We start from the raw sequence: 115,343 nt of genomic DNA, 5'->3' as shown, positions 1-115,343 counted from the left end.
GGAAGACCTCGAGGGGGCGAAGACTACGGGCCATGGGTGCGTTCTCCTCGGCAGGGGATCGTGGACGGCGGAACGACCGGTCTCTCCGCCCGCGCGGTGACCTGCGTTTAGGCGAACCTTACTTCAGAGGGCATTCGTCTGCCGCGACCCGTCCTGGCCCGCGCGACGACCGTTCGCGTACATCTCGTCGACGAGACTGGCGTACCGGGCGAGCACGCGATCCCGGATCGGACGCCCGGCCGGGTCGAGATCGTCGGTCTCCGGCGGCTCGCTCACCGTGACGAAACGGCGGATGCGTTCCCACGGATCCGATCGGGCGTCGAGCTGTTCCAGCGCGGCCGCGACGACCGGTTCCGGCGCGGTGGTGAACACGAGACCGACGCAGTACGGGCGCAGCTCCCCGGCCACGACGAGTTCGCTGCCCGGACACATCCGGCGCCAGCGGTCGGCGAGCGCGGTGGGGCCGACGTACTTTCCGGTGCTGGTCTTGAAGGTGTCCTTGCGGTGCCCTGTCACGACGACGAATCCGTCGGCGTCGATCTCGGCGAGATCGCCCGTGTGGAACCAGCCGTCGGCGTCGAGCGCGGCGGCACTCTCCGCGGGATCGTCGTGGTAACCGGTCATCACTCCGGGACTCCGAATGAGGAGTTCGCCGGTGTCGGCGATCCGGACCTCCGTGCCGCGCAGTGGTCGGCCGACCGTGCCGGGGCGGTGCGCGCCGAGCAGGTTCGCGCACGACGGTCCGGAGGTCTCCGTGATCCCGTAACACTCGAGCACCGGTACACCGAGCTGCTCGAACCGCCGGGCGACGTCTTCGGACAATCGCGCCGATCCGGAGACGACGAAGCGGAGCCGACCCCCGAGCTCGTCCCGTTCCAGCCGGGCGATCTTCTCGAGCACGTGCGGGACCGATCCCAGGAAGGTCGGCCGGACCGTGCGCAGATTCGCGGTGACGCGGTCGGCGCGACCGTCGACGGCGGTGCTCACACCTGTGTGCATGGCCATGAGCAGCAACGACCGGCCGAAGACGTGCGCGAGCGGCAACCACAGCAACTGACGGTCGGACGACGAGATCATCCCGGTCTGCGCGACGGCACGGGCGCCGTAGGTCGTGCCCCGGTGGGTCAGGCACGCGCCCTTGGTGCGGCCGTCCTCGCACGCCGTGTATATCAGCGCGGCCTCGTCGTCCGGGGACAACGCCGCGATCCGTCGCTCCACGACGTCGGGGTCGGTGCGCAGCAGACGGCGCCCTTCGTCGGCGAGCTTGTCGAGTCCGTCGATGCCCAGGACGTCGGTGGCGGCGACCGGCCGGTCGGCGACGGTGAGGACGGTGTGCGCACGCCGGATCTGCGACCGCACCTCGTCGTCGCGGGTCGCCGGGTAGATCGGGACGGTGACGCCGCCCGCGCACGCGATCGCGAGGTCGGCGACGACGGTCCGATAACAGGTCGTCGCGCAGATCGCGACCCGCGATCCGGCTCCCACACCCCGACCGATCAGTCCCGCCGCGAGGTCGAAGACCTCGCGGCGTACGTCCGTCCACGTCGAAGGACGCCACCGTTCACCGTCCGGGCACAGGTAGGCGACGGAGTCGGGGGAGCGGGACACCCGGTCGAGCAGCAGACCCGGCACGGTCGCGGGGAACCCGTCGCGACCGTCGATCGCGGTCGCGGTGCCCGTCGTCGCGCGGGGGTCCGCCACTGTTCGCAGCACCTCCCACGGACGAGGAATCGAAGTCGCCCCAGTGGTCGGAATGTTACCGCCGGCCGGGGTCCGAGGGGCCGAAGTGGCGCAGTACGCGATGCACGCGTCGGCAGGGGCCGGGGCTCCTCCGGGAAGGCGCCGGTGGACGCCGATATCGTGGGCATGTGAGTCCCGCTGCCCGTCGCCCTGAGGTCCTGATCGCCGAGCTGCGCGACGTCCTCACCGGTCCGCTCGCGGAGATCGCGCAGCGATTCTCCACCTATGTCGACGACCTCGCTCCGCACAGTGCCCTGGTGATCTTCACGAGGGAATGCACCGGCCGGCCGCGGAAGGTGGCCGGCGACCCGTCGATCGTCGACCGGGTGACCATCGCCGAGCTGGACCGGGTGCGGAACGACCTCGTCGCGGGGGAGATCCGCCGCGGCAGCTTCCGTCTCGCTGGTCGCGATCGTGAGGTGTGCGCGATCCTCGACAGCACCGACACGCTCCTGGTGTTCGTGCCTCGCGGGGCCCGGGCCACCTCCGCGGCCCTCGTTCTCGTGCGGGCGGCGTTCGGCGTGGTCGCGACCGGCATCCGGTTGCAGGTGCACACCGCCAGCCCGGCATATCTCGCGGAATCGCGGGCCGCCTCCGCGGAGCGGGCCCGCACCGTCGCCGAGCTCACCGAATCCCATGCCGTGACCCTCGAGACGATCCTCGCGACCCTGCGGTCGAAGGATCTCGACGACACCCGTGCCCGGACCACGGCGCGGGAGACGGCGACCGAGGCCCTGATCGGCCTGCGATCGGCGGTGGACCTGCACCGCGAACTCGCGGAGGAGGCACTGACCACCGCGTTCGCGCGACTCCACGGTGAACTGCGCGATCTGGTGCGGCACCGCCCGCTCGACCTGCAGATGGTCGCTCCGCCGGTGGGTGGACGGGGACTGCCCGGAGAGGTCGCGCACGCGGCCCGCGCGATCGCCCGGGGCGCCGTGCTGGCGATGTCCGGTCAGACCGACGTGACGCGGGTGCGCGTCGCGTGGACCTGCGACGACTCGACCCTGCTGGTGGACGTGCGTGACGACGGCAGCGGCGAGATCGACGTCGTCGAACTCGGGCGCCAGCTCCGCGACCGCGTCGAAACCCTCGGCGGTGGAATCGAATCCGAGTCGACCCCCGGCTGGGGCACACGGATCGCGGTGAGCTTCCCGCTCGACCTGCCGATCGCTGCGACGGACGGACCCGCTCTCGATGCGCTCGCCGCGCTCGCGCCCCGGGAGATCGAGGTCCTCGAACATCTCGTGGCCGGACGGCGCAACCGCGTCATCGCCGAACGTCTCGGCGTGAGCGAGTCGACGGTGAAGTTCCACGTGGCCGGCGTACTACGAAAACTCGGCGTCAGCACTCGCGGTGAGGCCGCGGCTCTCGGTGCAGAGGCCGGGGTCCGCGCCGCGGGCTGACGCCGAGCTCTCGGTCGGCGGGTGGCCCGTCGAGGACGGTCAGGCAGCCGGTGCCGGCGACGTGGTCGTCGGGGCGACGGTCGTCGTGGGCGTTCCGGAGGAGGTGGTCGACCCGGCGCCCGTGGTGGTCTCGCCCGTGGCCGGAGTCGTGGTCTCCGACGGGGTGGAGACCGGAGCCGTGGTGGTCATCGGGGTGGGCGTGGCTGTCGTCACGCCCGCTTCGGGTGCAGCCGGGGCCACCGGTGCAGCGGGGTCGCCTGCGGGAGCCGGGACAGCGTCGACGGGGGTGGGCACGCTGCTGTCGGCGACCGTCGCATCGTCGGTCACAGTCGAGGACGGCGAGGTCTCCGGCGTGGTGGACGCCTCGGCGGTCTCGGCCTTCGCCGTCTCCTCGGCGATCATCAGCACCGCGGCCTTGTCGACCTTGTTCGCATCGACCGCGTTGCCCTCCTTGGCCTGGCGGGCCAGGTGCTCGAGCCAGGCGGCGGCGTACTCGACGGTGGACGTGCCCTTGCCGTCGATGTCGTCGTCCCAGTAGTCGAAGTGGTGCCCGTAGTGGTCGTCGTTCTCACGGTCGTAGCCGAAGGTCTGGTCGTACGGGTCGGCAAGCACGACCGCGAGGGTGTTCTGGTTGCTCCGGATGAACCCGACGACCTCCTTGACGATCTTCTCCGGCAGGTACGCGAGGTTCGACAGACGCTCCGCGGGGATCGGCGCCTCGGCCCCGTCCTCACGGGTGGCGCCGGAGTCGGCGTCGGCAGCCACAGGCGTGGTGGGGCGGGCGGCGGGATCGTAGCTCGGGTCGGAGACCTTGATCAGCACCTCGAGGAAGGTCTCGTCCGACCGCATCCAGTCCGGATTCGCCGAGATGTCGGCGAGGGCGAGCAGCGCGACCCGGCCGACGACCTGGGCCAGGTCGGCGCCGGTCGCGGGGGTCAGTCCCTCACGCTCGAGGGCGTCGCCGTTGACCTGACGACCCACGTTCGCGAGCAGTTCGATCAGCGCGATGTTCTCGGGTGCCGAGCACGTGAAGTCGCCCTCGGAGCAGAACGAGGCGACCTTGCCGGCGAGATGACCGAAACCACCGTTCGTGTCGGGGAGGACACCGCGTCCGGAAACGGCGTCGCTGCCCGGCTGGTAGGGGCGATCGAAGCCGTCGGGGTTCGTGCCGTTTTCCGCGCCGGGGAAGAAGCCTTCTCCGGCCTCGCGGCCCGCGTCGGAGAGGATGACCACGCCGCTGACGGCGTCGGGATCGATGATCTCCCAGGAACCGTCCTCGCTCTGCTCCTGCGCACCGATCTGCATCGCGGCGCGGCGCGCGACGTCCGCGCCCTCGCTGAACCCGACGATGGCGAACTGGGTGTCGGGGCAGGACCGCCGGATGGCCTTCATGACCTCGATGGTGTTCTCGGCGCCCTTGTTCACGGCGTTCTCGTAGCTGGCGAGGTCGGCCGGGTACTCGATGTAGATGGCCGCGTAGCCGTCGCCGGCCTCGTGGTTCTCGAGCGGTGCGCTGATGACCGGCTCGACCCAATGGCTGCGGTAGGCGCCCTGCTGGGCGGCGGGAAGGCGGTTGCCGTTCTCGTCGACGAGCATCTTCGACTCGTCGCGAGGGATGTCACCGCGACCGCCGATACCCAGGCTGACCATGTCGTGACATTCGGTGGTCTTCGCCAGGCCGGCGAGGTACGGGTCGGCAACGGTGGGGGTGTCCTGTTGCGGAAGCACGATCGCGGCCGCTGCCACGACTCCGAGCGCGGTGGGGGCGAAGACGCCGGCGAGAATCCGCCGACGCGACAGCGACTTTCGAAGTGCCATGGGCCTCTACCAATCCGTTTCTGACCGAGGAATTGCCGGCCCGCCGAAGTGCGGCGGGTCGTAACGGATTTCGTGAAGGTCGCTCGCAGCGTTACATCGACACGGGTTTACCGAGGTGGCGACGGAGAAATGCAGGCGCGAACACCGAGCCGCGAAATCCAAGGGAAATGCGCCAATCGGACAATTCGAGTTCGCCGCTCAGCGACTGGCCGTTCGGCTGGGTCGGGCCCGCCGAACGATCAGGAGCAGAGCGCCGCGGGAGTGGCTAGGGTCGGAATCACCGGAAGTCGGAAACACCGGATACTGCCGGTCGCATCACGAAACGGAGACAGCATGTCGCAAACAGTCCGCGGAGTCGTCGCTCGCTCGAAGGGAGCGCCTGTCGAGGTCGTGCCCATCGTGATCCCCGATCCCGGCCCCGGTGAGGTCGTCGTCGCGATCGCCGCGTGCGGCGTGTGCCACACCGATCTGCACTACCGCGAGGGCGGCATCAACGACGAGTTCCCGTTCCTGCTCGGCCACGAGGCCGCCGGTGTCGTCGAATCCGTCGGTGAGGGCGTCGACTCGGTCGCCGTGGGCGACTTCGTCGTCCTGAACTGGCGCGCGGTGTGCGGCCAGTGTCGCGCATGCAAGCGCGGTCAGCCGCAGTACTGCTTCGACACTTTCAACGCCACCCAGAAGATGACACTCGAGGACGGCACCGAACTCACTCCGGCGCTGGGCATCGGCGCGTTCGCCGACAAGACCCTCGTCCACGCCGGTCAGTGCACCAAGGTCGACCCGAGCGCCGATCCGGCCGTCGTCGGCCTGCTCGGCTGCGGTGTCATGGCCGGTCTCGGTGCCGCCGTCAACACGGGCGGAGTCACCCGCGGCCAGTCCGTCGCCGTCATCGGCTGCGGCGGTGTCGGCGACGCCGCGATCATGGGTGCGCGCCTGGCAGGTGCCGTCACGATCATCGCCGTCGACCGCGACGACAAGAAGCTCGAGTGGGCCACCGACCTCGGTGCCACCCACACCGTCAACTCCAGCGGGGTCGACGCGGTCGAGGCGATCAAGGAGCTGACGGGCGGTTTCGGTGCGGACGTCGTCATCGACGCGGTGGGCAGGCCGGAGACCTACAAGCAGGCCTTCTACGCCCGCGACCTCGCCGGCACCGTCGTCCTCGTCGGTGTACCCACCCCGGATATGACCCTCGAGATGCCGCTGATCGACTTCTTCTCGCACGGCGGCTCGCTCAAGAGCTCGTGGTACGGCGACTGCTTGCCCGAGCGCGACTTCCCGACCTACGTCGACCTGTACCAGCAGGGACGCCTGCCGCTCGAGAAGTTCGTCACCGAGCGCATCGGCATCGACGACGTCGAGAAGGCGTTCGAGACGATGCACCGCGGTGAGGTCCTCCGTTCGGTGGTGGTCCTGTGAGCACCTCGCCGATTCGCGTCGACCGGGTCGTCACGTCGGGCACCTTCGCGCTCGACGGCGGCGAATGGGAGGTCGACAACAACATCTGGCTCGTCGGCGACGACTCCGAGGTGGTCGTGATCGACGCCGCGCACACCGCGCAGCCGATCATCGACGCCGTCGGTGGACGGAAGGTCGTGGCGATCGTGTGCACGCACGCACACAACGACCACATCACCGTGGCGCCGGAGCTGTCCGAGAAGCTCGACGCGCCGATCCTGCTCAACCCGGCCGACGACGTGCTGTGGGAGATGACCCACCCGGGTGTCGCGCACGGCACGCTCGAGGACGGGGAGCGGATCCGGGTGGCCGGAACCGACATCCAGGCGATCGCCACGCCGGGTCACTCGCCGGGTTCGACCTGCCTGTACCTGCCGGAAGCGGGTGAGCTGTTCACCGGCGACACCCTGTTCTCCGGCGGACCGGGCGCGACGGGCCGCTCGTTCTCGGACTTCCCGACCATTATCGGGTCGATCCGCGACAAGCTGTTCGTCCTGCCCGCGGAGACGAAGGTGCACACCGGTCATGGCGACGGCACCACGATCGGCACCGAGTCGCCGCACCTCGAGGAGTGGATCAAGCGCGGCAGCTGATGCTGCCGATGCGCGGTTCCGGCGGCGGTTGCCGTCGGAACCGCGTACGAGCGCACGGCTAGTCTCACCACCATGGCGAAGAAGCAGATCCCGGTGATCGTGGTGGCCGGATTTCTCGGCGCGGGGAAGACGACGCTGCTCAACCACCTGCTGCGCAACACCCGCGGTGCGCGGATCGGTGTGATCGTCAACGATTTCGGTTCCGTCAACATCGATTCGATGATGGTGGCGGGGCAGGTCGACTCGATGGTCTCGCTGAGCAACGGATGTCTGTGCTGCGCAGTCGATGTCAGTGACATGGACGCGATGCTCGACAAGCTCGCCCACCGCTCGTCCGATCTCGACGTGATCGTCGTCGAGGCGAGTGGACTCGCCGAGCCCCGCAACATGATCCTGCTCGTCGCCGGTTCGGAGAACGAATACGTCTCCTACGGTGGCCTCGTGCTGGTCGTCGACGCGGTGGAGTTCGACGCGACCGCCGAGCAGCATCCCGAGCTCGAACAGCACGTGGCGCTCGCCGATCTGGTGCTGATCAACAAGACCGACCGGATCGACGGTGAGGCCCACGACGATCTGCTGACGCGCCTGTGCCGGCTCAACTCCCGCGCCGCGGTCGTCTCGACCGATCACGGCCGCATCGACCCGGCGTTGCTGTTCGACATCCCGGAGCGGCCGGGTCCGCAGCCGGGGGAGCAGCTCACCCTCGACCGGTTGCTCTACGAGCAGGACGACCACGAGCACACCCATCTGCACGACGGCTACGACGCGATCACCTTCGAGTCAGCAGATGCACTGCACCCCCGCGTGCTGGTCGATCTCCTCGAGAACCAGCCCGCAGGGGTGTTCCGTATCAAGGGATACGTGCGAGTCGCTGCCGGACTGGACACCGGCACCTATCTGTTGCACACCGTCGGCGACCACATCAGGTTCGAACCGGCGGGTCGCGGCGACGACGTGCCCGACGGGACGCAGCTCGTCGTCATCGGGGCCGATCTCGACTCCGACGACGTACGCGAGCGCCTACGCCGCTGCGTGCCGACCGAACCGGTGTCCGCGGACGCGATGTACGCGATACACCGATTCACGCCCCGCTGAGGCGGAAGGCCGATTCATCCCGCTGAGGCGGAAGGCAGGCCCTTCGGCTCAGCGAGCGGCGGAGGTACGGCGCTGGGGACGACGACGGCCACCGGTGGCAGCTGCGGCGCCCTGACCGGCCGAACGCTGACCGCCGGCCGCGCGCTGCCCACCCGAGGAGCGCTGCCCACCCGAGGAGCGCTGACCACCGGCGGAACGCTGTCCGCTCGACGAGGAACGCTGACCCGAACCGGAGCCCTGGCGGGGAGCCGACGAACGGCGGCTGCCGCCGTTGCGCTGCGGACGCGACGGCGCGGAAGCCTGCTTCGGTGCCGGCGCGACGTACGGCGCGATCTCGCCGACGAGCTTCAGCACGTGCTCGGAATCCGCCGTCACCTTGATGGGGGTGACGTCGATGGCGGCCTTGCGCATGATGGCCGCGAGATCCCTGCGCTGGTCGGGTAGGACGACGGTGACGACGTCGCCGGTGCTGCCGGCGCGGGCCGTGCGACCGGAGCGGTGCAGGTACGCCTTGTGCTCGGCCGGGGGATCGACGTGCACGACGAGTTCGACGTCGTCGACGTGGACACCACGTGCGGCGACGTCCGTCGCAACGAGCACCCGCGCCTCACCCGACGAGAACGCGGCGAGATTGCGGTCGCGGGCGTTCTGGGAGAGGTTGCCGTGCAGGTCCACCGCTGGGATGCCGGAGTCGGTGAGTTGCTTGGCGAGCTTGCGGGCCTGATGCTTGGTGCGCATGAACAGGATTCGGCGACCGGTTCCCGATGCGAGGGTGCGGACGAGGTCCTTCTTCGTATCCATGCCCGCGACGTCGAAGACGTGGTGGGTCATCGCGGCGACGGGGGAGGTGGCCTCGTCGACCGAGTGCATGACCGGGTTCTTCAGGAACCGCTTGACGAGCTTGTCGACGCCGTTGTCCAGGGTGGCCGAGAACAGCAGGCGCTGACCGTCTTTCGGTGTCGCCGTCAGGATGCGGGTGACGCCGGGCAGGAAGCCGAGGTCTGCCATGTGATCGGCCTCGTCGAGCACTGTGACCTCGATGTCGTCGAGCACCACGAACTTCTGGCGCATGAGGTCCTCGAGGCGGCCCGGGCAGGCGATGACGATGTCGACGCCGCGGCGGAGGGCCTCGACCTGGCGCTTCTGCGACACGCCGCCGAAGATCGTGGTGACCTTCAGACCCGACGAATGCGCGAGCGGTTCGATGGCCGCGGCGATCTGGGTCGCCAGTTCGCGGGTGGGAGCCAGGATCAGGCCACGCGGACGGCCTGCCGCCCTGGTGCTCCTGCCTGCGAGGCGAGCGGCGAGCGGGATCGAGAAGGCCAGGGTCTTACCGCTACCCGTGCGTCCGCGTCCGAGCACGTCACGACCGGCGAGGGTGTCGGGGAGGGTGTCCACCTGGATGGGGAAGGGGCTGGTGATCCCGGCGTCGTTCAGCGTGGCGACGAGCGGGCGGGGCACCCCGAGATCGGAGAAAGATGTGGTCATGGAACAGCGCTGCCTTTCGATGCGGCGTGTGTGCACTCGACGGACCGTGTGCCCGTGGTGCTGTGCGATCGCCGCAAGGAAGGCCGGTGCATCTGTGCGTACTGCATCTGTGCATGCGGGCCGGGCACGATCCCGGTCCGCCGGTATCCCACGACGGTGGGCGTCGTCGTGACGCCCGAACCATGTCACCCTACCGCACGGGGTGCGTCAGTCCCTGATGTGACTACAGACCCACCCACTCCGAGGCACCCTCGGTGAAGTGCTGACGCTTCCAGATCGGCACTTCGGCCTTGATGCGTTCGACCAGTTCGGCGCAGGTGGCGAAGGCTTCTGCGCGGTGTGGGGCGGCGACCGCCGCGACCAGCGCGAGATCGCCGAGGGTGAGATCGCCCACTCGGTGCACCGCCGCGACCGGGAGCCCGGACTTCGCCGCGACGTCCTCGCAGCACCGCCGCAGGAACGTTTCGGCATCCGGATGTGCCTGGTACTGCAGCGCGGTCACCGACTGTCCACCGTCGTGATTGCGGACGACACCGGTGAAGAGCACCACCGCACCGTGTTCGGCGCCTGCCACCGCGGCGTCCACCGTTGCGGGATCGAGCGGTTCCGAGGAGATCCGGGCCAGTAGTTCACTCATGAGCGCCGCCTCCTGCGACTTGTGCCAACAGATGGTCGAGGATCGGGTCGAGGGCGGCGAGACCGTCCTTCACCCCGCCGGGCGAGCCGGGCAGGTTCACGACGACCGTGTGGCCGACGAGACCGGCGACGCCGCGCGAGAGCACGGCGTGCGGGGTGGCCTCGAGTCCGCGCTGCCGGATCGACTCCGCGATGCCGGGCAGTTCACGATCGAGCAGGGCGAGAGTCGCTTCGGGGGTCGCGTCGGTCGGCGACGCCCCGGTTCCGCCGGTCGTCACGACCAGGGCAGGGCCCGGACGGACCGCGTCGGCGAGACCGGCTGCGATGTCGGCGTCCGCGTGGACGAGGGGACCGCGGACCGCGAATCCCTTGTCCTCGAGCCACGACCGGATGAGCGGTCCGGTGCGGTCCTCGCGGGTGCCCGCGGCGACACCGGTCGACGCGACGACCACGGCGGCGGAGCGTCCGGTCTTCTCCACGGGCTGTTCGCCGGCCCCGGGGGTCCCGTCCCGGCCGGGTGCGTCGTCACGGGTCCAGTGGCCGCGCTTGCCGCCCTCCTTGGAGATCAGCCGCACGCCGTCGAGAACGGCGGCCGGATCCACGGCCTTGACCATGTCGTGCAGGGTCAGGCCGGCGACGGCGACCGCGGTGAGCGCCTCCATCTCGACTCCGGTCGGGCCCTTGGTCTTCGCGGTGGCCTCGATCGTGATCGAGGTGTCGGTGAAGTCGAACATCACCTTCACCGACGACAGCGCCAGCTGGTGGCACAGGGGGATGAGCTCCCAGGTGCGTTTCGCCGCCGCGATGCCGGCGATGCGGGCCGTGGCCAGGACGTCGGCCTTGGGCATGTCGTCGGCGCGGACGAGCGCGACCACCTCGGGAGTGGTGACGAGTTCGCCTGCCGCCACGGCGATCCGTGTGGTGTCGGTCTTCGAGGAGACGTCCACCATGCGGGCGCGTCCCTGGTCGTCCAGGTGGCTGAGGTCGGTCACAGGATCCGTACTTTCACGAGGTCTCCGGCTTCGAGGGAGGTGGTGTCGGCGGGGATGTCGAGGAGCACGTCGGCGGCGGCGAGTCCGGCGACGAGATGCGACCCGTGCCCGCGGAAGGGGGTCACCCCCTTCTCGTCGAGTCGCCCGCGCAGGAACTGCCGGCGTCCCGGGATCGACGTGAGATCCTCGGTGAGCGGCAAGCTCTCGCACACGACGGGCGGATAGCCGGCGGCGGCCCGCAGTGCGGGTCGCGCGAACACCTCGAACGAGACGAGCGCGCTGACAGGATTGCCGGGGAAGGTCAGGATCGGCACGCCGTCGACCACGGCGGTGCCCTGAGGGCCGCCCGGCTGCATCGCCACCGAGACGAACTGCCCGCCCCGCGGCGCGAGCGTGTCCTTCACGACCTCGAAGTCGCCCTTCGACACTCCGCCGGAGGTGAACACGACGTCGGCGACGCCCACGGCATGTTCGAGCATCGTCACGAACTCCTCCGGATCGTCGTGGCAGTGGTCGATGGTCACGACGTCGGCACCGTTGGCCGACGCGCTCGCGGCCAGCGCCGGTCCGTTCGAGTTGAAGATCTGGCCCGGCCCGAGTTCGCTCCCCGCCGTGACGAGTTCGCTGCCGGTCGAGATGATCGCGACCCGCGGCCGTGCACGGACGGAGATCGAGGTGAGGCCGACGGCGGCGAGCGCGGCGATGTGTCGGGCGGCGAGGACCGTGCCCGCGGGAAGCAGCAGATCGCCCTTGCAGACGTCGGTTCCCGCCTCACGCACATAGGTTCCGGGCGTGACGCTGCGCTCGACGGTCACGCTGCCGGCGCCGTCCGAGTCGGGGGTGGTCGCACGGGTGTCCTCGACCGGGACGACGGCGTCGGCGCCGTCCGGGACGGGAGCGCCCGTCATGATCTTCAGAGCGTGCCCCGGTTCGAGTGCCGCGACGGTGTCACCCGCGGCCAGCACGCCCTGGACGGGCAGGTCGGCGGGGGTCGACGCGAGATCGCCGGCGCGGACGGCGTAGCCGTCCATCTGGGAGTTGCGGAAGGGTGGCAGGTCCAGCGGCGACTCGACGTCCTCCGTGAGGGTGCGGTGCAGCGCGTGCGCGAGCGGCACACGCAACGGGCTCTTCTTCCGCAACGGGTCGAGCAACGCCGCCACGTGCTGTTCGTGTTCCTCCACGGACCGCCTGCCGCTCGTCATGCCGCCATCCTAGGCACACGAGGGCCGTGCCCCGCCGTCCACGACGCGCCGCGTGTGCCCCGTCTGTCCGGATGCGATGTCACGATCGGCGGTTGTGGGCATACTGGGCTGTATGAAAGCGATGGTCGTATGACAGCGGTGGACATGGGCATCCCGGTCGTGCGCGATCGCGCAGACGACGCGTCCGATCGGCCCGACGTGCCCGAGCTTCTCGATCGCTTCGGTCGCATCGCCCGCGACCTGCGCGTGTCCCTCACCGAGAAGTGCTCGTTGCGCTGCACCTACTGCATGCCGGCCGAGGGACTTCCCGAGATTCCGCGCGACCAGCTGCTCGCGAGCGCCGAGATCGTGCGTCTGGTGGGCATCGCGACCGGTCGACTCGGTGTCCACGAGGTGCGCTTCACCGGTGGGGAACCGCTCATGCGCCGCGATCTCGAGGAGATCGTCGCCGGATGCGCGCAGCAGACGCCGGGGCTGCCGATCGCGCTGACCACCAATGCGGTCGGTCTCCGGCACCGTGCGCGGGCGCTGGCGGACGCCGGACTGACCCGCGTGAACATCTCCCTCGACACCATCGACCGCGAGCACTTCGCGCGGCTCACGCGCCGCGATCGGCTCGATTCGGTGCTCGACGGTATCCGCGCCGCGGTGGCCGCCGGACTGGGTCGGGTCAAAATCAACGCTGTCCTGATGCCGGAAACCCTCGAAGGTGCGGCCGATCTGCTCGCGTGGTGCCTGGACGAGGGCGTGGAACTGCGGTTCATCGAGCAGATGCCTCTCGACGCCGATCAGAACTGGGCGCGCTCGCAGATGGTGCCGGCCCAGCAATTGCTCGACGTGCTCGGGCAGCGGTTCACGCTCACGGAGACCGAACGCGAGGACCTGTCCGCGCCGGCCGAACGCTGGCTCGTCGACGGCGGACCGGCGACCGTCGGGATCATCGCGTCGGTTACGCGGTCGTTCTGCAGCGACTGCGACCGCACGCGGTTGACGGCCGAGGGAACGGTCCGGTCCTGCCTGTTCAGCGACCGGGAGACCGACCTGCGCGCCGCTCTGCGGGGCGGCGCCACCGACGACGAACTCGCCGCGCTGTGGCGCGGGGCGATGTGGAACAAGTGGGCCGGACACGGCATGGACGCGGCGGACTTCGCGCCGCCGCAGCGGAGCATGGGAGCTATCGGTGGCTGAGGTGACGACGGGGATCGAGGTGCGGTACTTCGCGGCCGCAGCAGATGCGGCCGGACGCGAGAAGGACACGATCGACCTGCCGGAAGGCGCCGATCTCGGCACGCTGCGTGCCGTCCTCGTCGATCGTTACGGCGCCGATATGGAGCGGGTCCTGTCGGTGGCGGCCTTCCTGCTCGAACCCGGCGACGGCGGCACGGGCGAACTCACCCGGGACCTCGGCCGGCCGGCCGGGTCCCGAGTGGACGTCCTGCCGCCCTTCGCGGGTGGTTAATCCTCACGCCACCAGGTGTCGAAGGGCCCCACGGGCATCACGCGCTTGTGCCGCGTGTCGAGGAACTTGGCCTCGAGGCGCTTGGCGAGGTCGTCGGTGACGTCCTTGCCCTCGAGATAGTCGTCGATCTCGCTGTAGGCCATGCCGAGCGCTTCCTCGTCAGGCAGCGCGGGACGGTCGTCCTCGAGATCGGCGGTGGGGATCTTGATCCAGGTGCTCTCGGGTGCTTCGAGTTCGCGCAGCAGCGCCGCACCCTGCCGCTTCGTCAGACCGGCCAGGGGAGTGATGTCGACGCCGCCGTCGCCGTACTTGGTGTAGAAACCGGTCACCGCTTCGGCGGCGTGGTCGGTGCCGACCACGAGGTAGCCGAGTTCTCCGGCGATCGCGTACTGGATCATCATGCGTTCGCGGGCCTTGATGTTGCCGCGCACGAAGTCGCGCAGACGCGTCTCGGTGCCGTACAGCGCGCGAGCCGCTTCCGAAGCCGTCGCGTCGGCGCCGGGCTTCACATCCACACCGAGAGTGCGATCGGCTCCGATGAACTCCAATGCGACGAGGGCGTCGTGCTCGTCGGCCTGCTTGCCGTAGGGCAGGCGGACCGCGACGAACTCCGCCGTGTGGCCCTCGGCGCGGAGCTTCTCCGCGGCGAGCTGGGCGAGCTTGCCGGCGAGGGTGCTGTCCTGCCCGCCGCTGATGCCGAGCACGAATCCCTTCGCGGGAGTGCTGCGCAGGTAGTCGGCGAGAAACTGCACCCGCGCGTCGATCTCGGCGCGCGGGTCGATGGAGGGTTTCACCCCGAGTTCTTCGATGATCCGATCGCGAAGGTTCGTCATCTTCACGACCCTAGCGTTCCTGTGTTACTGCTGCGATACAACGGAGAAGAGGGTGGGCGAAGAGGGCGGGACGAAGTGTGCGGTCGGGCAGACTCTTCGGGGTGAGCACCGGAGACGTCTTCCGCAAACACGACCCGCACACCCATCCTGATTTCTTCCGGGCCGAGGCGGCCGGTCTGGCCTGGCTCGCCGAGGCCGGTATGCCGGTGGTGGCGGTGCGGTCGGTGAGCGAGCACCACATCGAACTCGAGCGGATCGCCGAGGCATCCCCGTCCGCCGAGGCCGCACGGGAGTTCGGTGCGGCACTCGCCCGGATGCACGACGTGGGCGCCGCCGGTTTCGGTGCGGCACCCGACGATTACGACGGGCAGCTGTTCATCGGCCGCCGCCCCATGAGCCGCACCGTGCACGACACCTGGGGATCGTTCTACGTCGCAGAGCGGGTGCTGCCCTTCCTGCGCATCGCGGTCGAGGCGGGCAGCGTCACCGGCCGTCAGTGCCACGACATCGAGGCCGCCTGCGATCTCGTCGCCGCCGGAGCCTTCGACGACGAGGATCCGCCCTCGCGCCTGCACGGAGACCTGTGGAACGGCAACGTGCTGTGGTCGCAACGCGGCGTCGTCCTGATCGATCCGGCCGCGCACGGCGGCCACCGCGAGACGGATCTGGCGATGCTCGCGCTCTTCGGTTGCCCGCACCTGGGCCGGGTCGTCGACGGCTACGAGGCGGCGCATCCGCTACGCGTCGGGTGGGAGCAGCGGGTGCCCGTGCACCAGCTGCATCCACTGGCGGTGCACGCCGCGGGATACGGTGCCGGGTACGGGCGGGAGCTGCACCGGGCGGCACTCGCGACCCTCGAACTCGGAGGCAGTACGTGAACGGGATCCTCGTCGTATCCGCGACCCGCGCCGAGGCGGCGCACGTCCCGGAACGCTACGAGACGGTGATCACCGGGATCGGGAAGGTCGACGCAGCGGTGGCCGTCACCGCGGCGCTCGCGGGGTATCCGGCCGACGCGCGGCCGCTCGTCGTGAACATCGGCACCGCCGGCGCATTGCACACCCACCATTCGGGACTGTTCCTGCCGTCCGCCGCGATCAACCACGACATCAGCAGCGAGATCCTGAAGAGCCTCGGTCATCCCGTGCAGGACGTCGTGCAGATCGACGACGGTGACGGCAGCGTGCTCGCCACCGGTGATTCGTTCGTCTCGGACGCCCAGATCCGCGACGCGCTGTCCGCGCGCGCCGATCTCGTCGACATGGAGGGTTTCGCAGTTGCCTACGCCGCCCGCCGCATGGGCGCGCCGTGCCGACTCGTCAAGCACGTGAGCGACCGGGCCGACGATTCGGCGCTCGACTGGCCGAAGCAGGTCGACCGCAGCGCACAGGAACTCGCCCGCTGGCTCGTCGAGCGTTACTGAACGATTCCATGACGAACGATCTCAGCGCCCGTCCGTACGTTCGGTGAGGGTGACGGTCACCGCGCCGGTGGTCAGGGTGAGCACCTCCCCGTCGAGAGCCCACCGGGGTGTGCCCGCGAACAGCGTCCGTACCCAGTCGTCGGCGCCGTCGCGCGGGGGAGGACACGCCATTCTCGTGGACGCGAGCGTCCCGGCGCGGATCCTGCTCCCGGACAGGTCGGCGGTGCCGGTGAACCGGTTGCATCCGGCGGACGCCGCGACCCGCTCCCGAGCGGGGAACGACAACTGGAGCGGACCGCCGCCGGGGATCGGCCGCCCCTCGACCTCGGTCGAGATGTAACGGCGACCGATCGGGTCGGACGGCGACGACCCGAACATTCCGCACCCGGACAGCAGCGCACCCAGTGCGAGGACGACGACCACGCGGACTGCTCCCGGCATGGGTCTCACGGTACCGAGGAGGGATCAGCGGGCCGTGAACTCCAGTCCGTCGGTGCCGTTCGCTGCGGTGAGAATCATCGACGAGCCCCGGACGATGTAGGTGGTCTCACCTGCGAGCACGTTCAGGACGTGCGTCTCGATGTCGGCGAGCTCGGGATCGGCGCAGGCCGCGCGGGTCATGGTGAGCGGTTCGAACAGGATGACATCGTCGCCCACCTCGGCGCTGCCGCCGAACTCGTTGCACCCCGTGTTCCCGGTGAGGGTGCCGTCGTCGGCCAGGGTGAGCGTCGGCGCGGCGTTCTCCAGGGCGACCGACCTGACGACGGCGTCGGCGGTGCGCAGCGAGGTCACCACCCACTCGGTGCCGGTGATCGGCAGATCGGGGTCGACGACCTTCTCGTCCTCGAGCGAGACCGTGATGTCGTCGCCGGTGAGCATGAAGGTGTCCCCGTCGAGCGACCAGCGCGGCTCGGCGTCGAACAGCGTGGTGAGCCAAGCGTCTGCTCCCTCGCGTTCCGGCAGGCAGGCCATCATCGTGCTCGCCAGGTCCGATGCCTTCACTCGGCCGTCGGCCAGGTCCACGCCGCCGACGAAACGGTTGCAGCCGGCGGTCGCGGAGATGCGTCCGTCCTCCGGGAACTCGACGACCATCGGTCCGTCGCCCGGGATCTGCGTGCCGGTCACGCTCGTCGAGACGAAGGTGCGGCCGGTGAGGTCCTCCGCGGAGTTGCCGTCGGCCGAATCCGAATCGGTGCTGCACGCGGCGGCCACCGCTGTCAGGGAGACCAGTGCGAGCACCCGGAATGTGCGAATCATGCCGTTACGGTACGGCGCTCGACCCAGATTTGCGGCTACCTCGACCGGTCACGACACGGTGTGCGAGTTCGGCCCAGTTGTCGGCGAGTCGGCGGAGCGGATGTCCCAGCTCGCGCCACTGGTGGAGCACGAGGGTGGCCTCGAGCGACGCGACCAGCGAGGTCGCCAGCAATCGGGTGTCGCCGGTGACTCCGGCGGCACGCAGCAGTGCGTCGACGTGGGCGAGCGAGACCAGGTGGGCGGGAGCGGTGTAGTGGGAGTCGGTGGCGGATTCGGCCGCGCGGAGCAGTTCGCCCTGCACCTCGACGAGTTCGATGCGTGCACGACCGAAGGCGATGAGCCGGTCCAGGGCCTCGGCGTCGGGGCCGAGCGGTGGCGGGCCGAACAGGAAGCCCTGCTGGAACTCGCGCTCGCTGTGGTCGAGCAGTGCCCGGACGAGCCCGGCGCGGGAGCCGAACCTGCGGAAGACGGTGCCCTTGCCGACCCCGGCCCGCGCCGCGACGGCGTCCATCGTCACGGCATCGACGCCGCGCTCGGCGACGAGCAGGGCGGCGGCGTCGAGCAGACGGGAACGATTGCGCGCTGCGTCGCCCCGTTCGGAGAGTCGTTCGTCCGCCAGGGGGAGAGCCCGGCTGTTCGCCGCAGACAGCGCCCGACCGTCCGCGTGCGGGAGGGGGCGAGTGTTCACAAGGTCACACTCTAGCGGGGCAGGGAATAAAGCGGACCACGGTCCGTTTAAAATTGCGTAGTCAACCACTTCGACCCGAGGATGTTCCCATGACCCGAGTTCTCGCCCTCGTCGGCAGCCTGCGTGACGGCTCCGTCTCCCGCCAGCTCGCCGAGACCGCCGCGGCGGTTGCTGCCGAGAACGTCGAGGTGACCCTCTACGAGGGCCTCGCCGACGTTCCCTTCTACAACGAGGATCTCGACGGCGAGGCTGCCCCCGCTGCTGCCGTGGCTCTGCGCGACGCCGCTGCCGAGGTCGATGCCGTGCTGATCGTCACGCCCGAGTACAACGGCACCGTCTCCGCGGTGCTCAAGAACGCCGTCGACTGGCTGTCGCGCCCCTACGGTGCCGGCGCACTGAGCGGCAAGCCCGTCGCCATCGTCAGCCAGTCGCCCAGCCAGAACGCTGCGAAGTGGGCGCTCGAGGACGCGGTCAAGGTCGTCGGAATCGCCGGCGGCAAGGTCGTCGACGCCGGCTCGCTGTCGGTCGGCGAAACCTTCGGCAAGTTCGGCGGCGAGCACGCCAAGGAGCACGCCGAGACCGCGCAGCAGGTCGCAACGGTCGTCGCCGCACTGGCCGACGCCACCAAGGTGCTCGCCGACGCCTGATCGAGACGTCCGTCGTCCCTGCCGGTACCGCCGGCACCGAGAGCGGCCGGCGGACCGACCGACACCCCCGGTGCCGGAGACCCGTGAGGTCTCCGGCACCGCGTATCCGCAGGGTCCGGCCGAGCCGCGGACGCTCCCCTCGTCGCTCGTCGCATCTCGACGGTTCGATGACGCCTGCAGCGGGAATGCCCCGAACACAGCCCACTGTTCGGAGGTTTGCCCATGACAAGCGGGGACACGAGGACCGATACCGGCCACCGACCCGATCTCGACATAGTTCTCCACGTCGACGGGGTGGAGCGTCGCGTCCCGATCGACGTCCGCACCACCGTGCTCGACGCACTGCGCGACCGCCTCGGGATCACGTCCCCGAAGAAGGGATGCGATCTCGGTCAGTGCGGAGCGTGCACCGTGCTGATCGACGGCCGGCGCACCCTCTCGTGCCTGGCCCTCGCCGCCTCGCACGACGGCGCCGAGATCGTCACCGCCGCCGGACTCGGCGACGGGGAGATGCATCCGCTCCAGGCGCAGTTCATCGAGGACGACGCCTTCCAGTGCGGCTACTGCACCCCCGGCCAGATCTGTTCGGCCGTCGGCATGCTCGACGAGTTCGCCGACGGGGCGCCGAGTCACGTAACGGCCGATCTCGAACAGGCACCCGAACTCGACGACGACGAGATCCGGGAACGCATGAGCGGCAATCTGTGCCGCTGCGCCGCCTATCCCAACATCGTCTCGGCGATCCGCACCGTCGCCACCGGCGACAGCCGAATCGGTGCAGGCGACAGCCGAATCGGTGTCGGCGACAGCCGCCTCGATACGGAGGAGACGCGATGAGCCCCCTCCGCTACGAGCGACCGGCAGATCCCGCCGCCGCCGTCGCCGTCGTGCACGAGACACCGGGTGCGGTCTTCCTCGCGGGCGGCACGAATCTGGTCGACCACCTCAAACTCGGCGTCGCGACCCCCGATCTCCTCGTCGACGTCTCGCATCTTCCGCTCGACGCCGTGGAGGAGACGGCCGACGGGGGAATCCGGGTGGGCGCCAACGTCCGCAACAGCGACCTCGCGGCGCATCCCTTCGTGCGGCGCAACTACCCGGTGCTGTCGCGCGCACTGCTCGCCGGTGCCTCACCCCAGCTCCGGAACACCGCGACCACCGGCGGCAACCTGCTCCAGCGCACGCGGTGCTCGTACTTCCGGGACGTGAGCACCCCCTGCAACAAGCGCGAACCCGGCAGCGGCTGCTCCGCCATCGGCGGATACACCCGCTACCACGCGATCCTCGGCGCCTCGGAGCACTGCGTGGCCACCCATCCGTCCGACATGGCGGTCGCCCTGCTCGCGCTCGACGCCGAAGTCCTGGTCCTCGGCCCGGACGGCGAGCGCGCCATCGCGGTAGAGGACTTCTACCGACTCCCCGGCGACACACCCGAGCGCGACACCGTGCTCGAACGCGACGACCTCATCGTCGGCGTGCAGATCCCCGCGGCGCAGAGTTCGCTGTCCACCTATCGCAAGGTGCGCGACCGGGCGTCCTACGCCTTCGCGTTGGTCTCCGTAGCGGCCGAGATGACCGTTGCGGACGGGACGATCACCGGGTGCCGCATCGCATTCGGTGGGGTCGCACACCGGCCCTGGCGGGCACACCGCGCGGAGGAAGCACTCCTCGGGCAACAACCCTCCGATGAGGTCTTCGCTGCGGCGGCCGAGGCCGAACTCGCCGACGCGAGTCCCCTCGACGGCAACGCCTACAAGATCCCGCTGCTGCGGCGAACCGTGGTGGCGACCCTGCGCGAACTCGACGAACGACGGGAACGAGGTGGATCCGCATGAGCCCCGAGCCGATCCGAGCAGGTGGACGCTCCACCGCGCGCATCGACGGACCGGCGAAGGTCGCCGGGACGGCACCGTACGCCTACGAGCACCCGGTCGACGATCCCGCCTACCTCGTACCGCTCACCTCCACCATCGCCCGTGGACGCGTCGACCGCATCGACACCGCCGCCGCAGAAGCGGTGCCCGGGGTGCTGAAGGTCCTCACTCCCTGGAACGCCCCACGTCTCACCGAAGAGGCCGAGGGCGAGTACTCCGTCCTGCAGACACCCGACGTGCTGTACCGGGGTCAGATCATCGGCGCGGTCGTCGCGGAGAGCTTCGAGATCGCCCGGGAGGCATGCTCGCTCCTGAAAGTCGAGTACAGCGAGGAACCGCACGACGCGCTCTTCCGCGCCGACCATCCCGACGCGTACACACCCGAGACCGTCAACGGCGGCTACGAACCCGACACCGAGCGAGGCGACGTCGACGCGGCGTTCGCCCGCGCCGAGACGGTGATCGATCAGTGGTACTCCACCCCTGAGGAACACAACAATCCACTCGAACCGCACACCGTGGTCGCGATCTGGCGGAACGACGTCGTGCCGTCGAACAGTGAGACCGACGGATACACTCTGACGCTGTACACCTCGACGCAACATCCGCACGGTGTCGTCGAGACCCTCGCGCCGGTCTTCGGTCTCGACGCGGCCCGGATGCGGGTGGTCTGTCCGTACATCGGTGGGGGATTCGGTTCCAAGGGCGGTCCTCACGCGCACGACGTCCTCGGTGGACTCGCGGCGCGGGCCCTGGCCGGGAAAGCGATCAAGTTCGCGGTCTCCCGACCAGACATGTTCGGTTACGTCGGGTACCGCGCTCCGACCGCCTCGCACATCCGGCTCGCGGCCGACAGTGACGGCAAGCTCACCGGTCTCGTGCACGAGGCGTTCGCCCAGTCGTCCCGGGTCACCGAATTCGTCGAACAGGCGGGGGTGCCGCTGCGCAATCTCTACGACGTCGCCAACGCCCGCACGTCGCATCGCGCGATCACTCTCGACGTGCCGGCGCCGTTCTGGATGCGCGCGCCAGGTGAAGCGCCGGGCATGTTCGCCGGCGAGGTCGCGATGGACGAGCTCGCCGCCGAACTCGGGATCGACCCGATCGAACTGCGCATCCGCAACGAACCCGAGTCCGATCCGGAGACGGGGAAGCCGTGGTCGTCGCGCCGGCTCGTCGAATGCCTCCGCGGAGGAACACAGCGATTCGGGTGGGATCCGTCCGACCGCGAACCCGGCACCCGGCGGCAGGGCAACACCCTGATCGGTACCGGCATGGCGGTCGCGACCTATCCCCACATGGTCAATCCCGGCTCGGAAGCCCAGATCCGGTATCTCGGGGAGGGGCGCTACTCCGTCCGCATCGGAGCCACCGACCTCGGTACGGGTGCGTGGACGGCCCTGACCCTCATCGCCGCCGACGCACTCGGATGCCGACCGGAGGACGTCGACCTCGAGATCGGCGACAGCGCACTGCCCAACGGCACGGTGGCCGGCGGATCGTCGGGCACCTCGTCCTGGGGAACCGCGATCGTCACGGCCGCAGAACAATTCGGTAAACGCTTCGGCGACGATCCGCCGGTGGGTGCCGAACTGTCCGCGTCGGCAGCCGAGAACCGCGAACTCGAGCACTACACCGCGCAGTCCTTCGGTGTGCACTTCGCCGAGGTGCACGTCGACGCCGACACCGGCGAGATTCGGGTGCCCCGGATGTTCGGTCTGTTCTCCGTGGGACGGGTGATCAATCCGCGAACCGCGCGTTCGCAGGTCATCGGCGGGATGTCCTTCGGGATCTCGATGGCGCTCTTCGAGGAGAGCATCCGCGACGCGCGTTTCGGGCACGTCGTCAACCACGATCTGTCCGAATACCACGTGCCGACACACGCTGACATCCGCCGGGTCGAAGCGGATTGGCTCGATGACGAGGACCTGCATGCGACACCCATGGGGTCGCGGGGGATCGGTGAGATCGGGATCGTGGGCAGCGCCGCGGCGGTCGTCAACGCCCTGTGGCACGCGACCGGAGTGCGGATCCGGAACCTACCGGCCCGCCTCGACGACCTACTGCCCGGACTGCCCTGACGCGTCGGACCGGTGACAGACCAGCAGCCAGCGATTGGTGCCGGCCTGTCGCCGGTACCGCAGCTCGTCGAGCGCGGCGAGGGCGATGGCGAGTCCTCGACCGCGCTCGGCGAGGGCATCCGGGAGTTCGACCGAACGCAGATCCACACGTGCCGGGGCCCCGTCGTCGATGAATACTGCTTCGAGACGATCCGGGTGGAGCTCCAGCGTCAGCGTCACCGAGACAGCTTGTCCCCGGCCGGTGTGCTCGATGATGTTCGCGGCGATCTCCGCGACCGCGATCTCGAACTGCACGCGGTCGGACTCGTCGAGTTCCTCGGCGGCGAACATCTCCGCGACCAGATCCATGATCCGGTCGAGGGTGCCCTCGCTCGTCGGGGCGGACAACTCCCACCGGCAGGGCGCCCCGTCGGACGGCTGCGCGTCGGACGGGGCGTCAGTCGCCATCGAAGGCCGCGTCCGCGGAGTCGTGGGTCGCCAGGACCCGATCGAGGCGGGTCAGCGCGAGCACGCTCTGCACCTGCGCCGTGGGCGAGGCGATCCGCAGGTCGCCGCCGGCCTGCCGCGCCGCCTTCAATCCGGACACGAGTGCGCCGAGCCCGGACGAGTCGATGAACTCGGTCGTGCTGAGGTCGACGACGAGCCGATGGGATCCGTTCTCGACGAGATCGCGCAACTGCTCGCGAAGACGTGGCGCCGCAACCATGTTCAGACGACCGGTGGGTTGCACGACGGTACTCGTTCCGACCGTGCGGGTTTCGTAATGGCTCATCGAACTCCTTCGTTCTCGGGTCCACGGTAGCGAGCCGCGCCGATCACCACCGACAGAATCAACAGGTCGAAGACGACCCAGACGAGGTTCGCGGTCACGCCGAGAACCGAGATGTCGCCGAGGAACAACCGCACCGCGCCGACGACCGCCGCCACGACCAGCAGTGCCATGACGAGCAGTTGCTGACGGAACAGATACCAGGGGACGCCCTCGCCGCCCTGGCGTGTCTTCGGGGTGACCGCGAAATCGAGCGGTTTGTCGAAGTACACGTTGAGGAAGGCCGTCCAGCATGCCTTGATCCACACCGGGAACAGCGCGAGGCTGTACTGCTGGCCGCGCCAGGTCGGCGTGCCGCGGCCGACGACGAAGAACAGCAGCTGACTGAGGATCAGGAACGGGACGAGCCGCGCGAAGAAGTCGAGACTGTAGGCTTCCACCGGCAGGATCCCGAAGACGAGATAGATCATCGGCGCCGCGAAATAGGCGAGGGCCGCGAAACCGGAGAGATAGCTCCACATCGTCGCCCAGTACATGAGGCGCTGCGCGAGGGTCATGCCCTTCTGGACGAGCGGATTCTCCCGCAGCATCACCTGGATCGTGCCCTGCGCCCACCGGAGTCGCTGCGTGACCATCGTCTTCGGATCCTCCGGTGCCAGTCCGTAGGCGAGGATCTCGTGGTGGTAGACGGACTTCCAACCCGCGCCGTGCAGACGCATGGAGGTGGCCATGTCCTCGGTCACGGAGATCGTGGCCAACGCGAGCATCGGCTCGGCCTCCTCGGCGCGGTCGACGTCGACGGCCCGGATCATCGCCCGGATCGATTCGAGCGCGCCGAGCGGCGACCATTCGCGGTCGGCGAGGCGGTCGAGCACGGTCTCGTCGATGGTGAGCGCGTCGGTGCCGTGCGCGTCGAGGGCGGCGATCTCCTCGAGATCGGCTCGGATACCACCGAAGTCGGCATCGACGATGCTGCGCGCGGCGGCGTCGACCGCCTGCTGGAAGCGGAAGGTGACGTCGGCGAGCGCCGCGCCGGCCCGCCGTTCGCCGCGTGCTGTACGCACGGCCTGTCGCACCGAATCCAGTGCCGCGGCGACGTCGGGCTGGTCGGCGGGCACCTTCCGGCGTGCGCGGTCGACCACCTTTCCTGCGGTGCGCAGGGTGCGTTCGACTCCGTCTTCGACGGCTTGGACGTAACCGGTCAGGCCGAGCTGCATGAGCGCTTCGCGTCGGAGGATTGCGTTGGACCCGCAGAAGAAGGCGGCGTTCCAGCCGTCCTTGCCCTGCTGGATCGGGCCGTAGAACAGCGGGGCCTGGCTGCCGAGCGGGTCGGACTCGGGAACGTTGGTGAAGTACTGCGGTGTCTGGACCAGGGCGGTGCGGTCGTCGGTGAAATATCCGAGTGTGCGGTCGAGGATCTCGGGTTCGGGCACCTGGTCGGCGTCGAGGATGAGCAGGAACTCGCCGTCCGAATGCAGCAGCGCGTTGATCAGGTTGCCCGCTTTGGCATGGCGTGGCTTGTTCGTCCAGCTCGCCGCCCGCGTCATGTAGTCGACGCCGAGTTCGGCGGCGGCTGCGGCGAGTTCGGGCCGGGATCCGTCGTCGAGGATCCACGTCCGGTGCGGATACCGGATACGCTTCGCTGCCGTGGCGGTCCGCAACACCAGATCGACCGGTTCGTTGTAGGTGGTGATGAAGACGTCGACCGTCATCCCCTCCGGCGCTGCGGGTGGTTCGGGCCGTCTCCTCAGCCGCCACATCGTCAATGCGAAGAGCAACGAGTCGATCAGGCTGTAGGTCTCGGCCAGCACCAGCGGAACCGCGATCCACCAGGCATCCCAGTTCACCGAGAACAGCCAACGCCAGACGATGTAGTTCAGGCCGACGACGACCGTGAGGACGATGAGGACACGCAGGAACGGTGACGGGTAGCCCTCCTTCGTGACGGCCTTCACGACATCTCGTTCCGTCGTATCGCGACGACCGTGACGTCGTCGAGCGGAGGTTCGTTCACCGTCAGGGCACGTGCTGCGGCCACCAGCGCCTCCGGGGTCGGATGGCCGGCGACGAAACGGCACAGTGCCGCCGGGTCGCTGTTCTCGTCGAGCAGGTCGAGCAGTCCGTCCGAGCAGACCACCAGCATGTCGCCGGGCGCGAGGTGCGCGGTCTCCGATGTCCATGTGGTGGCGGGGAACACTCCGAGCGGGGGACCGTCGCCCTCGAGGGGTTCGACCCCGCCGTCCGCGCGACGGATCGCCGCGAGTCCGTGCCCCGCATCGGCGTGGTCGACGTCTCCCGTGGAGAACTCGATCGCAGCGACGAAGGAGGTGGCGAACGTTCCCGTGTGCTCGAAGTCGTCGGCGAGGTGCTCGGCGCCGAGGGTCAGCGCCATCCCGGTGTCGAGGACGCCGACCGGACGACGTCCGAAGCGCTCGAGCACCCGGCCGGCACCGCGCAACGAGGAACGCACGCCCGACGCCAGGATCGCCGCGCCGAGGCCCTTTCCCATCACGTCGGCGACGGAGATCACGACGCCCTCACGGAGCCGGTAGTGGTCGTAGAAGTCGCCACCCACCACGAAGGCGGGCAGGCAGACGGTGGCGATCTCGTAGCCCGGAAGGTCGGATAGCGGCCGGGGGAGGAGCTGCTTCTGGATCTCGGCGGCGCGGTCGAGTTCGTCGGACCGGTCGAGTTCGCGCTGGGTCCATTCGGCCAGCTCCGCGAAGGTGTCGAGCTGATCCGGGTCGAGGTTCCTCTCCTCGGTGTCGTAGATGCAGAAGGTGCCCACGGGATGACCGGCCGGACCGAACAGGGGGTAACCCGCGTAGAACCGGATCCCACCCTCACCACCGATACCGGGGATGTCCATGAAGGCGGGATCGGTTGAGGCGTCGGGAAGGACGAGTGCGGGGTCGTCCGGCCGCTCGTACGCGCGCGCGATGGTGGTGCGGCACACCGTCCTCTCGCGAGGAACTTCGGAGAGTTCGAGTCCGAGGATCGACTTGAACCACTGCCGGTCGTGGTCCATCAGCGACACCGACGCCATGGGGACGCCGAACACGCGGCACGCCATGCGGGTGATCTTGTCGAAGCGCTCCTCGTGAGGGGTGTCGAGCAGCTCGAGTCGCTCGACGTCGCGCATGCGCTCGTCCTCGAGATGGTCGGGGAGCAGCGACGCCTCGGATGTCATCGTGCGGTGTGTCTCCTGTGCAGAGCGTCGTCCAGGGCCGCCGCGCACTCGGCCGTGCTGGTCAGGCGCCAGTCGGTTTCCTTGTTGTGATGGAACCACACGAACGTCGTCACCGCGGGGTGACTGTCCAAGTAACCCACCAGATCCCGGATCCAGTCCGGCTTCGACCCACCGGCCTCCGCGCTCGCGACCTCGGTGACCGCGACGGGACGACCCGGGGCGATCCGGCCGAGCTCGTCGAAGGTCGGTCCGAACAGATCTTCGGGGGACTGCCAGCGACTCCACGGCCGGGTGGTGCCCCAGTTGTAACCGTCGACCCCGACGACGTCGACGTGGTCGTCACCGGGATACAGGGGTGCGATGGGACTGCTGCCCTCGTGCGGGACGTTGACCGTCCAGATCCAGCGCACGTTGTCGGCCCCCTTGGAAGCGAACAGTTCGTGCACGTGTCGCCACGCCGCGACGTAGGTCTCCGGTGGGGTGCCGCCGGCGGGACCCCAGGGATACCAGTCCCCGTTCGGCTCGTGTGCGAAGCGCAGGTACACCGTCCCGCCCCAGGCGGTGAGTTCGTCCGCCCACCGGTAGAGATGGTCGTCGTGGATCCCGGCGGCGATGTCGGCCATCGTGATCGACGTCCGGTCGTATGTCCCGTCGCCACGCTGCAGCCACGGTTCCCACGTGACGATCGGGTCGGCTCCCGAGGCGCGCACGATGTCGAGGGCCCCGACGGGTGGTGGGGAGAGGAAGTCGACGAACCACAGCACCGCGCCGGGTGCGGTGCCGACCGCCTCGGTGACCGCGCGGTACTCGTCGACGGCCACCGGGCCGCCCGGGGTGCTGATGCCGAAGCGGGGACACGCGGTGCTCGTCTCGTCGAGCGGGGCGGAGATCGGTTCGCACTCACGGCGCGAGTCGCAGGCGGCGCACAGGGACAGTGCCAGCAGTGCGGCGAGCATCGCGCGAACCGGGTGCACGAGGAGTCATTCTTCCCGCCCGGAGCTCCCCGCGCAGGCCCTTCGGAGGGTGTTCTCGCGGTGCCCTCGCGAAGTTGTCGGTGGCACCCGCCACACTGTGCTCGAGGTCTCTCTCGTACGCGCTGCGGCGACACGCCGGGACACGCCCGAAACGCCGTGGAGGGAGGGTCGCGACCTGGGAATATCACCTTTGTAAGTCACAACATCCTGGGTTCTGTGTATCCGATGGACACAAGGTGTAGTGTCTAGACCGCTGGAGGGCCACAAGTGCCGACGATCTCTCGGGGAAGCGGGATCGGACGGATGAGTGGGCTTCCGGGTAACGCACAGCAGTCAGTCGTCAGGCCGCCCACGGCCGTCGGAAAAGGGGCATTCATGAACATCACCGTCTATACCAAGCCTGCCTGCGTCCAGTGCACCGCCACCTACCGCGCCCTCGACAAGGCCGGCATCGAGTACGACGTCGTCGACATCAGTGAGAACCCCGAGGCCCGCGACTACGTCATGGCGCTGGGATACCTCCAGGCGCCTGTCGTCGTCGCCGGCGACGACCACTGGTCGGGCTTCCGCCCCGACCGCATCAAGGCGCTTACCGTCGCTGCCTGAGCCCGGGCCGCGTTCGCGGCGGCCCGATCGTCGTCGTCTCCGGGCGGACGTGTTCTTCCGTGTCCGCCCGGGCCGGTCTTCGCAATCGAATGAAGAGTGGTGACTACCGATGGCTTCGCTGGGGTCGATCCCGGGAACATCGCTGGTGTACTTCTCGAGTACATCCGAGAACACCCACCGATTCGTGCAGAAACTCGGGATTCCGGCCAGCCGTATCCCATTGCACGATCGTGAGGGAAATTTCGAGGTCCACGATCCGTACGTGCTGATCGTGCCGACCTACGGTGGCGGGACGACCGCCACGGGCCGTGATACCCGCTATGTTCCCAGGCAGGTCATCCGATTCCTCAACAACGAGCACAATCGGGGCCTGATCCGCGGTGTCATCGCGGCGGGTAACACCAACTTCGGCGACTCGTACTGTTTCGCGGGAGACATCGTCTCGCGCAAGTGCAAGGTGCCGTATCTGTACCGGTTCGAGTTGATGGGCACGACCGACGACGTCGAGCGTGTCCGCGACGGTCTCGCCCGATTCTGGGAGTCCGTGCTCCAGAACGCCTGAGCCACATCCGTATCCGTATTCGACGCGCGTCGCGGACGTGACTGCGCGGCCGTTTCCTAACTCCGACAAGTGGGGACAGCACTGTGACCATTACCGATCCCGCTCCCGCCACGAGCGCACACCTCGACGATTCGCTCAAGGATCTCGACTACCACGCGCTCAACGCGATGTTGAATCTGTACGGCCCCAACGGCGAGATCCAGTTCGACAAGGATGTGGCCGCCGCCCGTCAGTACTTCCTGCAGCACGTCAACCAGAACACGGTCTTTTTCCACAACCTCGACGAGAAGCTCGACTACCTCGTCGAGGAGAACTACTACGAGCCCGAGGTGCTCGAGAAGTATTCGCGCGCATTCGTCAAATCGCTGTTCGAGCACGCATATTCGAAGAAGTTCCGGTTCCCGACCTTCCTCGGTGCGTTCAAGTACTACACCTCGTACACGCTCAAGACGTTCGACGGCAAGCGCTACCTCGAGCGTTTCGAGGACCGTGTGTGCATGGTCGCGCTGACGCTCGCCGACGGCGACGAGATCCTCGCCCGGCACCTCGTCGACGAGATCATCTCGGGTCGTTTCCAGCCGGCCACCCCGACCTTCCTCAACTCGGGCAAGAAGCAGCGCGGCGAGCCCGTTTCGTGCTTCCTCCTTCGCATCGAGGACAACATGGAGTCGATCGGCCGCTCCATCAACTCCGCACTGCAGCTGTCCAAGCGCGGTGGCGGTGTCGCCTTGCTGCTCAGCAACATTCGTGAGCACGGCGCTCCGATCAAGAAGATCGAGAACCAGTCCTCCGGCGTCATCCCGATCATGAAGCTGCTCGAGGACTCCTTCTCCTACGCCAACCAGCTCGGTGCCCGTCAGGGTGCCGGTGCGGTCTACCTGCACGCGCACCACCCCGACATCTACCGCTTCCTCGACACCAAGCGTGAGAATGCCGACGAGAAGATCCGCATCAAGACCCTCTCGCTGGGCGTCGTCATCCCCGACATCACCTTCGAGCTGGCGAAGAAGAACGAGGACATGTACCTGTTCTCGCCGTACGACGTCGAGCGCGTCTACGGCAAGCCCTTCGCCGACATCGACGTCACCGAGAAGTACTACGAGATGGTCGACGACAAGCGCATCCGCAAGTCGAAGATCAAGGCGCGCGAGTTCTTCCAGACCGTCGCCGAGCTGCAGTTCGAGTCGGGCTACCCCTACGTCATGTTCGAGGACACGGTGAACCGGGCCAACCCGATCGCCGGCAAGATCACGCACTCGAACCTGTGCTCGGAGATCCTGCAGGTCTCGACTCCCTCGGAGTTCAACGACGACCTGTCCTACAGCCATGTGGGCAAGGACATCTCGTGCAACCTCGGCTCGCTGAACATCGCGAAGACGATGGACTCGCCCGACTTCGCGCAGACCATCGAGGTCGCCATCCGCGGCCTGACGGCCGTCTCCGACCAGACGACGATCTCGTCGGTGCCGTCGATCGAGCGGGGCAACAACGAATCCCACGCCATCGGCCTCGGCCAGATGAACCTGCACGGCTTCCTCGCCCGCGAGCACATCTTCTACGGGTCCGAAGAAGGCGTCGACTTCACGAACATCTACTTCTACACCGTGCTGTTCCACGCCCTGCGTGCGTCGAACAAGATCGCGATCGAGCGCGGCTCGTACTTCAAGGGCTTCCCGGAGTCGAAGTACGCCTCGGGTGAGTTCTTCGACAAGTACACCGATCAGGTGTGGGAGCCTGCCACCGAGCGGGTCCGTCAGCTGTTCGCCGAGTCGGACATCGCGATCCCCACGCAGCAGGACTGGCGCGAGCTGAAGGAGTCCGTGCAGAAGCACGGCATCTACAACCAGAACCTGCAGGCGGTTCCGCCCACCGGTTCGATCTCGTACATCAACCACTCGACGAGCTCGATCCACCCGGTCGCGTCGAAGATCGAGATCCGCAAGGAGGGCAAGATCGGGCGTGTCTACTACCCGGCGCCCTACATGACGAACGAGAATCTCGAGTACTTCCAGGATGCATACGAGATCGGCTACGAGAAGATCATCGACACCTACGCTGCTGCGACGCAGCACGTCGACCAGGGGCTGTCGCTGACACTGTTCTTCAAGGACACCGTCACCACCCGCGACGTGAACAAGGCGCAGATCTACGCGTGGCGCAAGGGAATCAAGACCCTGTACTACATCCGCCTGCGGCAGATGGCGCTCGAGGGCACCGAGGTGGAGGGTTGCGTCTCCTGCATGTTGTGACCCTGCTCCACGACAGTCTTTGCATCAGCACACAATTCAGGTAGGTAACCGATGACTGCAGCAGCACACTCGCCGGCCGACGGCGTGCGCGTCAAACTCATCGATCGCGTCTCCGCGATCAACTGGAACCGCGTCCCCGACGACAAGGACGCCGAGGTCTGGGATCGTCTCACCGGCAACTTCTGGCTCCCGGAGAAGGTGCCGGTCTCCAACGACATCCAGTCGTGGGGCACGCTCACCGAGTACGAGCAGGAACTGACGATGCGGGTCTTCACGGGCCTGACGCTGCTCGACACCATCCAGGGCACGGTCGGCGCGGTCTCGCTCATCCCCGATGCGGTGACCCCGCACGAGGAAGCGGTGCTGACGAACATCGCGTTCATGGAGTCGGTGCATGCGAAGAGCTACTCGCAGATCTTCTCGACGCTGTGCTCGAGCCGCCAGATCGACGACGCCTTCCGCTGGTCGGAGGAGAACGAGCACCTGCAGCGCAAGGCGCAGATCATCCTCGACTACTACAAGGGCGACGACCCGCTCAAGCGCAAGGCCGCCTCGACGCTGCTCGAGTCGTTCCTGTTCTACTCGGGCTTCTACCTGCCGATGTACTGGTCGTCGCGGGCCAAGCTCACCAACACCGCCGACATGATCCGCCTGATCATTCGCGACGAGGCCGTCCACGGCTACTACATCGGCTACAAGTACCAGCGCGGGCTCGAGACGATCACGCAGGCCGAGCGCGACGAGCTCAAGGACTGGGTCTTCGAACTGCTCTTCGAGCTGTACGACAACGAGACCCACTACACGGCCGACCTCTACGACCAGGTCGGGCTCACCGAGGACGTCAAGAAGTTCCTGCGCTACAACGCGAACAAGGCGCTGATGAACCTCGGTTACGAGGCGCTGTTCCCGAAGGACGAGACGGACGTCAACCCGGCCATCCTGTCGGCGTTGTCGCCGAACGCCGACGAGAACCACGACTTCTTCTCGGGCTCCGGCAGCTCCTACGTGATCGGCAAGGCCGTCGTCACAGAAGACGACGACTGGGACTTCTGACGTAGACGTTCTCTGTCACCGGCCCGAACGCATCGATCCCGTACACCGGCGCAGCAGCGCCCGTGTGCGGGATCGCGTGCTTTTCGCGGCCCGGCCCGTCCCCGATAGCATCGCTCCTCGTGACCGAGACAAGAGAAGCGTCGGGCTCGCCTCGGCCGGTGACGATCGAACGCGTGCCGTCGGGCGGGCGGGCAGTCGAGCAGCGGACCCGTCTGTGGGCGGTGCTCGCCGCCGTCGTGGGGATCGTCGCATCCATCGCGATGCCGTTCCTGCCCGTGACGCAGACCACTGCGACCATCGACTGGCCGCAGAGCGAGAGCAACGCAGGCATCTCGGCGCCGTTGGTGTCCTACGCACCGGTCGATCTCGACGCCACGATCGAGTGCCGGTCCGTGCGCGACGCGCTGCCGGACGGCGGCACCGTCTTCTCCACACTTCCCGCAGGAGCTCCCGACCGTGAACGCTACGGGCTGATCGCCCGTGTCCGGCCGGCCGGTGACGACGGGCCGGCGGTGTTCGAGGTGATCTCCCGCAACACACTGCTCGCCTCCGCGCCGGTGGACGACCTGGCCGGGGACTGCTCGGTCACCCTGTCCTCGAACTCGGAACGCACCGTCGCCACGATCACCGGCTCGGCCGCGGCGTCAGGGGCGCGGACCTTCGACCGAGACCTGCGGCCCCAGCTCGTCGGCATCTTCACCGACCTGCCCGGTCCCGCACTCGACGGTGTCTCGATCACCGCGACCGTCGACACCCGCTTCACGACGTCTCCGACGGTGCTGAAGATCGTCGCGATGATCGTCGCGGTGGTCGCCACGGCACTGGCGTTGTGGACGCTGGCCCGGCTCGACCGCGCCGACGGTCGTCGCCACCGCCGCCTGTTGCCGGCGTCGTGGTGGTCGTTCACCCGCATCGACGCGCTGGTCGTCGGAACGCTGCTCGTCTGGCACGTCATCGGGGCGAACACCGCCGACGACGGTTACCAGCTCGGAATGGCTCGCGCCGCGGGCGCGGCCGGGTACATGGCGAACTACTTCCGGTGGTTCGGTGTGCCCGAGGCACCCTTCGGCACTCCCTTCTACGACGTCCTCGCCCTGATGACCCAGGTCTCGACGGCGAGCATCTGGATGCGGCTACCGGCACTGACCGCCGGAATCCTGTGCTGGTGGGTGCTCAGCCGCGAGGTCGCTCCACGTCTCGGCGTCGCACTGCGTCGCAACCGGCTTCCGCTGTGGACCGGGGCGCTGGTGTTCCTGGCGTTCTGGCTGCCGCTCAACAACGGACTGCGCCCGGAACCGATCGTCGCGACGGGCGTCGTGCTCACCTGGTGCTCGGTCGAACGCGCGATCGCCACCCGGCGTCTGCTGCCCGCGGCGGCCGCGATCCTCGTCGCCGCGCTCACCGTGACCGCGGGACCGTCGGGCATCATCTGTTTCGCTGCGCTGATCGCCGGTGCCCGCCCGATCGCCCGCATCCTCCATCGGCGTGCGCAGACCCTGGGATGGCTGCCGGTACTTACGCCGATGCTCGCGGCCGGACTGGTGATCCTGGTGCCGGTCTTCGCCGACCAGACCCTCGCGGCGGTGCTGGAGATGCAGCACGTGCACGGCGTCGGTCCGAACGTGCCGTGGTTCCAGGAGTATCTGCGCTACCAGTACCTGCTGCAGATCACCGTGGACGGCTCGCTGGCCCGCAGGTTCGCGGTCTTCACCCTGGTGTTGTGCCTGGCGGTGGCGCTCGTGGCGATGCTGCGCCGCGGTGGGCACATCCCCGGCACCGCGCAGGGACCGTCCCGCCGCATCGTCGGCATCACCCTCGGCGCGCTGGTGCTGATGATGTTCGCGCCCACCAAGTGGACCCACCACTTCGGTATCTACGCCGGTCTGGCCGCCGCGGTGGCGATGCTCGCCGCCGTGGCCACCGGACCCGCGGTGTTGCGTTCGCGACGCAACCGCGCCCTGTTCGCCGCGGCGGTGTCGTTCGTGGTGACCATGTCGTTCATCGGCCCCAACGGCTGGTGGTACGTCTCGAGCTACGGGGTCCCGTGGTGGGACAAGCCGCCGTCGGTCGCCGGATTCGGTTTCTCCACCGTCTTCTTCGCCGTGACGGTCGTCGCGTTGCTGCTGGCCGCGTGGTGGCACATCCACCCCGTCGCCTCCACCCGCACCGACACCCCGTCGCGGTTGTGGGCGGTGCCGCCGTTGACCGTCGCCGCCGCGGCGATGGTGCTGTTCGAGGTGCTGTCACTGGCCAAGGGTGCGATCTCGCAGTACCCGGGCTATTCGGTGGCACGGTCCAACGTCGACACGCTCACCGGCAACTCGTGTGCGCTCGCGAACGACGTGCTGCTCGAAACGGATCCGAACGCCTCGGTGCTCACCCCCATCGGCGCCGACGCGGCCTCCGCTCTCGATGCCGGGGGAGGGGACGGGTTCACGCCGGGTGGTGTCGCGCTCGATCTGACCCCGGACGACGACTCGGCCTCGGCCGGCACCGCCAACACCGTCGACACGAACGACGACCAGAGCTCGACCGGCGGTACCGGTGGCACCGGCGGCGGTACCGGCAGAGTCGGAATCAACGGCAGCACCGTCGCATTGCCGTTCGGCCTCGATCCGGTGACCACGCCGGTGCTGGGCAGCCACGGATCGTCCCTCGGCGACGTCACGAGCGCCTGGTTCCGGCTGCCCGAGCCCGACGCGACCGGATCGCGTGGGGATCTCGTCACGATCGCCGCGGCCGGCCGGATCTTCTCCGTCGACGCCGACGGCACCGAAACCTACGGTCAGCGACTCGAACTCGAATACGGAACCACCGCTGCCGACGGCAGCGTGACCGCGCTGGGACGGGCGTTGCCGATCGACATCGGTCCGTCGCCCTCGTGGAGGAATCTGCGTGTCCCGATGGACACGCTGCCGGCCGAGGTCGACGCGGTGCGGATCGTCGCCTCCGACAACGATCTCGCGCCCGAACAGTGGCTGGCGTTCACCCCGCCGCGCGTGCCGCAGACGCAGACTTTGCAGCAGGTCGTCGGGAGCGACACACCGGTCCTGCTGGACTGGGCTGTCGGTCTCAATTTCCCGTGCCAGCGGCAGATGGTGCACCGCAACGGCATCGCCGAGATCCCCGAGTACCGGATCCTGCCGGACCGGATCGGTGCTATCTCCACGGATCTGTGGCAGGACCACAACGGTGGCGGTCCTCTCGGCTGGACCGACCAGCTGTTGCGGGCCCGCACGATCCCGTCGTATCTCGATCACGACTGGGACCGCGACTGGGGAGCGATCGAGCAGTACACACCGATCGATCCGTCGACGGAGACCGCGGAACTCGACACCGCCACGGTCACGCGCAGCGGTCTGTGGAGCCCGGGTCCGATCAACACTGCCTACTGACGGAACCAGGCCTCCGCACGCCCGGCGAGCGCCTTCCCGAGCCGCAGACGCGACGTCTCGGTGAGTGGCTCGGGGAGGTCGTCCGGCGCGAACCACGCCACCTCGAGGTTCTCGTCGTCGGCAACGCGTGCGTCCCCGCCGGTCGCGCGGAGCAGGAAGCACACGTCGAGGTACTGCGCGACGTCGCCGTTGGGATAGGTGATGGGTGCGGTGACGTCGACGCTCGTCAGCCGCACGATCTCGGCGGCGACACCCGTCTCCTCGAGCACCTCCCGGACTGCGGCGACCGCCGGTTCCTCTCCGGGTTCGAGGATGCCGGACACCACGGCCCACATGCCGTTGTCGGCGCGGCGGGTGAGCAGGACGCGGTCGTCGCCGTCCGTGACGATCGCGCTCACCCCCGGCAGCCACAGGGGTGCGGTTCCTACGTGTGAGCGGAGCTGGACGACGAAATCGGGTATCGGCACGCCCTCGTTTCTATACCGGCAGGCGTGCTGCCGCCGGTCGAGCCGGCGATCAGTTCGAATATCCGTTGAGGGTGTGCGTCAGGTCGGTGAGGATCGCCCGCGCGGCGACCGGTCCGGGGGTCGACCACACGTCGTCGGTCACGGAGAACAGACGGTTGTCGCGCACGGCCCCGAGGTCGAGCCACTCGTCGGTCTGCATGTAGTCCTTGCCGGCCTCGAGCCCGTCCTCACCGGCGAAACGGACGAAGATCACATCGCCGTCCGCCGGGGCAGGGTCCTCCGTGTCGACGGCCTGCCACGGTTGTCCGTCGACGACCGCGAACCGCTGGGCCGGGGGCCGGGCAGCGCCGACGTCGCCGAGCACCTGCCCCGCGAACGACGCGGTGCCCTCCACGGTCGGGCCGTCGGCCGTGAACCGGACGATCGACGCCTGCGTCTGGGACGACACGAGCTCGCGGCCCAGATCGCGCGCGGCCGTCGCGTAGTCGTCGAGCACGCGACGTGCGGCCTCCGTGCGCCCGAGCGCCTCACCGACCCGGACGAACTGTTCCCTCCAGAAGACCGGATCGGACCCGACCAGCACGGTGGGTGCGATGCCGCTGAGGGAGGCGTAGACGTCCGGGGCGGTGGAGGAGCCGAGGATCATATCCGGCTGTGCGCGCTCGATCGCCGCGACGTCCGGGTTGCCCGCGGCACCCACGGGCGGGAGTTCGCCGATCCCGTGACCGAGATATTCCGGCCGGCCGGTGAGCTCGGCGCTCGCTCCCACGACGCGCTCCCACAGCCCCAGGGCGCACACCGCGTCGAGCGCCGCGGGGTCGAGGACGACGATCCGCTGCGGGTCGGCGGGCACATCCGACCGGCCTGCGGTGTGCAGGACCGGCCGGGTGCCGGTGGTGGGCTGTCCCGGATCGAGCGGGGAGGGGAGTGCGCACGCGGTCGACGTGTCCCGGTCGATGCCCACGACCGACGCACCGGCGATGCGGGTCGTGGTGCGCACGATCTCCGATGCGTCGTCGTCGGGAGGTGTGGAGCATCCGGCCAGGGCTGTCGTCACCGCAGCGACGGCTGCGACGAGCACTGCTCGTGACCGGTGCACGGAAAACACGTCGGACCAACTCCTGTAGGACGCTGCTCGGATCGGACGGCTCAGGCTATCCGGTCGTGTGACGGTCGACGCCGAAGGTGTCCGCGAGGTCGTCGAGGATGCGGTGCGCACCCTGGATGCTCACCGGCATCATCCACACGCTGTCGTCGACCTCGACCTTCCGTCCCTGCAGGTTCTCCCACAACGGATTGGTGACGAAGGGTTCGGCCGCCGCCTGCGCCTTGCCGTCGCCGAGGTCGTAGGTGGTGACGAAGATGACGTCCGCCTCGGCCTCGGTGATCAGTTCGGGGCTGATGGCGTTCATGATGCTCGACGGATCCGACGGATCGGGACCCTGGCTCGCGGGGCGGGCGAGACCGGCGTCCTCGAGCACGATGCCGCTGAACGAGGTGGTGCGGTACAGCCGGGCCGTCGGTTCACCGGCGAAGCGGACGATCGAGATCGTCGGGTTGCCGGCCTTTTCGTTGATGTCCGCACCGATGGCCGCGGCGCGCTCCTCGTACTCTGAGATCTTCTGCTCGGCGAGGTCCTCCTTGCCGATGGCCTGCGCGACGAGGCGGATGTTGTCCTTCCACGTCGGTCCGGTCGACTGGGAAAAGACGGTCGGGGCGATGGCGGACAGTTCCTCGTAGTTCTCTCCGTCGCGCACCTCCGCCGAGAGGATGAGGTCGGGTTCGAGCGCGGCCACCTGTTCGAGGCTCACGTCCGCGGTCTTGCCGACGGACACGGCGTCGGTCGCGTGCTGCCGCGAGTCGCCGAGATAGTCGGGGAATTCGTCGGTGCGGTAGTCGACGTACCCGACGAGAGGTGCCTCGAGGAGAAGCACGGCGTCGGAATAGCTCGTGTCGAGCGCGACGATGCGGGTCGGCTCGCTCTCGATCGTGGTGGAACCGCGGAAGTGTTCGACGGTCCGGGGGAAGCCGGCGGCCGAGTCGGACGCGGTGTCGGTGGTCGCGTCGTCGGAGGTGTCGGCCGAACTGCAGCCGGCGACGAGGAGTCCGGCGGTCAGCAGTGCTGCCGCGAACCGGGCTGGTCGGGAGGAGAGAACAGGCACGGGTCGTCCTTCTGTGATTGCGGGGGGAAGTGCACCCTAACCCGTGCTGTTCGCGCGTGGTGGGGTCACCTGCTGTCGCCCTGCGTGTGAAGTGCAGCACAAAATCCGATTGTGGTTGTCCGCTCCGCTCCAGGTAGCCTCGCGAGTCGAGTACGACAGTGAGTAGGACCCGGAGGGCGACCGTTTCGGGCAGGGTCTACGATTCGATGAGCGCAAGCCAGAGACCGTTCGCCTCCAGCCCGAGGTCGAGCGCGCATTCAGGAGGATTAGTGACTGCCGTAGCGCCCCAGCCAGTCCCAGAGATAGCTGCAGCAAGGCCGTACCCGCCGCGGCAGGGACCCAAGGGTTCGTTCATCTACAAGATGATCACGACCACAGATCCCAAGATGTTGGGGATCATGTACATGGTCACCTCGTTCGCCTTCTTCCTCATCGGCGGCCTGATGGCCCTGCTGATGCGCACCGAGCTCGCGGTCCCCGGCCTGCAGTTCCTGTCGAACGAGCAGTTCAACCAGCTGTTCACCATGCACGGCACGATCATGCTGCTGATGTACGCGACGCCGGTCGTGTTCGCCTTCGCGAACTACATCCTGCCGCTGCAGATCGGCGCCCCCGACGTCGCCTTCCCGCGCCTGAACGCCTTCAGCTACTGGCTGTACCTGTTCGGCGCGACGATCGTCATGCTCGGCTTCGTCACCCCCGGCGGTGCCGCGGACTTCGGTTGGACGGCGTACACGCCGCTCACCAGTGAGATCCACTCCCCGGGTGTCGGTGCCGACTTCTGGATCCTCGGCCTCGGCGTGATGGGTCTGGGCACCATCCTCGGTGGCGTCAACTTCATCACCACCGTGGTGTGCATGCGTGCACCGGGCATGACCATGTTCCGGATGCCGATCTTCACCTGGAACATCCTGATCACCAGCCTGCTGATCCTGCTCGTGTTCCCGCTGCTGACCGCCGCCTTCATGGGCCTGTTCGTCGACCGTCACCTCGGTGGCCACATCTACGACCCCGCCACCGGCGGTGTGCTCCTGTGGCAGCACCTGTTCTGGTTCTTCGGTCACCCCGAGGTGTACGTCATCGCGCTGCCGTTCTTCGGCATCGTCTCGGAGATCTTCCCGGTCTTCTCCCGCAAGCCGATCTTCGGTTACACCGGTCTTGTCTACGCCACGATGGCCATCGCGGCGCTGTCCATCGCCGTGTGGGCGCACCACATGTACGCCACCGGCGCCGTGCTGCTGCCGTACTTCTCGTTCATGACCTTCCTGATCGCCGTCCCGACCGGTGTGAAGTTCTTCAACTGGATCGGCACGCTGTGGAAGGGCCAGATCACCTTCGAATCGCCGATGCTGTTCTCGGTCGGCTTCATCGTGACCTTCCTCTTCGGTGGTCTGACCGGTGTCATCCTCGCGAGCCCGCCGCTGGACTTCCACCTGCACGACTCGTACTTCGTGGTCGCGCACTTCCACTACGTGCTCTTCGGCACCATCGTGTTCGCGACCTACGCCGGCATCTACTTCTGGTTCCCGAAGATGACCGGACGCATGCTCGACGAGCAGCTCGGCCGCTGGCACTTCTGGCTGACCTTCATCGGCTTCCACACCACCTTCCTGGTACAGCACTGGCTCGGTAACGAGGGCATGCCCCGTCGCTACGCCGACTACCTGCCGTCCGACGGGTTCACCACCCTGAACACGATCTCCACCATCGGTGCGTTCGTGCTCGGTGCCTCGACGCTGCCGTTCCTGTGGAACGTCTTCAAGAGCTACCGCTACGGCCAGGTCGTCACGGTCGACGACCCGTGGGGTTACGGCAACTCGCTCGAATGGGCCACCAGCTGCCCGCCCCCGCGGCACAACTTCACCGAGCTGCCGCGGATCCGTTCGGAGCGTCCCGCCTTCGAGCTGCACTACCCGCACATGGTCGAGAAGATGCGCGCCGAAGCGCACGTCGGCCCGGGCAGCGACAAGCACAACGTCAACGTCCTCGAGGGTGCCGACCGTACCCCCGGCGACCATCCGCGCGCCTGAGCGCAGATCGACGATCGACCGAAGCCCCACCCGTTCACCGGGTGGGGCTTCGGCCTTTCCGTGGGTCCGGACCCGCGAACGGGAGCGGCGGTTCGCCCTGCAACAATGAACGAGCGAGCCGGTACGCGCGTGCGTCCGTGTGTACCTCGACAGACAAGCGATCGGAGGCGTAGTGGCGTCTGACAGCACGGTGCTGGTGACCGTGACCGGACCTGACCATCCCGGCGTGACCTCGGTGCTCTTCGCAGCGCTGACGCGGCACGACGTCGACCTCCTCGATGTGGAACAGGTCGTGATCCGTGGCCGGCTCACCCTCGGTGTCCTCCTCGTCTGCCCGACCGATGTCGAAGCGTTGCAGGACGAGGTCGAGTCCGCGATGGCCACCATCGGCATGCACGCCGACGTCCAGATCGGTGCCGAGCGCGGCGCCCGCACCGTCTCGACCCACGCCGTCGTCGTGCTGGGCAGCCCGGTCAGTGCCAAGGCGCTGCGATCGGTGGGCCGCACCCTCGCGGCCCAGGGCGCGAACATCGATTCGATCCGCGGCATCGCCGACTACCCGCTCACCGGCCTCGAGCTGATGATCACCGCGCCCGACACCAGCGTCGAGGCCGACGCCGCGCTGCGGCACGCCCTCGTCGAACTCGCCGCGGTCCTCGACGTCGACATCGCGGTGGAGCGCGGCGGTCTCGCCCGTCGTTCCAAGCGCCTGATCGTCTTCGACGTCGACTCCACGCTCATCCAGGGCGAGGTCATCGAGATGCTCGCCGCGCACGCCGGTGTCGAGGACAAGGTCCGCGAGGTCACCGAGGCTGCGATGCGCGGTGAGATCGACTTCGCGCAGTCCCTCGAACAACGCGTCGCGACCCTCGCGGGTCTGCCGGCGACCGTCATCGACGAGGTCGCCGAGCAGCTCGAACTCACTCCCGGTGCCCGCACCACGATCCGGACGTTGCGTCGGCTCGGCTTCCGCTGCGGCGTCGTCTCGGGCGGCTTCCGCCAGGTGATCGACCCGCTCGCACACGAACTCGAACTCGACTTCGTCCGCGCCAACACGCTCGAGATCGTCGACGGCAAGCTCACCGGGCGAGTGGTCGGCGACATCGTCGACCGCGCCGCCAAGGCACGCGCCCTCCGCGAGTTCGCCGACGAGGCGGGCGTGCCGGTCGAGCAGACCGTCGCGGTCGGCGACGGTGCCAACGACATCGACATGCTCTCGGCCGCGGGCCTGGGCGTCGCGTTCAACGCCAAGCCGGCCTTGCGCGAGGTCGCCGACACCGCCCTGTCGTATCCCTACCTCGATGCGGTGCTCTTCGTCCTCGGCGTCACCCGCGAGGAGATCGAGGCGGCCGACCGCGTCGACGGAACCCTGCGCCGCGTCCCGATCGACGGCAGTGTCTGAGCTGGACCCCGACTTCGCGGACACGGCGCCCGAGCCGGTCTTCGAGGCCGCACCCGATCGGGTCTTCGACCCGGCCTCGGATCCGGGTTTCGCCGAGCGCCACGGCGTACTCACCCGCGGTTACGGGCACCGGCCCGACCCGGAGGATCCGGCGAAGGTGCAGGCGATGCCGATCGTGCTGCACATCCCCAAGGTCGATCCACCCGCCCGCAGTGCGGTGCTCGAAGCCGCCGCGATGGCCACCGTGGCACTGTGTTTCGACCCGCGGGTCGGTCCCGGCCCGGACGGCGAACCCGGTCCGTGGCAGGAACCCTTCCTCGCATGGAACGACGCGCGGATCCGGAAGGTCGCCCGCCGCGCCCGCGGAGCGCACTGGCGTGCCGCGCAGGACGTCGACGGAGTCACCGTCGACCACGCCGGTGCCCAGGCCCGGGCGTTCGTGCCCGGCCCGGTGGGGGAACTGGACCCGCGCATCTCCCGCCTGCAGATCGGTGGCACCGACCTGCCCCACGACGATCCGCCCCCACCGGCGGACGGCGTTCCGGTCCTCTGGGTGCAGAAGGACCTCGAGATGACCGTCGGCAAGGCGGCCGCGCAGGTCGGTCACGCCGCGATGCTGTTCGCGGGGGCACTGGACGTCGACACCGCACGCGCCTGGGCTTCCGACGGATTCCCGTGTGCCGTCCGCGATGCGGACGAGGCCACCTGGCGCGAGCTGCTCGCCCGCGTGGAAGCCGGCACGGCCGTCGCGGTCCGCGACGCGGGCTTCACCGAGGTGGCCCCGGGTTCGATCACCGTGATCGCGGTGCCCGGCACGGTCGACGAACGAGCCTGACCTCCACCGGCGTCGTGCCGCCGTGGATCATCCTTGCTCGATGGGTCCGTCGTCCGCGATCCAGAAGATCAGCACCGTCGGACCGTCGACCGGGTACGAACTTCCCACCCGCATCGGGGAGGTGTCCGCGGGCCTGCCGTCGGGGGCACTCGAATCGAAGACGCACACGATGTTGCCGCGATACCACTCGGGTCCGGCGAGGGTCACCGTGGCGGCGTCGCCCGAATGCAGAACGAACAGCCCGCTGCTGTCCTCGAGAGTGACGCCGGTGCGGGTCACGGTGCCGAGTTGCGAGCCGTCGACCCAGCCCTGCAGCGTGCGGCGACTGTCGTCCTGCCACGCATCCTCGTCGAGTTCGATCCCCTCGATGCCGAACCACACGAGATCGGGATAACCCACGGACCGGGCGCGGCCCTCGAAGAAGCGTCGCTGCCGCAGCACCGGGACGCGCGTGCGCAGGCGGAGCAGTTCGCGCACGTAATCCGTTCGCGCACGGTCGGCGTGCTCCCAGTCCAGCGGCCAGGCGTCGCGGACGGGGACGTCCTCGGGGACGCAGTAGGCGTTGTTGTTGCCGTTCTGCGTGTGCCCGAACTCGTCGCCGGCGAGCAGCATCGGTGTGCCCGTCGACAACAGCAGCGTCGCGAGCATCGCCCGGATGTGCCGGTCGCGGGCGGCGAGGATCTCCGGATCGTCGGTCGGCCCTTCGACCCCGTGGTTCACCGACTCGTTGTTGTTCGACCCGTCCCGGCCCTCCTCACCGTTCTCGTCGTTGTGCTTGCGCTCGTACGAGACCGCATCGGCGAGGGTGAAACCGTCGTGGGCGGTGACGAAGTTGACCGACATCCACGGCTGCCGGATGTTCCTGTCGTAGAGGTCCTCCGAACCGGTGAGCCGCGACGCCATCTCGCGGATCCCGGAACGTCCCGCCCAGTAGCGGCGGACCGTGTCGCGGTAGCGGTCGTTCCATTCGGCCCATTGCGCGCCGAAGTTCCCGAGCTGGTAACCGTGTGCGGTGGCGTCCCACGGTTCGGCGACGAGCTTGACGTCGCAGAGGACGGGATCGGTGACGATCGCGGTGAGCAGTGCCGCTCGCGGATCGAAGGCCCCACCGCGGGGACGGGCCAGCGCACTGGCGAGGTCGAAGCGGAAGCCGTCCACCCCCATCACGTCCGCCCAGTACCGGAGGCTGTCGCACACCATCCGCACGACGATCGGTGAGGACGCGTCGAGGGTGTTGCCGCACCCCGTCAGGTCGATGTCCCGTCCGTGCGCGTCGAGCAGGTAGTAGCCGGGCGCGTCGAGACCGCGCCAGGACAGACTCGGACCGTCGACCGATGCTTCGCACGTGTGGTTGTAGACGACGTCGAGCAGCACCTCGAGCCCGGCGCTGTGGAAGGCGTCGACCATCGTTCGGAACTCGGCGATCTCGTTGCCGGGCGTGACGGCGTAGGCGGGATGCGGCGCGAAGTACGAGGCGGTCGAATAGCCCCAGTGGTTGCGCATCCCCCGCGCACGCACCGACGGCTCGGTCACGAAGGCCTGCACGGGGAGCAGTTCGACTGTCGTCACTCCCAGCCCCACCAGGTGGTCGATCACCGACCGGTGGGCGAGTCCGAGATAGGTGCCGCGCAGTTCCGGCGGCACGAGCGGGTGACGGGCCGTGTACGAACCGACGTGCAGTTCGTAGACGACGGTGTTCTCCCACGGCACGCGGGGTTTGTCGTGCATGGGCGTCAGGACGGGGGTCACCACCGACAGAGGTGTGTGGCCGAGCGAGTCGGTGCTCGACATCGCACCGAACGGGTCACCCTGGTGGGGGATCAGCCGGTCCGGATCACCGACGTCGCCGACGATCCGCCGGGCCCACGGGTCGAGCAGGATCTTGTGCGGATTGGTACGCAACCCCCACTGCGGCTGCCACGGCCCGTAGGCGCGGTAGCCGTACCGTTGCCCGGCGCCGACGCCGGGGACCACCCCGTGCCAGACCCCGTAGGTGCGGTCGGGCAGGTCCACGCGGTGTTCGTTCCCGTCGTCGTCGACGAGACAGACCTGGACGCGGTCGCTGTGCGGGGCGTGGACGGCGAAGCGTGTCCCACCGTCGACCGGGGTGGGGCCGAGCGGGAAGGCGGCCCGGTCGGGGAGCGCGACCGAGCCGGACACGACAGCAGATTCGGATGCGGAGGACGACACGGGAACCGATCCTGCCGCGTTTCGGGCTCGGGCGTAAGAGAAGATGGTCCGCGTGGCACAACCTGATCCCGATTTGCTCATCGAATTCGACGACGTAGTGGTCCGACGCGGCGGGAACGTCCTCGTCGGTCCCGTGACCTGGAAGGTGGAACTCGACGAACGTTGGGTGGTTCTCGGACCCAACGGGGCAGGAAAGACCTCGCTGCTGCGGGTCGCGGCGGCCGAGACGTTCCCCACCTCCGGCACCGCGCACGTCCTCGCGGAGACGTTCGGAAAGACGGATCTGTCCGAACTACGACCCCGGATCGGATTGTCCTCCGCGGCCCTGGCCAACCGGGTGCCGAACGACGAGAAGGTCACCGATCTCGTGCTCTCCGCGGGCTACGGCGTGCTGGGCCGGTGGCGCGAGCAGTACGACGACATCGACACGAGCCGCGCGGTGGAGATGCTCGAGAGCCTCGGCGCGGAACATCTCGCCGACCGTCTGTACGGGACGCTGTCGGAGGGTGAACGCAAGCGTGCGCTCATCGCCCGGGCGCTCATGACCGACCCCGAACTGCTGCTGCTCGACGAGCCCGCGGCCGGTCTGGACCTCGGCGGTCGCGAGGAACTCGTGGCCCGGCTCGGGACGCTCGCGGCCGACCCGGATGCCCCTGCGATCGTGCTCGTCACCCATCACGTGGAGGAGATCCCGCCGGGCTTCACGCACGCGCTGCTCCTGAAGGAGGGCGGTGTGGTCGCCCAGGGCCTGCTCGACGACGTGATCACCGCCGAGAACCTCAGCGCGGCGTTCAGTCAGTCCATCTCGCTCGACAAGGTCGACGACCGGTTCTTCGCCCGCCGCACCCGCCAGGCGGGACGGCACCGCCGGTGACTCCGGGTCGGGTGGTGCCGGGACCGATCGGTTAGGTTGAGGCCATGGCCAACAATCGCTCGGCATCCACCTTCGATCCCACCGCGGTACCCATCCGCGACGCGTCCACCGTGATGCTCGTGCGGGACTCTGCGCGCGGCGTCGAGGTGTTCCTGCAGCGTCGTGTCGTCGGCATGGACTTCGCCGGCGGCATGACCGTCTTCCCCGGCGGCGGTGTCGACACTTCCGACACCGACGCCGAGGTGCGGTGGACCGGACCGGACGTGACCTGGTGGGCCGAGCGGTTCGGTATCGGCGAGGCGCAGGCCCGTGCGCTGGTGCTCGCGGCCGTGCGCGAGACCTTCGAGGAGTGTGGCGTGCTGCTCGCCGGACCCACCGAGGATTCGGTGGTGGCCGACACCGGTGACTACGCGGAGGCGCGTCGTCTGCTGGAATCGCGCGAGTTGTCCTTCGGCGACTTCCTGGAGAAGGAACAGTTGGTGCTGCGCGCCGACCTGCTGCGTCCCCACGCGAACTGGATCACCCCGCTGGGGGAGCGGCGCCGCTACGATACGCGTTTCTTCGTCGCCGCGGTACCGGAAGGACAGCGGGCCGACGGCAACACCAGCGAGACCGATCTGGTGCAGTGGCAGACCGCGGAGGAGGCCCTCGCCGACTGGCGGTCGGGCCGGTGCATCCTGCTCCCGCCCACGTGGAGTCAGCTGTCGATCCTGTCTGGCTTCGCCACGGTCGCCGACCTCATGGCAGCGGATCCGGTCATCGAGCCGATCCTGCCGATCATCAGCCGTCGCGACGGGGCGGTCCACATCGCGTTCGACGGGGACGAGGCCTACTACGAGGTCGGTACTCATCCGTGGGCCCAGCGCTCCGACATCTAGGCTGAGGACCATGGCTGAATTCGTGACCCTCGACGTCTCCGACGGCATCGGCACCATCCGTCTCGACCGCCCTCCGATGAACGCGTTGAACCGGCAGCTCCAGGAGGAGATCCGGGCCGCTGCGCGCGAGGCGACCGTCCGGTCCGACGTGAAGTCGGTGATCGTCTACGGCGGCGAGAAGGTGTTCGCGGCCGGCGCCGACATCAAGGAGATGGCCGACCTGAGCTACGTGCAGATGAGCGAGATCGTCGGCGACCTGCAGTCGGCCCTCGGGTCGATCGCCGACATCCCCAAGCCCACCGTCGCCGCGATCACCGGCTACGCCCTCGGTGGTGGCCTCGAACTCGCCCTCGGCGCCGACCGGCGCATCGTCGGCGACAACGTCAAGCTCGGCACGCCCGAGATCCTGCTGGGCATCATCCCCGGTGGCGGCGGCACCCAGCGACTGGCTCGGCTCGTCGGCCCGGCGAAGGCGAAGGATCTCGTCTTCACCGGTCGTTTCGTCGGCGCCGACGAAGCCCTGTCGATCGGTCTGGTCGACGAGGTCGTCGCCCCCGACGACGTCTACGAGGCTGCGCGTCGCTGGGCCGGGCAGTTCACCGGCGCCGCCTCGCGCGCGCTCGCCGCTGCGAAGGCCGCGATCGACCAGGGCCTCGACACCGATCTGGATACGGGTCTGAAGATCGAACAGCACGTCTTCGCCGCGCTGTTCGCCACGAAGGACCGCACCATCGGCCTCGAATCGTTCATCGAGAACGGGCCGGGCAAGGCGAAGTTCGTCGGCGAGTGATGCCGACCGGCACCTGCACTTGTCCACAGCTTACCGATGAGTAGGATCACCGCATGACTGCCAGCAGGACCGACGGGGTCGACCCCGCGCCGAATCCGCACGCCACTGCCGAAGAGGTCGCAGCCGCGCTCGAGGACACCAAGCTAGCCCAGGTGCTCTACCACGACTGGGAAGCCGAGACGTACGACGAGAAATGGTCCATCTCGTACGACGAGCGGTGCATCGACTACGCCAAGGGGCGGTTCGTCGCCGCGGCCGGCGATCAGCCGCTGCCCTACGAGCGCGCACTCGAACTCGGCTGCGGCACGGGCTTCTTCCTCCTCAACCTCATGCAGGGTGGGGTCGCGAAGACCGGTTCGGTGACCGACCTGTCGCCCGGCATGGTGAAGGTCGCGCTCCGCAACGCCGAGAATCTCGGCCTCGACGTCGACGGCCGCGTTGCCGACGCCGAGACCATTCCGTACGACGACGACACCTTCGACCTCGTGGTCGGCCATGCCGTGCTGCACCACATCCCGGACGTCGAGCAGTCGCTGCGCGAGGTGCTGCGCGTGCTCAAGCCCGGCGGCCGTTTCGTCTTCGCCGGTGAGCCCAGCACGATCGGCAACTTCTACGCCCGCATGCTCGGCCGGGTCACGTGGGAGGCCACCACCAACATCACCAAGTTGCCTTTCCTGCGCGACTGGCGTCGTCCGCAGACCGAGCTCGACGAGTCGTCCCGCGCGGCCGCCCTCGAGGCCGTCGTCGATCTGCACACCTTCGATCCTTCCGATCTCGAGAAGCTGGCCTCCTCGGCCGGAGCCGTCGAGGTCAAGGCGTCGAGCGAGGAGTTCGCCGCGGCCCTGCTCGGCTGGCCGGTGCGCACCTTCGAGGCCGCCGTCCCGCAGGAGAAGCTGGGCTGGAACTGGGCGAAGTTCGCCTTCGGTGGCTGGAAGGCGCTGAGCTGGGTCGACGAGAACATCCTCGAGCACGTCGTGCCCCGTAGCTTCTTCTACAACGTCATGATCACCGGTGTGAAGCCCGGCAAGTAGTTGGGTTACGACTTCACCCTCGCCGACGTCGAGTACCTGACGTCGGACGACGGCCGCGACGCTCTCGCGAGCGTCGCCGACCGGGAGCTGTCGACGCGTACGCGCCTCGCCGACATCGGCTGGGCGCGTACGCGTTTCGGCGATCGTGCCGGAATGCTGGTCGAAACCGTCATCCTGCGGCGCAAGACGGAGGCGAAGATCGCCGGCGGCGGCGAGTGGGTGCTCACCGACGACGCTCTGCAGCAGTCCACGCCCACGCGCGTCGCGGCCCACCGCGCGAAGCGGTTGCGAGGGCGCACAGTGCACGACGTGACGTGTTCGATCGGCGCCGAGCTCACTGAACTCGTCGGGGTCGCCGAGACCGTGATCGGCAGCGATCTCGACGACGTGCGGCTGGCGATGGCCGCGCACAACGTCCCCGGGGCGTACCTCCTGCGCGCCGACGCCCTGCGTCCGGTCACGCGAGGCACCACCGTCATCGCCGATCCCGCACGCCGTTCGGGCGGGCGACGGACCCACGATCCGGCCGCGCTGCAACCACCGCTGCCCGATCTCCTCGACGCCTACGCGGGCCGCGATCTCGCCGTGAAGTGCGCACCGGGACTGGATTTCGACTCGTTCGACTGGGCCGGTGAGGTCGAGGTCGTCTCGCTCGACGGTGGAGTCCGCGAAGCGTGCCTGTACTCGCCGGGATTGAGCACTCCCGGCGTGCGCCGACGGGCTGCAGTACTGCGTTCGGACGGAACCGGTTTCGAGATCACCGACGCCGCGGACGACGACATTCCGGAACGGGAGCCGGGGGAGTGGATCGTCGACCCCGACGGCGCGATCGTGCGCGCCGGTCTCGTCCGCCACTACGCGGCAGCCCACGGACTGTGGCAACTCGACCCGCGGATCGCCTATCTCACCGGCGACAGCCTGCCCGACGGAGTACGGGGTTTCCGGATCGTCGAGCGTCTCAAGTACAGCGAGAAGACACTCCGTCAGGCGCTCGCCCGCCACGACTGCGGCGCGGTCGAGATCCTCGTGCGCGGCGTCGACGTCGACCCGGCGGTATTGCGTCCGCGCCTGAAACTGCGCGGGTCGGCCTCGCTCAGCGTGGTGCTCACCCGCATCGGCCGGACGCCGGAAGCCTTCGTCTGCACGCCGTCGCGCTGACCGCCCTCACACGGGCGGCCGTCCTCACACGGACTGCGGTTCGCGCAGCACCACCACGTCCCCGTCGAGGGTCGTGATCACGAACTCCCCGCCCGGGCCGACGCCGGTGCCGACCGGCAGTCCGGTGGCGGGATCGAGGGGTTCCTCCTCCATCGTCGCTCCGTCCGCGAGATCGAGCACCGCCGCTGCGAGACCCCGATCGCCGTCGACGACCACATAGGCCCGGCCGTCGGCGGTCACCGCCGGCGCACCGTACGGAGTAACGTCCGCCCGCTCCCACTCGACTTCGACGCTGTCGCCGCCGTCGCGCAGGGCCGTCAGCGGGGCGCTGCCGTCGGCCGACGCGAGGAGCAGCAGTCCGTCCTCGGTGACGGCGGGACCGAGCGCCGTGGGACGGCCGGTCTCGTGGGTCCATCGCGCTTCGCCTGTCTCGGCGTCGAGCGCCCACAGGGCACCCTCCCCGTCGTGGACGTAGACGGTCGAACCGTCAGCAGACAGAACCGGACTCGTCACCGCACCTCCGGGGAGGTCGGGTACCGACCACTCCTCGATGACCACGGCGTCGTCACCGGCCGTGTAGCGCAGCGCCACGAGCGCCGACCTGTCCGAACCCGGACGCCACACGGTGACGAAGACACGGTCGGTGGCGGTGTCGACGGCCGGGGTGGTGGCGACCGGGCAGTCCTCCGAGCCCCCGAAGCAGGCGGGGAGGCCGTGATCACTCGCGAGTCGCGGCAGGTTCTGCCCGTCCTCGAGGGTCGGCACCGGCACCAGATCGAACAGCGGTGCCTCGAGTTGTCCCGTCTGCGGGTCGACGACGTTGACCTGACCGAAATGCGTGACCACCAACAGGCTTCCGTCGGAGGTGAACTGTGCGCTGCGGGGGCTGCCGCTCACGGGAATGCGCCAGCGACGCTGGCCGTGCTCGTTGAACGACAGCAGTCCGCCGTCCTCACCGACGTAGATGTTCGCGACGCCGTCGGAGACGGGGGTGATCGTCGTGACGGCCGGGGCGAGACGCGTGCACCAGCGCTTGCGGCCCGTGTCCATCTGGAAGGAGAACAGATTGCATCCGGCCTCCGTCGCGGCCGCCACCGAGACCTGGCCGTTGGCCGCGATCCCGGCGGGGGAGCCGACCGGGCCGCCCAGCGGACGCGTCCAGCCGGGCGCGAGGTCGTCGACGCTCTCGGCGGTCGCGGTGTTGCTGTTGCGGGCATCGGAGTGCCGTCCCGGCCAGCCACCGCTCGACAACACGTCGTCGGTGCCGGCCCCACCGCCGCACGCGCTCAGCGCGAAGACCACCGTCAGCGCCGGGACCGCGGTCCGCAGGACACCCCGCATCACTCAACTCCTCCACAGGCGAACGATTCGACGTGTCAGCGTATCGGGCCGGGGGTCGTGAGCCGCGAACGAGGCGGACCGTAGGCTGCCCCTATGACGAGCATGTGGGGTGCACCTCTGACGGCGAGGTGGCGCGGGTCCCGTCGGAGGGATCCCGAACAGGTACGATTCCTGACGCTGTCCTCTCTGAAATGGGTGCTGGACAACAAGGCGTACACGCCCTGGTACCTGGTCCGGTACTACCGCCTGGCGAAGTTCCGGCTGGCCAATCCGCACGTGGTGCTGCGCGGCATGGTCTTCCTGGGCAAGAACGTCGAGATCCACGCGACGCCCGAACTGTCGCGCCTCGAGATCGGCCGCTGGGTCCACATCGGCGACGGCAACGCCATCCGCTGCCACGAGGGTTCGCTCCGGATCGGCGACAAGGTCGTCTTCGGCAAGGACAACGTCGTCAACACCTATCTCGACATCGAGATCGGCGCGTCGACGCTGGTCGCAGACTGGTGCTACATCTGCGACTTCGACCACCGCACCGAGGACATCACCTACCCGATCAAGGACCAGGGCATCGTCAAGAGCCCCGTCCGGATCGGTCCGGACACCTGGATCGCCGCGAAGGTCACCGTGCTCCGCGGCACCCGGGTCGGCCGCGGTTCGGTGCTCGGAGCGCACGCGGTCGTCAAGGGAGACATCCCCGATTTCAGTATCGCGGTGGGTTCGCCCGCCAAGGTCGTGAAGAACCGTAAGGTGGCGTGGGAGAGCGCCGCTGCCGAGCGTGCCGCCCGGGAAGCGGCGCTCGCAGATATCGCACGGAAGAAGTCGGTAGACACGCCCGCGGGCGTCCCCCAGTAGCGACGCGGGCCGGGACACTGTCGGGGGACAGCAGATGGACTACTCGGAGTATCGGAGTCACGACGCGACCGGCCTGGCCGAACTCGTCGCGACGGGGCAGGTATCGGCGAGCGAGTTGCTCGAGACCGCGATCGCGCGGCTCGACACGGTCGAACCGACACTGAACACCGTCGTCCGCAGGCTCGACGACAAGGCCCGGGTCCTGGCACGCGAACCGCTCGACGGTCCGTTCGCCGGGGTGCCGTTCCTGCTCAAGGATCTGGGGCAGGATCTGGCCGGTGAGCCGACCTCGTGCGGGTCCCGTGTCCTCGCGGACCTGCCGATGGACGAGAACTCGGTGATCGTCGACCGGTGGCTCGGAGCCGGCCTGGTCCCGTTCGCCAAGACCAACACCCCCGAGTTCGGGGCGAAGGGCATCACCGAGCCCGAGGCGTTCGGGGCCACCCGAAACCCGTGGGATCCGTCGGTGACGCCGGGCGGGTCATCGGGTGGTTCCGCCGCGGCGGTCGCGGCCGGCGTCGTTCCCGCGGCGGGAGCGAGCGACGGCGGCGGCTCCATCCGCATTCCCGCCGCCTGCTGCGGGCTCCTCGGGCTCAAGCCCGGACGCGGACTCGTGCCCACCGGTATGCGCGGCGGGGAACCGCTGCACGGCGCGGCTACCAACGGGGTGATCTGCCGGACGGTGCGCGACGCCGCTGCCTTCCTCGACGTCATGGCGGGCCCGTACGCGGGTGGGCCGTATCTCGTCGAGCGTGCCCGGTCGTACGCGGAGGCCGCGCGCTCGGCGCCGAAGCGGTTGCGGATCGGATACGAGACCGCGTCACCGATCGGGACGCCGGTCGATCCGGAGGCGAAGGCCGCGGTGGACGCTGCCGTCGCGGTGCTCGAGGAACTCGGCCATCACGTCGAACCCGCCTCGACGGGTATCGACGAACGGCGTCTCGCAGAGGACTTCCTCATCATGTGGTTCGCCACGGCTGCCGCGGAGGTCGCCGAGGCCTGCCGCCTCACCGGAGCACGACCCGAGGACTTCGAGTTCGACACCCGCATCATCGCCGCCGTGGGCAAGGCGACCTCGGCGTCGGACTACATTGCGGCCCATGCCCGCTGGGCCGAGTACGCGAGCGGTCTCGCGCAGTTCCACGAACGCTACGATCTGCTGCTCACGCCGACACTCGCCTTCCCGCCGTCGCGCATCGGCGAACTCGACACGCCCCGCTGGATGCGGCGTGCCGGCGAGGCGCTCCTGCGTACCCGCACCGCGTGGATCGCGACCCGGGCCGGTTTCATCGACCGGGTGGTGGACGACAATCTGGGGCGCACCCCCTACACGCAGCTGGCCAATATCACCGGGCGCCCGGCGATCTCGGTGCCGTTGCACTGGACGGTGTCCGGTCTGCCGCTCGGGGTGCAGTTCGTCGGCCCACTCGGTGGGGAGAGTGTGCTCCTCGCCCTCGCAGGCGAACTCGAACAGGCCCGGCCGTGGTTCGATCGGCAGCCGCCGCTCGCTCCGGCCGAGTTGTCCGCTACCTCGTGAGTCGAAGGTCGACTCAGGGTCGGCCCAGTGGCTTCCGGTAGACGACCGTTTCACATAGGACCGCAAGAGCCGGAACGAGTTCCGGATGGCGCGTATCGAGCGGCGCGGGCTCCTCCGGCACGTACCCGAGCCGGGTGTAGAGCCGGTCGAGGAACACCTTGGACTCGTGTGAGGTGTCGCGCGGACGGATCACCTCGAGTTGCATTGCCTCGAAACCTCGCTCGGCGAACTCCGTCTCGACGGTGTCGATCAGGACGCGGCCGACGCCTGTGCCGCGGACCTTCGGGTCGGAGGCGAGCATCCCGAACTCGGCCGTCGTCGCGTCGACCGGGGTCACGCGGATACAGCCGACCACCCGGCCGTGCGAGCGGGCGATGCGAATGCTGCCCTCCCGCGCATATCGGGTGATCTCGTCCGTGTCGGTCCGTGTGGTGCCCGGTACCCACATGCCGTCCTCGGCCACCGCGTAGACCGCGTTGAGCAGTGCGGTGACGGCGACGATATCGGATTCGTGCGGTGCCAGGCGCTCGATTTGGAGCGTGTGCTGCTCGTTCATCCGCGGTCCGGGAGGGGACGTTGGGGGACAGTGGGGCGTGCGAGCGGGTGACGCACCCGCCGCTTCGCCGACGAGTAGACCTGCGCGGTTTCTTCGGCGACGCGGCGCCAGTCGAAGTCGTCGGTCAGTCGTGCCCGGGCCGCCCGCGCGCGCACTCGGGCGGCCTCGGGATCGTCGAGGGTTTCCCGGACGGCCGAGACGAGTCCGGCCACGTCGCCGGGCCGGAACGACAGTCCGGTCACGCCGTCGACCACGGCTTCGCCCAGGCCGCCGGCGGTGGACGCGATGAGCGGGGTACCCGCTGCGGCGGCCTCGAGGGCGATGATGCCGAACGGCTCGTAGCGGCTCGGCAGCACGATCGCGTCGGCGCCGTGCAGCCAGCCGAGCAGTTCGGTGTGGTCGAGGTTGCCGAGGAAACTCACCGAGCGTGCGACGCGGTGTACGCGTGCCTGCTCGCGCAGCCACTCGAACTGGGTGCCCTCACCGGCGACCACGAGGGTCGTGCCGGGATGCGAGCGGCGGATGCGGGGGAGCGCGGCGATCGCGTCCTGCACACCCTTCTCGTATTCGAGGCGGCCGACGTACAGCAGTCGTGCCGGCCCGGGACGCGGTTCGCGGTCGCGGTACGACCAGGTGGTGATGTCGATGCCGTTGCGGATCACGGAGATCTCCGGCAGGTCCGGACCGTACAACTCGGTGACCTCGTCGTGCATCGACGCCGAACACGTGATGAGACGGTCGGATTCGTTGGCGAGCCACCACTCGACGGAATGCACCTGGCGGTTGATCCGGCCCGACAGCCAACCGCTGTGGCGACCGGCCTCGGTCGCGTGCAGGGTCGACACGAGCGGCACGTCGAAGTACTCGGCCAGCGCGATCGCGGGGTGGGCGACGAGCCAGTCGTGGGCGTGGACGACGTCCGGATACCAACCTTCGCCGATGCCGCCGCGGGTCAGCCCGATCCCGGCGCGGACCATCGCGTGGCCCATCGCCAGCGTCCAGGCGATCATGTCCTCGCCGAAGTCGAAGTGGGGTGCGTCCTCCGCGACCGCCACCACGAGCACGCCGTCGGCGATGTGGCTGATCGTGGGGTGGGTCGACGCATCGGTGCCGGTCGGGCGACGTGACAGCACCACCACCTCGTTGCCCGCCGCGGCGAGTTCGGTGGCGAGATGATGGACGTGTCTGCCCAGGCCGCCAACGACGACGGGTGGGTACTCCCATGAGACGAGCAGAATCTTCATCGCGGGCCTCCGTGGCGTCCGGGCAGTCGTCGGGCGTCGAGTCCTGGGAAGAGATTGTCGGCGCGGTTCCATCCGTCGGCCAGACGCCGTGCCGTCTCGGTGCGTCCGGAGTCGACCGCCTCGGCGATCTCACGCAGGGCGTGGGCGTGTTTGTGCGCGCGGTCGCGGGCATAGGCGGCGGCGGTGTCCTTGCTGACCATGAACGCCCAGTCGCTGGAGACCGTCAGCAGCGCTTCGCGCACCATCTGGTCGTGCACGCGGTTGCGGAGCGCGACCGACGACGTGCTCTGCTCGCGGGACTTGTCGATGCTGTCGAGGGTCGTGCGCACCACCTCGTCGTTGAGACGCACGAGATCGGCGACCTGGTCGCCGGCCCAGACCCGCCAGTCCTTGCCCGAACCCCACGACGAATTCTCGAGATCGACGGAGGCGCCGACGTATCCGCGGTCGCGGGCATCGGCGAGGGTTCCCACCTCGATGCCGGCCTCGGGAAGCGCGCGGAGCAGTCGTTCGAGGAAGATCGGACCTTCGAACCACCAGTGGCCGAACAGTTCCGTGTCGAAGGCCGCGACGACGAGTGCGTCCCGGCCGATGCGGCCGGATTCGCTGCGCAATCGCTGCCGGACGGTCTCGACGAAGTCGGCGACGTGCTGGTCGACGGCGTGCGACGCGAGTTCGGGATCGTAGGGCGCCTTCTCGTGCGAGGGCACCGTGCGGCCCGTGACGCGGGACGGTTTGAGTCCGGTGTCGTGGCAGTAGGTGTGGAAGTCGCGGTAGGCGGAGTGGCCGGGATAGCCGGACTTCGGCGACCACACCCGGTACGAGACCTGCAGGTCGCGGCCGAAACACACGACGTCCGAGTCGCGGACCGTGTGGCCGAGCGAGGTGTCGCCGCGCAGCGCAGGACCGTCGACCATGAAGTGCTCGACTCCCGCTGCGGCGTAATCGTTCTCCATGCCCGGCGTGTAACCGCATTCCGGGCCCCAGATGCCGCGGGGGCGATGGTTCCAGCGGGCGTGCGCGTCGGCGAGACCTTCGGACAACGAGAAGGTGCGCAGTCGCGGGTCGAGGAGGGGCTGGAACGGATGGGCGAGAGGCCCACCGAGCAGTTCGATCGCGTCGGCGTCGATCAGCTGCCGCACGACGGGGGATCCGCCGTGGCGCCATTGGGTTTCGAAGTCCTCCAGTGCCGCGGTGGCGGCGCGGTGCTCGCGGGCGCCGAGTGCGCGGTAGGACTCCTCCCGCATGCCGGCCGCCTCGTGCGCGCGCAGTTGCCAGTTGCCGAGCCAGTGGTGCATCCCGGCGAGGCAGTGCGGGTCGTCGAGTTGCGCGGCCAGTACCGGGGTGATGCCGAGTGTGAGCATCCGGGTTCGGCCTTCGGCGGCGAGCCGCCGCAGCACGTCGGTGACGGGCAGATAGGTCGCTGCCCACGACTGGTAGAGCCATTCCTCGCCGACGGGCCACCGGCCGTGGTGGGCGAGCCACGGGAGGTGGGAGTGGAGGACGAGCGCGAACATCCCGGGTTCGCGGGACGATGCGGCACTCACGGAGCGGTGTCCTTCGCTGCGGGGTCCTTCACGGCGATCGCGACCAGATCGAGGCTCGCATCGATGTTCTCGGGGACGATGGCGAAGTCGTCGGTGGAGACCATCGCGACGTCGGCGGTGAGATCGTCCGGCCACGGCTGCCCGGCGAGGGCGCGCTCGATCTGGGCGTCGATGAACGATCCGCCGTGCTTGGCATCGAGTGCGCGCAGCGTGGGGCCGTGGTGCACGCCGGTCATGAGTTCGACGCGGAAGCCGGCGTCCTCGAGCAGTTCGGTCAGTTCGGCGGCGTTCAGCTCACGGGTGTGGAAGGGGTTGAGCGGGGTGTCGCGGCCGGGGGAGAAGGTGATCCGGTTGGGAGTACTGATGAGCAATTCACCGCCGGGGGTGAGAACGCGGTGACATTCGCGTAGGAACTGTGTCTGATCCCACAAATGCTCGATCACCTGGAAGTTCACGACGGTATCGACCGATTCGTCCTCGAGGGGAAGTTCGGCGAGGTTTCCGTGCCGGATGTCCACGCGGGGGTAGCGCGCGCGGATGTGTGCGACGGCGCTCTCGTCGTAGTCGAGGCCGATCACGCGCGTCGCCACATCGGCGATCATGTCGGCCCCGTAGCCTTCGCCGGCGCCGGCCTCGAGCACGGCCCGGTTCACGCAACGGGGGAGAAAGTTCTGGTAGACGACCTCGTGACGTCGGAACCAATAGTTCTCCTCGGCGATGCCGGGGACCGTCCGTTCGCCGGTGAGGGGGAGGGCGTGCGCGTCATCGGCGCGGGCGGGGGTGTCGCTCACCGCCACGACATTAGACCTCTCCCCGGAGGGGTGGTCTCCGGTGTTCCAGATCACAGGTTTCGTCGTCCTTCCGTACGGCTATGGTGAACCGGGAATCCCGTCAAGTTACTGACTGGTAACTTAGCGGCTGATAATCTATCGCACACGCCGTGCGAAAGACACGAGTGCTCGGTTCAGGCAGCGCCTTGCCGACCAAAGGCAGCTACACACAGGAGGTCGACGCAGACCCATGACGAACATCGTCGTTTTGATCAAGCAGGTCCCCGACACGTGGTCCGAGCGCAAGCTCAGCGACGGCGACTACACGCTCGACCGTGAGGCCGCCGACGCCGTGCTCGACGAGATCAACGAGCGCGCCGTCGAGGAAGCTCTGCTCATCAAGGAGCGCGACGGCGGTGAGGTCACCGTTCTGACCGCCGGCCCGGACCGCGCCACCGACGCCATCCGCAAGGCGCTGTCCATGGGCGCCGACAAGGCGATCCACCTCAACGATCCCGCCATGCACGGCTCCGACTCGATCCAGACCGCGTACGCGATCGCCGCTGCGCTCGGCCAGATCGAGGGTGTCGAGCTGGTCATCGCCGGTAACGAGGCCACCGACGGTCGCGTGGGCGCCGTGCCCGCGATCATCGCCGAGTACCTGGGCCTGCCTCACCTGACGCACCTGCGCAAGCTCACGATCGCGGACGGCAAGGCCGCCGGCGAGCGCGAGACCGACGAGGGCGTCTTCGGCATCGAGGCTCCGCTCCCCGCCATCGTCTCGGTCACCGAGAAGATCAACGAGCCCCGCTTCCCCTCCTTCAAAGGCATCATGGCCGCGAAGAAGAAGGAAGTTCAGACCCTCACCCTCGCCGACATCGGTCTCGATCCCGAGATCTTCGGTGTTGCGAACGCTGCGTCCACCGTCACCGGTGTGACTCCGAAGCCCCCGCGCACCGCGGGTGAGCGCGTCACCGACGAGGGCGACGGCGGCAGCAAGATCGCTCAGTACCTGGTCGGCCAGAAGATCATCTGATCGCGCCCCGCGACAACATCTGACATATCTAGGAGAGAAGTAGTAATGGCAGAAGTACTCGTGCTCGTCGAGCATGCCGAGGGCGCGCTCAAGAAGGTCAGCACCGAACTCATCACCGCCGCGCGTGTGCTCGGCGAGCCCTCCGCCGTCGTCGCAGGTGCCCCCGGCACCGCCGACGCGCTGCAGGACGCCCTCGCCGCCGCCGGTGCGGTCAAGGTCTACGCCGCCGAGTCCGAAGACGTCGACAACTACCTGGTGACCCCGAAGGTCGACGTCCTCGCGTCGCTCGTCGAGTCCACCAGCCCCGCCGCCGTCATCACCGCCGCGTCCGTCGAAGGCAAGGAGGTGTCGGGCCGCCTCGCCGCCCGCATCGGCTCCGGTCTGCTCGTCGATGTCGTCGACGTCAAGGCCGACGGCTCCGCCGTGCACTCGATCTTCGGTGGCGCGTTCACCGTCGACGCCAAGGCCAACGGTGAGGTCCCCGTGATCTCCATCCGCCCGGGCGCCATCGAGGCCAAGCCCGAGGCTGCCGCCGCCGAGCGTGTGGCCGTCGAGGTTCCGGCCCAGGAAGAGAACGCCGTGAAGATCGTCTCGCGCGATCCGATCGTCGGCGGCGACCGTCCGGAGCTGACCGAGGCGTCGATCGTCGTCTCCGGTGGCCGCGGTGTCGGTTCGGCCGACAAGTTCTCCGTCGTCGAGGAGCTCGCCGACTCGCTCGGTGCCGCCGTCGGTGCTTCCCGCGCCGCCGTCGACTCGGGCTACTACCCGGGCCAGTTCCAGGTCGGTCAGACCGGTAAGACGGTCTCCCCGCAGCTGTACGTCGCGCTCGGCATCTCCGGCGCCATCCAGCACCGCGCCGGCATGCAGACGTCGAAGACCATCGTCGCCGTCAACAAGGACGAAGAGGCCCCGATCTTCGAGATCGCGGACTACGGCGTCGTCGGCGACCTGTTCAACGTCGCTCCGCAGCTGACCGAGGAGGTCAAGAAGCACAAGGGCTGATCCGCTCCGGCAGATCGATCCCTGCGCGGCCCCGCTCCTTCGAAAGGAGCGGGGCCGCGTGCATTCTGCGGGAGTGTTCATCGGCGATGCATCGCCGCGACACCCCGTCGCCGCCGGCGCGCCTCCCACGGTCGTTACACCTTGGGGCATGACCACATCGCCGGTGCTGTACCGCCCGAGTGGGTTCACCGCTCCCGTCCTGTCCGGCCCCCGCTACTCCCTCGTCGTGTCGACGGAAGCGTCGGATCGCCTGGCTGCGCAACGCCTTCGGTACCGGGTTTTCTCCGGTGAACCCGGCTTCCGGATCCCCGATGCGGGGGGCGGATCCGACGCCGACCGGTTCGACGAGTTCTGCGACCACGTGCTGGTGCGCGATCGGGTCACCGACGACGTCGTCGGCTGTTACCGGATGCTGCCGCCCGAAGCCGCCCGCGAGGCCGGTGGGTACTACACCGCCACCGAATTCGATCTCTCCGCACTCGACCCACACGGGCGCGGCCTGGTGGAGATGGGCAGGGCCTGCGTCGATCCAGCCCACCGTTCCGGATCGGTCCTCACCCTGATGTGGGCCGGCATCCTGCACTATCTCGAGGCGACCGGACACAACGAGGTCGTCGGATGCGTCTCGGTGCCCATGCGCACGACGCCCGACGAACCCGAGGCGTCGAACGTTCGGGCCGTGCGCGACCTGCTGCTCGAACGACACGCCGTCGAACCCGCAGCGCGGGTCCGACCGCTGAATCCCGTGATGGTCGAAGGCCACCCGCTCGACGAGATCGCTCCGTTGCCGCGTCCCGTGGTCCCGCCGCTCCTGCGCGGATACCTGCGGCTCGGTGCCCGGATCTGTGGTGAACCGGCCCACGATCCGGACTTCGGGGTCGCCGACTTCGTCGCGATACTAGCCGTGGACCGGGCGGACACCCGCTATCTCGCCCGCCTGCGCGCGGCCGCCGAGCGTGCCGAGCGGGGGTCGCGGTGACTCGGGTCGGTACGACACGGGTGCACGCGTGGATGCCGTCGAGTCCGTGCGGGATCCGGTGCCTGCCGGACGGGACGGATCGTGTGGGTCTGCCGACGGTGTGGTTGCGCATCGCGACGGTCGCGGTCGTGCTGACGGTGGTGCCGCTCCTGCTGGCAGGACGGATGATTCCCGCGGCGCGTCGGGAGAGCACGGTGCGGCGCAGTGCGCGCCTGTTGTTGTGGTGCGTAGGCATCCGTCCGACGATCGACGATCGGCGTGACCGACGGGCGCGCGCAGGGGGCGTGCTCGTCGTTGCACCGCACATCTCGTGGACGGATGTCCTCGTCCTCACCGCAGTCGCTCCCGCGGAGTTCGTCGCACGAGCGGACCTGCTCGACTGGGGCCTGCTGGGCGCGCTCGCACGCCGGATGCGTGTCATCCCCATCGAACGGGAACGACTGCGACTGCTGCCCGCCGTGATCGAGCGAGTACGCACCCGCTTGCTGGAGGGCGGGTGCGTCGCCGTCTTCCCCGAGGGCACGACGCGATGCGGACGGTCCCACGGCGGTTTCCGCCCCGCCCTGCTGCAGGCGGCCGTGGACGCGCAGTGCCCCGTCCAGCCCGTCGGCCTGCGATACGGCGAGCGCGGGGGAGACCTCACCGCCGCGCCGGCCTTCGTCGGTGACGAGACGATCGGTTCCTCGATCCGGCGGATGATCCGGAACCGCGGTGTCGTCGTCGAAGTCGTGCTCGCTCCGCTCGAACATCCGGGTCGGGACCGGCACGATCTCGCAGCCCGATGCGCCCGCGCGGTCCGTGCCGAGCGCCCGGTCGAGGCCGTGACATTCCTGCCGGTCGGCGGCTCACCGGCCGGTGGAACGGCACGGACGGTGGACGCCGCCTGACGGGCGACCCCCCTGAGCGCGGCGGGCACCTGCGCCGACCCGCTATCCTGGATCGGTCATGACCTCGCCCGCCGCCGGTCCCTCCGGTACCTCCACGACCGTCTACCTCGATCACGCCGCGACGTCGCCGATGCTTCCTGCGGCCGTCGAGGCGATGACGTCGGTCCTCGCCACCGTCGGAAACGCGTCCTCCCTGCACGGATCGGGGCGCGCAGCGCGCCGGCGCGTCGAGGAGTCGCGGGAGTCGATTGCGGCCGCCCTCGGCGCCCGGCCCTCCGAGGTGATCTTCGTCTCCGGTGGCACCGAGGGCGACAATCTGGCCGTCAAGGGCATCTATTGGGGTCGCCGCGCCCAGGACCCCCGGCGTCGCCGGATCCTCGCGAGCGCGGTCGAACACCACGCCGTGCTCGACGCCGTCGAATGGCTCGTCGAGCACGAGGATGCCCAGGTGACGTGGCTGCCGGTGGACGGCTCCGGCCGCGTCGATCCCACCACGCTCCGCGAGGAACTCTCGCGCCACGCCGACGAGGTCGCCCTCGTGTCCGTGATGTGGGCGAACAACGAGGTCGGCACCGTCATGCCGATCACCGAACTCGCTGCGGTCGCCGCCGAGTTCGACGTCCCGATGCACAGCGACGCCGTGCAGGCGGTCGCGCATCTCCCAGTCGATTTCACCGCGAGCGGACTGTCGGCACTGACCCTGGCCGCTCACAAGTTCGGTGGTCCGCAGGGAGTGGGAGCGCTGCTGCTCGGCAGGCAGGTACCGTGCGTGCCGCTCGCCCACGGTGGGGGCCACGAACGCGACGTGCGGTCCGGGACGCAGGACACCGCGTCCATCGTGGCGATGGCCGCGGCGTTGCGCGAGGTCACCTCGGATCTGCCCGGCCGCACCGCCGAACTCGCGCACCTGCGCGATCTTCTTGTCGCGGGTGTCGAGGCGGCGATCCCCGACGCGATCCTCAACGGTCCTCGCGAGGTCGGACGACTGCCCAACAACGCGCACTTCACGTTCCCCGGATGCGAAGGCGACTCGCTGCTGATGTTGCTCGACGCGGCCGGTATCGAATGCTCGACCGGTTCGGCGTGCACCGCCGGGGTCGCGCGCGCGAGTCACGTACTCGTCGCGATGGGGGCGGACCCGATCACGGCACGCGGTTCGCTCCGATTCTCGTTGGGGCACACCACAACCCGCAGTGACATCGACAAACTGATCGAAACTCTCCCTTCCGTGGTGGACAGGGCTCGCGCCGCCGGACTGGCGAGCGCCGGTGGACGAGGAGGTGACCGGAGATGAGGATTCTTGCGGCAATGAGCGGCGGTGTGGACTCGGCGGTCGCCGCCGCCCGCATGGTCGAGGCCGGACACGACGTCGTGGGAGTGCATCTCGCGTTGTCGGCCGCGCCGGGCACACTGCGCACCGGCTCGCGCGGATGCTGCTCGAAGGAGGACGCCGGCGATGCTCGCCGCGCCGCCGACGTGCTCGGAATTCCCTTCTACGTCTGGGATTTCGCAGACCGCTTCAAGGAGGACGTGATCGACGACTTCGTCGCGTCCTATGCCGCCGGTGAGACCCCGAACCCGTGCCTGCGTTGCAACGAGAAGATCAAGTTCTCGGCGCTGGCCGACCGTGCCGTCGCGCTCGGCTTCGACGCCGTCGCCACCGGTCACTACGCGCAGTTGAACGACGGGGTGCTGCGCCGCGCCGTCGACGCCGACAAGGACCAGTCGTACGTACTCGCCGTGCTCACGGCGCAGCAGTTGTCGCGCGCGGTGTTCCCCGTCGGCGACACCCCCAAGAGCCGGATCCGCGAGGAGGCCGCCGAGCGCGGACTCGCTGTGGCGAACAAGCCCGACAGCCACGACATCTGCTTCATCCCGTCGGGCGACACCCGCGCCTTCCTCGGTGCCCGCATCGGTGTGCGTCCCGGCGCCGTCGTGGACGACCGTTCGGGTGAGGTGCTCGCGCAGCACGAGGGCGTGCACGGTTTCACCATCGGCCAGCGCAAGGGACTCGGTATCGCCGGGCCCGGACCGGACGGACGCCCCCGCTACGTCACCGCGATCGAACCGGAGAGCGGCACCGTCCGGGTCGGCAGCGCCGAACAGCTGAAGGTCGAGTCGATCCGGGCCGAACGCGCCGTGTGGACCTCCGGCACCGCTCCTGTCGGACCGATCGAGTGCGTCGTCCAGGTCCGCGCTCACGGTGGCCTGGCCCCGGCCGTCGCCGAAGCGGTGGGTCCGGGCATCGAGATCTCGCTGCGCGAACCGCTCACCGGTGTCGCCGCCGGTCAGGCCGCCGTGCTGTACCGGTCCGACGCTGCGGGCGACATCGTCCTCGGCAGCGGAACCATCGCGGCAGGGGACCGGTGACGGCACCTGCCACCGGCCGCGAGGTGTGGTCCGGTCTCGCGACAGGCATCGGTTCGTGGCCCGGGACGGACCCGCGCGAGGCCGCGGCGGTCGTCGTCGGCGAACTCACGGATCTGCCCCACCTCGTCGAACTGCCGGCACGCGGCCTCGGTGCCGACATGATCGGGCGGGTCAGCGCCCTGCTCGTCGACATGTACCTCGACACCTCGACCACTGGTTACCGCCTCGTGTCGCGACGCGGCGGTGTGGCCGCCCGGGCGCGCGACCTGCTCGCCCAGGACCTCGATGCGCTCGAGGAGGCCTGGGAACGCGCCGGGCTGGATGCCGGCCGCCCCGTGAAGGTGCAGGCTGCCGGGCCGCTCACCCTCGCCGCCCACGTCGAACTCGCCACGGGACGCCGGGTGCTCACCGACCGCGGCGCCGTTCGTGACCTGGCCGAATCGCTCGCGGAGGGCCTGGCCCGACACGCCGCCGAGATCACCCGCCGGCTCGGGGTTCAGGTGGTCGCGCAACTCGACGAACCGTCGCTGCCGGATGTGCTCGCCGGAACGCTGAAGGGCCGGACCGTCCTCGAGACCGTCCCTGCCGTGCCGGACCCGGAAGCGCTGGACGTGCTCGACACGACGATTCGGGGCACTGGGCTCTCCGTCGCGGTGCACTGCTGCGCGGGCACCTTCCCGGCCGACTTCCTGCGGCGCAGCGCTGCCGACGCTGTGGCCTTCGACGTCGGAGGCGTGCGACGCTCCGACCTCGACGGACTCGGGGAACTGTTCGACTCGGGCACGGTCCCGATACTCGGACTCGTGCCCGCCACCGCACCGGCCTCGACGGGCTGGCGCGAGTACGCGGCACCGACCGTCGAGCTGATCGACCGGCTCGGGTTCCCCAGGAAGGTGCTGCAATCGGTGGCGGTGAGCCCGGTCTGCGGGCTGGCCTCGGCCTCCACGGAGGGGGCACGGGCCGCTCTGCGTTCGTTGCGCGACGTCGCGTCGGCCTTCGCTGAGGAAGCCGACACGCTCTGAGTATTCCGGTCGGTCCCCTCGACTAGGCTTGCAGGCTGTGAGTGAACCGACGGACGCACCCATCACCGCTCCTCCGGAGGCGCGTGAGCGCTGGCAGGATCTCGCCGAACAGGTGCGCGAGCATCAGTTCCGTTATTACGTGCGCGACGCCCCCATCATCTCCGACGGTCAGTTCGACGCGCTCCTCGGCGAACTGCAGGCACTCGAGGATCAGTACACCGAACTCCGCACGCCGGATTCGCCCACCCAGCTGGTCGGCGGCGGCTTCGCCACCGAATTCGGTGCCGTCGAGCATCTCGAACGGATGCTCAGCCTCGACAACGTCTTCGACGAGGACGAACTGCGCGCGTGGCTCTCGCGCGCCGAGGTCGAGACCGGCACTCACCCCGATTATCTGTGCGAGGTGAAGATCGACGGCGTGGCGCTCAGCCTCGTCTACGAGAACGGCAAACTCGTCCGCGCGGCCACCCGCGGCGACGGACGCACCGGGGAGGACGTCACCCTCAACGCCCGCACGATCGACGACGTTCCCGAAAAGCTCACCGGCACCGCCGAATACCCGATCCCGACGTTGCTCGAAGTGCGCGGCGAGGTGTTCTTCCGGCTCGAGGACTTCCAGACCCTCAACGCCGGGCTGGTGGCCGAAGACAAGCCGCCCTTCGCGAATCCCCGCAATTCCGCCGCCGGTTCCCTGCGGCAGAAGAACCCGGCCGTCACCGCGCGCCGGCGTCTGCGCATGTACTGCCACGGCTACGGCCGCATGGAGGGCTTCGAACCCCGCTCGCAATCCGACGCCTACGCGGCCTTCGCGGCCTGGGGCCTGCCCGTCTCACCGCACACTGTTCGCGTGCAGGGCGCCGAGGCGGTCGTCGAGCGGATGCGCTACTGGGGCGAACACCGCCACGACATCGAACATGAGATCGACGGCCTGGTGGTCAAGATCGACGACATGGGGCTGCACCGACGCCTCGGTGCCACGTCCCGCGCCCCACGGTGGGCGATCGCCTACAAGTACCCGCCGGAGGAGGTCACCACCAAGCTCCTCGACATCCGCGTCAGTGTCGGGCGCACCGGACGCGTGACCCCCTTCGCCTACATGGAGCCGGTCACCGTCGCCGGGTCCACCGTCTCGCTGGCGACGCTGCACAACGCGTCCGAGGTGGAGCGCAAAGGCGTGCTCATCGGCGACACCGTGGTCATCCGCAAGGCCGGCGACGTGATCCCGGAGGTCCTCGGCCCGGTCGTCGACCTGCGCGACGGTTCCGAGTACGCCTTCGAGATGCCCACGCAGTGCCCCGAATGCGGTACCACCCTCGCCCCGGCGAAGGAGGGCGACGTCGACCTGCGCTGCCCCAACTCGCGGTCGTGCCCGGCGCAATTGCGCGAGCGGGTCTTCCACGTCTCGGGCAGGGGAGCGTTCGACATCGAAGCCCTCGGCTACGAGGCGGCCACGGCGCTGCTCGAGGGGAAGATCATCGCCGACGAGGGCGACCTGTTCTCGCTCACGAAGGAAGACCTCGAACGCATCGCGTTTTTCCGCACCACCAAGGGCGTGCTGTCGAAGAACGGCGAACGTCTGCTGCAGAACCTCGACAAGGCGAAGGAACAGCCGCTCTGGCGCGTGCTGGTCGCCCTGTCCATCCGGCACGTCGGACCGACCGCTGCGCGTGCGCTGGCCACCGAGTTCGGCAGCCTCGACCGGATCCGGGCCGCGTCCGTCGACGAGCTCGCGGCCGTCGAGGGCGTCGGACCGACGATCGCCGCGGCGGTGACCGACTGGTTCACCGTCGATTGGCACGTCGCGATCGTCGACAAGTGGGCGGCAGCGGGTGTCCGGATGGCCGACGAACGCGACGAATCGATCCCGCGAACCCTCGAAGGACTGTCGATCGTGGTTACGGGCACGCTCGCGGGATTCTCCCGCGACCAGGCCAAGGAGGCCGTCCTCGCGCGCGGAGGCAAGGCCGCCGGATCGGTGTCGAAGAAGACGGCTTTCGTCGTCATCGGCGACAACCCGGGTTCGAAGGCCGACAAGGCCGCCGATCTCGGAGTACCCGTGCTCGACGAGGACGGTTTCCGGATCCTGCTCGACGAGGGGCCCGACGCCGCTCGCGCCTATCTCGAAGGGCGCGAAGGGGAGGACTGAGACGCTCTCCGCCGGCAGGTGCCCTGCCGGCGAATTCTCAGGAGGCCGTTGCGGATTCCGGTTCCTCGGCGCTGCGCCTCCCGAGGAATACCGCCGCGGCGAGCAGGAAGCAGATCGCCCCGACGAACGTGCCGGCGTTGGCAAGGCTCGGGTCGAGGGTGTTTCCGTCGTCGAGGACGAACGAACCGACGGCGGAGACCCCGAAAGCGATCGACCCGAGCATGTTCAGCCACCCGCTGATCCAGTCCTTCGAGCGCGGCGCCCAATGCGAGCCCGCTCGCCAGAGGACTGCACACGCGATCGCGCTCGACACCAGAAAGCACAGGGAACCTTCGAGATTGGGGTTCCACACCAGGTGCTCCTCACCCTTGACGGTGTGGGCGTGCAGTGCGGCTCCCGTGCTGACGTTGAACAACAGCGTACCGATGAACTGGATCAGCGACGCGAGCCAGTCGGCGCGGATCGCCGGGCTGCCCTTGTCCGTGACGGTGGCCGGCCCACTGAGCATCAATTGGACGAATGCTGCACCCGTGAAGAACCAGGAACCCACGAAGAACGAAGTATTTGCACCGGCGGTGCCGAGAAGCGTCGCAATTCCGGGCGCCGAACCCAATGCGAACAGGGCGGCGCCGATGACGAATCCCCAGGACTGCATGCGCAATGTCGGGTGAATCAGCATTGGCGCAGTGTAAGTCGAAGATCGGAAATTTTTGTGTTTTCAAAAGAAACTATCCGATCGAATAGGTGCAGCTCAGAACGAACTTTCGAAAAGGGTGAACGGTTGGGGTGAATTGGTTCGGGATCCTTTCGGTTGATCGGAAGTCGTGTTCGATGCGCGTTAGCGTCCCAGCCATGACGGAAACCGGTAAGTCCACTCAGCGCCTTCTTTTTCGTAATGTGCGAGTTTTCGACGGAGTTTCCGGAGAGCTCGTCACCGGCGACGTACTGATCGACGGAGACCGCATCGTCGCCGTATCCGAATCGCCGATCGGCGACGAACCCGGCCGCGAGACCGACGTGATCGACGGCGGCGGGCGGGTCCTCATGCCCGGCATGTCCGACGCGCACGTCCACCTCGTCGGTAACGCGAACTCCTACATCGACATGGTGATGGGCAGTGAAGCGCACATCGCGCTCAACGGCCTCGCCGAGGCCCGCAACATGCTGCTGCGCGGCTTCACCGCCGTCCGCGACATGGCCGGTGACACCGGCAGCATCAAATCGGTGATCGACCGGGGATTGTTCGACGGTCCCCGCATCTACCCGTCCCAGGCCGCGATCTCGCAGACGTCCGGGCACGGCGACTTCGGCTTCGTCTACGAATGCCCCACAGCCCTCGGTGGGGATCAGGCCCGCGCCGAACAGATCGGCTTCATGCGGGTCGCCGATGGTGAGGACCGGGTCCTCGCAGCCGTGCGCGAGCAACTCAAGAAAGGTGCATCGCAGATCAAGCTGATGGTCGGCGGCGGAGCGGCGTCCATGTACGACCCGCTGTACACCGTCCAGTTCATCGACAGAGAACTGCGTGCCGCCGTCCAGGCCGCATCCGACTACGGCACGTACGTGGCCACCCACGTCTACAACGTCACCGGGATCCGCCGCGCGGTCGCGGCCGGGGTGAAGTCGATCGAGCACGGCCACCTCGCCGACGAGGAGACCGTCGCACTGCTCGCGGAGAAGGAGGTGTGGTTGTCGATGCAGCCCTTCGCGCTCGGCGACCACCACTATCCCGACCCGGATCGCGCGGAGAAGGACAAGCAGATCTGCACCGGCACCGACCACGTCTACGAGTGGGCGCAGAAGCACGGCGTGAAGACGGCCTGGGGAACCGACCTGCTGCTCGAGCCGCAGATCGCGCCGCGCCAGAGCGAGATGGCCGCGCGGCTCGGCGACCACTACAGCAACCTCGACGCGCTGCGGATGCTCACCTCCGGAAACGCCGAACTGTTCCGGCTCGCAGGCGAACGCGATCCCTACCGTCAGGCCCGATGGGGTGTGATCGACAAGGGCGCCTGGGCGGACGTGCTCCTCGTCGACGGCAACCCGCTCGAGGATGTGAGTCTGATCGCCGATCCGGCAAAGAACCTGTCGGTCATCGTGAAGAACGGCCACGTCGTCAAGAACAGCCTGTGACCGTGGCAGCGCATCGGACACGGCACCACACCCCACTCGCTCGGCGCAAGGACAGTCGGTGACTCACTACGGGCAGCACAGCGACGCAGAGGCCTGGGACGAGTTGTCGGACGAGCAGCTCGAGGATCCCTTCGTCGTGAACGGAAACTACGGCGGAACACCGGTGGGCACAGCCGAACCGGATGATGTCGGGACTCCGCCGTACGGCGCTCCGGTCGTGCAGCGGGCAACCGCCCGGCAGACGCCGGGCACACTCGTGTCGGCGCGCGGGATCGAACTCCACGGACCCTGGGGCCATGTCTTCGGCCCCCTCGACCTGGACCTCGACGCCGGGGGAGTGACGGTTCTGGCCGCGCAGGCCGGTGCTGCGCGTACCGCGTTGCTCATGGCTCTGTGCGGTCGCATGCGACTGACCCGGGGATCGCTGACGGTTCTCGGCGAGGACAGACCGCAGAAGATCATCGCGCGGTCGGCGATTGCGTGCATGAACGAGCTCGACGAGGTACGCCCGTCGGTCACCGTGCGCGATCTCGTCACCGAGCAGAAGCGGTGGGATTCCCCGTGGTACAAGTTCGTTCCGCGGGTCCGTGAGGACGGTATCGCCGAGATGTGCGAGGAGATCTTCGGCGACGTACCGCTGCCACCGCTCGAGGCGTTCGTCGACGACCTCCCCGAACTCCAGCAACTGCTCCTGCGGATCTCGGTGGCGAACACCCGGCGTCCGCCACTGCTGGTGGTGGGCCGGATCGATCGGATCGCCGACGACGTCGAACGTGCCACCCTGCTCGGCCGGCTCGTCGCGCTCGGTGAGAACCAGGCGGTGATCATCGGCGACGTGAATCCCGTCGACCCCGATAGCGGGGTACGGGCCGTGGTGGACATGCACGATCTGCTCGGACCCGGTGACATCGGCGTCCTGACGAAGAGGAAGTGACGAGTGCTCGCAGGCGTCTCTCTCGGTAGCGACTCGAAGCGATACTTCCGCGGCACGATGCCGCGCATCGCGATCGCGACGATCATTCTCATGCCGTTGCTGTACGGGGCCATGTACCTGTGGGCCTTCTGGAATCCGTTCGGTGCGGTGAACAAGATTCCCGCGGCGATCGTCAACAACGACACCGGTCGTTCGTCGACGGGGGAACAGGTCGACGCCGGCGATCAGGTCGTGAAGTCCCTCATCGCATCCGGTCAGCTCGATCTGGCGGAGGTGTCGGAAGAGGACGCCGTCGCGGGTCTGGCCGACGGAAAGTACTACTACACCATCACGATTCCGGAGAATTTCACCGAAGCGGTCGAATCCCCCAACGGCGACAACCCGGAGAAGGCGAATCTGGTCTTCACTTTCAACGACGCGAACAACTATCTCGCGACGATCATCGGGCAGGACGCGTCCGAACAGGTGATCGGACAGGTGAACTCCACGATCGGTGCCCAAGGTGTCGGGACCGTGCTCACCGGTCTCGAGAGCGCCGGCTCGGGTCTGAAGCAGGCCGCCGACGGTGCCGGGCAACTCGCCGACGGCATCGACACGGCCAAGAGCGGCGCGGACCAGCTCGCTTCGGGATCGCAGGAGCTCGCGACGAACATGGTCACGGCGCGAGACGGGTCGGCGCAGCTCGCTACCGGCGCGAACGAACTCGCCACCGCGATCGACGGCGTGACGGGTCCGCTGCTCAGCGCGCTCGACAGCGGTGCCCTCTCGGGTGTCGCCGGGCAGGCAGCGGAGCTGCGGGCCTCGCTCGACGCCCTCGAATCGCGGGTACCGCAGACCACGCAGTCGACGGTGAACCAGGCCGTACAGCAGGTCGTCGACATCCTGAACCGGAGCTCCGATCCGGTCGTGCAGCAGGCGATCACCGCGTTGACACCGCTGACGGCGCAACAGGCGGCCTCCGATGCCGACGCCCTACGCGCTGAGATCATGCGTCTGCAGGCAGGCGCCGAACAACTCGAGTATCAACTCGGCAACCCGAACAGTCCGCTACAGGGAGCCCTGGCGACGTTGTCGAACGGGGGACTGGCGGCGGACGTGAACCGACTCCGCAGCGGTGTCGACGAACTGAGCTCCGGTGCCGCCACGCTGAACTCCGGTCTCGTCCAACTTACCGACGGCAGTGTCCAGTTGGCCGACGGAGCAGGAGAGCTGTCCTCGGGCATGGTCGAGTTGCAGTCGGGTTCGCAGGAACTCGCGCAGGCCCTGAGCCAGGGTGCCACCCAGGTGCCGAACTGGACGGACGAACAACGCACCGCCACCGCCGAGACGTTGTCGACTCCGGTTGCTCTGCAACAGAACTACACGAACGAGGCACCCACCTTCGGTACCGGTTTCGCCCCGTTCTTCCTGTCGCTCGCCCTGTTCGTCGGCGGCATCATCACCTGGATGCTGCTCACCCCGTTGCAGTCGCGGCCCACCGTCGCGGGACTCGGTGCCTACCGCACGGTCCTCGCGTCGTACTGGCCGGCTCTGCTGGTAGGCATCCTGCAGGTGATCGTGATGTACACGGTCGTCCATTTCGGCGTCGGACTGGACGTGAAGCACGTCGTGGGGACGATCCTGTTCCTGATGTTGATCTCCGCAACGTATCTGGCCATGATCCAAGCGTTCAATGCGATCGTCGGCGTCGCCGTCGGTCGGGTGGTGACCTTGGCCTTCCTGATGCTGCAACTGGTCTCGGCCGGCGGTATCTACCCCGTGCCGACCACGGCGAAGCCGTTCCAGTACATCCACCCGTTCGACCCGATGACCTACACCGTCAACGGTCTGCGGCAGCTCACCGTCGCCGAGAACATCGATTCGCGATTGTGGATCGCAATCGCTGTCCTGGCCGGAATCCTGCTCGTATCGTTGACGCTGAGTGCCCTGTCGGTTCGGCGCAACCGCCGCTACACGATGGAGAGGCTGTACCCGCCGATCGAGGTGTGAGAGCCGCCCCGTATGTCCTGAAGTCACCGGATCGACGAGTGTTCGATGCGGGAAATGGAGGAAACCATGTCAGAGTCCAATGCTCCAGCCGAGACACTCGCACCTGCCTTCACCGGCAGACTCGGTACCGACCCGATTCCTGCTCTGCGACTTCCCAAGTCGGAGACCGATCCGGAGGCGACGTACCAGTTCATACACGACGAGTTGATGCTCGACGGCAGCTCGCGGCTCAACCTGGCGACCTTCGTCACCACGTGGATGGATCCGCAGGCGGGTCGTCTCATGGCCGAGACGTTCGACAAGAACATGATCGACAAGGACGAGTATCCGGCCACGGCGGAGATCGAGACCCGCTGCGTCAACATGGTCGCGGCCCTGTTCCACGCCGAGAACCTCGATCCGGCCGATCCGTCGTCGGCCACCGGCGTCTCGACGATCGGTTCGTCCGAGGCCGTCATGCTCGGCGGTCTCGCGCTCAAGTGGCGCTGGCGTGAGGCCCGTAGGGCCGCCGGCAAGGACGCGTCGAAGCCGAACCTGGTGCTCGGCAGCAACGTGCAGGTGGTGTGGGAGAAGTTCTGCCGCTACTTCGACGTCGAGCCGAAGTACCTGCCGATGGAGCCCGGCCGTTACGTCATCACCCCCGAGCAGGTCCGTGAAGCGGTCGACGAGAACACCATCGGCGTCGTCGCGATCCTCGGCACCACCTTCACCGGTGAACTCGAGCCGGTGGCGGAGATCGCCGCCGCGCTCGACGAGCTCGCGGCCTCCGGCGGTCCCGACGTCCCGTTGCACGTCGACGCCGCCTCCGGTGGCTTCGTGGTGCCCTTCCTCCATCCGGACCTCGAATGGGACTTCCGTGTGCCGCGGGTCGTGTCCATCAACGTCAGTGGTCACAAGTACGGCATGACCTATCCGGGTATCGGTTTCGTCGTCTGGCGCTCGAAGGAACATCTGCCCGAGGACCTGGTCTTCCGGGTCAACTACCTCGGTGGCGACATGCCGACGTTCACGCTCAACTTCTCGCGTCCTGGTAACCAGGTCATCGGCCAGTACTACAACTTCATTCGGCTCGGTGTCGCCGGGTACACGCAGATCATGGAGACCCTGCGCGACACCGCGCTCATGCTGTCGAAGCAGATCTCCGAGATCGAGAACATGGCGATCATCACGGACGGCTCCGCCATCCCGGTCATCTCCTTCGAGGTGACGGGCGACCCCGGCTTCACGGTGTTCGACATCTCCCACGAATTGCGGGCCCGCGGATTCCAGGTTCCGGCCTACACGATGCCGGCCGACGCGGAGGACGTCGCGGTCCTGCGAATCGTGCTTCGCGAGGGCTTCAGCCGGGACATCGCCCACAAGCTCGGTGAAGACATCGCCGATGTAGTCGGATATCTCCGCGAGGGTGTCGGTCGCGGCCACACCGACCAGGCATTCGCACACTGAACGAAGTCGCAGCGGGGGAGAAGCTCACCGAGTTTCTCCCCCGCCGACGTGAAATCCGTTCGTGGACCGTGTGAATGGAGGTGCGGAGTTACTTCGATGTGATTCCTGGCGCGCGATCGGAATCCCGGCGAAATCCGTCATTTCCCCCGCCGGCTGCTAATATTTGCACATACTTGTGAGTCCGTTTCGAGGGCGATGCTGCCCGGATGCGAAAGGGATAGTGGACGTGCCGAGAACACTGCCTTTGTCCCGTCGCCGATTGTTCTCCGTTCTGTCCGCGCATTCCGAACTCGCCGTGATCCTCGGTGGCCCCTTCTCCGGCAAGACGACCCTCGTCGACACGTGGCTGGCGACCGACCCGTGTCCCGAGTGGGCGCCGGTGGTGATTCCCGAACCCGCGCACGACGTCACACCCGAGACCTACTGGGCGACGGTGTCATCGTTGCTGTGCACCTCCCTCGGAGTCGACGAACCCGTTGCGGCGGAAGGCTCCTTCGACTCGTTGTGTTCGATACTGGTCCGGCACCCCCGGCCCGTGATGTTCGTGCTCGACGGTGTCCGGTCGGTCGAAGCGATCGAAGACCGGGTCGGGCAGTTGCTGCGGCTCGGGCCGCAGGTGCGGATGGTGGTCACCAGCAGGGCCGCAGGCTCGTGGGCCGAACTTGTCGACGGACACCCGCACAGGACGATCGTCGGCGACGACGACCTGGCGTTCACCGTGGACGAGACCGCTGCACTGTGCCGGCTCTTCGGACTTGCGCGGGACCAACGCACCATCGAGTGGATCACCCGCCGCACCGAAGGATTCGCCGCATTCGTCGCGGCGGTGTGTGCGACGCTGCGCGCCGAGAAGCCGGATCGGGTCTACGGCACCGACGCCCTCGACGTCCTGGTCGACTCGACCGTCGATCTCGTCGTCATGCATGTCGTGGCCGCGGATCCCTCACTGGCACTGTCCTCCCGCTCGGTCCTCGTCTCCGCCGCACCCAACACGGTGACGGAGTCGTCGATTTCGGCTCTACCGCACATCGACGACAGCGACGCCTTCCTCACCGCGCTGACCGAGTCGGGACTGATCGAGGCCTGCTCGACGGACGAGGACTCCACGGACGGCGAGACCGCCTGGCGCTATCCCGAGGTCGTCCACAGATCACTCCTGCGGGTGGGCAGCGCCGAATACCCGAAGGAGCTGTGGGATGCGCGGTCGGCTCTCATCGACTACTGGTTGCAGCGCTCGCGTCCGGACATCGCCCTCGAACATGCCGTGGAGCGGCGCGACTGGCGATGCGCGATCGACATCGTCGAGAAGAACTGGGTGGCACTGTACGGAAGCGGATCGCTCCGCTCCCTGGGGATCGTGCTGCTCGAGCTGCTCCCCGACGACATGACGACCAACGATCGCACCGTCGCGTCGCTGCGGACGATCACCGGTGCCCGGAACAAGGCGGGAGAGCCGGAACAGTGGGCCTTCCCTCGATCCTTCGAAACGATCCTTCGCCTCGGAGGTCTCCGGATGCAGGGTGCCTACGACGAGGCGATGGAAGTGTGCGACGGCCTGGCCACCGAACCCGTGCCGAATTTCGAGACGCTGGACGGCACGACCCGGCACGCCCACGGACTGAAATACCTCAACTTCGGCACCGTCTACCTCCTCGGCGGACGCACCACCGATGCCGGAACGATGCTGCGCCGTGCCCACACGGCGGGTCGCGGTGTGTTCGTCGAGCGAGAGGCCGCGGGCAAACTCGCGCTCCTCGAAGCCCTCCGGGGCCGGACCCACGAGGCGACCCGGTGGATCGAGGAGGAGCTCCGGCATCCGCCGATCATGGGAGAGGCCGAGGCCCTCATCCGTACGGCGGGCCTGGTCGCCACCGCGCTCGTGGCCCTCGACAGGCTCGACACCGGCACGGCCTTCCGCGCGCTCTCCGAACTCGGCACTCCCCGCCACACGGAAGAGTTGTGGGCGGCCGTCATGTACGCGCGGGGGCGACTGGCGCTGCTGAGCGGTGTGCCCGCCGACGGCCTGCTGTACATCGATTCGGAACTTCAGCACTTCTCCCATCGCCTCACCGGTATCTCCGCGGTGTTGGTCGATGCCGCGCGTGCCGACCTGCACCTCGCGCTCGGCGAGGCCCGCGCGGCGCGCGAGCTGGTCGACAGCTCGACGCACCCCCTCACGGCTCCGGCCCGTGCGCGATTGCGTCTGCTCGGCGGCGATCCCGGAGGCGCGGAGGTGATCGTGCATCGTGGGGATGCCGCCCGTGAGCACTGTCCGGCCGTCGGTGCGGAACTCGCCCTGATCGGATCGGTGGCGTCTCTGAGACTCGGTCGCCGCACCGATGCGCGACGGCATCTCCAGCGGGCCGTGGTGCTGGCGGAACATGCCGGGGTGACACGGCCGTTCGTCGGAGTCCCGCCCTCGGCCGTGCGCGACATCCTGTCGCTCGGGGTCGACCTGCCGATCGATCTCGACCCGGCGATGGCCGAGTACGGCATCTTCCGCGAGATCCGTGTCGTCGTACGGCTGACCCCACGCGAGCGCGCGGTCCTCGACGCATTGCTCGCCGGCGGCACGGCGAGCACGATCGCCAAGGAACAGTTCGTCACCCTCAACACCGTCAAGACCCAATTGCGTTCCCTCTACCGGAAACTGGGCGTGCATTCGCGTGAGGAAGCGATCGCGCAGGCGCACAGGCTCGTCGTCGGCTGAGACCCTTTCCCGAAGCTGCGACCGGAACCCGGGGGACTATCGGAGGACGGTGCCGACGATGCCCGCGAAGTAACCGATGCGTGCGATCTCGGACGGACGGAACTCCGGTCCGCCGGGGCGGCCGAGGACGAGGACGCGTTCGGGCGAGCCGAGGGGCGCGGCCGCGAGCATCGTGTCCATGTCGCGCCAGAGTTGCGGCACCCACTCACCGTCGTGGTCGAGCAGGGTGGCCTCGGCGAGCGGCATCCAGGGCACGCCGTTGAGGTGGGTCTCCGGCGAACCGGGGCTCCCCGCGATGCGGAAGATGCCGTTCGGGCCGACTCCGAGCACGGTTGCCCAACCCACGCGGAGCACCCGGGGAGCGCCGTCGACGAGGATCTGGATGCGGTCGTCGCGGGCGGCGGCGACGTGATCGATCAGTTCGAGTTCGCGATGGGTGTCGAGGATTCCGGCGTAGGGCCGGATCGAGTCGACCGTCACACCGGGCAGGGCCTCGGCCGCGGTGAGGAGCGTGTCGGGGAGCTTGCCCGGCTCGACGTCGACGACGAGATCGTCGATCGCGAAGTCCGTGCCGCGTTCGACGACGTCGAGCGACAGGATGTCGGCGCCGACCGAACCGAGCGCCAGGGCGAGCGAGCCGAGGCTACCGGGACGATCGGGGAGCCTGACACGCAAGAGGTACGACACGTGAGTCCTTTCCCCAGTCGGTTTCGTGCCGTCGACGAACGCCACATCGACGGCACATGGTGCGCCGGCATCCGAGTGCCGGCCCAGGGGCCCGTGTCGACCTCTGGCAGACCACATCCTTGCACCTCGGCGCCGGCGTCCGGGACGGCGCAGATCCGAAATTATGCCGACCCCATCGATAATCCCCGGTCGCGACGGTGCATGTCACACGAACGCAACACAGCGTTGCGAAGCTTGCAACATCGGCGGACGGGACGCGACGCCGACCGGGCGACGAGTGATGTCGCCGAACCGCGTGCGCCGTCGCTTCCAGGACGCATTACCCTGGACAGGACGTTCACTCTCCATCGGAAAGGGGCCATTCACGGTGCCTGCCATCTCCCGTGACGAGGTCGCGCATCTCGCCCGGTTGTCCCGGCTTGCGCTGACCGATGCCGAACTCGACGAGTTCGCCGGTCAGTTGGATTCGATCCTCAACCACGTCAAGGCGGTGTCGGAGGTGGCCGCGGACGATGTGGCTCCCATGGCGAACCCGAACGCCGTCACCAACGTGACGCGACCCGACGTCGTCGTCCCCGGTCTCACACCCGAGCAGGCGCTCTCCGGTGCGCCGGCCGTCGAGGAGGATCGCTTCTCGGTCCCGCAGATCCTGGGAGAGGGCGAATGAGCACGGATACGACACGCCTCGACGCCGCGACTCTGGCGTCGAAGATCCATGCCGGCGAACTGTCGTCGGTGGAGGTCACCCAGGCCCACCTCGATCGCATCGCCGAGGTCGACGGTGAGTACAACGCCTTCCTGCACGTCGCCTCCGAGCAGGCGCTCGCCGCCGCGGACGAGGTCGACCGTGCCGTCGCCGCGGGCGAGAAACCGGCCTCGGCGCTCGCCGGTGTGCCGCTCGCGCTCAAGGACGTGTTCACCACCACGGACATGCCCACCACGTGCGGTTCGAAGATCCTCGAGGGCTGGGTCTCGCCCTACGACGCGACGCTCACCACGAAGCTGCGCGAGGCCGGGATCCCCATCCTCGGCAAGACCAACATGGACGAGTTCGCGATGGGTTCGTCCACCGAGAACTCGGCCTACGGCCCCACCCGCAACCCGTGGGACACCAGCCGTATCCCGGGTGGCTCGGGTGGCGGTTCCGCTGCGGCGCTCGCGTCGTATCAAGCACCCCTCGCGATCGGCACCGACACCGGTGGCTCGATCCGCCAGCCCGCCGCTGTCACCGCCACCGTCGGCACCAAGCCCACCTACGGCACGGTCTCTCGGTACGGCCTCGTCGCCTGTGCGTCGTCGCTCGACCAGGGTGGTCCCTGCGGCCGCACCGTCCTCGACACGGCGCTGCTGCACGAGGTCATCGCCGGGCACGACCCGCGCGACTCGACGTCGGTGAACGCCCCCGTGCGTCCCGTCGTGGAGGCGGCGCGCCAGGGTGCGGCCGGCGACCTGAAGGGCCTGAAGGTCGGCGTGGTCAAGGAGTTGCACTCCGACAGCTACCAGCCCGGCGTGCTCTCGTCGTTCGATGCGGCGGTCGAGACGCTCACGAAGCTCGGTGCGGAGGTCGTCGAGGTCTCGTGCCCGCACTTCGAGTACGCGCTCGCCTCGTACTACCTGATCCTGCCGTCGGAGGTCTCCTCCAACCTGGCCCGCTTCGACGCGATGCGGTACGGCATGCGCGTCGACGACGGCACGATGAGTGCCGAGCAGGTCATGGCCGCGACCCGCGCCGCCGGTTTCGGCAAGGAGGTCAAGCGCCGCATCATGATCGGCACCTACGCGCTGTCCTCCGGCTACTACGAGGCCTACTACGGTCAGGCACTCAAAGTCCGGAGCCTCATCGCGCAGGACTTCGACAAGGCCTACGAGCAGGTCGACGTGCTGGTCTCGCCCACGAGCCCGTTCACGCCGTGGAAGCTCGGCGAGAAGGTCGACGATCCGCTGGCGATGTACCTGTCCGACCTGTGCACGCTCCCGACCAACCTCGCGGGGCACTGCGCGATGTCGGTGCCGTCCGGCCTCTCGGCGGACGACGGTCTCCCCGTCGGTCTGCAGATCATGGCCCCGGCTCTGGCCGACGAGCGCCTGTACCGCGTGGGTGCGGCCTTCGAGGCGGCACGAGGACCCATCGTCGCCTGATCCTTTCCCACACCACGACCCGTCGTGCCGTTCGTCGGCCGGCGGGTCGCGGTGTATCCGGACGCCGATCCGTGTGGGCGCGATCTACCCGTCGGCGGAGATGCACCGCGCCTGATCGTCGCCGTAGCGATGACCGTGACCGGGTGCCGCCTCGAGCGAGGTGAGCAGGTCCACCGTTGTGTTCACGAACGACACCACCGGCAGCCACGGCGGGGTCGGGGCATCGGCGCGCGCATGCGACAGATCGGGCGGCGACCACAGCAGCGACGGCCGCCACCACACCACCGGGTCGGAGGTGTTCGCCCGGACACTCGCACCGGCGGTGCGGACCCCCGCGGGTGGCCCCGCGAGGAACAGTGCACACGGCTCCGGTTCGTCGTCGAAGACGGCGCTCGCGCCGGACGCTCCCAGAGACTGCCCGTAGACGTGCAGGGCGGGGCGTCGCTCGTCGGGCAGCGTGGACAGGTACGCCCGCAAGGCGGTGACGAGCGCGCGGGCCTCCTCCTCCGCAGCACCGCGATCGAGGACGAAGGTCACCCAGCTCGGCATGTCCGAGTACTGCTGGGCGACGATGGCGACATCGTCGCCCCACCGGTCCTCGAAGCCGCGAACCGCAGCGGCATCGACCCAGCCCGAGCCGGTCGGCACGGCCACCACGAGATGCGGTCGGTCGAAGGCTCTCGCCCGGCGGAGTTCGTCCACCGCGAACTCGGCGCGCGCAGACGGATCCGGCGCGGCCGACAACGGTATGTAGATCCGGATCGGTGACCCCTCGGAGGGCAGGGACACGAACTTCTGCCCTTCTCGACCCAACCGGTTCCACAACACCGCCGATCCCACGCCACCCGACAATCCCGCCGAGAGCGCGGTGGGGGAGGCGACCGTGTCGACCGCCCCTCCGGTTGAGAAGGCCGCCGTGGTGCCGATCCCAACCGTGGCGCCGATTCCCAGCGTCGCGGCGACGGCCACCGCCACCCCGCGTCGCGACAGGAGGTGCACGAGGCGCGGAAGGGCGAGCAGCGCCGCGACGACCACGATCGCGACTGCCAGTGCCTCCAGCCACCAGCGCACATCCAGCGCCGGGACCGCCATCGCCTCCCGCAGACCGTTCTGCCACCGATGCGCACCGGCGGCCGTGACCAGAACGACGGATCCGCCGACGAGGCCGACGGGCACACGCAGTTCCGGTCTCGCCGGCCGCGGAGCCCGACCGGTCCGCCGCCTCGCGGTCACGACGAGACGGAGAACGGCCAGCGCGACCACGACGAACACCCCTGTGACGACGCCCTGCACGACCGACTGTCGCGGCAGCAGGGGAGGGGCGAGGGAGATCACCGTCGCGAGAACCACCGTGAGGATCGTCATCGCCGTACCTTTCGTGCCGTGAAGCCCAGAGCGACCGAGCCCGCAGCGACGGCCAGGGCCCACGGCGATTCCGCGACAGGTGTCCGGTGACCCTGTCGCCACGAGTTGAATTCCACTGCTGCAGAAGAAATCCCTGCGATCGGCGTGCAGGAGGGGATGCCGGGTTCGGAACGGCAGACGGTGTCGAGATGCCGTGCGAACAGACCGTCGAGGTCGCGGCGGGCACCGGTGTCCAGCTCGCCACCGGTGGTGTGGGCGTACCGCAGGAGGTCGTACCCGAGATCGTGCACCCGGCATGCCGATTCGAACGCCGCCGGCAGCGGCACCGGGGCGGAGCAGTCACCTTCGGGGTCGGCGAGCACCGTCGTCCCGTCCGCCCACTGTTCGACGATCGGCGCATACCCCATCACGGCGGTGAAATCGGCCGGCAGGGACGACAGTGCTCCCTCCGCGTCGTCGGCGACGAGCGCCGTCACCGTCGCTGCGGCCGCGGCGTCCTCCGTCGGGGGCGCGGCGGAGTGGGCGAGCGCCCCCGGCACGGCGGCATATGCTGCGGTGGCGAGGAAGGCGACCGACGCGACTCGGACCGCTGCGGATCTCACTGTCATGCCGGTGACGCTAGGAACGCGCAGCCCTGCACCGGACCCCGCGACGGAGCGATCTCGAGGAGGCCGACACCACCCGCAGAGCTATGCGGATCTCACCCCCAGGTATGAGGACAGTCGAGACCCCGGCTCCTAGCGTGGGTGAGGTGAAAGAGCTTGCGAAGTCCGGCGTGAGAACCGCGGGACGCCTGGGCCGGGGACGGTGGAGCGTTATCACCGTGGTCACCGTGACGTTGATCCTCTATGCGATCGCGTGGCCGACGCTGCCCCTGACCCACGACGTCTCCCCACCCCTGTTGCCGCTGATCTCGGGGATGGCGGTGTTCCCGTTCCTCCTCGTGCTCGTCCGGCCGGCGCTCGGGTGGGCGGTGGCCGCGGCGGCGGGACTCGTCATCCCGATAGCGTTCGACCTGGTCCCCGGCTACGACTATCCGTGGCAGGTCGTGCACATCATGGTGATGCTCGCGCTGGTGTTCGCCGTGGCGATCCGCGAGGAGATCCGGATCGTCCTCGTCGTCTGGGTCTCGACGGTTCTGCTCTTCGCGGCCTTCGTCCCCGGCAGCGACGGCTGGGGCTGGGGGATCGGGATCAGCGCGCTGGTGGTGTTCGGGCTGTTGGTGCGCTGGCTGGTGATCTCCCGACGGCAACTCGCCCAGCAGGAGGAAGCCAGCGAGCTCGAACGTGCACGGCGCGCCATCCTCGAGGAGAAGGCGCACATCGCACGCGACCTCCACGACATCGTTGCCCATCACATGTCGATGATCGTCGTGCAGGCGCAGAGCGCGCCCTACCGGCTCCCGGACGTGAACGACGACGTGCGCGCCGAATTCGACGCCCTCGGTGCGACCGCACGGGAGGCGCTGAACGAGGTCCGCACCCTGCTCGGAGTACTCCGCAGCGACGGGCAGCTCCCCGAACACGAACCGCAGCCCGACATCGACCGCATCGGTGAGCTGTTCGAGTCCTCCCGCCGAGCCGGGATGGCGCTCGAGACGGAGACGGTCGGCGTCCCCGCACCCGTCTCCGACGGTGTCGGACTCACCGTCTACCGGATCCTGCAAGAGTCTCTGGCGAACGCGGCCCGGCACGCACCCGGCACCCGCGTGTCCGCACGACTGCAGTGGGAGCCGGCGACCGTCACGGTGGAGGTGACCAACGGGCCGGCCTCGCCCGGTCAGGTCGACACCACCGTTCGGCAGTCGGACCGCAGCGGCGGCAACGGAATCCTCGGCATGGTCGAACGTGCGTCCGTCGTGGGCGGGCAACTCGTCGCCCATCCCCGCCCCGGCGGCGGATTCGAGGTCCGAGCGGTTCTCCCGGTGCTGACCGGGGCCTAAGGTGGGTGCCGATGACCGAACCGCACCCTCCCATCACCGTGTTCATCGCCGACGACCAGGCAATGGTCCGGCAGGGCTTCGGAGCACTGCTCGGAGCCCAGCCCGACATCAGCGTCGTCGGCGATGCCCCCGACGGTCGAGCGGCTGTCTCGGAGGTCGCGCGACTGCGGCCCGACGTCGTCCTCATGGACGTGCGCATGCCCGAGATGAACGGTCTCGACGCGGCGCGGCACATCCTTGCCGACACCCGTGAGCCGCGGTCGAAGGTGCTCATGCTCACCACCTTCGACCTCGACGACTACGTCTACGAGTCGCTCGGGATGGGAGCAAGCGGGTTTCTGCTCAAGGACGCCCCCGCCGACGAACTCGTGCGGGCCGTGAGGGTGGTCGCCGATGGTCAGGCACTGCTCGCGCCGACCGTCACCCGTCGCCTCATCGCCGACGTCACCAGCCGGCGCCGGCCGGCGAGAGGGCGCGACCGCGTCCTCGATCCGCTGACCCCGCGCGAACTCGAGGTGCTGGAACTGATCGCACACGGCCTGTCGAACACCGAGATCGCAGAACGATTGTTCGTCGCCGAGCAGACCGTGAAGACCCACGTCGGCAAGGTTCTCGCAAAACTGCACCTGCGCGACCGGGCACAGGCCGTGGTGCTCGCCTACGAGTCCGGTCTCGTCACACCCGGCTAAAGACATCGATACAGGTCGGTCGACATGGAGTGAAGACTCGTCGATGTAGGTGTGCCTGTCAGGATTCGTCGTCGATCTTGTGGTGTATCAAGAGGTATGGCACGACGACGTGGGTTCTTCGCCGAACTCCAGCATCAACAGCGGCTGGCTGCGCAGCGACAAGCGCAACAGCAGAGGGCAGCAGTCCGGGAGCACAACCGGACCGTTGCTGCCATGCAACGAGCCGCACGTGAGCGAGAACGCGCCGAGGCAGCAGCACAGCGTGCGGCAGCTGCCGATCGTGCCAGGTTGGAGAAGGAAGCGAAGGTCGCATACGTAGCGCAGCGAGAGGCGGAGGCAGCCCAGGAAAACGCGCTGATCGCCACGCAACTCGAGGACATCGAGGACTTGCTGGCAGCCACCCTCGATGTGGACGATTGGGTCGATCTCGAAGCGCTGAAACAGTCGGTCGAAAGGCGAAGCTTTCACCCTCCGGGCGATTTGCAGACGCCCACGCAGCAACCTCAGTACTTCGCACTACCCGATCAACCGCGCTTCGTGCCTCCGAGCACGCCGTCGGGACTCGCCGCCGCGTTGGGAGGAAATCGCCGATACAACGCTGAACTCTCCGCGGCTGCAGAAGTCCACAGGGAGCACATGCGTGGCTGGTGGGATGCCTTCCAGGAGACATTCCGACAGAACGCAGTCCTTCGTGACCGCTGGCGCACCTACGAACGCGAACGCTACCGGCGGCTCGAACAGTCGATGCGCGCGCACGAGGCCGCCGAAGAACGCCGTCTACGCGATGTGGAGGTTGCCAACGAGAAACTCGACAGATTGATTGCCGGGTTGCGCCGTCGCGAACCTGCCGCGCTGGAGGAGTACGTCGGTATCGTTCTGGCGAATTCGGCTTATCCCGAATGCTTCGACGTAGTGCACGAGTACAGCTACAACTCCGAGGATCTGGAAATGAAGGTTTCGGTTGCCGTTCCTGCACCTAGGGAATTTCCGTCCATCAAATCGGTTCGATATGTGAAGGCGAGCGACGAGATCGTTCGGACTCCGCTCTCCGCAACCGACCTGAAGCGGCGGTACAACAACGCGGTGAATCAAGTGGCGCTGCGAACCGCACACGAAGTGTTCGAGGCAGACCGTGAAGCCGTGATCGACGCCGTGTCGCTCACCGTTGTGGCGGATGCCGTGGACCCCGCTACCGGGCGTGATGCCACAGTGGCACTCCTGCAATTGGCTGTGGACCGAGAAACGTTCATGGCTCTGGATCTGTCACGCGTGGAGCCCGCCCAGACGTTGAAGCATCTGTCTGCTGCAGTGTCGAAGAATCCGTACGGGCTGGTGCCCTTGGCCGGGACGGGAGTTCGAGGATGACCGACGCTCAGGAAACGATCACTGCTCTCCGTCGCACGTTGATCGCCAAGGAGCGGGAGGCAGCCGAACTCGTCGACCGTGTGGCGGAGTTGACCGCTCAATTGTCGGCGCGGCCCGTTTCCCCATCACAAGGCGCACCGGTCGGAAGAGATCTTCCCTCGGACGATCGGTTGATCACCGTCGAAGACGCCCTCGTGCTTCAGGAGGTCGGTCTCTACGAGTATCACCACCCATTGGAGAACGCCGCTGCCTACCAAGAGCGATTGGAGGAACTGCGGGACGAGATCCGGTCGTCGATCACAGACGGTCGCGCCATCGAGGTGGGCAAACAGTTCAGCTTCAACAATTCCCTCGCAGAAGGCCGTCGCCTCACTCGTGATCTCGGCAAGTTGATGCTGCGCGCATACAACGCAGAGGCCGAGAACTGTGTCCGCGCGATTCGGGCTGGGAATCTGCAGACCGCGATCAAGCGCCTGGACAAGGCCGCTACCGATATCGAGAAGCTGGGCGCCTCGATGCAGATGCGGATCGACCCGGCATATCACCGTCTCCGCATCACCGAGATCGAACTGACGGCCGACCATCAGATGAGACTCAGCGAGGAACGCGAGGCCGCCCGAGAAGAGCGCGAACGACTTCGCGAAGAACGCAAGGTCGAGCAGGAACTCGCTCGCAGGAGGCAGGAACTCGACAAAGAGCGGGAACACTATCGAAACGTGCTTGCTCGCATCCAGGATCCGGCCCAGCGTGCCGATGCCGAGCGAGAGATCGCCCGGTTGGACGCAGCGATAGCCGACAACGACTACCGCGCGGCGAATATCCGGGCCGGCTATGTGTACGTGATCTCGAACATCGGTGCTTTCGGACGAAACGTCGTCAAGATCGGACTCACGCGTCGGCTCGACCCCATCGACAGAATCCGAGAACTGAGCGGTGCCTCGGTACCGTTTCCGTTCGATGTACACGCTCTGTACTTCTCGGACGATGCCGTCGCGTTGGAGAACGAACTCCACAAGGAGTTCTCGAAGTACCGGGTCAACCATGCGAACGTGCGCCGCGAGTTCTTCTTCGCGAGCCCGGAACAAGTCCGCGATGTACTCGCGACCAAGGTCGGTAACCTGCTCGAGTACACCACCGAACCCGAAGCAACCCAGTACTTCCAATCCGTGCGATATTGGCCCGAGTCTCCACTGCGGTCCTAGCTCTCGAAAGGCAGGATTGGTACCGGCACGAAGTCGAGTCCATGGAGGTATGGATGACGAGGATCGGAATTCTCACCAGTGGCGGGGACTGCCCCGGGCTCAACGCGGTCATCCGCGGTGCGGTGCTCAAGGGCACCGAGGTCCACGGACAGGAGTTCGTCGGATTCCTCGACGGCTGGCGCGGTCTCGTCGAGGGCGATGTGATCCCGTTGGACCGCAGCCGTGTTCGCGGTCTCGCCCAGCAGGGTGGCACGATCCTCGGCACGAGCCGGTTCGGTCCGTACCAGGGACCCGACGGTGGGGCACAGAACATCCAGAAGACCCTCGGCCGCCTCGGGATCGACGCGGTGATCGCCATCGGGGGAGAGGGCACCGCTGCCGCCTCGAAGCGACTGTTCGGTGAAGGGATCCGCATCGTCGGTGTGCCGAAGACGATCGACAACGACCTCAGCCACACCGACTACACCTTCGGTTTCGACACGGCCGTCGAGATCGCGACGGTGGCGATCGACCGTCTCCGCACCACCGGCAACTCCCACAAGCGGTGCATGGTGCTCGAGGTCATGGGCCGGCACGCCGGATGGATCGCATTGCACGCGGGTACTGCCGGTGGTGCACACGCCATCCTCATCCCCGAACACCCCGAGAGCCTCGAACAGATCTGCGAGTGGGTGACCAGCGTCCGCGACCGCGGGCGTTCGCCGATGGTTGTCGTCGCTGAGGGCTTCACACTGCCCGAGATGGAGGAGGCGTACTCCACCAAGGGGCTCGACGGATTCGACCGGCCGCGTCTCGGCGGTATCGCGGAGGTGCTCGCGCCGCTCATCGAGAAGCACACCGGCGTCGAGACCCGCGCGACGGTGCTCGGTCACATCCAACGGGGCGGTGTCCCCACGGCATTCGACCGGGTGCTCGCCACGCGACTCGGCATGGCGGTGACCGATCTCGTCGCCGAGGAGGATTGGGGGCGCATGGTCGCGCTGCACGGCACCGACATCGCTCGGGTCGATTTCGACGAGCTCGCCGAACCGAAGTACGTGCCCGACGAGCGCTATCAGGAGATGCGGATCCTGTTCGGGTGAGGCGGCGCGTCGGCACTGTCGGCGCCGTCTAAAATCGACACCATGACTGCCTCCGTGTCCGCTGACCTGCTCGCCTACGACGACGTGCTCGCGAAGTTCGAGCCCGTGATGGGCATGGAGGTGCACGTCGAGCTGCACACCGCCACCAAGATGTTCTGCGGCTGCCCGACCACCTTCGGCGCCGAGCCCAACACGCAGGTGTGTCCGGTCTGCCTCGGTCTGCCGGGGGCGCTGCCCGTCGTCAACCAGGCCGCGGTCGAGTCCGCGATCCGCATCGGCCTCGCGCTGAACTGCTCGATCACCCCGTGGGGTCGCTTCGCGCGTAAGAACTACTTCTACCCGGATCAGCCGAAGAACTACCAGATTTCGCAGTACGACGAGCCGATCGCCACCGACGGATATCTCGATGTCGTACTCGATGACGGCACCACCTGGCGGGTCGACATCGAGCGCGCGCACATGGAGGAGGACACCGGCAAGTCGCTGCACGTCGGTGGCGCCACCGGTCGCATCCACGGTGCGAGCCACTCGCTGCTCGACTACAACCGCGCCGGTGTGCCGCTCGTCGAGATCGTCACCAAGCCGATCGTCGGTGCCGGCGAGCGCGCCCCCGAGGTCGCCCGCGCCTACGTCACCGCCCTGCGCGACCTGCTCGAGGCACTCGACGTCTCCGACGTCCGCATGGACCAGGGTTCGATGCGGTGCGACGCGAACATCTCGCTGATGCCCATCGGCGCGAAGGAGTTCGGTACCCGCACCGAGACGAAGAACGTCAACTCCCTCAAGTCCGTCGAGGTGGCCGTGCGCTACGAGATGCGGCGCCAGGCGGCCGTACTGGTCTCCGGTGGTGAGGTGATCCAGGAGACCCGGCACTTCCAGGAGGCCGACGGCACCACCTCGCCCGGTCGCCGCAAGGAGACCGCCGAGGACTACCGCTACTTCCCGGAGCCCGACCTCGAGCCGATCGCGCCCGACGCCGCCTGGGTCGAAGAGCTGCGCGCGACGCTGCCCGAGCTGCCGTGGCTGCGCCGCGCCCGCATCCAGGCCGACTGGGGTGTCTCCGACGAGGAGATGCGCGACCTCGTCAACGCCGGAGCGCTCGACCTCGTCATCGCGACCACCGAGGCCGGCGCCCCCGCCTCGGAGGCCCGCTCGTGGTGGGTCGCCTACCTGGCCCAGCAGGCCAACACCCGCGGTGTCGAACTCGCCGAACTGCCTATCACACCCGAACAGGTCGCCCGCGTCATCGCGCTGGTGGCCGACGGCAAGCTGACGAACAAGCTGGCCCGTCAGGTCGTCGACGGTGTGCTCGCCGGTGAGGGCGAGCCCGACGAGGTGGTCGCCGCTCGCGGTCTCGAGGTCGTGCGCGACGATTCGGCGCTGCAGGCCGCGGTCGACGCCGCGCTGGCCGCCAACCCCGACATCGCCGACAAGATCCGCTCCGGCAAGGTTCAGGCGGCCGGCAAGATCGTCGGCGACGTCATGAAGGCCACTCGCGGACAGGCCGATCCGGCGCGCGTGAAGGAACTCGTCATCGCTGCGTGCAGTTGATCTTGCGCGGCTAGAGTAGCGGCGCATGGACGCTGCTGTCGCCACCTCGCTGTTCTGGATCGCCGTCGCGGCGGTGCTGGCACCGCTGATCGCCGGCGCCGTCCCGCGTCGGCTGGTGCCCGAGGTCGTGCTGCTGCTGGTGACCGGTGTCCTCATCGGCCCCTACGCGTTCGACCTCGCGGAGACGGGCAGCGAGATCGGCATCCTGCGCGAACTCGGCCTGGGGATGCTCTTCCTGCTCGCCGGATACGAGATCGACCCCGCCGAGTTGCGCGGGCGGGGTGGGCGCCGCGCGATGCTCACCTGGTGCGTGTGCATGCTGTTGGCGCTCGGTACCGTCGCCGCCCTGGGAGCGGTCGGCCAGGTGCACGCCGAGATTGCCGTGGCGATCGCCCTGACATCCACAGCGCTGGGGACGCTCCTGCCGATCCTCGCCGACCGCGGGCTCGTCGCGACCCCACTCGGACGCTCGGTGCTCAACCACGGGGCGTTCGGAGAGCTGCTGCCCGTCGTGGCCATGGCGACCCTGCTCGGTGCGCGCGGCGCACTCGGCTCGCTGATCGTCCTGCTGGCGTTCGCGGTCGTGGCCGTCGCCGTCGCCGTGCTGCCGACCTGGATCCTGCGGGAGGGCTCACGGTTCACCCAGTTCGTCCGGCTCGGCTCCGACACCACCGCCCAGATCCCGGTGCGCCTGACGATGTTGCTGCTCGTCGGACTCATCGCCGTCGCGGCCGTCTTCGATCTCGACATCATTCTCGGGGCCTTCGCGGCCGGTTTCATCCTGCGCCGCACGATCCCGGCGGGCGACGAGCGGCTCGAGAAGAAGCTCGACGGTCTGGGCTACGGCTTCCTCATCCCGATCTTCTTCGTCACCTCGGGCATGGCGATCGACGTCGGTGCCGTCGTGAGTGCCCCGGGGATCCTGCTGGCATTCCTCGGACTGCTCGTCCTGGTGAGGGGTGTACCGGTGTTCGTCGCATCGCGCCTCGAACGCGACGAGACCGGCAACCGCATGTTCGGAACCGCCGAACAACTGCAGATCGCCCTGTACTCCACTACGGGTCTGCCACTGATCGTCGCGGTCACCGGCGTCGCGGTGAGTGCCGATCAGATGACGAACGCGAGCGCGTCGATCCTCGTGGCGGCGGGCGCCGTCACCGTCCTCGTTCTCCCGATGCTCGCGGGGCTGCTCCACCACCCCGCTGCGGCGGAGACACCGGGGCGGGCATGATCAGTCGAATCCGCCGCCACCGACCGGGAACTGGATGCGGATGACGCGGTCGTCGTTCGGTCCCGGTTCGGCGCCGGACTTGTTGACCGTCGAGACCCACAGCAGGCCGTCGGGCGACGAAGAGGCGCCGCGCAGCATGCCGTAGCGGTCCTCCGCCGCGAGGACGGGGGACGCCGTGACCGCGCCGGTCCCCGGATCGGTAGCAACGACCGCGACGGCCTTCGCGTCGGTGAGCGAGATCGCGATCCCGTCGGGAGCCGCCGCGCACCCGGCGACACCGGGCCGCTCGGGCCACGTCCAGGCCGGGCCGGTGCCGGTCGAGCCGTCGACCCCGACACGTTGGAGCCGGTCCTCGAGGGGAGTGCGGTCGGTGATCCACAGGTTGCCGTTCGGATCGCGGCACACATCGCCCGCGGTGCCGATCCCCGACAGCATCACCGAGGGAGTGGGTGCTGCGCCGGGTGCCGGGAGCGGCAGGTTCAGGAGCTTGCCGGACAGGACGTTCGGATCGTTTGCGGCCGCTGCGTTTCCGGCGTCGCCGGTCAGGACGGCGAGCTCGGTGGGCGAGACGAATTCGATGGCGCCGGAATTGCCCGTCGCGCCGCGCGGGATTCCCGTCAGCACGTCCTTGGGAGTGTCGCCCGCGGCGATGCGGACCACGCGGTTGTCCGAGGCCGTGGTGATGTAGGCGTAGAGCAGTCGGTCCTCGGCGAAGGTGGGGGAGAGTGCCACGTCCAGGAGCCCACCGTCCCCGGATCCATCGACCGGGATCGTCGCGATCTCCACCGGCTCGGTCTCCGGCGCGACCTGCAGTATCCGACCCGTCCGGCGCTCGGTGACGAGCGCGGAGTTGCCGTCGGGCATCGTCACCAGGCCGCCGGTGACGTCGAGGCAGGTCGCGATCACGGACGGGTCGGGATCGACACACGGCCCCGGAGGCTTGGGGGAGGCGCTCGGCGTGGTCGTCTCGGTGGGGTCCTGGGGCCCGACGCCCGGTCCCGGATCGAAGGTGGGTTCGGGAGTGAACGGGCTCGATGCGGAGTCGTCGAAGCGGGCGCAGGACGGGACGGCGAGGACTCCGACGGCGAGCGCCGCCGCTGCCGCACGTACGCCCCACGAACCCGTCCACCGCGTACCCCGTGTCATGCCGCAAACGTTACCGGCACGACGCGCGCACCCGCGGATGCCGGGTGTGGGGGCAGTCACGGGCCTAGGCTGGGAGCGTGGCCGACAACAAGAACGGTGGCATACCGGACGCGGGTTCGAGTTCCTACGGAAACCAGCCCGACGAGCACACACTCGAGATGCACCGACCACGCGAGTCGTATCTCGGATCCGACGATGACTTCGGCGCAGGCGGAACTCCCCTCGGCAGCGACGCCTACGCCGCTCCCACCGAGCAGATGTACCGGCCGGAGCCGGTCTACGGTGCGGATACGGGCGGCGCGGTGGTCGCCGGCGAACAGGCCCCGGCGAAGGTGCGCCGCGGAACGCTCGACCTCGGTCTGTTCGTCCTGCGTGCGGCGGTCGGGGCGATCCTCGTCGCCCACGGACTGCAGAAGCTGGTGGGTCTGTGGAACGGGCCTGGACTCGACGGTTTCGAGTCGTTGCTCCGCGATGCGGGATACCAGCAGCCCGCCGTGCTCGCGATCGTCGGCGCGGTCGGTGAGATCGCAGCCGGAGGACTGCTCGTCCTGGGTCTGCTCACCCCGTTCGCCGCTGCCGCGATCGTCGCGATCATGGTCAACGCGGTGCTGTTCAAGCACGAACTCGAACCGGGCGTCCAGTTCTTCGCCGCCGAATCGTCGGGCTTCGAATTCGAGGCCCTCCTCGTCGCCTGCGCGGTGGCGATCACCCTCACCGGACCGGGACGCATCGCGATCGACGGACGACGCGGGTGGGCGACGCGTCCGTTCCTGGGCTCGTTCGTCGTGCTGCTGCTGGGTGTGGCGGCCGGCGTGTGCCTGTGGATCTTCGGACGCTGACATACGAAGGACGGACACCAGGCGAGGGCCCCGCGATCGGGATGATCGCGGGGCCCTCGTTCCTGCTGTCGTGAGGTGTTACGGCACGCGCCGGACGGCACCCTTGTCGGCGGAGGTCGCCAGAGCGGCGTAGGCGCGCAGTGCCTTCGAGACCGTGCGCTCACGGTCGACGGGCTGCCACGGACGCTCGGAGGCCTCCATCTTCGCGCGACGATCCGCGAGCACCTCGTCCTCGACGAGCACCTCGAGGGTGCGGGTCGCGACGTCGATGCGGATCCGGTCGCCCTGCTCGATCAGGCCGATCACACCACCGGACGCGGCCTCGGGGGAGACGTGCCCGATGGACAGACCGGAGGTGCCGCCCGAGAAGCGACCGTCGGTGATCAGGGCACACACCTTGCCCAGACCGATGCCCTTGAGGAAGGAGGTCGGGTGCAGCATCTCCTGCATGCCGGGGCCGCCGGCCGGGCCCTCGTAGCGGACGACGACGACGTCGCCGGCCTTGATCTTCTTGCCGAGGATGACCGAGACGGCCTCCTCCTGCGACTCGACGACGTAGGCCGGGCCCTCGAAGTGGAACAGATCCTCGTCGATACCGGCGGTCTTGAGGATCGCGCCGTCCGGTGCGAGATTGCCGCGCAGCACGCACAAGCCGCCCTCGACGGTGTAGGCGTGCTCGATGTCGCGGATGCAACCGTTCGCGGCATCGGTGTCGAGCGACGACCAGCGGTTGTCCGTCGAGAACGGTTCGGTGGTGCGCACACCGCCCGGTGCGGCGTGGAACAGTTCGAGGGCCGTCTCGGACGCCTTGCCGGAACGGATGTCCCAGGTGTCGAGCCACTCGTCGAAGCTCTTCGTGTGGACCGTGGAGACGTCGGTCTCGAGCAGACCACCGCGGCGCAGCTCGCCGAGGATGGCGGGGATTCCGCCGGCGCGGTGCACGTCCTCCATGTGGTAGTCGGAGTTCGGGGAGACCTTCGCCAGGCAGGGCACCCGGCGGCTGATCTCGTCGATGGTGGTGAGATCGAAGTCGACCTCACCCTCCTGCGCGGCGGCGAGGGTGTGCAGCACGGTGTTGGTGGAACCACCCATGGCGACGTCGAGCGCCATTGCGTTGCGGAAGGCGGCCGGGGTGGCGATGTTGCGCGGAAGCACCGACTCGTCGTCGTCGCGGTAGTAGCGCAGGGCGGCCTCGACGATCGTCCGGCCGGCGGTCTCGAACAGTGCGCGTCGCGCCTCGTGGGTGGCGAGGGTCGAACCGTTGCCGGGCAGCGCGAGACCGAGAGCCTCGGTGAGGCAGTTCATCGAGTTTGCGGTGAACATGCCCGAGCACGAACCGCAGGTCGGGCACGCGCTGCGCTCGACCTCGTCGAGTCCCGCGTCGTCGACGGCCTCGCTGGCGGAGGCCGAGATGGCGGTGATGAGGTCGGTGGGGGCCTGCGCGACACCGTTGACGACGACCGCCTTGCCGGCCTCCATCGGACCACCGGAGACGAAGACCGTCGGGATGTTCAGGCGCATCGCGGCATTGAGCATGCCCGGGGTGATCTTGTCGCAGTTCGAGATGCACACCAGTGCATCGGCGGTGTGCGCGTTGACCATGTATTCGACGGAGTCGGCGATGATCTCGCGGCTCGGCAGCGAGTAGAGCATGCCGCCGTGGCCCATGGCGATGCCGTCGTCGACTGCGATGGTGTGGAACTCGCGCGCCACGCCGCCCGCTTCGCGCACGGCCTTCGCGACGATCTCACCGACGTCCTTGAGGTGGACGTGACCGGGTACGAACTGCGTGTAGGAGTTCGCGATGGCGACGATCGGCTTGCCGAAGTCGGAATCGGTCAGGCCGGTGGCGCGCCACAGGGAGCGCGCTCCCGCGGCGTTTCGTCCGACGGTGGTGGTGCGTGACCTCAACGGGGGCATGGGCTGACTTCCTTGACGGTGACTGGTGCGCAATCGGCCGGGCCGCGTCCGGGCGCCGGGCTGGGCGGATCCGGGCAACGGCACCGACGAATCTACTCGCGTGCTTCCGGATGCCTCTATTCGCACCCGGTCGCGAGGATCAGGAGGAGCGGTCCCCCTTCTTCTCGACGGTGACTGCGTCGTCGGTGGTTTCGGCATCCGGACCGGCTTCGGCGGCCGCCTTCTCGCGGAATGCCTTCTCCTCGGCGAGCTGTGCGGCCGCGTACGGATCGGTGATGCGGCCTCCGCTGGCCTCCGACAGCTGCGGCAGCCGGCCGAAGGTGACGACCGGCAGTGCGACCTCGCTGCCGTCGGTGAGCCGTGCGCGGGCCCAGCCCCGCTTCGGGAACCGGAGGCCGTCGAGTTCGTCCCACTTCAGGTTCGTCGTCTTGAAGGTCGCTCGCGCGACGATGCCCTCGGGGCCGACGACGGTGCGTACCCGCACGACCCAGGCGGCGACGAGGAACGGGATGATCAGCGTCCATGCGAAGGCCTCCGGCCACGCCAGCGCGGGGGAGGCGAGGGCGAGGAACAGCAGAGCGCACGCGAGGAAGGACAGTCGCGAGATCTGGATGACCTGCGTCGTCGAATCGGGCGTGTGGGATGATGGGGGCGGTGGCACGGGCTGCTGGGAAGATGACACCTCTACATCTTCGCACTGCAGCCGCGGCATCTCACATTCTGGGACAGTGGACCGCACCAAGTTGACTGTCTGGACACCATGCGCCTACCGTCGAGCGCGTGAATCAGAATGGGTTGCTCGTAATCGGCCGGCGCGTCGTCGCCTGAGCCGCATTTCGCAACTCGCCCACGACGCGCCACCCTCGTACAGCAGACTTGCTGACGAGGGTTTTTTGTTGCCCGGAGCCAGAATCAGAGGAATTCGCAGTGAGCGCACCAACCGCACGGCCTCAACCCTCGCCGCGAAAGCCGGGGTCCGCCACCCCGACTCCCGCAGCTGCCGCGACGCAGCCCGCCAATCGACGCCAGGTCGCCCCCGAGCGGGTCACCGGCGCCCAGTCGGTGGTCCGCGCACTCGAGGAACTCGAGGTCGACACGGTATTCGGCATTCCCGGCGGCGCGATCCTGCCCGTCTACGACCCGATCTTCGATTCGCGGCGCGTGCGCCACGTGCTCGTCCGTCACGAGCAGGGCGCCGGGCACGCTGCCACCGGTTACGCCCAGGCCACCGGCAAGGTCGGCGTGTGCATGGCCACTTCCGGTCCGGGCGCGACGAACCTCGTCACCCCGCTCGCCGACGCGCAGATGGACTCCGTGCCCCTCGTCGCGATCACCGGCCAGGTCGGTCGCCCGCTCATCGGTACCGACGCCTTCCAGGAAGCCGACATCTCCGGCATCACGATGCCGATCACGAAGCACAACTTCCTGGTCACCGACGGCGCCGACATCCCGCGCATCCTGGCCGAGGCGTTCTATCTCGCCTCCTCGGGCCGACCGGGCGCGGTCCTCGTCGACATCCCCAAGGACATCCTCCAGGCACAGACCACCTTCAGCTGGCCGCCGAAGATGCACCTGCCCGGCTACCGCCCGGTGACGAAGCCGCACGGCAAGCAGGTCCGCGAGGCCGCGCGACTGATCGCCGACGCGAAGAACCCGGTGCTGTACGTCGGCGGCGGTGTCATCAAGGCCGAGGCGTCGGCCGAGCTGCTCGAGCTCGCCGAGCTGACCGGCATCCCGGTCGTTACGACGCTCATGGCCCGCGGTGCGTTCCCCGACAGTCACAACCTGCACTGCGGCATGCCCGGCATGCACGGCAACGTCGCCGCGGTGGCCGCACTGCAGAAGAGTGACCTGCTCATCACCCTCGGTGCCCGCTTCGACGACCGCGTCACCGGTCAGCTGGACTCCTTCGCGCCCGACGCCAAGGTCATCCACGCCGACATCGACCCGGCGGAGATCGGCAAGAACCGGCACGCCGACGTGCCGATCGTCGGTGACTGCAAGGAGGTCATCGTCGAACTGCTCGAGGCGATCCGCGCCGACCTGGCGACCGGCACGAAGCTCGACTACACGGCATGGTGGGCCTACCTCGACGACATCCGTCGCACCTACCCGCTGAGCTACGACCGTCCCACCGACGACACCCTGTCGCCGCAGTACGTCATCCAGGCCGTCGGTAAGCTCGCCGGTCCCGACGCGATCTACTGCGCAGGCGTCGGTCAGCACCAGATGTGGGCGGCGCAGTTCGTCGACTACGAGAAGCCGCGCACCTGGCTCAACTCCGGTGGTCTCGGCACCATGGGCTACGCGGTGCCCGCCGCGATGGGCGCCAAGATGGGTTGCCCCGACACCGAGGTGTGGGCCATCGACGGCGACGGCTGCTTCCAGATGACCAACCAGGAACTCGCGACGTGCGCCGTCGAGGGTGTGCCGATCAAGGTCGCGCTCATCAACAACGGCAATCTCGGCATGGTCCGGCAGTGGCAGACCCTCTTCTACGAGGAGCGATACTCGAACACCGACCTGGCGACGCACTCGCTACGCATCCCCGACTTCGTCAAGCTCGCCGAGGCCCTCGGCTGCGTGGGCATCCGCGTCGAGCGCGAGGAAGACGTCGAGCCTGCGATCCGCCGGGCGCAGGAGGTCAACGATCGTCCCGTCGTGATCGACTTCATCGTCGGCAAGGACGCGCAGGTGTGGCCGATGGTCGCCGCCGGCACGAGCAACGACGAGATCATGGCGGCTCGCGACATCCGGCCGCTGTTCGACGACGACGCCGCTGCCGACGATCCCGCCGTCATCCACGAGACCATCGACGCGCTCGAAACCCGCAGCGAGAACGCTGCGGCCCAGGAGGAGACCAAGTGAGCACGAGTCACACCCTCAGTGTTCTCGTCGAGGACAAGCCGGGCGTGCTCGCCCGAGTCGCATCGCTGTTCTCGCGACGCGGCTTCAACATCGAATCCCTTGCCGTCGGTGGCACCGAGGTGCCCGACATCTCGCGGATGACGATCGTGGTGACCGTCGACGAGTTCCCGCTCGAGCAGGTCACCAAGCAGCTCAACAAGCTCGTCAACGTCATCAAGATCGTCGAGCAGGAGGACGAGGCGTCCGTCGCCCGCGAACTCGTGCTCATCAAGGTGCGCGCCGACGCGAGTGTACGCACCCAGGTCATCGAGACGGTGAATCTGTTCCGCGCCAAGGTGATCGACGTCTCGCCCGAGTCGCTGACCATCGAGGCGACCGGTACGCGGTCCAAGCTCGACGCGCTGTTGCGCATGCTCGAACCGTACGGAATCCGCGAGATCGTCCAGTCCGGTGTCGTCGCCGTCGGACGCGGTCCGAAGTCCATCACGGCTACCCGTTAGCCTTAACACACCCATACTTGCTGAAAGAGGTAATCACTGTGGCAGTCGAGATGTTCTACGACGACGATGCCGACCTGTCGATCATCCAGGGTCGTAAGGTCGCCGTCATCGGCTACGGCAGTCAGGGACACGCGCACTCGCTGAGCCTGCGCGACTCGGGCGTCGACGTTCGCATCGGTCTGAAGGAGGGCTCGAAGTCGCGGGCCAAGGCCGAGGAAGCCGGTCTCACCGTCGGCACCCCCGCCGAGGTCTCCGAGTGGGCCGACGTCATCATGATCCTCGCGCCCGACACCGCCCAGGCGTCGATCTTCACCAACGACATCGAGCCCAACCTGAAGGACGGCGACGCGCTGTTCTTCGGCCACGGCCTCAACATCCACTTCGGTCTCATCACCGCTCCGGAGAACGTGACCGTCGCGATGGTCGCCCCCAAGGGCCCCGGCCACCTCGTGCGTCGTCAGTTCGTCGACGGCAAGGGCGTTCCCGCGCTCATCGCCGTCCATCAGGACCCCAAGGGTGAGGGCCAGGCGCTCGCGCTGTCCTACGCCAAGGGCATCGGCGGCACCCGGGCCGGCGTCATCAAGACCACCTTCAAGGAAGAGACCGAGACCGACCTCTTCGGCGAGCAGGCCGTGCTCTGCGGTGGCACCGAGGAGCTCGTCAAGACCGGCTTCGACGTCATGGTCGAGGCGGGCTACGCCCCCGAGATGGCCTACTTCGAGGTTCTCCACGAGCTCAAGCTCATCGTCGACCTCATGTACGAGGGTGGCATCGCCCGCATGAACTACTCGGTGTCCGACACCGCGGAGTTCGGCGGCTACCTCTCCGGCCCGCGCGTCATCGACGCCGGCACCAAGGAGCGCATGAAGGAGATCCTGAAGGACATCCAGGACGGCACCTTCGTCAAGCGTCTCGTCGCCAACGTCGAGGGCGGAAACAAGGAGCTCGAAGGTCTGCGCAAGCAGAACGCCGAGCACGGCATCGAGGTTGTCGGCAAGCAGCTGCGCGACCTGATGAGCTGGGTCGATCGCCCCATCACCGAGACGGCGTGACAGCCACCTGATCCGGTCACGGCGGCCCGGTACCCCTACGGGGTGCCGGGCCGCCGTCGTCGGTGCGCGTGAGCGATGTCGCAGCCACGGGCCGAGGCCGCGGAGGATACTTGGCTGATGTGGCTCCTCGCCGCGTTCGGGCGGCTCCCGGGTGTCGCCACCGCACGGTCCTACCGGCGGGGGTGGCTGCGGGGCGACGTCACGGCGGGTCTCGCGCTCAGCGCCCTGCTCGTCCCCACCGGCATGGGATATGCCCAGGCGGCGGGACTGCCGCCCTACACCGGTCTCTACGCGACAGTGGTGCCGATGCTCGTGTACGCGGTGGTCGGTCCGTCCCGGATCCTCGTGCTCGGACCGGATTCCGCGCTCGCCCCGCTCATCGCGGCCGCGGTGATCCCGCTCGCCGCCGACGGTGACCCGCAGCGTGCGGTCGCCCTCGCCGGTGTGCTCGCCCTCCTCGTCGGGGCGATCCTCCTCGTCGGGGGGATACTCCGCTTCGGATTCCTGACCTATCTGCTCTCCACACCGATCCGGGTCGGTTTCCTCAACGCGATCGCGATCATCGTCATCGTCGGGCAGCTCCCGCTCCTGCTGGGCACCTCGGCCGACGAATCCGGTGTCGTCGCCGAGGTTCTCGACGTCGTCGACGACGTCTTCGAGGACGGTGTCGAACCGGTCGGACTTCTCCTCGGCGCCGGCACCCTCGCTGTGATCCTCGTGCTGCAGAAGGTCGTTCCCCGCATACCCGCGGTGCTCGTCGCGGTGGTCGCCGCCTCCGCGGCGGTCGAGGTGTTCGGGCTCACCGATCGGGTGGAGATGGTGGGGGCGCTGCCCTCCGGGATCCCCGCGCCCGTTCTGGGCGGTATCGAACGGGGAGACGTGATCGAACTGCTCGCACCCGCGGTCGCGGTCGCCGTCATCGCGTTCGCCGACACCGCGGTGCTGTCGCGCTCGTTCGCGCTCCGACGGGGCGAGGACGTGGACGGCAGTTCCGAGATGCGCGCCCTCGGTGTGGTGAACATCGCAGCCGGTGCGACGGGCGGATTCCCCATCTGCGGCAGCGGCAGTCGCACTCCCGTCCTCGAACAGGCCGGAGCGCGTACCCAGCTCGCGGGTGCCTTCGGAGCGGTGACGGTCGCGATCTTCCTGCTCGCCGCGCCGGGGGCGACGGCGTACCTGCCGCAGGCCGCGCTCGCTGCCGTCGTGATCGCCGCGGCGAGTGCGCTCGTCGATGCGAAGGGGCTCGGTCGCCTGTGGCGGGTCAACAAGATCGAATTCTGTTTGTCCTTCGCCGCATTCGTGGCGGTCGGTCTCGCCGGTGTGTTGAGGGGTGTACTCGTCGCGATCGCATTGTCGTTGGCGGTCGTGATCGTGCGTGCCTGGCAACCCCACCGGACCGAACTCGTCGAACTCGAGAACATCGCCGGATATCACGACCGGGAGCGGCATCCCGAGGGCCACCGCATCCCGGGTCTCGTGCTCGTGCGATTCGACGCTCCGCTGTTCTTCGCGAACGGTGTGATCCTCACGAAGTTCGTCCGTGAACTCGTCCGCGAACGCGAGGACCGTATCGAGTGGGTGGTACTCGCGGCCGAACCGATCACGGATCTAGATATCAGCGCCGTCGAGGAGATCGAACGTCTCGACGACTACCTCGCCCACAGGGGGATACGGCTCGCCTTCGCCGCGATGAAGGGGCCGGTCAAGGACAAGTTGCACCGGATGCAATCGGGGAATCGCTTCGGGGCCGGTCGATTCCATCCGACCGTCCGCACTGCCGTGGTGGCCTTCCGGCACCGGAACCAGCCCGGCATCGAGCGCAGTGTGCTCGACGCACCCCCGCAGGACATCGTCCCGCCCCCGCGGAAGGATCGGCCCGCACCACCGTGATCCCGGTCCCGGTGGCCCCGTGGGAGGGGCCGGGGCACTAAACTGTGGGCGGTCGCGGGTGCCCACGCATGCTGTCGGGCGCGAGCGCCGTCGACCACTCACACATTCACGACACAGGGAGTCCGCACGTGAGCCAGAATGGCCGTCCAGTAGTCCTGATCGCCGACAAGCTTGCGCAGTCGACCGTCGATGCGCTCGGTGACGGTGTCGAGGTGCGCTGGGTCGACGGCCCCGACCGCCCCGCCCTGCTCGCGGCCGTGCCCGAGGCCCAGGCGCTGCTGGTCCGCTCCGCGACCACCGTCGACGCCGAGGTGCTCGCTGCGGCGCCCAACCTCAAGATCGTCGGTCGCGCCGGTGTCGGCCTCGACAACGTCGACATCGCTGCTGCCACCGAGCGCGGTGTGATGGTCGTCAACGCGCCCACCTCCAACATCCACTCCGCCGCCGAGCACGCGGTCGCGCTCCTCATGTCCGCGGCGCGGCAGGTTCCCGCCGCCGACCGCACCCTGCGTGAGCGCACCTGGAAGCGGTCGAGCTTCAACGGCACCGAAATCCTCGGCAAGACGGTCGGCGTCGTCGGCCTCGGCCGCATCGGCCAGCTGTTCGCCCAGCGTCTCGCGGCGTTCGAAACCCACGTCATCGCGTACGACCCCTACTTGCCGGCCGCCCGCGCCGCACAGCTCGGCATCGAGCTCGTCGACATCGACGAGCTGGTCGCCCGCGCCGACTTCATCTCGGTGCACCTGCCCAAGACCAAGGAGACCGCCGGCCTGATCAACGCCGAGCGTCTGTCCAAGGCCAAGGACGGCGTCATCATCGTCAACGCCGCCCGCGGTGGCCTGATCGACGAGGACGCGCTGTACGACGCGCTCGTCGAAGGCAAGGTCCGCGCTGCCGGCCTCGACGTCTTCGAGACCGAGCCGTGCACCGATTCGAAGCTGTTCGACCTCGACAACGTCGTCGTCACCCCGCACCTCGGTGCATCCACCGCCGAGGCCCAGGACCGCGCCGGTACCGACGTTGCCAAGAGCGTGCTGCTCGCCCTCGCCGGCGAGTTCGTGCCCGATGCCGTCAACGTCTCCGGTGGCCCCGTGGGCGAGGAGGTCGCGCCGTGGCTCGAGCTCGTTCGCAAGCTCGGTCTGCTCGCCGGCACCCTCTCGCCCGAGGCCGTGCAGAACGTGCAGGTCGTCGTCAGCGGTGAGCTCTCGGCCGAGAACACCGACATTCTCGGCCTGGCCGCCCTCCGCGGCCTGTTCTCGGCGAGCAGCGACGAGCCCGTCACCTTCGTCAACGCCCCCAAGCTCGCGGAGCAGCGCGGCGTGACGGTCGAGGTCGAGAAGGTCAGCGAGGCCACCACGCACCGCAGCGCCGTCGAGGTCCGCGCCGTGGCGCCGGACGGACACGTCACGTCCGTCGCGGGTGCGCTCACCGGCCTGCAGCAGGTCGAGAAGATCGTCAACATCAACAGCCGCAGCTTCGACCTCCGCGCCGAGGGCCACAACCTGATCGTCCACTACCAGGACCGTCCGGGTGTCCTCGGAACGCTGGGCACCGTGCTCGGCAACGCGAGCATCGACATCCAGGCCGCGGCGCTGAGCCAGGACGCGGAGGGCCCCGGCGCCACCGTGATCCTCCGTGTCGACCGCGTCGTCGGCGACGCCGAGGTCGGACAGATCACCGAGGCGCTCGACGCGCGCGTCGCCCAGGTCGACCTGTCCTGATCCTTCGGTTCTCCATCATCCGGTGGCCGCGACCGTCTGCACGGTCGCGGCCACCGTCGCACAGGAAGTGAGTAGTGCTCATGAAACTTGCGGTCATCCCAGGTGACGGCATCGGTGTCGAGGTCACGGCGGAAGCTCTCAAGGTGCTCCGCGCCCTCGTCCCGGATCTCGAGACGACCGAGTACGACCTCGGTGCCCGCCGGTACAACGCGACCGGCGAACTCCTGCCCGATGCCGATCTCGCCGCGATCCGCGAGCACGACGCGATCCTCCTCGGTGCCATCGGCGATCCGTCGGTCACGCCGGGCATCCTCGAACGCGGTCTCCTCCTGAACATGCGGTTCGCACTCGACCACCACGTCAACCTGCGGCCGTCGCGCCTGTACCCGGGCTCGAAGTCGCCGCTCGCCGCCGACCACGAGATCGACTTCGTCGTCGTCCGCGAGGGCACCGAGGGCCCGTACACCGGCAACGGGGGAGCGATCCGCGTCGGCACCCCGCACGAGATCGCCACCGAGGTCTCGGTGAACACCTGGTTCGGAGCCGAGCGCGTGGTCCGCTACGCCTTCGAGCTCGCGCAGACCCGCCGCAAGCACGTCACGCTCATCCACAAGACGAACGTGCTGTCGAACGCCGGCGCCATCTGGACCCGCGCCGTCGAGACCGTCGGCAAGGAGTTCCCTGAGGTCACCACGGCCTACTGTCACATCGACGCCGCGACCATCTACATGGTCGACGACCCGTCGCGCTTCGACGTCATCGTCACCGACAACCTGTTCGGCGACATCATCACCGACCTCGCCGGCGCCGTAACCGGCGGTATCGGCCTTGCCGCGAGCGGCAACATCGACGCCTCGGGCACCAACCCGTCGATGTTCGAACCGGTCCACGGCTCGGCACCGGACATCGCCGGCAAGGGCATCGCCGATCCCACCGCGGCGATCCTGTCCACCGCCTTGCTGCTGCGCCATCTCGGGCGCGAGGAGGATGCTGCACGCGTCGAGCGGGCCGTCGAGGCCGACCTCGCGAATCGTGGTCCCGGTCCGATCGTGACCACCGAGATCGGCGATCGGATCGCTGCTTCTCTTTGATCTCTGAGCGCGGATTCTCTCCGGGCACCGAGTTCTTCGGCACAAACGCGCGTGGCGCCGGCGGGTACGTCCCGTCCGGCGCCACGCGCGTTTCGCGTATCAGTCCTTCGGTATCACCGGGACCGCCGCTGCGGGAGCGATGGCGGACAGGGCGAAGGCCGCGGGGAATCCGACCGCGGCGATGAGCCCACCGAAGACCGGTCCGACGGCCGCGGCGAACACGAACTGCCCGGTGTTCTGGATCCCGAGTGCGCGGCCGCCCCAGAACGGGCCGGCGATCTCCGCGACGGCAGTGAATGCCAACCCGTTCGGCGCCGAGGTCAGGATCGACGCGACGAGCAGGACGCCCACCGCGATCGCCGAATCCGTCCACGCCGTGACGGAGAGCGCGACCATCGACACGACGACCGATGCGGCGACGAGGCGCATCGGTCCCAGCCTGCTGCCCACCCGATCGGACCAGGCCCCGGTGACGACACGTCCGAGGGCGCCGAGGATCTGGGCGGCGGTGATGACGAGACCGGCGCCGACCTCGTCCCAGCCGCGGTCGGCGATGAGCCAGACCAGGGCGTAGGTCCACACGACGTACTGCGGAACGACGAGCAGGATCGACGCGAGATGGATCCGCGTGAGGGACATGGAACTCCGGTAGGGATTGCCGAGCACGCCTGCGCGCTCGGCCTCCACCCGTCCGGGTCGGGGCGGATCCACCACGCCGACCGCGCAGACGACGGCTGCGAGCCCGCACGCGAGCATGGGAAACGAGAGCGCCCAGGCGATCCCGTGGTCGCCCGCGAGAGTGGGGATGACGAGTGCGCCCGCGGCGACACCCAGCGGCACCGACATCTGCCGGATGCCCATCGCGAGGCCGCGCTGGTGCGGCGGGAACCATCCGACCACCACGCGACCGCTCGCCGAATTGGCGCTCACGGCGCCGGCTCCCGCACACATCAGCAATAGGCCGAGCAGTGCTGCGGAGGTGGTGCGGGACAGGTCCAGTGAGGTGGTCGCGCTCGCGAGTCCCATCGAGACGGCCGCGATCCCGAGTCCGGCGGCCAGCGCGAGACGTTCGCCGAACCGGTCGGCGATCGCGCCCCACACGACGAGCGTGAACACGCCGCCGAGGATCGGTGCGCCGGCGAGGGTTCCGGCCTGGGCGAGGGTGAAGCCACCCTCCTGGTTCAGGGTTGGGATGAGGAAGGCGACGCCGTTGATGACGGTGGCCTGGGAGGCCTGGGCGAGGACGCCGAGGGCCAGGATCAGCCATCGGCGCCGACCGATGTCCGGAGTGTCCATGAGTCCCACTATCTGAGAAAGTTGTACCGTTATATGAAATCTTGGTCGGACTCTATACCCGCGGCACCCGGGCGTCGATCGCAGTGTGCGCGCACCGTTAGACTCCGGACATGCGCCTTGGTCGAATTGCCAGCCCGGATGGTGTCGCGTTCGTGAGCATCGAAGGGGAGGGGAAGTCCGCGACGGCGAAGGAGATCGCCGAGCATCCTTTCGGGAACCCCACCTTCACGGGCCGGAGTTGGCCCCTCGCCGACGTGCGGATTCTCGCCCCGATCCTCGCCACCAAGGTGATCGCGGTCGGTCGCAACTACGCCGCCCACGCCGCCGAGTCGGGCAACGAGGTCCCCGACGAGCCGATGATCTTCCTCAAGCCCAACACGTCGATCGTGGGCCCGGGCGCGCCCATCGTGATTCCGCCCACCACCTCGCTCGTCCATCACGAGGCCGAACTCGCCGTGGTCATCGGGCGTCCCTGCAAGGACGTCCCCGCCGCGAAGGCCCGGGAGGCGATCCTCGGCTACACGATCGCCAACGACGTGTCCGCGCGCGACCATCAGCGCAAGGACGGCCAGTGGGGCCGAGCCAAGGGCCACGACACCTTCTGCCCGCTCGGTCCGTGGATCGAAACCGACATCGACCCTTCCGATCTCGAGATCTCGGCGGAGGTCGACGGGCAGATCCGCCAACGCAGCCGCACCTCGAAGATGGTGCACGACATCCCGAAGCTCATCGAATGGATCTCCGGTGTCATGACCCTGCTGCCGGGCGACGTCATCCTCACCGGCACTCCCGAAGGTGTCGGACCGATCGAGCCGGGCAACACAGTCTCGATCACCGTCGAGGGCATCGGAACGCTCACGAATCCGGTCGTCGCCAAGGGATCCTGACCGGAGCTCGCTGCGGGGCGGATAGCCTGGGAAGGTCTCCCGTCGATCCTCAACCCTGAGCGAGTCATGACCACCAGCGAAGTACGCGTACGTTTCTGCCCGTCACCGACCGGAACCCCGCATGTGGGTCTGGTGCGCACCGCCCTGTTCAATTGGGCTTTCGCGCGTCATCACGGCGGCACCTTCGTGTTCCGCATCGAAGACACCGACGCCGCACGCGACACCGAGGAGTCGTACCAGGCGATCCTCGACGCCCTCCGGTGGCTTGGTCTCGAATGGGACGAGGGTCCGGAGGTCGGCGGACCGTACGAGCCGTACCGGCAGTCGCAGCGACGCGACCTTCACCTCGAGATCGTGCAGAAGCTCGTCGACTCCGGTGAGGCCTACGAGTCGTTCTCGACGCCGGAAGAGGTCGAGGAGCGGCACAAGGCCGCCGGCCGCGACCCGAAGCTCGGCTACGACAACTTCGACCGCGACCTCACCCCGGAGCAGCGGCAGGCATTCCTCGACGAGGGGCGCAAGCCGGTCGTGCGACTGCGCATGCCCGAAGAGGACCTCACGTGGAACGACCTGGTCCGCGGCGAGACCACTTTCAAGGCGGGCTCGGTGCCCGACTTCGCGCTGACCCGCGGCAACGGCATCCCGCTCTACACGCTCGTCAATCCCGTCGACGACGCGCTGATGAAGATCACACACGTCCTGCGCGGCGAGGACCTGCTGTCGTCCACCCCGCGTCAGCTTGCGCTGTACGCGGCGCTGCAGCGCATCGGCGTCACCGATTTCACGCCCGAGTTCGGCCACCTGCCGTTCGTGATGGGGCAGGGCAACAAGAAGCTCTCCAAGCGCGACCCGGAGTCCAACCTCTTCCTGCACCGCGATCGCGGGTTCATCCCTGAGGGCCTGCTCAACTACCTCGCTCTGCTCGGCTGGGGTCTCGCCGACGACCGCGACGTGTTCTCCCTCGACGAGATGGTCGCGGCCTTCGAGATCTCCAAGGTCAACTCGAACCCCGCCCGGTTCGACCAGAAGAAGGCCGACGCCATCAACGCCGAGCACATCCGCCTGCTCGAGCCGGAGGAGTTCGCGACCCGGCTGAAGGCGTACCTCGTCGAGCACGGCCGGATCGGGGCCGACGTCGACGACGCGCTCTTCCGGACGGCCGCCGACCTCGTACAGACCCGTATCGTCGTTCTCGGGGACGCGTGGGACCTGCTGAAGTTCCTGTTCGTCGACGACGCCGACTTCACGCTCGACGAGGTCTCAGCGGCGAAGAATCTCAAGGAGGATGCCGCGCCCGTGCTCGACGCCTCCGTCGCCGCCCTCGAGGGCCTGACCGAGTGGACCACGCCGGCGATCGAGGAGGCGCTCAAGAGCGCACTGATCGAGGGGCTCGAACTGAAGCCGAGGAAGGCCTTCGCTCCCGTGCGGGTCGCGGTGACGGGCTCGCACGTCAGCCCGCCGCTCTACGAGTCGATGGAACTGCTCGGCCGTGAGCGCACCCTTGCACGACTGCGTGCCGGGCGGGCGCGCATCGCCTGACCCCTGCATGGTCGCTCTCGGCCCGTCGTCGGCACCCGCCGGCGACGGGCCGAACTCCCTCCGGGCTCGATTTCATGCCACCGAGTTCGTCCTGAGCTCGATTGCACTCCTCTGACCAGCCGATTTGTAGTTGGTGGCGGGGTTGGTGCTAATCTTCTTCTCGGTTCGGAACGGAGGCCACAACGCCCGCAGGGCAGGCCGAAGGAACAAACCATTGGGGTATGGTGTAATTGGCAACACAGCTGATTCTGGTTCAGCCATTCTAGGTTCGAGTCCTGGTACCCCAGCTGAGACGCGGCGGTTTGCCCGCAACGTCTCAGCCAGCTATGCTGGCTGAGCTTCCTTCGGGAAGCGAAGAGAAGAAGTTCCATAGGCCCCCGTCGTCTAGCGGCCTAGGACGCCGCCCTCTCACGGCGGTAGCGTGGGTTCGAATCCCATCGGGGGTACAACGGACTACCCACCGATCTCCGGGTCGGTGGGTGTTCTTCTCTCGGAGGCGTCGGCTCGTCGATTCCTCGGAAAGTTCCATAGGCCCCCGTCGTCTAGCGGCCTAGGACGCCGCCCTCTCACGGCGGTAGCGTGGGTTCGAATCCCATCGGGGGTACAACCACGAAGGCTCTCCGATCATCGATCGGAGAGCCTTTCGCGTATGGGCGGTCAGTGCGCGGCGGACGGAAGATTGGCGGCCGTCGTGCCGCCGATCTCCATGGCAGGCATCCCGAGCTTGCAGTGATCCCACGAACGCACCCGCGCGGGCACCACACGGACGGCCACCCGTTTGTGCATCATCTGCTCCACCGCGGGGCGCGCCTCCTCCGTGTACGGGGCGGTGTACCGCTCCCATACGTCGCGGCAGACCTCGAACAGGCGGTCGTGGTCGTCCACGATCTCCGCCCGCCCCTCGATCGAGACGCCACGCAACTGGTCGTAGGTGTCGCCGGCCTCGACGAGGACGGTCACGCGATCGTCGCGCCGGAGGTTGACGACCTTCTGCGATTTCGCCTTCGTCTCGAACCAGATCTCCCCGTCGAGCACCGCGTACCACATGGCGACGAGGTGCGGGGTGCCCGTCGGTCCGAGGGTCGCCAGGTTCGCGACCCGGCTGCGGTGGAGGAACTCGTCGATCTCCGACTCCGTCATCGTGATGCCTGCGCGGCGGTTGGTTCCCATGCGAAGCACTCTGGCAGAGCGTGGGGCCGCACGGCTGTCTTCCTCCCGCCCCGCCCGTGTCCCTCCTGGGCTCCACCCGGGAGGGACACGGGCATGCGGTCGGCCTCAGAGACGCTTCTGGAGCGCTTCTGCGGCGGCGAGGAGGTCGGCGGCCCAGCGGGCGCCCGGTCGGCGGCCCATGCGGTCGATGGGGCCCGATACGGAGATCGCGGCGATCACGCCACCGCTGCTGTCGCGCACGGGTGCGGCGACCGACGCCACACCGGGTTCGCGTTCGGCGGCGCTCTGCGCCCAGCCGCGGCGGCGGACCTCGACGAGCACGCGTTCACCGAAGGCCGCGTCGGGGAGGATGGCGCGCTGGGTCGCCGTATCGGCCCACGCGAGCAGAACTTTCGCGCCGGAGCCGGCCGTCATCGGAAGGCGTGCGCCGACGAGGACCGTGTCGCGCAGACCGGTCGGCGGTTCGAGAGCGGCGACGCAGACCCGCTGGGTGCCCTCGCGGCGGTACAACTGCACGCTCTCGCCGGTGATCTCGCGCAGACGGGGGAGGACGAGCGAGGCGGCCTCGACGAGCGTGTCGCCTGCGCCCGCGGACAATTCGGCCAGTCCGGGGCCGGGACGCCACTGTCCGTCGCTGTCGCGCATGAGGAGGCGGTGGACCTCGAGGCCCACGGCGAGACGGTGCGCCGTGGCACGGGGCAGGCCGGTCCGCGCGCACAACTCGTTGAGGTTGCACGGCTGTTCGGCAACCGCATGGAGGACTGTCATCGCTTTGTCCAGCACTCCGATCCCGCTATGCTGTCTCATAGGTCGATACCTCCGTCTCGCATAATGGGAAGCATATCGCATGCCGAGAACGGTGGGGACGACACCATACGCGGCCGGACAGCCCCCGGGATCCCGCGTTCGTCACGTACGACAAGGTGGAGAAGATGGCTGGAAAGACTCTGGCGGAAAAGGTGTGGGACCAGCACGTGGTCGTGCGCGGTGAAGGAGAGGGATCGGCGCGACAGCCGGACCTGATCTACATCGACCTGCATCTCGTACACGAGGTGACCAGCCCGCAGGCCTTCGACGGTCTGCGGCTGGCAGGACGCCCGCTGCGGCGTCCCGACCTCACGATCGCCACCGAGGACCACAACGTCCCCACGGTGGACATCGACAAGCCGATCGCCGACCCGGTCTCGCGCACACAGGTCGAGACCCTGCGCCGCAACTGCGAGGAGTTCGGTGTCCGTCTGCACCCCATGGGCGACCTCGATCAGGGCATCGTCCACGTGGTCGGCCCGCAGCTCGGTCTCACGCAGCCCGGCATGACGGTGGTGTGCGGCGACAGCCACACCTCCACCCACGGCGCCTTCGGCGCACTGGCGATGGGCATCGGCACCAGTGAGGTCGAACACGTCATGGCGACACAGACGTTGTCGCTGCGGCCGTTCAAGACGATGGCCATCAACGTCGGCGGCACCCTCGCGCCGGGAGTGACGAGCAAGGACCTCATCCTCGCGATCATCGCGAAGATCGGCACCGGCGGCGGACAGGGCTACGTCCTCGAGTACCGCGGCGAGGCGATCCGCGCACTGTCGATGGAAGCGCGGATGACCATCTGCAACATGTCGATCGAGGCGGGCGCCCGCGCCGGCATGATCGCCCCCGACGAGACCACCTACGAGTTCATCAAGGGCCGCCCGCACGCCCCGAAGGGCGCCGACTGGGATGCTGCCGTGGAGGCGTGGGAGCAGCTGAAGACCGACGACGACGCGGTTTTCGACGCCGAGGTCCACATCGACGGCAGCGCTCTGACCCCCTTCGTCACGTGGGGCACCAACCCGGGCCAGGGCGCTGCGCTCGGGTCCAGCGTTCCGGTACCCGAGGAGATCGCCGACGAAACCGAGCGGTCTGCAGCGGAAAAGGCGTTGCGCTACATGGATCTCGAACCGGGCATGCCGCTGCGCGACGTGAAGATCGACACCGTCTTCGTCGGCTCGTGCACCAACGGCCGCATCGAGGATCTGCGTGCCGTGGCGGATGTCCTGCAGGGCCGCAAGGTCGCCGACGGCGTCCGGATGCTCGTCGTGCCGGGTTCGATGCGGGTGCGCGCGCAGGCGGAGGAGGAGGGTCTCGGCGAGATCTTCACCGCCGCAGGGGCCGAGTGGCGTCAGGCCGGGTGCTCGATGTGCCTGGGCATGAACCCCGACCAGTTGGCGCCGGGCGAGCGTTCCGCGTCGACCTCGAACCGGAATTTCGAAGGACGGCAGGGCAAGGGCGGACGGACGCATCTCGTCTCGCCGGCCGTGGCCGCCGCAACCGCGGTGCGGGGAACGCTTTCCGCACCCGCGGATCTGGACTAGACCACAGGACCGACGAGGAGAATTTTCGATGGAAGCCTTCACCACCCACAGGGGCATCGGCGTCCCGCTGCGCCGCTCCAATGTCGACACGGATCAGATCATCCCGGCCGTGTACCTGAAGCGCGTCACCCGTACGGGATTCGAGGACGGTCTGTTCGCCGCATGGCGCAACGACCCGTCCTTCGTCCTCAACACCCCGCCCTTCGACCGCGGCAGCGTTCTCGTCGCCGGACCGGATTTCGGCACCGGCTCCTCGCGTGAGCATGCCGTGTGGGCGTTGTCGGATTACGGATTCCGGGTCGTGATCTCGTCCCGCTTCGCCGACATCTTCCGGGGCAACGCCGGAAAGGCCGGTCTGCTCGCCGCTCAGGTCTCGCAGGACGACGTCGAACTGCTGTGGAAGCTCATCGAGCAGCAGCCCGGACTCGAACTGGAAGTGGATCTCGAGAACCGGACGGTGACCGCCGGAACCACCGTGGTGCCGTTCACCATTGACGACTACACGCGGTGGCGTCTGCTGGAGGGTCTCGACGACATCGGATTGACATTGCGCCAGGTAGACGCGATTTCCGAGTACGAAAAGTCAAGGCCGTCATGGAAACCGAGTACCCTTCCGGCGCCCTGAAAACACCCCCGAACGCGCCTTCTCCGGGTCCGGTCCGACGCTCCCGTCGGGCCGGGCCCGGAGGTTATTTGCATGAGAATCCGCGTGGCACATAGACTCTTGCCCGTTTGCGGGTCTACCGTGGACTGGAGTCGGTCTGACGGTGGACCGTGTATGTGCGGAGGAAATCAATGAACAAGGCAGAACTGATCGACGTTCTGACCGAGAAACTCGGTTCGGACAGGCGCACCGCCACCGCGGCCGTCGAGCACATCGTGGACGCGATCGTTCGCGCCGTGCACGACGGTAAGAGCGTCACCATCACCGGATTCGGTGTCTTCGAGAAGCGTCGTCGGGCCGCGCGTGTCGCGCGGAACCCGCGCACGGGTGAGACGGTCAAGGTCAAGCCGACCTCGGTGCCGGCCTTCCGTCCCGGCCAGTCCTTCAAGAACATCATCGCGGGCACCCAGAAGCTCCCGGCTTCGGGTCCGGCCGTGAAGCGCGGTGCAGCTGCAGCGGCCAAGAAAACCGCGGCAGCGAAGAAGGCGGCGAAGAAGACCACGGCGGCGAAGAAGACCACGGCGACCAAGTCGACCGCGGCGAAGAAGACCACCGCGGCGAAGAAGACCACCGCGGCGAAGAAGACCACCGCCACCAAGTCGACTCCGGCGAAGAAGACCACCGCGGCGAAGAAGACCACGGCGGCCAAGTCGACTCCGGCGAAGAAGACCGCCGCCACCAAGTCGACCGCGGCGAAGAAGACCACCGCGGCGAAGAAGACCACGGCGGCCAAGTCGACTCCGGCGAAGAAGACCGCCGCCACCAAGTCGACCGCGGCGAAGAAGACCACCGCGGCGAAGAAGAGCCCGGCCAAGAAGACCACGGCCCGCAAGAGCACCAAGAAGTAACACCCACCCGCGATGCGGCTCGCACACGTGCGAGCCGCACAGGTGAGACGACGGCGGCCGCCGGACATCCGGTGGCCGCCGTCGTGTGTACTCGGTCAGATGCTCTCGTCGTCCGCCGGTGGACGGCCCGTGGGAAGAGGGCTGTCGATGTGGTCGGCCGCGACGAGACGATCGCCGCGCAGCGACAACACCCACATGCTCGCCTTCCGGTTCCGCGCCGGAGGCAGCACGAGACCGTCGCGCTCGGCCCACCACTCCAGGAGCGGCGGGATCACCCTGCCCTGACTGGAAATCACGGGAGTGCCGGGACCGGACGCGATCTCCAGCGCCCGCTTGCGGCCGCGGTCCGGATCGGCGCGGTACTCCTCCTCCGACAGGGCCGGCTCGATGGCGATCTCGAGCCCGTGCCGGGAGGCGAAGGGTTCGACCGTCGCGATGCACCGCGTGCGGTCGGCGGACACCACGCTGTCGCCGCCGAACGCCGTCAACTGCGGAACGAGCGCCTCGGCCTGTGCCCGTCCGGACGCATCGAGGGGCCGGTAACGGTCGTCGCCCTTGTACTTCTTCCGACTACCCGCCTTGGCGTGCCGCACGATCAGCGCCATGGTCGTGTCCAGCGGCACCCGGCGGAACCGGCGCAGGACACTGCGGTCCATCGGATAGGACAACAGATCGAATGCCTCTTCGGGGGGCACCCAACGCAATTCGTCAACCTCGTCATTGGGCGCGAACTGCCCGTCGAGGCACCGCGCAGCCCAGTAGTCCACCCGCTTGAGCTTGCGGTGACCCGGAACGGGGTAGACGACCTTCCCGAGACTACTGCCGAGCGCGGAGCGGAATCCGGTCTCCTCCTCGATCTCCCGCACCGCGGCAACCACGGCCGTCTCACCCGCGTCGAGCTTGCCCTTCGGAAAGGACCAGTCGTTGTAGCGCGGGCGATGCACGAGCGCGACCTGCACATCGTCCGGAGCGTTCTCGTCGACAGGACGCCACAGGACCGCGCCCGCCGCGAAGATGTTGGCCTTCACGGGCTTGTCGCGTGATTCGGTCAACGTTCCCTCCACCTCAGGACGCACGACTACGCATGAGTTCGACCTGGTGGTCGCGGGCAGCGGTTCCCGGCTCGGGGGACGCCGTCCAGGTGCCGTCGCCCTCGAGAATCCAGCAGCGGGTGACCGGGTCGAGCGCGGAATCGAAGATGCCGTCCAGCTGCGCTGCGAGCCGGGTGTTCTTCACCTGCACCATCACCTCGACGCGACGGTCGAGGTTCCGGTGCATCATGTCGGCGCTACCGATCCAGTACTCGTCGCTGCCCCGGAAATGGAACAACCGCGAATGTTCGAGGAACCGCCCCAGAATCGAGCGCACCGTGATGTTCTCGCTCAGGCCGGGCACGCCCGGCTTGAGGGCACAGATCCCGCGCACGACCACCTCGGTCCGCACCCCCGCCCGCGACGCGCGGTAGAGCGCGTCGATCACCTGCTCGTCGACGAGGGCGTTGGCCTTGAGCCGGATCCCGCTGGGGCGACCGGCCGCGTGGTGCTCGATCTCACGCTCGACGCGTTCGATGATGCCCTTGCGGACTCCGTGCGGTGCGACGAGCAGATTGCGGTACTGCGCCTTCCGGGAGTATCCGGTGAGGGTGTTGAACAGGTCGGTGAGGTCGGCGCCGATCTCGGGTGACGACGTGAGCAGGCCGACGTCCTCGTAGAGACGCGCGGTCTTCGGGTTGTAGTTGCCGGTGCCGATGTGGCAGTAGCGGCGGATCGTCGAACCCTCGCGCCGCACGACCAGACAGGTCTTGCAGTGTGTCTTCAGACCTACGAGTCCGTATACGACGTGGACACCGGCCTGTTCGAGCTTGCGCGCCCACTTGATGTTGGCCTGCTCGTCGAAGCGTGCCTTGATCTCCACGAGCGCGACGACCTGCTTGCCCGCTTCGGCAGCGGCGATCAGGGCGTTGACGATGGGGGAGTCGCCCGACGTCCGGTACAGCGTCTGCTTGATCGCGAGGACCTGGCTGTCGGCGGCGGCCTGCTCGATGAACCGTTGCACGCTCGTGGAGAACGAGTCGTACGGGTGGTGGACGAGGATGTCGCCCTCGCGCAGGGTGGAGAACACGCTCTTCGGTGTCTCTCGCTCGCCGAAGGCGGGATGGGTCGCCGGCACGAAGGGGGCGTCCTTCAGATCCGGTCGGTCGACGGCGTGCACCTGCCACAGCGACGACAGATCGAGCAGCCCGGGCAACTGGACGACGTCCACCCGATCGACGTCGAGTTCGCGCAACAGGAGGTCGAGCATGTGCTCGGTCATGTCGTCCGACACCTCGAGCCGCACGGGAGATCCGAAGCGCCGCCGGGCGAGTTCGCGTTCGAGGGCTTGAAGGAGATCCTCGTCGCGGTCCTCCTCGACCTCGAAGTCGGCGTTGCGGGTGACGCGGAATGCGTGGTGCTCGACGATCTCCATGCCCGGGAACAACACGTCGAGATGGGCGGCGATCAGCTCCTCGAGCGGGAGGAAGGCCGGCAGTCCGTGCGACGAACCCGCGCGATCGACCCGGACGAACCGATCGACGTTGTCGGGCACCTTCACGCGCGCGAAGTGTTCACCGGACGACTGCGAATCCTTGACCGTGACAGCGAGGTTCAGGGACAGGCCGCTGATGTACGGGAAGGGGTGTGCGGGATCGACCGCGAGCGGCGTCAGGACCGGGAAGACCTGGTCGGCGAAATACTGTGTCAGTCGTCGGCGTTCGTCCTCCGTCAGATCCGCCCATCGGATGATCGAGATGCCTTCGGCCGCCAGGGCGGGCATGACCGAGTCGAGGAAGACCTGCGCGTGGCGACCGGCGAGTTCGCGCGTGCTCGACGCGATGAGCGCGAGCTGGGCGCGCGGGGTCAGTCCGTCCGCGGACCGGACCGACAACCCCGTCTCGGCGCGACGTTTCAGCCCGGCGACCCGCACCATGTAGAACTCGTCGAGATTCGACGCGAAGATCGCGAGGAACTTGGCGCGTTCGAGCAACGGCTGCGAGGTGTCCTCCGCGAGCGCGAGAACGCGGGCGTTGAAATCGAGCCAGCTCTGTTCGCGGTTGAGATAGCGGTCGACGGGAAGTGTGTTGTCGTGATCGGTCCTCGACTGCAGTCCCGTCGCGGCCGGAGGGGCGCTGGTGGCGGTCGCTACGCGACCGGCGGGTCGTGCGGCACCGGATGGTGCCGCGTGCTCGGAACTCGTGGGATCGGGGGAATCGCCGTTGGTCACGAGTTCATTGTTGCAGAGCGACGGCTCCCTGCAGCGCTGTCGCACGGGTGGCACAGGGGGAACTCGACCGTGTCGAGCACGGCCGCGGTGGCCGGTCCGACGCCGAGTTGCAGTGCGGCGGCAAGATCGTCCGGTGTGTCCACATCGAGTCGCAGTCCGGGGAGGGCGTCCGGTACCGGGTACGCACCGGCATCGATGTGGCGACCGGCCGATCCCGGACCGAACGACAGTGGCGGCAGGGTGCCGCTCACGCAGTGCAGCAACGCCGTCGTACCGCTCGCCGTGTGGTCGACGACCACGGCCGTTCCGGTCCGCCGCGCAGTCTCGCGTGCGAGCACGAAATCCTCGGGCCGCAGGGACGGAAGGTCGGCCTGCAACGCCACGAGTTCGGCGCCGGGTGCGTGCTCCCGCGCCCGGCGGGCCGCTGCGAGCAGTGCGGAGTTCAGTGGGTCGGGGGAGTCGGTACGCACCGGATCGGGGAGGACGTCCGCGCCGCAGTCCAGCGCCGCGGCCGCGACCCGCTCGTCGGCGGTGACGACGGTGACCGTCACGTCTCCGGCGGACAGCGCCGCCGTCACGGTGTCCTGCAGCATCGCAAGCACCAGTGATTCCCGTGCTGCCGGGGCGAGGACGTGCGAGAGCCGCGATTTCGCCAGGCCGAGGGCCTTGACGGGAACGAGCACGTGCGTCGCGGGCATTGCCCGATTGTGCCATCAGTATCGAATCGCACGGTCGTGCGAGGTGACGAACCGCACGAGCGCCCGGTGCGACCGGGTCGTGTGCGGTCCGTCCTCCGACCCGGCGCGGTGTCGGTGGAGCCTGCGCGATACTGGGTGCGACCGTGGGTGGTGACCGCCCGGACCGAACCGGTCGCGACCGCCCGCTCCGGGCCGATCGCGAGCGTGAGTGCCGGGCATCGGATGAGAGTGAGGATGGCGTGACCACAGCAGCAGTTCTGGGCGCGGGTTCGTGGGGGACGGCGTACGCCAAGGTGCTGGCCGACGCCGGAACGGACGTGACGATCTGGGCGCGGCGCGAGGAGGTGGCGCGTGGCATCGCCGAGCGGCACGAGAACTCCGACTATCTACCCGGTGTGGAACTGCCGCACTCGTTGAAGGCGACGGCCGATCATCGGGTGGCCCTCGAGGGCGCCGATTTCGTGGTCCTCGCCGTCCCGAGTCAGACCCTGCGTACCAATCTCGAGGAGTGGAAGGCAGATATCGGACCGGACGCGACACTTC

At 68.3% G+C, this 115,343-nt stretch carries 100 protein-coding genes and 3 tRNA genes (2 of these 103 cut by a window edge); 65 read left to right on the top strand and 38 right to left on the bottom strand.

What is annotated here, in order from left to right; translation table 11 throughout:
• Both RBB84_RS11065 and RBB84_RS11060 read right to left on the bottom strand, forming a co-directional pair.
• Window positions 1–34, bottom strand: partial view of a siderophore-interacting protein gene (locus RBB84_RS11065; protein WP_033097708.1) — the start only. The gene continues 1,811 nt to the left of window position 1, outside the view; 34 of the gene's 1,845 nt are visible here — the first part of the coding sequence; it begins with the start codon at window positions 32–34; its stop codon lies beyond the left edge, outside the window.
• A gap of 89 nt (window positions 35–123) precedes the next feature.
• A complete protein-coding gene (locus RBB84_RS11060) occupies window positions 124–1,701 on the bottom strand; it encodes an AMP-binding protein (RefSeq protein ID WP_052040091.1) in 1,578 nt (525 codons plus the stop codon).
• A 167-nt stretch (window positions 1,702–1,868) separates the two neighbouring features.
• On the opposite strand from RBB84_RS11060, the gene RBB84_RS11055 reads away from it, so the two are divergent.
• Entirely contained in the window at window positions 1,869–3,146 is a 1,278-nt protein-coding gene (locus RBB84_RS11055) for a LuxR C-terminal-related transcriptional regulator (RefSeq protein WP_006550370.1), read from the top strand.
• 39 nt (window positions 3,147–3,185) lie between these two features.
• On the opposite strand, the gene RBB84_RS11050 is transcribed toward RBB84_RS11055, so the two are convergent.
• The gene (locus tag RBB84_RS11050) at window positions 3,186–4,964 is read right to left on the bottom strand and encodes a cutinase family protein (protein ID WP_019288440.1); all 1,779 of its coding nucleotides are present in this window, start codon (window positions 4,962–4,964) and stop codon (window positions 3,186–3,188) included.
• Window positions 4,965–5,297: 333 nt separating this feature from the next.
• Between RBB84_RS11050 and RBB84_RS11045 the strand changes: the two genes are divergently transcribed.
• The 3 genes from RBB84_RS11045 to RBB84_RS11035 all read left to right on the top strand — a co-directional run bounded on the left by RBB84_RS11045 (window position 5,298) and on the right by RBB84_RS11035 (window position 8,110).
• The gene (locus tag RBB84_RS11045; RefSeq protein ID WP_006550372.1) at window positions 5,298–6,383 is read left to right on the top strand and encodes an S-(hydroxymethyl)mycothiol dehydrogenase; all 1,086 of its coding nucleotides are present in this window, start codon (window positions 5,298–5,300) and stop codon (window positions 6,381–6,383) included.
• Window positions 6,380–7,015, top strand: a complete 636-nt coding sequence (locus RBB84_RS11040; RefSeq protein WP_006550373.1) for an MBL fold metallo-hydrolase — start codon at window positions 6,380–6,382, stop codon at window positions 7,013–7,015. The genes RBB84_RS11045 and RBB84_RS11040 overlap by 4 nt, the downstream gene beginning before the upstream one ends.
• Window positions 7,016–7,087: 72 nt before the next feature.
• Window positions 7,088–8,110: a GTP-binding protein gene (locus tag RBB84_RS11035; RefSeq protein ID WP_033097709.1), complete on the top strand. Its 1,023-nt coding sequence runs from the start codon at window positions 7,088–7,090 to the stop codon at window positions 8,108–8,110.
• Between the two features lie 48 nt (window positions 8,111–8,158).
• On the opposite strand, the gene RBB84_RS11030 is transcribed toward RBB84_RS11035, so the two are convergent.
• From RBB84_RS11030 to glp, 4 genes are all read right to left on the bottom strand, one after another.
• On the bottom strand, window positions 8,159–9,598 hold the full coding sequence (locus RBB84_RS11030) for a DEAD/DEAH box helicase (RefSeq protein ID WP_033097710.1): 1,440 nt from the start codon (window positions 9,596–9,598) through the stop codon (window positions 8,159–8,161).
• A gap of 223 nt (window positions 9,599–9,821) precedes the next feature.
• On the bottom strand, window positions 9,822–10,235 hold the full coding sequence (locus RBB84_RS11025) for a molybdenum cofactor biosynthesis protein MoaE (protein ID WP_033097711.1): 414 nt from the start codon (window positions 10,233–10,235) through the stop codon (window positions 9,822–9,824).
• Window positions 10,228–11,226: a bifunctional molybdenum cofactor biosynthesis protein MoaC/MoaB gene (moaCB, locus tag RBB84_RS11020; RefSeq protein WP_024101436.1), complete on the bottom strand. Its 999-nt coding sequence runs from the start codon at window positions 11,224–11,226 to the stop codon at window positions 10,228–10,230. The genes RBB84_RS11025 and moaCB overlap by 8 nt, the downstream gene beginning before the upstream one ends.
• On the bottom strand, window positions 11,223–12,428 hold the full coding sequence (glp, locus tag RBB84_RS11015) for a gephyrin-like molybdotransferase Glp (RefSeq protein ID WP_033097712.1): 1,206 nt from the start codon (window positions 12,426–12,428) through the stop codon (window positions 11,223–11,225). Before glp ends, moaCB begins: the two co-directional genes overlap by 4 nt.
• A 129-nt stretch (window positions 12,429–12,557) precedes the next feature.
• Here glp and moaA point away from each other — a divergent pair, with 129 nt between their 5' ends.
• Together moaA and RBB84_RS11005 are read left to right on the top strand one after the other, a co-directional pair.
• Window positions 12,558–13,616 carry a GTP 3',8-cyclase MoaA gene (moaA, locus tag RBB84_RS11010; protein ID WP_033097713.1) on the top strand — a complete coding sequence of 353 codons (1,059 nt, stop codon included), beginning with the start codon at window positions 12,558–12,560 and terminating at the stop codon, window positions 13,614–13,616.
• Complete coding sequence (locus RBB84_RS11005) at window positions 13,609–13,887, top strand: hypothetical protein (protein ID WP_006550379.1); 279 nt, start codon at window positions 13,609–13,611, stop codon at window positions 13,885–13,887. Before moaA ends, RBB84_RS11005 begins: the two co-directional genes overlap by 8 nt.
• Here RBB84_RS11005 and nadE read toward each other — a convergent pair.
• Entirely contained in the window at window positions 13,884–14,720 is an 837-nt protein-coding gene (nadE, locus tag RBB84_RS11000) for an ammonia-dependent NAD(+) synthetase (RefSeq protein ID WP_006550380.1), read from the bottom strand. The two genes, RBB84_RS11005 and nadE, sit on opposite strands and share 4 nt — an antisense overlap.
• A gap of 77 nt (window positions 14,721–14,797) precedes the next feature.
• Between nadE and RBB84_RS10995 the strand changes: the two genes are divergently transcribed.
• Both RBB84_RS10995 and RBB84_RS10990 read left to right on the top strand, forming a co-directional pair.
• Entirely contained in the window at window positions 14,798–15,598 is an 801-nt protein-coding gene (locus RBB84_RS10995; RefSeq protein ID WP_033097714.1) for a fructosamine kinase family protein, read from the top strand.
• Window positions 15,595–16,143 carry a nucleosidase gene (locus tag RBB84_RS10990; protein WP_033097715.1) on the top strand — a complete coding sequence of 183 codons (549 nt, stop codon included), beginning with the start codon at window positions 15,595–15,597 and terminating at the stop codon, window positions 16,141–16,143. The genes RBB84_RS10995 and RBB84_RS10990 overlap by 4 nt, the downstream gene beginning before the upstream one ends.
• A 21-nt stretch (window positions 16,144–16,164) precedes the next feature.
• Here the strand turns inward: RBB84_RS10990 and RBB84_RS10985 are convergent, their stop codons facing one another.
• From RBB84_RS10985 to RBB84_RS10975, 3 genes are read right to left on the bottom strand one after another with little or no spacing between them, the layout of a single operon-like run.
• Entirely contained in the window at window positions 16,165–16,584 is a 420-nt protein-coding gene (locus RBB84_RS10985; RefSeq protein WP_231912084.1) for an META domain-containing protein, read from the bottom strand.
• 24 nt (window positions 16,585–16,608) lie between these two features.
• Entirely contained in the window at window positions 16,609–17,400 is a 792-nt protein-coding gene (locus RBB84_RS10980) for an META domain-containing protein (RefSeq protein ID WP_033097717.1), read from the bottom strand.
• Between the two features lie 4 nt (window positions 17,401–17,404).
• Complete coding sequence (locus tag RBB84_RS10975) at window positions 17,405–18,049, bottom strand: TetR/AcrR family transcriptional regulator (RefSeq protein ID WP_024101427.1); 645 nt, start codon at window positions 18,047–18,049, stop codon at window positions 17,405–17,407.
• Window positions 18,050–18,177: 128 nt separating this feature from the next.
• On the opposite strand from RBB84_RS10975, the gene RBB84_RS10970 reads away from it, so the two are divergent.
• The 4 genes from RBB84_RS10970 to RBB84_RS10955 all read left to right on the top strand — a co-directional run bounded on the left by RBB84_RS10970 (window position 18,178) and on the right by RBB84_RS10955 (window position 22,690).
• Complete coding sequence (locus RBB84_RS10970; RefSeq protein ID WP_006550386.1) at window positions 18,178–18,735, top strand: NAD(P)H-dependent oxidoreductase; 558 nt, start codon at window positions 18,178–18,180, stop codon at window positions 18,733–18,735.
• 222 nt (window positions 18,736–18,957) lie between these two features.
• Window positions 18,958–19,572, top strand: a complete 615-nt coding sequence (locus RBB84_RS10965; RefSeq protein WP_051121499.1) for a 2Fe-2S iron-sulfur cluster-binding protein — start codon at window positions 18,958–18,960, stop codon at window positions 19,570–19,572.
• The gene (locus tag RBB84_RS10960; protein ID WP_024101424.1) at window positions 19,569–20,570 is read left to right on the top strand and encodes a xanthine dehydrogenase family protein subunit M; all 1,002 of its coding nucleotides are present in this window, start codon (window positions 19,569–19,571) and stop codon (window positions 20,568–20,570) included. Before RBB84_RS10965 ends, RBB84_RS10960 begins: the two co-directional genes overlap by 4 nt.
• Entirely contained in the window at window positions 20,567–22,690 is a 2,124-nt protein-coding gene (locus RBB84_RS10955) for a xanthine dehydrogenase family protein molybdopterin-binding subunit (RefSeq protein WP_052040092.1), read from the top strand. Before RBB84_RS10960 ends, RBB84_RS10955 begins: the two co-directional genes overlap by 4 nt.
• Here RBB84_RS10955 and RBB84_RS10950 read toward each other — a convergent pair.
• From RBB84_RS10950 to RBB84_RS10930, 5 genes are read right to left on the bottom strand one after another with little or no spacing between them, the layout of a single operon-like run.
• Entirely contained in the window at window positions 22,670–23,137 is a 468-nt protein-coding gene (locus RBB84_RS10950) for an ATP-binding protein (protein WP_082921110.1), read from the bottom strand. The two genes, RBB84_RS10955 and RBB84_RS10950, sit on opposite strands and share 21 nt — an antisense overlap.
• Window positions 23,127–23,462, bottom strand: coding sequence for an STAS domain-containing protein (locus RBB84_RS10945; protein WP_033097719.1), 336 nt, complete (start codon window positions 23,460–23,462; stop codon window positions 23,127–23,129). Before RBB84_RS10945 ends, RBB84_RS10950 begins: the two co-directional genes overlap by 11 nt.
• Window positions 23,459–25,414, bottom strand: a complete 1,956-nt coding sequence (locus RBB84_RS10940; protein ID WP_033097720.1) for a glycosyltransferase — start codon at window positions 25,412–25,414, stop codon at window positions 23,459–23,461. Before RBB84_RS10940 ends, RBB84_RS10945 begins: the two co-directional genes overlap by 4 nt.
• A complete protein-coding gene (locus RBB84_RS10935) occupies window positions 25,411–26,649 on the bottom strand; it encodes a SpoIIE family protein phosphatase (protein ID WP_033097721.1) in 1,239 nt (412 codons plus the stop codon). Before RBB84_RS10935 ends, RBB84_RS10940 begins: the two co-directional genes overlap by 4 nt.
• Window positions 26,646–27,605, bottom strand: a complete 960-nt coding sequence (locus RBB84_RS10930; RefSeq protein ID WP_033097722.1) for a glycosyl hydrolase — start codon at window positions 27,603–27,605, stop codon at window positions 26,646–26,648. The genes RBB84_RS10935 and RBB84_RS10930 overlap by 4 nt, the downstream gene beginning before the upstream one ends.
• Before the next feature lie 393 nt (window positions 27,606–27,998).
• Here RBB84_RS10930 and RBB84_RS10925 point away from each other — a divergent pair, with 393 nt between their 5' ends.
• The 5 genes from RBB84_RS10925 to RBB84_RS10905 all read left to right on the top strand — a co-directional run bounded on the left by RBB84_RS10925 (window position 27,999) and on the right by RBB84_RS10905 (window position 35,488).
• A complete protein-coding gene (locus tag RBB84_RS10925) occupies window positions 27,999–28,229 on the top strand; it encodes a redoxin NrdH (protein ID WP_006550390.1) in 231 nt (76 codons plus the stop codon).
• Between the two features lie 109 nt (window positions 28,230–28,338).
• Window positions 28,339–28,791, top strand: a complete 453-nt coding sequence (gene nrdI, locus RBB84_RS10920; RefSeq protein WP_006550391.1) for a class Ib ribonucleoside-diphosphate reductase assembly flavoprotein NrdI — start codon at window positions 28,339–28,341, stop codon at window positions 28,789–28,791.
• 167 nt (window positions 28,792–28,958) lie between these two features.
• A complete protein-coding gene (gene nrdE, locus RBB84_RS10915) occupies window positions 28,959–31,040 on the top strand; it encodes a class 1b ribonucleoside-diphosphate reductase subunit alpha (RefSeq protein WP_229568359.1) in 2,082 nt (693 codons plus the stop codon).
• Window positions 31,041–31,091: 51 nt separating this feature from the next.
• Window positions 31,092–32,093 (top strand): class 1b ribonucleoside-diphosphate reductase subunit beta, encoded by a 1,002-nt coding sequence (gene nrdF, locus RBB84_RS10910; RefSeq protein WP_006550395.1) that lies wholly within the window; start codon window positions 31,092–31,094, stop codon window positions 32,091–32,093.
• A gap of 158 nt (window positions 32,094–32,251) precedes the next feature.
• Window positions 32,252–35,488 carry an arabinosyltransferase domain-containing protein gene (locus RBB84_RS10905; protein WP_052040093.1) on the top strand — a complete coding sequence of 1,079 codons (3,237 nt, stop codon included), beginning with the start codon at window positions 32,252–32,254 and terminating at the stop codon, window positions 35,486–35,488.
• On the opposite strand, the gene RBB84_RS10900 is transcribed toward RBB84_RS10905, so the two are convergent.
• From RBB84_RS10900 to RBB84_RS10890, 3 genes are read right to left on the bottom strand one after another with little or no spacing between them, the layout of a single operon-like run.
• Entirely contained in the window at window positions 35,482–35,955 is a 474-nt protein-coding gene (locus tag RBB84_RS10900; RefSeq protein WP_006550397.1) for an NUDIX domain-containing protein, read from the bottom strand. The two genes, RBB84_RS10905 and RBB84_RS10900, sit on opposite strands and share 7 nt — an antisense overlap.
• 49 nt (window positions 35,956–36,004) lie before the next feature.
• Window positions 36,005–37,054 (bottom strand): ABC transporter substrate-binding protein, encoded by a 1,050-nt coding sequence (locus RBB84_RS10895; RefSeq protein ID WP_156666161.1) that lies wholly within the window; start codon window positions 37,052–37,054, stop codon window positions 36,005–36,007.
• Between the two features lie 55 nt (window positions 37,055–37,109).
• Window positions 37,110–38,117: an iron-siderophore ABC transporter substrate-binding protein gene (locus RBB84_RS10890; protein WP_033097725.1), complete on the bottom strand. Its 1,008-nt coding sequence runs from the start codon at window positions 38,115–38,117 to the stop codon at window positions 37,110–37,112.
• A gap of 269 nt (window positions 38,118–38,386) precedes the next feature.
• Here RBB84_RS10890 and ctaD point away from each other — a divergent pair, with 269 nt between their 5' ends.
• The 3 genes from ctaD (at window position 38,387) to RBB84_RS10875 (ending at window position 42,384) form a co-directional block, all read left to right on the top strand.
• Window positions 38,387–40,147, top strand: a complete 1,761-nt coding sequence (gene ctaD, locus RBB84_RS10885; protein ID WP_024101412.1) for a cytochrome c oxidase subunit I — start codon at window positions 38,387–38,389, stop codon at window positions 40,145–40,147.
• 172 nt (window positions 40,148–40,319) lie between these two features.
• Complete coding sequence (gene serB / locus RBB84_RS10880; RefSeq protein WP_033097727.1) at window positions 40,320–41,549, top strand: phosphoserine phosphatase SerB; 1,230 nt, start codon at window positions 40,320–40,322, stop codon at window positions 41,547–41,549.
• Window positions 41,542–42,384 (top strand): peptidyl-tRNA hydrolase, encoded by an 843-nt coding sequence (locus RBB84_RS10875; RefSeq protein ID WP_006554579.1) that lies wholly within the window; start codon window positions 41,542–41,544, stop codon window positions 42,382–42,384. Before serB ends, RBB84_RS10875 begins: the two co-directional genes overlap by 8 nt.
• A 27-nt stretch (window positions 42,385–42,411) precedes the next feature.
• On the opposite strand, the gene glgX is transcribed toward RBB84_RS10875, so the two are convergent.
• Complete coding sequence (gene glgX / locus RBB84_RS10870) at window positions 42,412–44,574, bottom strand: glycogen debranching protein GlgX (RefSeq protein ID WP_024101410.1); 2,163 nt, start codon at window positions 44,572–44,574, stop codon at window positions 42,412–42,414.
• A gap of 43 nt (window positions 44,575–44,617) precedes the next feature.
• Between glgX and RBB84_RS10865 the strand changes: the two genes are divergently transcribed.
• Genes RBB84_RS10865 through RBB84_RS10845 form a run of 5 tightly spaced genes read left to right on the top strand, consistent with a single transcriptional unit; the run spans window position 44,618 to window position 49,305 of the window.
• Entirely contained in the window at window positions 44,618–45,448 is an 831-nt protein-coding gene (locus RBB84_RS10865) for an ABC transporter ATP-binding protein (protein WP_006554577.1), read from the top strand.
• A 44-nt stretch (window positions 45,449–45,492) separates the two neighbouring features.
• A complete protein-coding gene (locus RBB84_RS10860; RefSeq protein ID WP_033097728.1) occupies window positions 45,493–46,326 on the top strand; it encodes an NUDIX domain-containing protein in 834 nt (277 codons plus the stop codon).
• 10 nt (window positions 46,327–46,336) lie between these two features.
• Window positions 46,337–47,116 carry an enoyl-CoA hydratase-related protein gene (locus RBB84_RS10855; RefSeq protein ID WP_019288413.1) on the top strand — a complete coding sequence of 260 codons (780 nt, stop codon included), beginning with the start codon at window positions 46,337–46,339 and terminating at the stop codon, window positions 47,114–47,116.
• Window positions 47,117–47,169: 53 nt separating this feature from the next.
• Entirely contained in the window at window positions 47,170–48,147 is a 978-nt protein-coding gene (locus RBB84_RS10850; protein ID WP_019288412.1) for a class I SAM-dependent methyltransferase, read from the top strand.
• Complete coding sequence (locus RBB84_RS10845) at window positions 48,148–49,305, top strand: hypothetical protein (protein ID WP_006554573.1); 1,158 nt, start codon at window positions 48,148–48,150, stop codon at window positions 49,303–49,305.
• A gap of 24 nt (window positions 49,306–49,329) precedes the next feature.
• Here RBB84_RS10845 and RBB84_RS10840 read toward each other — a convergent pair whose 3' ends face one another.
• Window positions 49,330–50,646: a PQQ-binding-like beta-propeller repeat protein gene (locus tag RBB84_RS10840; protein WP_033097729.1), complete on the bottom strand. Its 1,317-nt coding sequence runs from the start codon at window positions 50,644–50,646 to the stop codon at window positions 49,330–49,332.
• A 93-nt stretch (window positions 50,647–50,739) separates the two neighbouring features.
• Here RBB84_RS10840 and RBB84_RS10835 point away from each other — a divergent pair, with 93 nt between their 5' ends.
• Both RBB84_RS10835 and RBB84_RS10830 read left to right on the top strand, forming a co-directional pair.
• Window positions 50,740–51,498, top strand: a complete 759-nt coding sequence (locus RBB84_RS10835; protein ID WP_033097730.1) for an acyltransferase — start codon at window positions 50,740–50,742, stop codon at window positions 51,496–51,498.
• 34 nt (window positions 51,499–51,532) lie between these two features.
• Window positions 51,533–53,035, top strand: a complete 1,503-nt coding sequence (locus RBB84_RS10830) for an amidase (RefSeq protein ID WP_033097731.1) — start codon at window positions 51,533–51,535, stop codon at window positions 53,033–53,035.
• A 13-nt stretch (window positions 53,036–53,048) separates the two neighbouring features.
• Here RBB84_RS10830 and RBB84_RS10825 read toward each other — a convergent pair whose 3' ends face one another.
• The 4 genes from RBB84_RS10825 to RBB84_RS10810 are packed head-to-tail and all read right to left on the bottom strand — an operon-like array spanning window position 53,049 to window position 57,179.
• Window positions 53,049–53,591 carry a GNAT family N-acetyltransferase gene (locus RBB84_RS10825; RefSeq protein WP_024101406.1) on the bottom strand — a complete coding sequence of 181 codons (543 nt, stop codon included), beginning with the start codon at window positions 53,589–53,591 and terminating at the stop codon, window positions 53,049–53,051.
• Window positions 53,588–54,835 (bottom strand): glycosyltransferase family 4 protein, encoded by a 1,248-nt coding sequence (locus tag RBB84_RS10820; RefSeq protein WP_006554568.1) that lies wholly within the window; start codon window positions 54,833–54,835, stop codon window positions 53,588–53,590. Before RBB84_RS10820 ends, RBB84_RS10825 begins: the two co-directional genes overlap by 4 nt.
• Entirely contained in the window at window positions 54,832–56,352 is a 1,521-nt protein-coding gene (locus RBB84_RS10815; RefSeq protein WP_033097732.1) for a glycoside hydrolase family 57 protein, read from the bottom strand. Before RBB84_RS10815 ends, RBB84_RS10820 begins: the two co-directional genes overlap by 4 nt.
• A gap of 26 nt (window positions 56,353–56,378) precedes the next feature.
• Window positions 56,379–57,179, bottom strand: a complete 801-nt coding sequence (locus RBB84_RS10810) for a class I SAM-dependent methyltransferase (RefSeq protein ID WP_006554566.1) — start codon at window positions 57,177–57,179, stop codon at window positions 56,379–56,381.
• 223 nt (window positions 57,180–57,402) lie between these two features.
• On the opposite strand from RBB84_RS10810, the gene RBB84_RS10805 reads away from it, so the two are divergent.
• The 8 genes from RBB84_RS10805 to ligA all read left to right on the top strand — a co-directional run bounded on the left by RBB84_RS10805 (window position 57,403) and on the right by ligA (window position 66,594).
• Window positions 57,403–58,188: an electron transfer flavoprotein subunit beta/FixA family protein gene (locus RBB84_RS10805; protein ID WP_006554565.1), complete on the top strand. Its 786-nt coding sequence runs from the start codon at window positions 57,403–57,405 to the stop codon at window positions 58,186–58,188.
• Window positions 58,189–58,233: 45 nt separating this feature from the next.
• A complete protein-coding gene (locus tag RBB84_RS10800; protein WP_006554564.1) occupies window positions 58,234–59,190 on the top strand; it encodes an electron transfer flavoprotein subunit alpha/FixB family protein in 957 nt (318 codons plus the stop codon).
• A gap of 148 nt (window positions 59,191–59,338) precedes the next feature.
• The gene (locus tag RBB84_RS10795; protein ID WP_006554562.1) at window positions 59,339–60,169 is read left to right on the top strand and encodes a GNAT family N-acyltransferase; all 831 of its coding nucleotides are present in this window, start codon (window positions 59,339–59,341) and stop codon (window positions 60,167–60,169) included.
• An 83-nt stretch (window positions 60,170–60,252) separates the two neighbouring features.
• Complete coding sequence (locus RBB84_RS10790) at window positions 60,253–61,056, top strand: lysophospholipid acyltransferase family protein (RefSeq protein ID WP_006554561.1); 804 nt, start codon at window positions 60,253–60,255, stop codon at window positions 61,054–61,056.
• A 58-nt stretch (window positions 61,057–61,114) separates the two neighbouring features.
• Window positions 61,115–62,350 (top strand): cysteine desulfurase family protein, encoded by a 1,236-nt coding sequence (locus RBB84_RS10785; protein ID WP_006554560.1) that lies wholly within the window; start codon window positions 61,115–61,117, stop codon window positions 62,348–62,350.
• On the top strand, window positions 62,347–63,426 hold the full coding sequence (gene mnmA, locus RBB84_RS10780; RefSeq protein ID WP_033097734.1) for a tRNA 2-thiouridine(34) synthase MnmA: 1,080 nt from the start codon (window positions 62,347–62,349) through the stop codon (window positions 63,424–63,426). Before RBB84_RS10785 ends, mnmA begins: the two co-directional genes overlap by 4 nt.
• A complete protein-coding gene (locus tag RBB84_RS10775) occupies window positions 63,423–64,448 on the top strand; it encodes a methionine synthase (RefSeq protein WP_033097735.1) in 1,026 nt (341 codons plus the stop codon). Before mnmA ends, RBB84_RS10775 begins: the two co-directional genes overlap by 4 nt.
• Before the next feature lie 37 nt (window positions 64,449–64,485).
• Window positions 64,486–66,594, top strand: coding sequence for an NAD-dependent DNA ligase LigA (gene ligA / locus RBB84_RS10770; protein WP_033097736.1), 2,109 nt, complete (start codon window positions 64,486–64,488; stop codon window positions 66,592–66,594).
• A 37-nt stretch (window positions 66,595–66,631) separates the two neighbouring features.
• Here ligA and RBB84_RS10765 read toward each other — a convergent pair whose 3' ends face one another.
• Window positions 66,632–67,273, bottom strand: a complete 642-nt coding sequence (locus RBB84_RS10765) for a hypothetical protein (RefSeq protein ID WP_033097737.1) — start codon at window positions 67,271–67,273, stop codon at window positions 66,632–66,634.
• 173 nt (window positions 67,274–67,446) lie between these two features.
• Between RBB84_RS10765 and RBB84_RS10760 the strand changes: the two genes are divergently transcribed.
• The 5 genes from RBB84_RS10760 to RBB84_RS10740 all read left to right on the top strand — a co-directional run bounded on the left by RBB84_RS10760 (window position 67,447) and on the right by RBB84_RS10740 (window position 75,806).
• On the top strand, window positions 67,447–68,727 hold the full coding sequence (locus tag RBB84_RS10760) for an amidohydrolase family protein (RefSeq protein WP_033097738.1): 1,281 nt from the start codon (window positions 67,447–67,449) through the stop codon (window positions 68,725–68,727).
• A gap of 58 nt (window positions 68,728–68,785) precedes the next feature.
• Window positions 68,786–69,661: a hypothetical protein gene (locus RBB84_RS10755; RefSeq protein ID WP_033097739.1), complete on the top strand. Its 876-nt coding sequence runs from the start codon at window positions 68,786–68,788 to the stop codon at window positions 69,659–69,661.
• A 3-nt stretch (window positions 69,662–69,664) separates the two neighbouring features.
• Window positions 69,665–71,650, top strand: coding sequence for a YhgE/Pip domain-containing protein (locus RBB84_RS10750; protein ID WP_033097740.1), 1,986 nt, complete (start codon window positions 69,665–69,667; stop codon window positions 71,648–71,650).
• A 66-nt stretch (window positions 71,651–71,716) separates the two neighbouring features.
• Window positions 71,717–73,096: a glutamate decarboxylase gene (locus tag RBB84_RS10745; RefSeq protein WP_024101396.1), complete on the top strand. Its 1,380-nt coding sequence runs from the start codon at window positions 71,717–71,719 to the stop codon at window positions 73,094–73,096.
• Window positions 73,097–73,322: 226 nt separating this feature from the next.
• The gene (locus tag RBB84_RS10740) at window positions 73,323–75,806 is read left to right on the top strand and encodes a LuxR C-terminal-related transcriptional regulator (protein WP_231911912.1); all 2,484 of its coding nucleotides are present in this window, start codon (window positions 73,323–73,325) and stop codon (window positions 75,804–75,806) included.
• A 36-nt stretch (window positions 75,807–75,842) separates the two neighbouring features.
• Here RBB84_RS10740 and RBB84_RS10735 read toward each other — a convergent pair whose 3' ends face one another.
• Entirely contained in the window at window positions 75,843–76,493 is a 651-nt protein-coding gene (locus RBB84_RS10735) for an amino acid-binding protein (RefSeq protein WP_016691181.1), read from the bottom strand.
• Window positions 76,494–76,860: 367 nt separating this feature from the next.
• On the opposite strand from RBB84_RS10735, the gene gatC reads away from it, so the two are divergent.
• On the top strand, window positions 76,861–77,160 hold the full coding sequence (gene gatC, locus RBB84_RS10730) for an Asp-tRNA(Asn)/Glu-tRNA(Gln) amidotransferase subunit GatC (protein ID WP_006554549.1): 300 nt from the start codon (window positions 76,861–76,863) through the stop codon (window positions 77,158–77,160).
• Complete coding sequence (gene gatA / locus RBB84_RS10725) at window positions 77,157–78,632, top strand: Asp-tRNA(Asn)/Glu-tRNA(Gln) amidotransferase subunit GatA (RefSeq protein WP_006554548.1); 1,476 nt, start codon at window positions 77,157–77,159, stop codon at window positions 78,630–78,632. Before gatC ends, gatA begins: the two co-directional genes overlap by 4 nt.
• A gap of 84 nt (window positions 78,633–78,716) precedes the next feature.
• Here the strand turns inward: gatA and RBB84_RS10720 are convergent, their stop codons facing one another.
• Both RBB84_RS10720 and RBB84_RS10715 read right to left on the bottom strand, forming a co-directional pair.
• Complete coding sequence (locus tag RBB84_RS10720) at window positions 78,717–79,997, bottom strand: alpha/beta-hydrolase family protein (protein ID WP_033097741.1); 1,281 nt, start codon at window positions 79,995–79,997, stop codon at window positions 78,717–78,719.
• The gene (locus RBB84_RS10715; RefSeq protein ID WP_006554546.1) at window positions 79,994–80,605 is read right to left on the bottom strand and encodes a hypothetical protein; all 612 of its coding nucleotides are present in this window, start codon (window positions 80,603–80,605) and stop codon (window positions 79,994–79,996) included. The genes RBB84_RS10720 and RBB84_RS10715 overlap by 4 nt, the downstream gene beginning before the upstream one ends.
• 134 nt (window positions 80,606–80,739) lie before the next feature.
• Between RBB84_RS10715 and RBB84_RS10710 the strand changes: the two genes are divergently transcribed.
• From RBB84_RS10710 to RBB84_RS10680, 7 genes are all read left to right on the top strand, one after another.
• On the top strand, window positions 80,740–81,939 hold the full coding sequence (locus RBB84_RS10710) for a histidine kinase (RefSeq protein WP_156666037.1): 1,200 nt from the start codon (window positions 80,740–80,742) through the stop codon (window positions 81,937–81,939).
• An 11-nt stretch (window positions 81,940–81,950) separates the two neighbouring features.
• Window positions 81,951–82,628 (top strand): response regulator transcription factor, encoded by a 678-nt coding sequence (locus RBB84_RS10705; RefSeq protein WP_033097743.1) that lies wholly within the window; start codon window positions 81,951–81,953, stop codon window positions 82,626–82,628.
• A 213-nt stretch (window positions 82,629–82,841) separates the two neighbouring features.
• Window positions 82,842–83,993 (top strand): hypothetical protein, encoded by a 1,152-nt coding sequence (locus RBB84_RS10700; RefSeq protein ID WP_156666038.1) that lies wholly within the window; start codon window positions 82,842–82,844, stop codon window positions 83,991–83,993.
• Entirely contained in the window at window positions 83,990–85,195 is a 1,206-nt protein-coding gene (locus RBB84_RS10695) for a DUF4041 domain-containing protein (RefSeq protein WP_033097745.1), read from the top strand. Before RBB84_RS10700 ends, RBB84_RS10695 begins: the two co-directional genes overlap by 4 nt.
• A gap of 53 nt (window positions 85,196–85,248) precedes the next feature.
• Entirely contained in the window at window positions 85,249–86,277 is a 1,029-nt protein-coding gene (locus tag RBB84_RS10690) for a 6-phosphofructokinase (protein WP_006554543.1), read from the top strand.
• 42 nt (window positions 86,278–86,319) lie between these two features.
• Entirely contained in the window at window positions 86,320–87,828 is a 1,509-nt protein-coding gene (gene gatB / locus RBB84_RS10685; RefSeq protein WP_006554542.1) for an Asp-tRNA(Asn)/Glu-tRNA(Gln) amidotransferase subunit GatB, read from the top strand.
• A gap of 25 nt (window positions 87,829–87,853) precedes the next feature.
• Entirely contained in the window at window positions 87,854–89,059 is a 1,206-nt protein-coding gene (locus RBB84_RS10680) for a cation:proton antiporter (protein WP_033097746.1), read from the top strand.
• Here RBB84_RS10680 and RBB84_RS10675 read toward each other — a convergent pair whose 3' ends face one another.
• Window positions 89,060–90,205, bottom strand: a complete 1,146-nt coding sequence (locus RBB84_RS10675; protein WP_033097747.1) for a PQQ-dependent sugar dehydrogenase — start codon at window positions 90,203–90,205, stop codon at window positions 89,060–89,062.
• A 77-nt stretch (window positions 90,206–90,282) separates the two neighbouring features.
• On the opposite strand from RBB84_RS10675, the gene RBB84_RS10670 reads away from it, so the two are divergent.
• Complete coding sequence (locus tag RBB84_RS10670) at window positions 90,283–91,044, top strand: DoxX family protein (RefSeq protein WP_006554539.1); 762 nt, start codon at window positions 90,283–90,285, stop codon at window positions 91,042–91,044.
• Window positions 91,045–91,122: 78 nt separating this feature from the next.
• Here RBB84_RS10670 and ilvD read toward each other — a convergent pair whose 3' ends face one another.
• Both ilvD and RBB84_RS10660 read right to left on the bottom strand, forming a co-directional pair.
• Window positions 91,123–92,964 (bottom strand): dihydroxy-acid dehydratase, encoded by a 1,842-nt coding sequence (gene ilvD, locus RBB84_RS10665; protein WP_024101385.1) that lies wholly within the window; start codon window positions 92,962–92,964, stop codon window positions 91,123–91,125.
• Between the two features lie 139 nt (window positions 92,965–93,103).
• Window positions 93,104–93,625 carry a PH domain-containing protein gene (locus tag RBB84_RS10660; protein ID WP_033097748.1) on the bottom strand — a complete coding sequence of 174 codons (522 nt, stop codon included), beginning with the start codon at window positions 93,623–93,625 and terminating at the stop codon, window positions 93,104–93,106.
• 266 nt (window positions 93,626–93,891) lie between these two features.
• On the opposite strand from RBB84_RS10660, the gene RBB84_RS10655 reads away from it, so the two are divergent.
• The 6 genes from RBB84_RS10655 to RBB84_RS10630 all read left to right on the top strand — a co-directional run bounded on the left by RBB84_RS10655 (window position 93,892) and on the right by RBB84_RS10630 (window position 102,086).
• Window positions 93,892–95,832 (top strand): acetolactate synthase large subunit, encoded by a 1,941-nt coding sequence (locus RBB84_RS10655; RefSeq protein WP_082920932.1) that lies wholly within the window; start codon window positions 93,892–93,894, stop codon window positions 95,830–95,832.
• Window positions 95,829–96,332, top strand: coding sequence for an acetolactate synthase small subunit (gene ilvN / locus RBB84_RS10650; RefSeq protein ID WP_006554535.1), 504 nt, complete (start codon window positions 95,829–95,831; stop codon window positions 96,330–96,332). The genes RBB84_RS10655 and ilvN overlap by 4 nt, the downstream gene beginning before the upstream one ends.
• 50 nt (window positions 96,333–96,382) lie before the next feature.
• Window positions 96,383–97,384 carry a ketol-acid reductoisomerase gene (ilvC, locus tag RBB84_RS10645; RefSeq protein WP_170318577.1) on the top strand — a complete coding sequence of 334 codons (1,002 nt, stop codon included), beginning with the start codon at window positions 96,383–96,385 and terminating at the stop codon, window positions 97,382–97,384.
• A 117-nt stretch (window positions 97,385–97,501) separates the two neighbouring features.
• Window positions 97,502–99,274: a SulP family inorganic anion transporter gene (locus RBB84_RS10640; protein WP_033097750.1), complete on the top strand. Its 1,773-nt coding sequence runs from the start codon at window positions 97,502–97,504 to the stop codon at window positions 99,272–99,274.
• Between the two features lie 128 nt (window positions 99,275–99,402).
• The gene (gene serA / locus RBB84_RS10635; protein ID WP_006554532.1) at window positions 99,403–100,995 is read left to right on the top strand and encodes a phosphoglycerate dehydrogenase; all 1,593 of its coding nucleotides are present in this window, start codon (window positions 99,403–99,405) and stop codon (window positions 100,993–100,995) included.
• Between the two features lie 80 nt (window positions 100,996–101,075).
• Window positions 101,076–102,086 carry a 3-isopropylmalate dehydrogenase gene (locus RBB84_RS10630; protein WP_033097800.1) on the top strand — a complete coding sequence of 337 codons (1,011 nt, stop codon included), beginning with the start codon at window positions 101,076–101,078 and terminating at the stop codon, window positions 102,084–102,086.
• 99 nt (window positions 102,087–102,185) lie between these two features.
• On the opposite strand, the gene RBB84_RS10625 is transcribed toward RBB84_RS10630, so the two are convergent.
• Complete coding sequence (locus RBB84_RS10625) at window positions 102,186–103,382, bottom strand: MFS transporter (RefSeq protein WP_033097751.1); 1,197 nt, start codon at window positions 103,380–103,382, stop codon at window positions 102,186–102,188.
• Window positions 103,383–103,492: 110 nt separating this feature from the next.
• On the opposite strand from RBB84_RS10625, the gene RBB84_RS10620 reads away from it, so the two are divergent.
• The 5 genes from RBB84_RS10620 to RBB84_RS10600 all read left to right on the top strand — a co-directional run bounded on the left by RBB84_RS10620 (window position 103,493) and on the right by RBB84_RS10600 (window position 106,412).
• Window positions 103,493–104,269, top strand: a complete 777-nt coding sequence (locus RBB84_RS10620) for a fumarylacetoacetate hydrolase family protein (RefSeq protein ID WP_006554529.1) — start codon at window positions 103,493–103,495, stop codon at window positions 104,267–104,269.
• A 66-nt stretch (window positions 104,270–104,335) separates the two neighbouring features.
• Window positions 104,336–105,808, top strand: a complete 1,473-nt coding sequence (gene gltX, locus RBB84_RS10615) for a glutamate--tRNA ligase (RefSeq protein WP_006554528.1) — start codon at window positions 104,336–104,338, stop codon at window positions 105,806–105,808.
• Between the two features lie 215 nt (window positions 105,809–106,023).
• Window positions 106,024–106,095: transfer RNA gene (locus RBB84_RS10610), tRNA-Gln, on the top strand.
• 86 nt (window positions 106,096–106,181) lie between these two features.
• Window positions 106,182–106,254 (top strand) — tRNA-Glu (locus RBB84_RS10605).
• Window positions 106,255–106,339: 85 nt separating this feature from the next.
• Window positions 106,340–106,412, top strand: a tRNA-Glu gene (locus RBB84_RS10600).
• Window positions 106,413–106,465: 53 nt separating this feature from the next.
• Here RBB84_RS10600 and RBB84_RS10595 read toward each other — a convergent pair.
• Together RBB84_RS10595 and RBB84_RS10590 are read right to left on the bottom strand one after the other, a co-directional pair.
• Window positions 106,466–106,978 carry a PPOX class F420-dependent oxidoreductase gene (locus RBB84_RS10595; RefSeq protein WP_033097752.1) on the bottom strand — a complete coding sequence of 171 codons (513 nt, stop codon included), beginning with the start codon at window positions 106,976–106,978 and terminating at the stop codon, window positions 106,466–106,468.
• 105 nt (window positions 106,979–107,083) lie between these two features.
• Entirely contained in the window at window positions 107,084–107,785 is a 702-nt protein-coding gene (locus RBB84_RS10590; RefSeq protein WP_006554526.1) for an IclR family transcriptional regulator, read from the bottom strand.
• 125 nt (window positions 107,786–107,910) lie between these two features.
• Here RBB84_RS10590 and leuC point away from each other — a divergent pair, with 125 nt between their 5' ends.
• From leuC to RBB84_RS10575, 3 genes are all read left to right on the top strand, one after another.
• Window positions 107,911–109,329, top strand: a complete 1,419-nt coding sequence (leuC, locus tag RBB84_RS10585; RefSeq protein WP_024101379.1) for a 3-isopropylmalate dehydratase large subunit — start codon at window positions 107,911–107,913, stop codon at window positions 109,327–109,329.
• A gap of 28 nt (window positions 109,330–109,357) precedes the next feature.
• Entirely contained in the window at window positions 109,358–109,954 is a 597-nt protein-coding gene (leuD, locus tag RBB84_RS10580) for a 3-isopropylmalate dehydratase small subunit (protein ID WP_006554524.1), read from the top strand.
• Between the two features lie 170 nt (window positions 109,955–110,124).
• Window positions 110,125–110,841: an HU family DNA-binding protein gene (locus tag RBB84_RS10575; protein ID WP_033097753.1), complete on the top strand. Its 717-nt coding sequence runs from the start codon at window positions 110,125–110,127 to the stop codon at window positions 110,839–110,841.
• 95 nt (window positions 110,842–110,936) lie between these two features.
• Here RBB84_RS10575 and RBB84_RS10570 read toward each other — a convergent pair whose 3' ends face one another.
• Genes RBB84_RS10570 through cofC form a run of 3 tightly spaced genes read right to left on the bottom strand, consistent with a single transcriptional unit; the run spans window position 110,937 to window position 114,800 of the window.
• A complete protein-coding gene (locus tag RBB84_RS10570; protein WP_033097801.1) occupies window positions 110,937–111,893 on the bottom strand; it encodes a bifunctional NUDIX hydrolase/histidine phosphatase family protein in 957 nt (318 codons plus the stop codon).
• A gap of 13 nt (window positions 111,894–111,906) precedes the next feature.
• On the bottom strand, window positions 111,907–114,102 hold the full coding sequence (locus tag RBB84_RS10565) for an RNA degradosome polyphosphate kinase (protein WP_006554520.1): 2,196 nt from the start codon (window positions 114,100–114,102) through the stop codon (window positions 111,907–111,909).
• Window positions 114,099–114,800 carry a 2-phospho-L-lactate guanylyltransferase gene (gene cofC, locus RBB84_RS10560; protein ID WP_033097754.1) on the bottom strand — a complete coding sequence of 234 codons (702 nt, stop codon included), beginning with the start codon at window positions 114,798–114,800 and terminating at the stop codon, window positions 114,099–114,101. The genes RBB84_RS10565 and cofC overlap by 4 nt, the downstream gene beginning before the upstream one ends.
• 239 nt (window positions 114,801–115,039) lie before the next feature.
• On the opposite strand from cofC, the gene RBB84_RS10555 reads away from it, so the two are divergent.
• On the top strand, window positions 115,040–115,343 hold the beginning of the coding sequence (locus tag RBB84_RS10555) for an NAD(P)H-dependent glycerol-3-phosphate dehydrogenase (RefSeq protein ID WP_024101374.1). 695 nt of this gene lie beyond the right edge of the window; 304 of the gene's 999 nt are visible here — the first part of the coding sequence; it begins with the start codon at window positions 115,040–115,042; its stop codon lies beyond the right edge, outside the window.

Origin of the sequence: Rhodococcus sp. D-6, from assembly GCF_040256695.1 — a bacterium.
Taxonomy (GTDB): Bacteria; Actinomycetota; Actinomycetes; order Mycobacteriales; family Mycobacteriaceae; genus Rhodococcus; species Rhodococcus pyridinivorans.
This window is presented reverse-complemented; position numbering and strand designations above follow the sequence as displayed.

What these genes read in the sequence shown, in the direction of transcription:
- RBB84_RS10985 (WP_231912084.1), bottom strand. Translation starts at nt 16,584, where the DNA reads ATGCCGGGAGCAGTCCGCGTGGTCGTCGTCCTCGCACTGGGTGCGCTG.
- RBB84_RS10760 (WP_033097738.1), top strand. Translation starts at nt 67,447, where the DNA reads ATGACGGAAACCGGTAAGTCCACTCAGCGCCTTCTTTTTCGTAATGTG.
- RBB84_RS10680 (WP_033097746.1), top strand. Translation starts at nt 87,854, where the DNA reads ATGGACGCTGCTGTCGCCACCTCGCTGTTCTGGATCGCCGTCGCGGCG.
- RBB84_RS10840 (WP_033097729.1), bottom strand. Translation starts at nt 50,646, where the DNA reads ATGCGGGGTGTCCTGCGGACCGCGGTCCCGGCGCTGACGGTGGTCTTC.
- gatB (WP_006554542.1), top strand. Translation starts at nt 86,320, where the DNA reads ATGACTGCCTCCGTGTCCGCTGACCTGCTCGCCTACGACGACGTGCTC.
- RBB84_RS10595 (WP_033097752.1), bottom strand. Translation starts at nt 106,978, where the DNA reads ATGGGAACCAACCGCCGCGCAGGCATCACGATGACGGAGTCGGAGATC.
- leuD (WP_006554524.1), top strand. Translation starts at nt 109,358, where the DNA reads ATGGAAGCCTTCACCACCCACAGGGGCATCGGCGTCCCGCTGCGCCGC.
- RBB84_RS10860 (WP_033097728.1), top strand. Translation starts at nt 45,493, where the DNA reads ATGGCCAACAATCGCTCGGCATCCACCTTCGATCCCACCGCGGTACCC.
- nrdE (WP_229568359.1), top strand. Translation starts at nt 28,959, where the DNA reads ATGTTGAATCTGTACGGCCCCAACGGCGAGATCCAGTTCGACAAGGAT.
- RBB84_RS11045 (WP_006550372.1), top strand. Translation starts at nt 5,298, where the DNA reads ATGTCGCAAACAGTCCGCGGAGTCGTCGCTCGCTCGAAGGGAGCGCCT.
- gltX (WP_006554528.1), top strand. Translation starts at nt 104,336, where the DNA reads ATGACCACCAGCGAAGTACGCGTACGTTTCTGCCCGTCACCGACCGGA.
- RBB84_RS10930 (WP_033097722.1), bottom strand. Translation starts at nt 27,605, where the DNA reads ATGCTCGCCGCACTGCTGGCACTGTCCCTGTGCGCCGCCTGCGACTCG.
- RBB84_RS10675 (WP_033097747.1), bottom strand. Translation starts at nt 90,205, where the DNA reads ATGACACGGGGTACGCGGTGGACGGGTTCGTGGGGCGTACGTGCGGCA.
- glp (WP_033097712.1), bottom strand. Translation starts at nt 12,428, where the DNA reads ATGACGAGCGGCAGGCGGTCCGTGGAGGAACACGAACAGCACGTGGCG.
- RBB84_RS10865 (WP_006554577.1), top strand. Translation starts at nt 44,618, where the DNA reads ATGGTCCGCGTGGCACAACCTGATCCCGATTTGCTCATCGAATTCGAC.
- RBB84_RS10825 (WP_024101406.1), bottom strand. Translation starts at nt 53,591, where the DNA reads ATGAACGAGCAGCACACGCTCCAAATCGAGCGCCTGGCACCGCACGAA.
- ilvC (WP_170318577.1), top strand. Translation starts at nt 96,383, where the DNA reads ATGTTCTACGACGACGATGCCGACCTGTCGATCATCCAGGGTCGTAAG.
- RBB84_RS10630 (WP_033097800.1), top strand. Translation starts at nt 101,076, where the DNA reads ATGAAACTTGCGGTCATCCCAGGTGACGGCATCGGTGTCGAGGTCACG.
- RBB84_RS10950 (WP_082921110.1), bottom strand. Translation starts at nt 23,137, where the DNA reads ATGGCGACTGACGCCCCGTCCGACGCGCAGCCGTCCGACGGGGCGCCC.
- RBB84_RS10815 (WP_033097732.1), bottom strand. Translation starts at nt 56,352, where the DNA reads ATGTTCGCGCTCGTCCTCCACTCCCACCTCCCGTGGCTCGCCCACCAC.
- moaA (WP_033097713.1), top strand. Translation starts at nt 12,558, where the DNA reads ATGACAGCGGTGGACATGGGCATCCCGGTCGTGCGCGATCGCGCAGAC.
- RBB84_RS10625 (WP_033097751.1), bottom strand. Translation starts at nt 103,382, where the DNA reads ATGGACACTCCGGACATCGGTCGGCGCCGATGGCTGATCCTGGCCCTC.
- ilvD (WP_024101385.1), bottom strand. Translation starts at nt 92,964, where the DNA reads ATGCCCCCGTTGAGGTCACGCACCACCACCGTCGGACGAAACGCCGCG.
- RBB84_RS11030 (WP_033097710.1), bottom strand. Translation starts at nt 9,598, where the DNA reads ATGACCACATCTTTCTCCGATCTCGGGGTGCCCCGCCCGCTCGTCGCC.
- RBB84_RS10590 (WP_006554526.1), bottom strand. Translation starts at nt 107,785, where the DNA reads ATGAGACAGCATAGCGGGATCGGAGTGCTGGACAAAGCGATGACAGTC.
- nrdI (WP_006550391.1), top strand. Translation starts at nt 28,339, where the DNA reads ATGGCTTCGCTGGGGTCGATCCCGGGAACATCGCTGGTGTACTTCTCG.
- RBB84_RS10805 (WP_006554565.1), top strand. Translation starts at nt 57,403, where the DNA reads ATGACGAACATCGTCGTTTTGATCAAGCAGGTCCCCGACACGTGGTCC.
- RBB84_RS10765 (WP_033097737.1), bottom strand. Translation starts at nt 67,273, where the DNA reads ATGCTGATTCACCCGACATTGCGCATGCAGTCCTGGGGATTCGTCATC.
- RBB84_RS10700 (WP_156666038.1), top strand. Translation starts at nt 82,842, where the DNA reads ATGCAACGAGCCGCACGTGAGCGAGAACGCGCCGAGGCAGCAGCACAG.
- RBB84_RS10690 (WP_006554543.1), top strand. Translation starts at nt 85,249, where the DNA reads ATGACGAGGATCGGAATTCTCACCAGTGGCGGGGACTGCCCCGGGCTC.
- RBB84_RS11035 (WP_033097709.1), top strand. Translation starts at nt 7,088, where the DNA reads ATGGCGAAGAAGCAGATCCCGGTGATCGTGGTGGCCGGATTTCTCGGC.
- RBB84_RS10785 (WP_006554560.1), top strand. Translation starts at nt 61,115, where the DNA reads ATGACCTCGCCCGCCGCCGGTCCCTCCGGTACCTCCACGACCGTCTAC.
- RBB84_RS10945 (WP_033097719.1), bottom strand. Translation starts at nt 23,462, where the DNA reads ATGAGCCATTACGAAACCCGCACGGTCGGAACGAGTACCGTCGTGCAA.
- RBB84_RS11025 (WP_033097711.1), bottom strand. Translation starts at nt 10,235, where the DNA reads ATGAGTGAACTACTGGCCCGGATCTCCTCGGAACCGCTCGATCCCGCA.
- RBB84_RS10575 (WP_033097753.1), top strand. Translation starts at nt 110,125, where the DNA reads ATGAACAAGGCAGAACTGATCGACGTTCTGACCGAGAAACTCGGTTCG.
- RBB84_RS10705 (WP_033097743.1), top strand. Translation starts at nt 81,951, where the DNA reads ATGACCGAACCGCACCCTCCCATCACCGTGTTCATCGCCGACGACCAG.
- RBB84_RS10820 (WP_006554568.1), bottom strand. Translation starts at nt 54,835, where the DNA reads ATGAAGATTCTGCTCGTCTCATGGGAGTACCCACCCGTCGTCGTTGGC.
- RBB84_RS10935 (WP_033097721.1), bottom strand. Translation starts at nt 26,649, where the DNA reads ATGACATCCGAGGCGTCGCTGCTCCCCGACCATCTCGAGGACGAGCGC.
- gatA (WP_006554548.1), top strand. Translation starts at nt 77,157, where the DNA reads ATGAGCACGGATACGACACGCCTCGACGCCGCGACTCTGGCGTCGAAG.
- RBB84_RS10715 (WP_006554546.1), bottom strand. Translation starts at nt 80,605, where the DNA reads ATGACAGTGAGATCCGCAGCGGTCCGAGTCGCGTCGGTCGCCTTCCTC.
- RBB84_RS10960 (WP_024101424.1), top strand. Translation starts at nt 19,569, where the DNA reads ATGAGCCCCCTCCGCTACGAGCGACCGGCAGATCCCGCCGCCGCCGTC.
- RBB84_RS10720 (WP_033097741.1), bottom strand. Translation starts at nt 79,997, where the DNA reads ATGACGATCCTCACGGTGGTTCTCGCGACGGTGATCTCCCTCGCCCCT.
- RBB84_RS10855 (WP_019288413.1), top strand. Translation starts at nt 46,337, where the DNA reads ATGGCTGAATTCGTGACCCTCGACGTCTCCGACGGCATCGGCACCATC.
- RBB84_RS10925 (WP_006550390.1), top strand. Translation starts at nt 27,999, where the DNA reads ATGAACATCACCGTCTATACCAAGCCTGCCTGCGTCCAGTGCACCGCC.
- RBB84_RS10800 (WP_006554564.1), top strand. Translation starts at nt 58,234, where the DNA reads ATGGCAGAAGTACTCGTGCTCGTCGAGCATGCCGAGGGCGCGCTCAAG.
- RBB84_RS10795 (WP_006554562.1), top strand. Translation starts at nt 59,339, where the DNA reads ATGACCACATCGCCGGTGCTGTACCGCCCGAGTGGGTTCACCGCTCCC.
- RBB84_RS10965 (WP_051121499.1), top strand. Translation starts at nt 18,958, where the DNA reads ATGACAAGCGGGGACACGAGGACCGATACCGGCCACCGACCCGATCTC.
- mnmA (WP_033097734.1), top strand. Translation starts at nt 62,347, where the DNA reads ATGAGGATTCTTGCGGCAATGAGCGGCGGTGTGGACTCGGCGGTCGCC.
- RBB84_RS10835 (WP_033097730.1), top strand. Translation starts at nt 50,740, where the DNA reads ATGACGAGCATGTGGGGTGCACCTCTGACGGCGAGGTGGCGCGGGTCC.
- RBB84_RS10695 (WP_033097745.1), top strand. Translation starts at nt 83,990, where the DNA reads ATGACCGACGCTCAGGAAACGATCACTGCTCTCCGTCGCACGTTGATC.
- RBB84_RS11050 (WP_019288440.1), bottom strand. Translation starts at nt 4,964, where the DNA reads ATGGCACTTCGAAAGTCGCTGTCGCGTCGGCGGATTCTCGCCGGCGTC.
- RBB84_RS10980 (WP_033097717.1), bottom strand. Translation starts at nt 17,400, where the DNA reads ATGATTCGCACATTCCGGGTGCTCGCACTGGTCTCCCTGACAGCGGTG.
- RBB84_RS10830 (WP_033097731.1), top strand. Translation starts at nt 51,533, where the DNA reads ATGGACTACTCGGAGTATCGGAGTCACGACGCGACCGGCCTGGCCGAA.
- leuC (WP_024101379.1), top strand. Translation starts at nt 107,911, where the DNA reads ATGGCTGGAAAGACTCTGGCGGAAAAGGTGTGGGACCAGCACGTGGTC.
- RBB84_RS10955 (WP_052040092.1), top strand. Translation starts at nt 20,567, where the DNA reads ATGAGCCCCGAGCCGATCCGAGCAGGTGGACGCTCCACCGCGCGCATC.
- RBB84_RS10850 (WP_019288412.1), top strand. Translation starts at nt 47,170, where the DNA reads ATGACTGCCAGCAGGACCGACGGGGTCGACCCCGCGCCGAATCCGCAC.
- RBB84_RS10620 (WP_006554529.1), top strand. Translation starts at nt 103,493, where the DNA reads ATGCGCCTTGGTCGAATTGCCAGCCCGGATGGTGTCGCGTTCGTGAGC.
- RBB84_RS10745 (WP_024101396.1), top strand. Translation starts at nt 71,717, where the DNA reads ATGTCAGAGTCCAATGCTCCAGCCGAGACACTCGCACCTGCCTTCACC.
- nadE (WP_006550380.1), bottom strand. Translation starts at nt 14,720, where the DNA reads ATGACGAACCTTCGCGATCGGATCATCGAAGAACTCGGGGTGAAACCC.
- cofC (WP_033097754.1), bottom strand. Translation starts at nt 114,800, where the DNA reads ATGCCCGCGACGCACGTGCTCGTTCCCGTCAAGGCCCTCGGCCTGGCG.
- nrdF (WP_006550395.1), top strand. Translation starts at nt 31,092, where the DNA reads ATGACTGCAGCAGCACACTCGCCGGCCGACGGCGTGCGCGTCAAACTC.
- RBB84_RS10640 (WP_033097750.1), top strand. Translation starts at nt 97,502, where the DNA reads ATGTGGCTCCTCGCCGCGTTCGGGCGGCTCCCGGGTGTCGCCACCGCA.
- RBB84_RS10970 (WP_006550386.1), top strand. Translation starts at nt 18,178, where the DNA reads ATGACCCGAGTTCTCGCCCTCGTCGGCAGCCTGCGTGACGGCTCCGTC.